The organism is Desertimonas flava (assembly GCF_003426815.1).
Classification (GTDB): domain Bacteria; phylum Actinomycetota; class Acidimicrobiia; order Acidimicrobiales; family Ilumatobacteraceae; genus Desertimonas; species Desertimonas flava.
In genome coordinates this window covers 274,389-385,047 of record NZ_QKYK01000003.1, presented here as the reverse complement: position 1 = coordinate 385,047, position 110,659 = coordinate 274,389, and the positions used below count along the sequence as shown (strand labels likewise).

At 68.8% G+C, this 110,659-nt stretch carries 115 protein-coding genes (1 of these 115 running past the window's edge); 60 read left to right on the top strand and 55 right to left on the bottom strand.

The genetic code is table 11. The features are described 5' to 3' along the window. From DN771_RS06680 to DN771_RS06655, 6 genes are all read left to right on the top strand, one after another. Positions 1-956 (top strand): ABC transporter substrate-binding protein (locus tag DN771_RS06680; protein WP_162941638.1); only part of this gene is annotated, 956 nt, incomplete at its 5' end. A 214-nt stretch (positions 957-1,170) separates the two neighbouring features. Next, complete coding sequence (locus DN771_RS06675) at positions 1,171-2,733, top strand: ABC transporter substrate-binding protein (protein ID WP_162941637.1); 1,563 nt, start codon at positions 1,171-1,173, stop codon at positions 2,731-2,733. Further along, positions 2,733-3,680, top strand: a complete 948-nt coding sequence (locus DN771_RS06670) for an ABC transporter permease (RefSeq protein ID WP_116996558.1) — start codon at positions 2,733-2,735, stop codon at positions 3,678-3,680. The genes DN771_RS06675 and DN771_RS06670 overlap by 1 nt, the downstream gene beginning before the upstream one ends. Beyond that, the gene (locus tag DN771_RS06665) at positions 3,677-4,582 is read left to right on the top strand and encodes an ABC transporter permease (protein WP_116996557.1); all 906 of its coding nucleotides are present in this window, start codon (positions 3,677-3,679) and stop codon (positions 4,580-4,582) included. Before DN771_RS06670 ends, DN771_RS06665 begins: the two co-directional genes overlap by 4 nt. A 32-nt stretch (positions 4,583-4,614) precedes the next feature. Then, positions 4,615-5,733 carry an ABC transporter ATP-binding protein gene (locus DN771_RS06660; protein ID WP_116996556.1) on the top strand — a complete coding sequence of 373 codons (1,119 nt, stop codon included), beginning with the start codon at positions 4,615-4,617 and terminating at the stop codon, positions 5,731-5,733. Then, positions 5,730-6,794, top strand: a complete 1,065-nt coding sequence (locus DN771_RS06655; RefSeq protein ID WP_116996555.1) for an ABC transporter ATP-binding protein — start codon at positions 5,730-5,732, stop codon at positions 6,792-6,794. Before DN771_RS06660 ends, DN771_RS06655 begins: the two co-directional genes overlap by 4 nt. 42 nt (positions 6,795-6,836) lie before the next feature. Here the strand turns inward: DN771_RS06655 and DN771_RS06650 are convergent, their stop codons facing one another. The 4 genes from DN771_RS06650 to DN771_RS06635 are packed head-to-tail and all read right to left on the bottom strand — an operon-like array spanning position 6,837 to position 10,845. Next, positions 6,837-7,892, bottom strand: coding sequence for a uroporphyrinogen decarboxylase/cobalamine-independent methonine synthase family protein (locus DN771_RS06650; protein ID WP_116996554.1), 1,056 nt, complete (start codon positions 7,890-7,892; stop codon positions 6,837-6,839). Further along, a complete protein-coding gene (locus DN771_RS06645; RefSeq protein ID WP_162941636.1) occupies positions 7,885-9,363 on the bottom strand; it encodes a hypothetical protein in 1,479 nt (492 codons plus the stop codon). Before DN771_RS06645 ends, DN771_RS06650 begins: the two co-directional genes overlap by 8 nt. Then, complete coding sequence (locus DN771_RS06640) at positions 9,353-10,348, bottom strand: methylenetetrahydrofolate reductase (protein ID WP_116996587.1); 996 nt, start codon at positions 10,346-10,348, stop codon at positions 9,353-9,355. The genes DN771_RS06645 and DN771_RS06640 overlap by 11 nt, the downstream gene beginning before the upstream one ends. Further along, positions 10,345-10,845: a methylenetetrahydrofolate reductase C-terminal domain-containing protein gene (locus tag DN771_RS06635; protein WP_116996552.1), complete on the bottom strand. Its 501-nt coding sequence runs from the start codon at positions 10,843-10,845 to the stop codon at positions 10,345-10,347. The genes DN771_RS06640 and DN771_RS06635 overlap by 4 nt, the downstream gene beginning before the upstream one ends. Before the next feature lie 135 nt (positions 10,846-10,980). On the opposite strand from DN771_RS06635, the gene DN771_RS06630 reads away from it, so the two are divergent. From DN771_RS06630 to DN771_RS06615, 4 genes are all read left to right on the top strand, one after another. Then, positions 10,981-11,793 carry an HpcH/HpaI aldolase family protein gene (locus DN771_RS06630; protein WP_116996551.1) on the top strand — a complete coding sequence of 271 codons (813 nt, stop codon included), beginning with the start codon at positions 10,981-10,983 and terminating at the stop codon, positions 11,791-11,793. Positions 11,794-11,882: 89 nt separating this feature from the next. Next, positions 11,883-12,572 (top strand): GntR family transcriptional regulator, encoded by a 690-nt coding sequence (locus tag DN771_RS06625; RefSeq protein ID WP_116996550.1) that lies wholly within the window; start codon positions 11,883-11,885, stop codon positions 12,570-12,572. Positions 12,573-12,650: 78 nt separating this feature from the next. Next, positions 12,651-13,253, top strand: a complete 603-nt coding sequence (locus tag DN771_RS06620) for a hypothetical protein (protein ID WP_116996549.1) — start codon at positions 12,651-12,653, stop codon at positions 13,251-13,253. 25 nt (positions 13,254-13,278) lie between these two features. Next, positions 13,279-13,974, top strand: coding sequence for a DUF2268 domain-containing putative Zn-dependent protease (locus DN771_RS06615; RefSeq protein ID WP_116996548.1), 696 nt, complete (start codon positions 13,279-13,281; stop codon positions 13,972-13,974). A 24-nt stretch (positions 13,975-13,998) separates the two neighbouring features. On the opposite strand, the gene DN771_RS06610 is transcribed toward DN771_RS06615, so the two are convergent. The 3 genes from DN771_RS06610 to DN771_RS06600 all read right to left on the bottom strand — a co-directional run bounded on the left by DN771_RS06610 (position 13,999) and on the right by DN771_RS06600 (position 15,946). Further along, positions 13,999-14,412: a carboxymuconolactone decarboxylase family protein gene (locus tag DN771_RS06610; protein ID WP_116996547.1), complete on the bottom strand. Its 414-nt coding sequence runs from the start codon at positions 14,410-14,412 to the stop codon at positions 13,999-14,001. Positions 14,413-14,473: 61 nt separating this feature from the next. Continuing rightward, a complete protein-coding gene (locus tag DN771_RS06605) occupies positions 14,474-15,433 on the bottom strand; it encodes an NAD(P)-dependent oxidoreductase (protein WP_116996546.1) in 960 nt (319 codons plus the stop codon). Positions 15,434-15,457: 24 nt separating this feature from the next. After that, positions 15,458-15,946 (bottom strand): FCD domain-containing protein, encoded by a 489-nt coding sequence (locus DN771_RS06600; protein ID WP_205528445.1) that lies wholly within the window; start codon positions 15,944-15,946, stop codon positions 15,458-15,460. A gap of 304 nt (positions 15,947-16,250) precedes the next feature. Between DN771_RS06600 and DN771_RS06595 the strand changes: the two genes are divergently transcribed. Continuing rightward, entirely contained in the window at positions 16,251-16,928 is a 678-nt protein-coding gene (locus DN771_RS06595) for a carboxymuconolactone decarboxylase family protein (protein ID WP_162941634.1), read from the top strand. Here DN771_RS06595 and DN771_RS06590 read toward each other — a convergent pair. Further along, entirely contained in the window at positions 16,894-17,823 is a 930-nt protein-coding gene (locus DN771_RS06590; RefSeq protein ID WP_116996543.1) for a LysR family transcriptional regulator, read from the bottom strand. The two genes, DN771_RS06595 and DN771_RS06590, sit on opposite strands and share 35 nt — an antisense overlap. A 179-nt stretch (positions 17,824-18,002) precedes the next feature. Between DN771_RS06590 and DN771_RS06585 the strand changes: the two genes are divergently transcribed. The 15 genes from DN771_RS06585 (at position 18,003) to DN771_RS06515 (ending at position 32,137) form a co-directional block, all read left to right on the top strand. Continuing rightward, complete coding sequence (locus DN771_RS06585) at positions 18,003-19,190, top strand: cytochrome P450 (RefSeq protein WP_116996542.1); 1,188 nt, start codon at positions 18,003-18,005, stop codon at positions 19,188-19,190. A gap of 5 nt (positions 19,191-19,195) precedes the next feature. Next, positions 19,196-19,519, top strand: a complete 324-nt coding sequence (locus DN771_RS06580; protein WP_116996541.1) for a 2Fe-2S iron-sulfur cluster-binding protein — start codon at positions 19,196-19,198, stop codon at positions 19,517-19,519. A 7-nt stretch (positions 19,520-19,526) separates the two neighbouring features. Further along, the gene (locus DN771_RS06575; RefSeq protein ID WP_116996540.1) at positions 19,527-19,904 is read left to right on the top strand and encodes a hypothetical protein; all 378 of its coding nucleotides are present in this window, start codon (positions 19,527-19,529) and stop codon (positions 19,902-19,904) included. Beyond that, a complete protein-coding gene (locus DN771_RS06570; protein ID WP_116996539.1) occupies positions 19,904-20,743 on the top strand; it encodes a DODA-type extradiol aromatic ring-opening family dioxygenase in 840 nt (279 codons plus the stop codon). The genes DN771_RS06575 and DN771_RS06570 overlap by 1 nt, the downstream gene beginning before the upstream one ends. Positions 20,744-20,759: 16 nt before the next feature. After that, positions 20,760-21,719, top strand: a complete 960-nt coding sequence (locus DN771_RS06565) for a fumarylacetoacetate hydrolase family protein (RefSeq protein ID WP_116996538.1) — start codon at positions 20,760-20,762, stop codon at positions 21,717-21,719. Then, entirely contained in the window at positions 21,716-22,156 is a 441-nt protein-coding gene (locus DN771_RS06560; RefSeq protein WP_116996537.1) for a nuclear transport factor 2 family protein, read from the top strand. The genes DN771_RS06565 and DN771_RS06560 overlap by 4 nt, the downstream gene beginning before the upstream one ends. A gap of 23 nt (positions 22,157-22,179) precedes the next feature. Further along, the gene (locus tag DN771_RS06555) at positions 22,180-22,983 is read left to right on the top strand and encodes an alpha/beta fold hydrolase (RefSeq protein WP_162941633.1); all 804 of its coding nucleotides are present in this window, start codon (positions 22,180-22,182) and stop codon (positions 22,981-22,983) included. Then, positions 22,973-24,217, top strand: coding sequence for an NAD(P)/FAD-dependent oxidoreductase (locus DN771_RS06550; protein WP_116996535.1), 1,245 nt, complete (start codon positions 22,973-22,975; stop codon positions 24,215-24,217). Before DN771_RS06555 ends, DN771_RS06550 begins: the two co-directional genes overlap by 11 nt. Before the next feature lie 13 nt (positions 24,218-24,230). Further along, complete coding sequence (locus DN771_RS06545; protein ID WP_116996534.1) at positions 24,231-25,676, top strand: aldehyde dehydrogenase family protein; 1,446 nt, start codon at positions 24,231-24,233, stop codon at positions 25,674-25,676. A 113-nt stretch (positions 25,677-25,789) separates the two neighbouring features. After that, positions 25,790-28,366, top strand: coding sequence for a CaiB/BaiF CoA-transferase family protein (locus DN771_RS06540; protein WP_162941632.1), 2,577 nt, complete (start codon positions 25,790-25,792; stop codon positions 28,364-28,366). Positions 28,367-28,397: 31 nt separating this feature from the next. Continuing rightward, positions 28,398-29,222: an SDR family NAD(P)-dependent oxidoreductase gene (locus DN771_RS06535; RefSeq protein ID WP_116996533.1), complete on the top strand. Its 825-nt coding sequence runs from the start codon at positions 28,398-28,400 to the stop codon at positions 29,220-29,222. Beyond that, complete coding sequence (locus tag DN771_RS06530) at positions 29,219-30,355, top strand: thiolase family protein (RefSeq protein ID WP_116996532.1); 1,137 nt, start codon at positions 29,219-29,221, stop codon at positions 30,353-30,355. The genes DN771_RS06535 and DN771_RS06530 overlap by 4 nt, the downstream gene beginning before the upstream one ends. A gap of 1 nt (position 30,356) precedes the next feature. Continuing rightward, positions 30,357-30,770, top strand: a complete 414-nt coding sequence (locus DN771_RS06525) for a Zn-ribbon domain-containing OB-fold protein (RefSeq protein WP_162941631.1) — start codon at positions 30,357-30,359, stop codon at positions 30,768-30,770. A 156-nt stretch (positions 30,771-30,926) separates the two neighbouring features. Beyond that, positions 30,927-31,376: a cupin domain-containing protein gene (locus DN771_RS06520; protein ID WP_116996530.1), complete on the top strand. Its 450-nt coding sequence runs from the start codon at positions 30,927-30,929 to the stop codon at positions 31,374-31,376. Then, positions 31,373-32,137 (top strand): enoyl-CoA hydratase/isomerase family protein, encoded by a 765-nt coding sequence (locus tag DN771_RS06515; RefSeq protein ID WP_116996529.1) that lies wholly within the window; start codon positions 31,373-31,375, stop codon positions 32,135-32,137. The genes DN771_RS06520 and DN771_RS06515 overlap by 4 nt, the downstream gene beginning before the upstream one ends. 27 nt (positions 32,138-32,164) lie before the next feature. On the opposite strand, the gene DN771_RS06510 is transcribed toward DN771_RS06515, so the two are convergent. The 6 genes from DN771_RS06510 to DN771_RS06485 are packed head-to-tail and all read right to left on the bottom strand — an operon-like array spanning position 32,165 to position 37,150. Beyond that, on the bottom strand, positions 32,165-32,587 hold the full coding sequence (locus tag DN771_RS06510) for a Zn-ribbon domain-containing OB-fold protein (protein ID WP_116996528.1): 423 nt from the start codon (positions 32,585-32,587) through the stop codon (positions 32,165-32,167). Beyond that, positions 32,584-33,747, bottom strand: a complete 1,164-nt coding sequence (locus tag DN771_RS06505; protein WP_116996527.1) for a thiolase domain-containing protein — start codon at positions 33,745-33,747, stop codon at positions 32,584-32,586. The genes DN771_RS06510 and DN771_RS06505 overlap by 4 nt, the downstream gene beginning before the upstream one ends. Then, on the bottom strand, positions 33,744-34,556 hold the full coding sequence (locus DN771_RS06500; RefSeq protein WP_116996526.1) for an alpha/beta fold hydrolase: 813 nt from the start codon (positions 34,554-34,556) through the stop codon (positions 33,744-33,746). The genes DN771_RS06505 and DN771_RS06500 overlap by 4 nt, the downstream gene beginning before the upstream one ends. Beyond that, positions 34,549-35,319: a hypothetical protein gene (locus DN771_RS06495; protein ID WP_116996525.1), complete on the bottom strand. Its 771-nt coding sequence runs from the start codon at positions 35,317-35,319 to the stop codon at positions 34,549-34,551. Before DN771_RS06495 ends, DN771_RS06500 begins: the two co-directional genes overlap by 8 nt. Next, positions 35,316-35,897: a nuclear transport factor 2 family protein gene (locus DN771_RS06490; RefSeq protein WP_116996524.1), complete on the bottom strand. Its 582-nt coding sequence runs from the start codon at positions 35,895-35,897 to the stop codon at positions 35,316-35,318. The genes DN771_RS06495 and DN771_RS06490 overlap by 4 nt, the downstream gene beginning before the upstream one ends. Then, entirely contained in the window at positions 35,894-37,150 is a 1,257-nt protein-coding gene (locus DN771_RS06485; RefSeq protein ID WP_162941630.1) for a CaiB/BaiF CoA transferase family protein, read from the bottom strand. Before DN771_RS06485 ends, DN771_RS06490 begins: the two co-directional genes overlap by 4 nt. Positions 37,151-37,274: 124 nt before the next feature. Here DN771_RS06485 and DN771_RS06480 point away from each other — a divergent pair, with 124 nt between their 5' ends. Continuing rightward, positions 37,275-38,147: an NAD(P)-dependent oxidoreductase gene (locus tag DN771_RS06480; RefSeq protein ID WP_116996585.1), complete on the top strand. Its 873-nt coding sequence runs from the start codon at positions 37,275-37,277 to the stop codon at positions 38,145-38,147. Positions 38,148-38,264: 117 nt separating this feature from the next. Here the strand turns inward: DN771_RS06480 and hpaD are convergent, their stop codons facing one another. The 5 genes from hpaD to DN771_RS06455 all read right to left on the bottom strand — a co-directional run bounded on the left by hpaD (position 38,265) and on the right by DN771_RS06455 (position 44,274). Continuing rightward, positions 38,265-39,257: a 3,4-dihydroxyphenylacetate 2,3-dioxygenase gene (hpaD, locus tag DN771_RS06475; RefSeq protein ID WP_116996522.1), complete on the bottom strand. Its 993-nt coding sequence runs from the start codon at positions 39,255-39,257 to the stop codon at positions 38,265-38,267. After that, a complete protein-coding gene (gene hpaE / locus DN771_RS06470; protein ID WP_116996521.1) occupies positions 39,250-40,761 on the bottom strand; it encodes a 5-carboxymethyl-2-hydroxymuconate semialdehyde dehydrogenase in 1,512 nt (503 codons plus the stop codon). Before hpaE ends, hpaD begins: the two co-directional genes overlap by 8 nt. Beyond that, the gene (gene dapA, locus DN771_RS06465; RefSeq protein WP_116996520.1) at positions 40,758-41,765 is read right to left on the bottom strand and encodes a 4-hydroxy-tetrahydrodipicolinate synthase; all 1,008 of its coding nucleotides are present in this window, start codon (positions 41,763-41,765) and stop codon (positions 40,758-40,760) included. Before dapA ends, hpaE begins: the two co-directional genes overlap by 4 nt. A 69-nt stretch (positions 41,766-41,834) precedes the next feature. Continuing rightward, on the bottom strand, positions 41,835-43,322 hold the full coding sequence (locus DN771_RS06460) for a fumarylacetoacetate hydrolase family protein (RefSeq protein WP_116996519.1): 1,488 nt from the start codon (positions 43,320-43,322) through the stop codon (positions 41,835-41,837). A 7-nt stretch (positions 43,323-43,329) separates the two neighbouring features. After that, complete coding sequence (locus DN771_RS06455; RefSeq protein ID WP_116996518.1) at positions 43,330-44,274, bottom strand: LysR substrate-binding domain-containing protein; 945 nt, start codon at positions 44,272-44,274, stop codon at positions 43,330-43,332. 72 nt (positions 44,275-44,346) lie between these two features. Between DN771_RS06455 and DN771_RS06450 the strand changes: the two genes are divergently transcribed. From DN771_RS06450 to DN771_RS06415, 8 genes are all read left to right on the top strand, one after another. Next, positions 44,347-45,627 carry a cytochrome P450 gene (locus tag DN771_RS06450; protein ID WP_162941629.1) on the top strand — a complete coding sequence of 427 codons (1,281 nt, stop codon included), beginning with the start codon at positions 44,347-44,349 and terminating at the stop codon, positions 45,625-45,627. After that, a complete protein-coding gene (locus DN771_RS06445; RefSeq protein WP_116996516.1) occupies positions 45,624-47,051 on the top strand; it encodes an NAD-dependent succinate-semialdehyde dehydrogenase in 1,428 nt (475 codons plus the stop codon). The genes DN771_RS06450 and DN771_RS06445 overlap by 4 nt, the downstream gene beginning before the upstream one ends. Positions 47,052-47,104: 53 nt before the next feature. Beyond that, entirely contained in the window at positions 47,105-47,827 is a 723-nt protein-coding gene (locus DN771_RS06440; RefSeq protein ID WP_116996584.1) for a GntR family transcriptional regulator, read from the top strand. Between the two features lie 67 nt (positions 47,828-47,894). Continuing rightward, positions 47,895-48,308, top strand: a complete 414-nt coding sequence (locus tag DN771_RS06435; protein ID WP_116996515.1) for a carboxymuconolactone decarboxylase family protein — start codon at positions 47,895-47,897, stop codon at positions 48,306-48,308. Continuing rightward, entirely contained in the window at positions 48,301-49,242 is a 942-nt protein-coding gene (locus DN771_RS06430) for an NAD(P)-dependent oxidoreductase (RefSeq protein WP_116996514.1), read from the top strand. Before DN771_RS06435 ends, DN771_RS06430 begins: the two co-directional genes overlap by 8 nt. Before the next feature lie 9 nt (positions 49,243-49,251). After that, on the top strand, positions 49,252-50,244 hold the full coding sequence (locus DN771_RS06425) for a dihydroxyacetone kinase subunit DhaK (protein ID WP_116996513.1): 993 nt from the start codon (positions 49,252-49,254) through the stop codon (positions 50,242-50,244). Then, positions 50,241-50,909 carry a DAK2 domain-containing protein gene (locus DN771_RS06420; protein WP_162941628.1) on the top strand — a complete coding sequence of 223 codons (669 nt, stop codon included), beginning with the start codon at positions 50,241-50,243 and terminating at the stop codon, positions 50,907-50,909. The genes DN771_RS06425 and DN771_RS06420 overlap by 4 nt, the downstream gene beginning before the upstream one ends. After that, a complete protein-coding gene (locus DN771_RS06415; RefSeq protein WP_162941627.1) occupies positions 50,906-52,333 on the top strand; it encodes an MmgE/PrpD family protein in 1,428 nt (475 codons plus the stop codon). Before DN771_RS06420 ends, DN771_RS06415 begins: the two co-directional genes overlap by 4 nt. On the opposite strand, the gene DN771_RS06410 is transcribed toward DN771_RS06415, so the two are convergent. From DN771_RS06410 to DN771_RS06400, 3 genes are all read right to left on the bottom strand, one after another. Next, positions 52,305-53,243, bottom strand: coding sequence for a nuclear transport factor 2 family protein (locus DN771_RS06410; protein ID WP_116996510.1), 939 nt, complete (start codon positions 53,241-53,243; stop codon positions 52,305-52,307). The two genes, DN771_RS06415 and DN771_RS06410, sit on opposite strands and share 29 nt — an antisense overlap. 6 nt (positions 53,244-53,249) lie before the next feature. Further along, positions 53,250-53,588 carry a hypothetical protein gene (locus DN771_RS06405; RefSeq protein WP_116996509.1) on the bottom strand — a complete coding sequence of 113 codons (339 nt, stop codon included), beginning with the start codon at positions 53,586-53,588 and terminating at the stop codon, positions 53,250-53,252. 64 nt (positions 53,589-53,652) lie between these two features. Then, positions 53,653-54,027 carry a DUF4286 family protein gene (locus DN771_RS06400; protein WP_116996508.1) on the bottom strand — a complete coding sequence of 125 codons (375 nt, stop codon included), beginning with the start codon at positions 54,025-54,027 and terminating at the stop codon, positions 53,653-53,655. Between the two features lie 107 nt (positions 54,028-54,134). On the opposite strand from DN771_RS06400, the gene DN771_RS06395 reads away from it, so the two are divergent. The 3 genes from DN771_RS06395 to DN771_RS06385 all read left to right on the top strand — a co-directional run bounded on the left by DN771_RS06395 (position 54,135) and on the right by DN771_RS06385 (position 57,771). Further along, entirely contained in the window at positions 54,135-55,067 is a 933-nt protein-coding gene (locus tag DN771_RS06395; RefSeq protein WP_205528443.1) for a TIGR03620 family F420-dependent LLM class oxidoreductase, read from the top strand. A 69-nt stretch (positions 55,068-55,136) separates the two neighbouring features. Then, positions 55,137-56,045 carry an SMP-30/gluconolactonase/LRE family protein gene (locus DN771_RS06390; protein WP_116996507.1) on the top strand — a complete coding sequence of 303 codons (909 nt, stop codon included), beginning with the start codon at positions 55,137-55,139 and terminating at the stop codon, positions 56,043-56,045. 211 nt (positions 56,046-56,256) lie between these two features. Continuing rightward, positions 56,257-57,771, top strand: a complete 1,515-nt coding sequence (locus tag DN771_RS06385) for an ABC transporter substrate-binding protein (RefSeq protein WP_116996506.1) — start codon at positions 56,257-56,259, stop codon at positions 57,769-57,771. 39 nt (positions 57,772-57,810) lie between these two features. Here the strand turns inward: DN771_RS06385 and DN771_RS06380 are convergent, their stop codons facing one another. Further along, positions 57,811-58,668, bottom strand: a complete 858-nt coding sequence (locus tag DN771_RS06380) for an amidohydrolase family protein (protein ID WP_162941626.1) — start codon at positions 58,666-58,668, stop codon at positions 57,811-57,813. 71 nt (positions 58,669-58,739) lie between these two features. Between DN771_RS06380 and DN771_RS06375 the strand changes: the two genes are divergently transcribed. Then, the gene (locus DN771_RS06375; RefSeq protein WP_162941625.1) at positions 58,740-60,671 is read left to right on the top strand and encodes a flavin-containing monooxygenase; all 1,932 of its coding nucleotides are present in this window, start codon (positions 58,740-58,742) and stop codon (positions 60,669-60,671) included. Positions 60,672-60,697: 26 nt separating this feature from the next. Continuing rightward, positions 60,698-61,450, top strand: a complete 753-nt coding sequence (locus DN771_RS06370; RefSeq protein ID WP_162941624.1) for an SDR family NAD(P)-dependent oxidoreductase — start codon at positions 60,698-60,700, stop codon at positions 61,448-61,450. Between the two features lie 37 nt (positions 61,451-61,487). Here DN771_RS06370 and DN771_RS06365 read toward each other — a convergent pair whose 3' ends face one another. Genes DN771_RS06365 through DN771_RS06345 form a run of 5 tightly spaced genes read right to left on the bottom strand, consistent with a single transcriptional unit; the run spans position 61,488 to position 66,153 of the window. After that, the gene (locus tag DN771_RS06365) at positions 61,488-61,910 is read right to left on the bottom strand and encodes a lipocalin-like domain-containing protein (RefSeq protein WP_162941623.1); all 423 of its coding nucleotides are present in this window, start codon (positions 61,908-61,910) and stop codon (positions 61,488-61,490) included. Next, positions 61,907-62,815 carry a cupin domain-containing protein gene (locus tag DN771_RS06360; RefSeq protein ID WP_116996501.1) on the bottom strand — a complete coding sequence of 303 codons (909 nt, stop codon included), beginning with the start codon at positions 62,813-62,815 and terminating at the stop codon, positions 61,907-61,909. The genes DN771_RS06365 and DN771_RS06360 overlap by 4 nt, the downstream gene beginning before the upstream one ends. Before the next feature lie 52 nt (positions 62,816-62,867). Then, on the bottom strand, positions 62,868-63,815 hold the full coding sequence (locus DN771_RS06355; RefSeq protein WP_162941622.1) for an alpha/beta hydrolase: 948 nt from the start codon (positions 63,813-63,815) through the stop codon (positions 62,868-62,870). Next, positions 63,812-64,231 (bottom strand): lipocalin-like domain-containing protein, encoded by a 420-nt coding sequence (locus DN771_RS06350; RefSeq protein ID WP_162941621.1) that lies wholly within the window; start codon positions 64,229-64,231, stop codon positions 63,812-63,814. Before DN771_RS06350 ends, DN771_RS06355 begins: the two co-directional genes overlap by 4 nt. Then, entirely contained in the window at positions 64,228-66,153 is a 1,926-nt protein-coding gene (locus tag DN771_RS06345) for a flavin-containing monooxygenase (protein WP_116996498.1), read from the bottom strand. The genes DN771_RS06350 and DN771_RS06345 overlap by 4 nt, the downstream gene beginning before the upstream one ends. A gap of 157 nt (positions 66,154-66,310) precedes the next feature. Between DN771_RS06345 and DN771_RS06340 the strand changes: the two genes are divergently transcribed. Continuing rightward, positions 66,311-67,234 (top strand): amidohydrolase family protein, encoded by a 924-nt coding sequence (locus DN771_RS06340; protein WP_116996497.1) that lies wholly within the window; start codon positions 66,311-66,313, stop codon positions 67,232-67,234. Between the two features lie 2 nt (positions 67,235-67,236). Here the strand turns inward: DN771_RS06340 and DN771_RS06335 are convergent, their stop codons facing one another. The 6 genes from DN771_RS06335 to DN771_RS29330 form a co-directional block, all read right to left on the bottom strand. Further along, positions 67,237-68,262 carry a hypothetical protein gene (locus tag DN771_RS06335; protein WP_116996496.1) on the bottom strand — a complete coding sequence of 342 codons (1,026 nt, stop codon included), beginning with the start codon at positions 68,260-68,262 and terminating at the stop codon, positions 67,237-67,239. Between the two features lie 523 nt (positions 68,263-68,785). Continuing rightward, the gene (locus tag DN771_RS06330; protein WP_116996495.1) at positions 68,786-69,181 is read right to left on the bottom strand and encodes a type II toxin-antitoxin system death-on-curing family toxin; all 396 of its coding nucleotides are present in this window, start codon (positions 69,179-69,181) and stop codon (positions 68,786-68,788) included. After that, positions 69,178-69,375 carry a ribbon-helix-helix protein, CopG family gene (locus DN771_RS06325; RefSeq protein ID WP_116996582.1) on the bottom strand — a complete coding sequence of 66 codons (198 nt, stop codon included), beginning with the start codon at positions 69,373-69,375 and terminating at the stop codon, positions 69,178-69,180. The genes DN771_RS06330 and DN771_RS06325 overlap by 4 nt, the downstream gene beginning before the upstream one ends. A gap of 116 nt (positions 69,376-69,491) precedes the next feature. Beyond that, positions 69,492-69,680, bottom strand: coding sequence for a hypothetical protein (locus DN771_RS29335; RefSeq protein WP_162941620.1), 189 nt, complete (start codon positions 69,678-69,680; stop codon positions 69,492-69,494). Between the two features lie 107 nt (positions 69,681-69,787). After that, positions 69,788-69,976 carry a hypothetical protein gene (locus DN771_RS06315; protein ID WP_116996493.1) on the bottom strand — a complete coding sequence of 63 codons (189 nt, stop codon included), beginning with the start codon at positions 69,974-69,976 and terminating at the stop codon, positions 69,788-69,790. 81 nt (positions 69,977-70,057) lie between these two features. Continuing rightward, a complete protein-coding gene (locus tag DN771_RS29330; protein WP_162941619.1) occupies positions 70,058-70,213 on the bottom strand; it encodes a hypothetical protein in 156 nt (51 codons plus the stop codon). A gap of 186 nt (positions 70,214-70,399) precedes the next feature. Between DN771_RS29330 and DN771_RS06310 the strand changes: the two genes are divergently transcribed. After that, on the top strand, positions 70,400-70,684 hold the full coding sequence (locus DN771_RS06310; RefSeq protein ID WP_162941618.1) for a hypothetical protein: 285 nt from the start codon (positions 70,400-70,402) through the stop codon (positions 70,682-70,684). Between the two features lie 264 nt (positions 70,685-70,948). After that, positions 70,949-71,347, top strand: a complete 399-nt coding sequence (locus DN771_RS06305) for a DMP19 family protein (protein WP_116996491.1) — start codon at positions 70,949-70,951, stop codon at positions 71,345-71,347. A gap of 250 nt (positions 71,348-71,597) precedes the next feature. Here DN771_RS06305 and DN771_RS06300 read toward each other — a convergent pair whose 3' ends face one another. Beyond that, positions 71,598-72,344, bottom strand: a complete 747-nt coding sequence (locus DN771_RS06300) for a DUF2071 domain-containing protein (protein ID WP_205528442.1) — start codon at positions 72,342-72,344, stop codon at positions 71,598-71,600. Between the two features lie 476 nt (positions 72,345-72,820). Between DN771_RS06300 and DN771_RS06295 the strand changes: the two genes are divergently transcribed. Next, a complete protein-coding gene (locus tag DN771_RS06295) occupies positions 72,821-73,666 on the top strand; it encodes a hypothetical protein (protein ID WP_162941617.1) in 846 nt (281 codons plus the stop codon). A 309-nt stretch (positions 73,667-73,975) separates the two neighbouring features. On the opposite strand, the gene DN771_RS06290 is transcribed toward DN771_RS06295, so the two are convergent. From DN771_RS06290 to DN771_RS06270, 5 genes are all read right to left on the bottom strand, one after another. Continuing rightward, positions 73,976-74,410, bottom strand: coding sequence for a hypothetical protein (locus tag DN771_RS06290; RefSeq protein WP_162941616.1), 435 nt, complete (start codon positions 74,408-74,410; stop codon positions 73,976-73,978). A 129-nt stretch (positions 74,411-74,539) separates the two neighbouring features. Next, entirely contained in the window at positions 74,540-75,070 is a 531-nt protein-coding gene (locus tag DN771_RS06285) for an SET domain-containing protein (RefSeq protein WP_162941615.1), read from the bottom strand. Between the two features lie 69 nt (positions 75,071-75,139). Continuing rightward, on the bottom strand, positions 75,140-75,490 hold the full coding sequence (locus DN771_RS06280; protein ID WP_116996487.1) for a type II toxin-antitoxin system PemK/MazF family toxin: 351 nt from the start codon (positions 75,488-75,490) through the stop codon (positions 75,140-75,142). Further along, positions 75,487-75,708: an antitoxin MazE family protein gene (locus DN771_RS06275; protein ID WP_162941614.1), complete on the bottom strand. Its 222-nt coding sequence runs from the start codon at positions 75,706-75,708 to the stop codon at positions 75,487-75,489. Before DN771_RS06275 ends, DN771_RS06280 begins: the two co-directional genes overlap by 4 nt. 336 nt (positions 75,709-76,044) lie before the next feature. Further along, positions 76,045-77,535 carry a glycosyltransferase family 39 protein gene (locus DN771_RS06270; protein WP_162941613.1) on the bottom strand — a complete coding sequence of 497 codons (1,491 nt, stop codon included), beginning with the start codon at positions 77,533-77,535 and terminating at the stop codon, positions 76,045-76,047. 742 nt (positions 77,536-78,277) lie between these two features. Between DN771_RS06270 and DN771_RS06265 the strand changes: the two genes are divergently transcribed. The 6 genes from DN771_RS06265 to DN771_RS06245 all read left to right on the top strand — a co-directional run bounded on the left by DN771_RS06265 (position 78,278) and on the right by DN771_RS06245 (position 84,583). Then, a complete protein-coding gene (locus tag DN771_RS06265) occupies positions 78,278-78,424 on the top strand; it encodes a lasso RiPP family leader peptide-containing protein (protein ID WP_162941612.1) in 147 nt (48 codons plus the stop codon). A gap of 1,239 nt (positions 78,425-79,663) precedes the next feature. Next, positions 79,664-80,173: a hypothetical protein gene (locus tag DN771_RS29325; protein ID WP_162941611.1), complete on the top strand. Its 510-nt coding sequence runs from the start codon at positions 79,664-79,666 to the stop codon at positions 80,171-80,173. 122 nt (positions 80,174-80,295) lie between these two features. After that, on the top strand, positions 80,296-80,964 hold the full coding sequence (locus DN771_RS06260) for a lasso peptide biosynthesis B2 protein (protein ID WP_162941610.1): 669 nt from the start codon (positions 80,296-80,298) through the stop codon (positions 80,962-80,964). Between the two features lie 101 nt (positions 80,965-81,065). Further along, complete coding sequence (locus DN771_RS06255; protein ID WP_162941609.1) at positions 81,066-82,238, top strand: sensor histidine kinase; 1,173 nt, start codon at positions 81,066-81,068, stop codon at positions 82,236-82,238. Positions 82,239-82,273: 35 nt separating this feature from the next. Next, positions 82,274-82,930 carry a response regulator gene (locus DN771_RS06250; protein ID WP_205528441.1) on the top strand — a complete coding sequence of 219 codons (657 nt, stop codon included), beginning with the start codon at positions 82,274-82,276 and terminating at the stop codon, positions 82,928-82,930. A gap of 630 nt (positions 82,931-83,560) precedes the next feature. Continuing rightward, positions 83,561-84,583: an IS110 family RNA-guided transposase gene (locus DN771_RS06245; RefSeq protein ID WP_116996481.1), complete on the top strand. Its 1,023-nt coding sequence runs from the start codon at positions 83,561-83,563 to the stop codon at positions 84,581-84,583. 504 nt (positions 84,584-85,087) lie between these two features. Here DN771_RS06245 and DN771_RS06240 read toward each other — a convergent pair. The 3 genes from DN771_RS06240 to DN771_RS06230 form a co-directional block, all read right to left on the bottom strand. Continuing rightward, positions 85,088-85,291, bottom strand: a complete 204-nt coding sequence (locus DN771_RS06240) for a hypothetical protein (RefSeq protein ID WP_116996480.1) — start codon at positions 85,289-85,291, stop codon at positions 85,088-85,090. A 198-nt stretch (positions 85,292-85,489) separates the two neighbouring features. Then, on the bottom strand, positions 85,490-86,335 hold the full coding sequence (locus tag DN771_RS06235; RefSeq protein ID WP_116996479.1) for an amidohydrolase family protein: 846 nt from the start codon (positions 86,333-86,335) through the stop codon (positions 85,490-85,492). Further along, positions 86,332-87,861: an ABC transporter substrate-binding protein gene (locus DN771_RS06230; RefSeq protein ID WP_162941608.1), complete on the bottom strand. Its 1,530-nt coding sequence runs from the start codon at positions 87,859-87,861 to the stop codon at positions 86,332-86,334. Before DN771_RS06230 ends, DN771_RS06235 begins: the two co-directional genes overlap by 4 nt. A 326-nt stretch (positions 87,862-88,187) precedes the next feature. Between DN771_RS06230 and DN771_RS06225 the strand changes: the two genes are divergently transcribed. Further along, positions 88,188-88,562 carry a VOC family protein gene (locus DN771_RS06225; protein ID WP_116996477.1) on the top strand — a complete coding sequence of 125 codons (375 nt, stop codon included), beginning with the start codon at positions 88,188-88,190 and terminating at the stop codon, positions 88,560-88,562. A 35-nt stretch (positions 88,563-88,597) separates the two neighbouring features. On the opposite strand, the gene DN771_RS06220 is transcribed toward DN771_RS06225, so the two are convergent. Further along, on the bottom strand, positions 88,598-89,239 hold the full coding sequence (locus tag DN771_RS06220; RefSeq protein ID WP_116996476.1) for a class I SAM-dependent methyltransferase: 642 nt from the start codon (positions 89,237-89,239) through the stop codon (positions 88,598-88,600). 106 nt (positions 89,240-89,345) lie between these two features. Here DN771_RS06220 and DN771_RS06215 point away from each other — a divergent pair, with 106 nt between their 5' ends. Further along, the gene (locus DN771_RS06215; protein ID WP_162941607.1) at positions 89,346-89,654 is read left to right on the top strand and encodes a hypothetical protein; all 309 of its coding nucleotides are present in this window, start codon (positions 89,346-89,348) and stop codon (positions 89,652-89,654) included. A 230-nt stretch (positions 89,655-89,884) separates the two neighbouring features. On the opposite strand, the gene DN771_RS29320 is transcribed toward DN771_RS06215, so the two are convergent. From DN771_RS29320 to DN771_RS06210, 3 genes are all read right to left on the bottom strand, one after another. Continuing rightward, positions 89,885-90,043 (bottom strand): hypothetical protein, encoded by a 159-nt coding sequence (locus tag DN771_RS29320; protein ID WP_162941606.1) that lies wholly within the window; start codon positions 90,041-90,043, stop codon positions 89,885-89,887. Positions 90,044-90,222: 179 nt separating this feature from the next. Beyond that, a complete protein-coding gene (locus tag DN771_RS29315; protein ID WP_162941605.1) occupies positions 90,223-90,384 on the bottom strand; it encodes a hypothetical protein in 162 nt (53 codons plus the stop codon). Positions 90,385-90,407: 23 nt separating this feature from the next. After that, positions 90,408-91,415, bottom strand: coding sequence for a hypothetical protein (locus DN771_RS06210; protein WP_162941604.1), 1,008 nt, complete (start codon positions 91,413-91,415; stop codon positions 90,408-90,410). 145 nt (positions 91,416-91,560) lie between these two features. Between DN771_RS06210 and DN771_RS06205 the strand changes: the two genes are divergently transcribed. From DN771_RS06205 to DN771_RS06185, 5 genes are all read left to right on the top strand, one after another. Then, positions 91,561-93,174 carry an ABC transporter substrate-binding protein gene (locus DN771_RS06205; protein ID WP_162941603.1) on the top strand — a complete coding sequence of 538 codons (1,614 nt, stop codon included), beginning with the start codon at positions 91,561-91,563 and terminating at the stop codon, positions 93,172-93,174. 100 nt (positions 93,175-93,274) lie between these two features. After that, positions 93,275-94,471 carry an amidohydrolase family protein gene (locus tag DN771_RS06200; protein ID WP_116996472.1) on the top strand — a complete coding sequence of 399 codons (1,197 nt, stop codon included), beginning with the start codon at positions 93,275-93,277 and terminating at the stop codon, positions 94,469-94,471. A 3-nt stretch (positions 94,472-94,474) separates the two neighbouring features. Beyond that, positions 94,475-95,359, top strand: a complete 885-nt coding sequence (locus DN771_RS06195; protein WP_116996471.1) for a hypothetical protein — start codon at positions 94,475-94,477, stop codon at positions 95,357-95,359. A gap of 2 nt (positions 95,360-95,361) precedes the next feature. Beyond that, positions 95,362-96,225 carry a hypothetical protein gene (locus tag DN771_RS06190; protein ID WP_116996470.1) on the top strand — a complete coding sequence of 288 codons (864 nt, stop codon included), beginning with the start codon at positions 95,362-95,364 and terminating at the stop codon, positions 96,223-96,225. A 90-nt stretch (positions 96,226-96,315) separates the two neighbouring features. Further along, complete coding sequence (locus DN771_RS06185; RefSeq protein WP_116996469.1) at positions 96,316-97,101, top strand: SDR family NAD(P)-dependent oxidoreductase; 786 nt, start codon at positions 96,316-96,318, stop codon at positions 97,099-97,101. A gap of 15 nt (positions 97,102-97,116) precedes the next feature. Here DN771_RS06185 and DN771_RS06180 read toward each other — a convergent pair whose 3' ends face one another. The 7 genes from DN771_RS06180 to DN771_RS06150 form a co-directional block, all read right to left on the bottom strand. Beyond that, positions 97,117-98,379 carry a nickel pincer cofactor-dependent isomerase, group 22 gene (locus tag DN771_RS06180; protein WP_116996468.1) on the bottom strand — a complete coding sequence of 421 codons (1,263 nt, stop codon included), beginning with the start codon at positions 98,377-98,379 and terminating at the stop codon, positions 97,117-97,119. Then, positions 98,376-98,846 (bottom strand): nuclear transport factor 2 family protein, encoded by a 471-nt coding sequence (locus DN771_RS06175; RefSeq protein WP_116996467.1) that lies wholly within the window; start codon positions 98,844-98,846, stop codon positions 98,376-98,378. The genes DN771_RS06180 and DN771_RS06175 overlap by 4 nt, the downstream gene beginning before the upstream one ends. A gap of 14 nt (positions 98,847-98,860) precedes the next feature. Continuing rightward, entirely contained in the window at positions 98,861-99,916 is a 1,056-nt protein-coding gene (locus DN771_RS06170) for an ABC transporter permease (RefSeq protein WP_116996466.1), read from the bottom strand. Continuing rightward, the gene (locus DN771_RS06165; RefSeq protein ID WP_116996465.1) at positions 99,906-101,516 is read right to left on the bottom strand and encodes a sugar ABC transporter ATP-binding protein; all 1,611 of its coding nucleotides are present in this window, start codon (positions 101,514-101,516) and stop codon (positions 99,906-99,908) included. Before DN771_RS06165 ends, DN771_RS06170 begins: the two co-directional genes overlap by 11 nt. A 91-nt stretch (positions 101,517-101,607) precedes the next feature. After that, entirely contained in the window at positions 101,608-102,948 is a 1,341-nt protein-coding gene (locus tag DN771_RS06160) for a substrate-binding domain-containing protein (RefSeq protein ID WP_116996464.1), read from the bottom strand. Positions 102,949-102,990: 42 nt separating this feature from the next. Beyond that, positions 102,991-104,109, bottom strand: coding sequence for an ABC transporter permease (locus DN771_RS06155; RefSeq protein ID WP_116996463.1), 1,119 nt, complete (start codon positions 104,107-104,109; stop codon positions 102,991-102,993). A gap of 132 nt (positions 104,110-104,241) precedes the next feature. Beyond that, positions 104,242-105,522, bottom strand: a complete 1,281-nt coding sequence (locus tag DN771_RS06150) for a substrate-binding domain-containing protein (protein WP_162941602.1) — start codon at positions 105,520-105,522, stop codon at positions 104,242-104,244. A 164-nt stretch (positions 105,523-105,686) separates the two neighbouring features. Here DN771_RS06150 and DN771_RS06145 point away from each other — a divergent pair, with 164 nt between their 5' ends. Next, on the top strand, positions 105,687-106,601 hold the full coding sequence (locus DN771_RS06145) for an SMP-30/gluconolactonase/LRE family protein (RefSeq protein WP_162941601.1): 915 nt from the start codon (positions 105,687-105,689) through the stop codon (positions 106,599-106,601). Here DN771_RS06145 and DN771_RS06140 read toward each other — a convergent pair. Next, a complete protein-coding gene (locus DN771_RS06140) occupies positions 106,595-108,262 on the bottom strand; it encodes a flavin-containing monooxygenase (RefSeq protein ID WP_116996460.1) in 1,668 nt (555 codons plus the stop codon). The two genes, DN771_RS06145 and DN771_RS06140, sit on opposite strands and share 7 nt — an antisense overlap. A 304-nt stretch (positions 108,263-108,566) precedes the next feature. Here DN771_RS06140 and DN771_RS06135 point away from each other — a divergent pair, with 304 nt between their 5' ends. After that, positions 108,567-109,664 (top strand): 5-methyltetrahydropteroyltriglutamate--homocysteine S-methyltransferase, encoded by a 1,098-nt coding sequence (locus DN771_RS06135; protein ID WP_116996579.1) that lies wholly within the window; start codon positions 108,567-108,569, stop codon positions 109,662-109,664. Between the two features lie 119 nt (positions 109,665-109,783). After that, positions 109,784-110,659 carry the 5' portion of an ABC transporter substrate-binding protein gene (locus tag DN771_RS06130; protein WP_162941600.1) on the top strand. 732 nt of this gene lie beyond the right edge of the window, so 876 of the gene's 1,608 nt are visible here — the first part of the coding sequence; it begins with the start codon at positions 109,784-109,786; its stop codon lies off the right edge, out of view.

Here is a 110,659-nt window from a genome sequence, read left to right as displayed (position 1 = left end):
GTCCGTTCATGGTGAAGGACTGGGACCCGGGTCAGACCTTGACGTTGGAGCGCAATCCGTACTTCGAGGACTTCATGCCCGGCCAGCCCTACCTCGACGAGCTCATCCTCGAGAACGTCCCGGACTACCCGCAGCAGATCGCCGCCCTGCAGAGCGGCGCCGCCCAGGTCGTGTCGACGTCGGGCGGCGCGCCGACGGCGGAGTTGCTCGAGACCGCCAACGCGGTGGCGACGTACACGGGCGGTGGGGCGAGCATCCATCTCAACAACGCGGTGCCGCCGTTCGACGACGTGCGGGCTCGCATGGCGCTGGCCCTGGCGCTCGACCGGACGATCACGTCGGATGCGTTCTCGCCGGGCACGGCGCCGGCCACGGGGCTGTTCCCCGAGTCGTCGCCGTTCTACAACCCCGACTACACGTATCCCGAACAGGACGTCGAGGAAGCCCAACGGCTCTTCGACGAGCTCGCCGCCGAGGGCAAGCCCGTCGAGTTCAGCTACACGACGTTCACGAGCGCCCAGCAGAACGCGGTGGTGGACACGCTGATCGCTCAGCTCGCCGAGTTCGACAACGTCACGTTCGAGACCGACGTCCGCACGTACTCGGAATATGCGGCGGCATCGGTTTCCCGTGAGTACCAGTCGCTCGCCTGGGGCATCTACTTCACCGGTCCGCTGCCGATCCTCTACGACAACGTTCACCCCGACGGCATCTTGAACTACGGCAACTGGGACAACGCCGAGGTCGGCGAGGCGCTGGACACGCTCGTCGAGGCGACCACGGTCGAGGAGCAGAAGGCCGTGTGGGACGTGGTGCAGCGCGAGATGGTCGAGGACATGCCCGTCGTCTGGTTGGGGGAGGGTGTGCTCACCGTGGGGTACGCCGACGGCTTCATCGTCCCCCGCACCATCAACCTCGGGACGCTGCCGCTGTGGGCCGAGGTCGGTTACGCCTAGGCGCCGGCCGGAACGAGCCGACATCGCAGTGCGGTCGGCGGCGTCGAGCCAGCGTCGCCGACTCTCATTGACGATCTGATCTGATCATATAGGATATGTTGGAACACAACCGAAGGCCACGTGTGGCCCGGGACGGGGAGCAGGAGTGACCATGGTCGAGAGTTCTGTCTGGTCGGCGCGGTCGCGTCGGCGGTCGCGTTGCGGCGTTGGTGTCGTGGCGGCGTTGACGGTCGCGGTGTCGGCCACCGTGTTCGACGCGGTGTCGGCGGCGAGTACCGAGCCACCGGTTTCGGAGGCTGCGGCGGCTGGTGGTGTGCCGACGCGTGGCGGGAGCGCCACGGTGGTGTTCAGTGGGCAGCCGGTCACGCTCGACCCCCAGCTCCATCGGGTGTCGCTGGCGTTCAGCGAGCCCGCCGTGGCGGCGTCGGTGTTCGGGCATCTGGCGTTCATGAACACGGAGACGGGTGCGGTGGAGTTGTACTTCCTCGAGTCGTTGGAACCGAACGAGGACGCGTCGGTGTGGACGCTGACGCTTCATCCGAACATCAGCTTCTCCGACGGCACGCCGTTGAACGCCGAGGCGATCAAGTACAACATCGAGCGGGCCGCGGACCCCGAGACGGGGTCGCGGTTCCAGCCGGCGACCGAGGGTCTGGTGTTGGAGGTGATCGACGAGCTGTCCTTGCAGGTCACGTTGCCGGCGCCTGATCCGGGTTGGGACACGGTGTTGGTGTCGAACTTCGCCGGTGTCGGTTCGCCGACGGCGATCCAAGCGGCGCTCGACGAGGGCGTCGAGGTCGGGACGCGTCCGGTGGGTGCCGGTCCGTTCATGGTGAAGGACTGGGACCCGGGTCAGACCTTGACGTTGGAGCGCAATCCGTACTTCGAGGACTTCATGCCCGGCCAGCCCTACCTCGACGAGCTCATCCTCGAGAACGTGGGTGACCGGTCGCAGCAGGTGAGCGCCCTGGCGAGCGGCGCCGCCCAGGTCGTGCTGACGTCGGGCGGCGGGCCGACCGACGCACTGCTGGAGGTCGGCAACGCGGTCGTCACCAACAGCGGTGGCGGGGCGACGATCCATCTCAACACCGCGGTGCCGCCGTTCGACGACGTGCGGGCTCGCATGGCGCTGGCCCTGGCGCTCGACCGGACGATCACGTCGGATGCGTTCTCGCCGGGCACGGCGCCGGCCTCCGGGCTGTTCCCCGAGTCGTCGCCGTTCTACAACCCCGACTACACGTATCCCGAACAGGACGTCGAGGAAGCCCAACGGCTCTTCGACGAGCTCGCCGCCGAGGGCACGCCCGTCGAGTTCAGCTACACGACATACAACACGGCCGAGCAGACGGCCATGGTGGACACGCTCATCGCCCAGCTCGCCGAGTTCGACAACGTCACGTTCGAGGCTGACATGCGGACCTACGACGGGTACCTCGAGGCGTCGATCTCCCGTGAGTACCAGTCGCTCGCCTGGGGCACGTACTTCACCGGTCCGCTGCCGATCCTCTACGACAACGTCCACCCCGACGGCATCTTGAACTACGGCAACTGGGACAACGCCGAGGTCGGCGAGGCCCTCGCCGACCTCGCCACGGCCTTCACGGTCGAGGAGCAGAAGGCCGTGTGGGACGTGGTGCAGCGCGAGATGATCGAGGACATGCCCGTCGTCTGGTTGTGCGAGGGTGTGCTGACCGTGGGCTACGCCGACGGCTTCATCGTCCCCCGTTCGATCAACCTCGGCACCTTCCCGCTCTGGGCCGAGGTCGGCTACGCCTAATGCTCCGTCTGATCCTCCGGAAGATCGGCGAAGCGATCCCGGTCCTGCTCCTCGTGTCGCTCGGCGCTGCGGCGCTGACCGACTTGATCCCGGGCTCGCCGGCACGGCAGATCCTCGGCGAGTTCGCCACCGAGGAGCGGGTGATGGCGCTCGACGAGAAGCTCGGCGTCAACGATCCGTTCCTGGAGCGCTACTGGAGGTGGCTCTCTGGTGCCCTGCGCGGTGACCTCGGCGAGTCGCTCATCGCCAACGAGCCGGTCACGGCGCGGGTCCTCGACGTGCTTCCCACGACGTTGGAAGTGGCCATGGTCACGCTCGTGCTCTCGTTGGCGGTGGCGCTCATCGCCGCCCTGATCGCGGCCAGCCGCGCCGAGGGCCCGGTCGACCGCGGCGTGTCGGGCATCTCCGCGTTCTTCCAGGCGATCCCGTCGTTCGTCGCCGCGGTGTTCATCACGCATCTGCTCGCCGTGCAGTTCGGTCTGCTGCCGTCGCTCGGGTGGACGCCGCTCGGTGAGAACGTCGGAGAGCACGTCAAGACGATGATCATGCCCGTCATCGTCCTCATCGTGGTCACCGCGCCGCTGTTCTACCGCGTTGCCCGCGCCGACATGGTCGACGTCCTCCAACAGGACTACGTCCTGTCGGCACGTGCCCGTGGGCTCTCCGACGGCTACATCCTGGTGCGCCACGTTCTGCGCCCGGCTTCGAGGTCGCTGCTGACGCTCACCGGCCTCGTCTTCGGGTACCTGATCGGCGGGTCGATCATCGTCGAGACGTTCTTCGGCCTACCCGGCCTCGGCAGTCTCGTGTCCCGTTCGATCACCAACCAGGACGTCGTCGTCGTCCAAGGCATCGTGCTGTACGTCGCCATCGCCTATCTCGTGGTCAACCTGCTGGTCGACCTGCTGCAGATGGTGCTCGATCCCCGATTGAGGTCGAACACATGAGTACCCCCGCTTCGCTCATCGGCGCGCCGCCGTCCGATTCCGCCACGGTCACCGCGTCGGGACAGGTGTCGGCCGCACGGCGCCGCCGCAGGCGGTTCGGCTTCAGCCTCGGTCTCGCCTTCACGTGGCTCGGGCTCATCACCGTGCTCGCCCTGGCGGCCGACCTGCTGCCGCTGCACGACTACGTCACCAAGGCCGGCGATCCGAACCTCGGCCCCAACTGGAGCGCCGAGTTCCTGGGCACCGACTCTGTCGGCCGGAGCATGCTGTCGCGCGTCATCTTCGGGGCGAGGATCTCGTTCCTCATTGGCTTCGGCGCCACAGCACTCAGCCTGCTCATCGGCGGAACGCTCGGGCTGTTGTCGGCCTACTTCGGTGGGGCCGTGAGCTCGGTCATCGACGTGCTGGCCAACACCGTGCTCGCCGTCCCGTCGCTGCTGTTCCTGCTGGCCATCTCCATCGCCCTCAAGCCGACGCTGGTGCTGCTCATCGTGCTCCTGAGCGTGATCACGGTCCCGGCCTTCATGCGCCTCACGTACGCCAACGCCCTGGCCGAGATGAACAAGGACTACGTCGTCGCCTCCCAGCTGATGGGGGCATCGTCCGTGCGGATCATGTTCAAAGAGGTGCTGCCCAACGCGGCGATGCCCGTGCTGTCGTACGCCGTTCTCGTCGTTCCTGCGATGATCACCGTGGAGGGATCGCTGAGCTTCCTCGGCTTCGGGGTGCAGGCTCCACGGCCGAGTTGGGGCGTCATGATCGCGAGTGGTCGCTCCCGGCTGCAGGACAACGCGTGGGAGGCGATGACGCCGGGCATCGTGCTGTTCGCCACCGTCTTCGCCCTGAACCGGATCGGTGACTTCGTGCGCGAGCGCTACGGCTCGCGGGAGGGGCGATCGTGATGCGAGCGCGGACCAGCGGTGGAGGAGAAGCGATGGTGACGGTCCAGAACGATGTCCCGGTGGCGGTTCCGGCGGCACTCCCGCTCGACCGGAGCGTGGGCGTCCGTTCCGGCAGCCACCTCGACCGGTCGCACGAGTCCGACTCGACCGCCCTCAGGGTGACGAACCTCACCTGCACGATTCCGGGAGCCGACGGTACCGACCTGCGTCTGGTGAGCGACGTCTCGTTCGAGCTCGAACGCGGCAGGACGCTCGGCATCGTGGGTGAATCTGGGTCGGGAAAGTCGATGCTCGTTCGCTCGATCATGGGCATCGGCCCACGAACGACGACGGTCTCGGGCTCCGTCGAGCTCAACGGGACCGATCTGATCGGCATGCCCCGCAAGCTCCGCCGCAAGCGCCTGGGTCGCGAGATCGCCATGGTGTTCCAGAACCCGATGACCTCACTGAACCCGGTGGTCAAGGTCGGCCGGCAGATCTCCGAGGGCCTCCGCGCCCACCACGGCCTCAACCGGCACGACGCCCGCCAGCGCACGATCGCCCTGCTCGGCGATGTCGGCATCCCCGAGCCCGAGCGCCGGCTCTCCCAGTATCCGCATCAACTGTCCGGTGGGATGCGTCAACGTGTCACGATCGCCGCCGCGCTGGCGAGCGACCCCGACGTGCTGATCGCCGACGAGGCGACGACGGCACTCGACGTCACGGTGCAGAAGCAGATCCTCGTGCTGCTCGGGCAGATCCAGGAACAGCGGAAGATGGCCGTCATCATGATCTCCCACGATCTGGGTGTCGTGAGCGGACGTACCGACGACCTGATCGTGATGTACGGCGGGCAGGTGGTCGAATCCGGCCCGACCCGCGACGTGTTCCGGCGTCACTCCCACCGCTACACCGAAGCCCTGCTGCGCGCGGTGCCCTCGTTGGAGAGCGAGCCGCACGGCCACTTCGCGACGATCGCCGGCTCGCCTCCGCAGCCGACGGCCGACTTCGTGGGCTGCCGCTTCGCCCGGCGCTGCGGCGAGGCCACCGACGAATGCCGTGAGCAGACGCCGCCCTGGGTCACCACGGCCACCCCAGGGCACGGCCACCGCTGCATCCACCCGGCGGAGATCTCTCAGCAGCCCCGCGTCGACGAGGGTCTGGCGCGATGACCGCCGTCGCAGCCACGACCGCCGGGCCGGTCGCCACCCCGTCCGGCGAGCAGCACGGCGAACCGGTGCTCGAGGTCCGGAACCTCGTCCAACGGTTCAAGGTGGGCCGGCGCTACCTGGAAGCCGTGTCGTCGGTGTCCTTCGACATCCGCGCCGGCGAGACGCTCGGCCTGGTCGGTGAGTCGGGTTGTGGCAAGTCGTCCACCGGGCGCGCCGTCCTCCAGATGCCGCGGCCGACCGCCGGGTCGGTGCGGCTGGCCGGGCAGGAGCTGACCGAACTGTCGGGCGAACGCTTGAAGGAAGCGCGGCGCCGGATGCAGCTCATCTTCCAGGACCCCGTGTCGAGCCTCAATCCACGACGGCAGGTCCGCGAGATCGTGGGCGAGGGCCTGTCGATCGTGGGCGTGCCCAAGGCGGAGGTCGAGGCCAAGGTCGAAGCGATGCTCGCCCTGGTGGGTCTCGACGTCTCGATCATCGGCAAGCGTCGGGCCCACCAGCTGTCGGGTGGACAATGCCAACGGGTGGCGATCGCCCGGGCGCTCGTGATGCAGCCCGAGGTGCTGGTCTGCGACGAGCCCGTCGCGTCGCTGGACGTCTCGATCCAGGGACAGGTGCTCAACATCCTCGAGGACATGCGCCAGCAGTTCGGCCTCGCCATGCTGTTCATCTCCCACGACCTGTCCGTGGTGCACAACATCTGCGACCGCATCGCCGTGATGTACCTGGGCCAGATCGTCGAGGTCGGGCCGAGCGTGGCGATGACCCGCTCGCCCCGCCACCACTACACCCGTGCGCTACTCGATTCCGTCGCCGTCGTGGACCCCGAGGCCGAGGTCGACGACCGGTTGCTGGCAGGGGAGATCCCGTCGCCCCTCGACCCGCCGTCGGGCTGTCGGTTCCGGGGACGATGCCCGCGGGCCGAAGCCCGGTGCGCCGACGAGCCACCCCCGCTCGTCGAGATCGAGGCCAATCGCTTCGTCGCCTGCCACTTCCCCCTCGACGATCCCGGCGGATCCTCTCCCGTGCCGGTGACCATCGGCGCCTCAGCGCCGCGAGCCTGACGCCGGCGCGGCGACGTCTCGATCGCACCTACGTGCCACGCGTCAAACGATCGGTGCGTCGACGCCGCAGACGTCGGCGCGCGCCATCGCCGTCCCGGCGACCATCGCCCGCAGCTTGGCCACGGCGATCGCCGATGGCACGTGGCGCAGACCGCAGTCGGGATTGACGGTCAGACGATCGGGCGTGACCACGTCGAGTGCCCGGTGGATGCGTTCGGCGACGAGGCCCGGCGACTCGACCACGTCGCTCTTGACGTCGATGACGCCGAGTCCGAGTCCGCGGTCCCACTTGTGACGCCCGAAGAGCTGCAGGTCGGCGTCGCCCTTCCGGGCGAACTCGAGGGCCAGTTGATCGATGTGGGCGTCGAGGACGGCCGGGAACAGGAAGTCGTAGTGGCCCTCCCACATCGGTCGGGCGTAGCGATTGCCGTAGCAGACGTGGAGTACCCGAACCGCGTCGACGCCCTCCATGACCGTGTTGACGCCCTCGATCGCCATCTCGACGTCCTGGGGGTAGCCGGCGAGGAACGGTTCGTCGATCTGCACGACGTCCGCCCCGAGCCGGGCGATGTCGCGTGCTTCGGCGTTGAGCGACTCGCCGAGGGCCCGCACCAACGCCGCGCGGTCCCCGTAGGCGTCGTCGGAGATTCGTCGCGAGAGGGAGTATGGGCCTGTGATCGAGAACTTCACCGGTCGATCGGTCTGCTCCCTGGTGAACAGCACGTCGGGGCCGAGGCCGAGACCGGCGGCGTCGAGCACGGGGAGGGGATGGGTGACCCTGGCCTCGAAGTAGTCGAAGGAGTTCGACTTCGACGTGTGCGGGATCTCGACGCCGGGGACGCGGGTGAGGAAGTAGTCGACGTCGTTGTCGCGGCGTTGCTCGCCGTCGGTGACGATGTCGATCCCCGCTCGTTCTTGATCCTTGATCGCCGCCTTGACGGCGACGTCGTGGATCTCTCGTAGGTACTGGCTGCTGATCCGACCCTGGTAGTGATCGGTCCTGAGTCGTTCCAACCACTCCGGGACCGAGTGGGAGCCGACGACGGCGGTCGGCATCAACAAGGTCGCCGGATCGATGCGGTGCGCACGCTCAGTCATGGAGGCTGGCGGTCAGCGTCGTGATGCTGCTGCGAGCACCGTGTCGGAAGGGGGTGAACGTGACGTCGACCGCATGGCGCCGGCCGATCTGTCGGAGGAGCGGGCCGTTGACCCAGTTGACGACGGATCCGTCGTACTTGCCGGGACCGTGAAAGCCACTGTGGTACTGCTCGGCCGACTCCACGAACAGGTCGAGGCACTGCAAGCGGCCGAAGGGGTGCAGCAACGGCAGCGTCCCGGCGAAGCTGGCGACCGCGCCGTTGTTGACGTGCAGGCGGACGTCGCCGTCGGCGTCCAGTTGCGGCCGGAGGTGCTCGCCGGACAGGCCGGGAGCGATCTCGTACGCGTCGAGGCCTTCGAGTGGCACGTACCGTTCCTCCAGTCGCACCGCCCCCCAGCACTCTCGCCAGAACCCGACCGCGTCACCGACCGACGGGAACTGTGCCGGCATCGCCTCGCTCAGCAGTTCGGGGCCGAGCCGGAGGAGCTTGTCGACCAGGCCCGGCACGGCGTCGGGCGATGACGACACCTCAGCAGCGAGGCGGGCGGCGGCGTCGTCGGCGATCCACGCCCGAACCTCGACCTGGTGCACGCGGCCGCCGATCCGGGCGATCTCGTCGCTCGGCAGGTTGTCGTACACGTTCGACACGTACACCAGGAACGCCTTGTGGCGGAGGAACCCGAGCGCGGAGAGCGGCCTCGTCGCGTCGACGACCATGGCGCTCGTGTGCGCAGCGTGGCCGGCGACCGCCGCCTCGGCGCGTGCGAGCACGTGCGGCGAGTAGTCGCACAGGATGTAGTGCAGCCGGCGGTAGTAGTCGCGACCGTGGGCTCGATCGAGCGTCACGAACTCGTCGAGCCAGGTCCTGGCCTGGCCGCCGTTGCCGACCCCGAGCTCGACGACGTACAGCTCGTCGGGCAGGGCGTTGCGGGCGTCGAGCTCGTCCCACACACGGAACAGTGCGTGGATCAGCTCGTGGACGGCGGTGAGGTTGCGCGCGTCAGTGGCCCCGCCCGGCAGGGCGCGCTCGTACTCGCGGCCGGTGGCGGCCTCCCAGTGGCCGAGCGCCTGCCAGTACAGGGCGTTGAACCGCCAGATGCAGCTCGTCCGCCCGGCCGTCCACGGCTCGAGGTAGATCCCCCGCCGCAGTCGGCCGCTGCGCAGTCGCGCCAGGGCGGCGTGGGTCGCGGCCTCGACATCGACGTCCTCGCTGCGCCGCAGGTCGACGGCGATCTCGATCATCGCCGGCCCGGCGTCCTCGCCGCTGGCGGCCGGGTGCGCCAGCACGGGGCGGATGTCGACGACATCGCGGAAGTTCGACTTGTACTGGATCCAATCGCACACCAATCGGACGTGGGTGAGGTCCACAGTGTCGCCGGCGAGGGCCGAGAGCATCTGCGCCAATGGTGCGGTCACGTCGAGCGGCTCGGCGCCCCGCAGCTTCTGCACCGGCCGCACGTCAACGCGCATGCCGGACCACCTCCGCCCGTGCCGGGCCGGCGCCGTGGCCGACCTCTCGTTCACGCCGGGGAGGGACGCCGGCGGACTCGAGGATCTCGGGCACCCCGTGCTCGTAGGCGAACGCCATGACGTGCACGCCGGCGACGCCATCCACCGCGCGGAGCTCTTCGATCGTCTCGGCGCACGCTCGTACGCCTTCGGCGGCGACGCGGTCCGACGTGACGCCGCGCAGCCGCCGTTCGAGCTGCTCGGGCACCGAGACCCCGGCGACGTGCCGCTGCATGTGATCGAGCGCCGCCAGCGAGCGGATGGGGCCGACGCCGGCGAGCACGGCGCAGCGCTCGAGCACGCCGAGGTCACCGAGCTCCGCCACCCACCGGCGGAACCGGGCCACATCGAACACGAACTGGGTCTGGACGAACTCGGCGCCGGCGGCCACCTTCTTGGCGAGCCGGCGCGCCCTGAGCCGAGCGGGTGGGGCGGTCGGATTCTCGACCGCCCCGATGAGCCAGTTCGGAGCGGGCTCGACGGCGCGTCCCGACAGGAGGCGGTGCTCGTCACGGAGCGTGCGGGCCGTCGCGATCAGCTGGACGCTGTCGAGATCGAAGACGGCCTTCGCCTCGGGGTGGTCGCCGGCTGAGGGGAAGTCGCCGGTGAGGAGCAACACGTTGGGGATCCCGACGACGGCTGCCGAGATGAGATCGCTCTGGAGCGCGATGCGGTTCCGGTCGCGGCAGGTGAACTGCATCACCGGCTCGACGTCTTCGGCGGCGAGGAGCAACGAGCCCGCCCAGCTCGCGACGCGCACGAACGAGCTCTGGTTGTCGGTGACGTTGGCGGCGTCCACCCACTCGCACAGATGCCGCGCCTTGCGGCGAAGGTCAGCGGGGTCAGCGGAGCGCGGGGGACCGACCTCGGCCGTCACGGTGAAGGCGCCCGAGCGCAGCGAGCGACGAAGACGCCCCTCCACGGGCGGCGCCGGTCCGGGGCTCACGGCGGACCCCACAGGTCGTCGTCGCGGCCCTGCCAGTAGTTGACCCAGGAGCTCTGTCCGCGGCTGCGCTGATCGATGGGGTGATGGAGGAGGTCGAGGTCCCCGACCCGTCCGCTGCGCTCACACCGCTCGAAGGCGGCGACCCACACGCATTGGACGCCGGGGAAGACCTCGCACGTGCCGTCCGCGCGCACACCGCCGCACGGGCCGTTGCGCATCTCCTTGGGACACGTCATGGGGCACGCGTACCCGGTCGCCGGCAGCGCGCACTGGCCGCACATCTTGCAGCCGAAGAGGGAGGACTTGACCGTGGCTTCCGCCGCGGTGAAGGCACGGTACGGGCGCCGGTGGCGCTCGAGCCACCGGGCGAGGGATCGCCAGGCCGGGTTGGGACGGAGCAGTCGCTGTAGCGCGTAGGTCGTCCGAGCCCCGATGGGCGGGACGACCGGCGGCGACGCATGATTCGGTTGCTGGCGTTCGCGCGTGTCGGCGGGCACGGCTCACCTCCCTCCGCGATCCTGTCGTCAGTCCGGCTCGTAGAATCCTATCAGATCGCACCGCCCCAAGAGTGAACCGCTAGGAATAGCGGGCTTGCGCCGGCATTGTGCGGTGACCGATCATATATTGCACCTATGACTGAAGCATCTCGACCTGCGACGAGCGGCCTGGTGGCCGCGCGCCAACTGCGGATCCGGCCCGGGCTGCGCGGCCCGGCCGAACCGACCCTCGGCACGTGGGTGAAGCTCCCCACGTTGGAGACCTTGGAGCTGATCGCCGATGCCGGCTTCGAATTCGTGGTCATCGACATGGAGCACAGCCCGCTCGGACTCGAGACGGTGTACCAGCTCGTCTTCGGCGCCCAGGCCCTGGGGATGGCCGCCCTGATCAGGGTCGCCGACCGGTCGGGCAGCCTCTACCAGCGGCTGCTGGACTCGGGGGCCGACGGGATCCTCGTGCCCCAGGTGTCCACGGTCGAAGAGGCCGAGGCGGCGGTTGCCGGGATGACGTTCGCCCCCGCCGGGCGGCGCGGGCTGGGCGTGACCGCCCGCGCCGGGCGGTGGGGGCTCGCCGGGCTCTCGGGATACCTGGCGACGGGGACCGACATCGTGAGGGGCGTGCAGATCGAGGACATCGGCGCGCTCCGCGACCACGAGCGCTTTCTCGAGGTCGACGGATTGGACGCCGTGTTCCTCGGGATGGGGGACCTCACCGTGTCGTCGGGGCGTTCGGCCGACGACCCAGAGATCAGCGAGTTGACCGACCGGCTGATCGCCGCGACCCGGGCGCGCGGCCTGCCGTGCGGGACGGCCGTGGGCGACGTGGCCGGGGCGGTGGCGGCTGCCGAGCGTGGCTTCTCGTTCGTGATGGTGAGCAACGACACGTCGATCTTCGCAGCGGCGGTGTCGGCGCTCGGGAGCGACGCGATCGCGCGACTGCACGGCTGATTCCCTGCAGATGTCCCGACTCGTCGATATGATATGAAGATCGACTCGGTCGGTCAGCGTCCGGGCTGTCTTGCAGGAGGAATGCGGTCATGAGTGCGTCCAAGGTCTCTCCAGCCCCGGCCAGCACGCGGCAGGCCTCGAAGACGGACTTCGCGTACGACCGGATCCTTGCCAGCATCCTCGACGGGACCTACGCGCCCGGGAGCCGCCTGGTGCTCGACCGGATCGCCCGCGATCTCGAGGTCAGCACCCTCCCGGTGAGGGAGGCCATCCGCCGGCTCGAAGCCGAGGGCTACGTCCACTTCCAGCAGAACGTCGGCGCGACCGTCATCGCGGTCGACGCCGAGTCGTACGTCCAGGCGATCGAGACGATGGCGGTGCTGGAGGGCGCGGCCACCGGCCAGGCCGCCTCGAGGCTGACCGCCAGCGACCTCCGGGAGGTCGAAGCGTACAACGAGGCGATGGCGCAGGCGCTCGACCGCCTCGACGGGCAGGGATATGCCGTCGCTCACGACGCGCTGCACGCGGTGCTCATCCAGCCGTGCCCCAACGCCCACCTCGTCGACGTGATCACCAAGGAGCGGGCCCGGCTGCGCCGGGTGCGCACGTCGATTCTCGGCTTCGGCGCCAGCGGTGGCCGCCAGGACATCGCCGATCACGTCCGGCTCGTCGAGATGATCTCGTCGGGAGCCTCCGAGGCCGACATCGAGGACTTCGCCCGAGCCCACCTCGAGCGCTCCGCGGCGTCCCTGCGCGCCGCCACCGGTTCGCACGACTGAGTCGCCGTCGGCGAGACGCCGGCCGCTTGAACGCCGTGCCAAGATCCTATACGATCCTGGCATGAGCAGGTTCGACCGATGAGCTTTCGCGCGGTGTTCTCGGGGCCGCCCGACACCGTCGAGGAGAGCGAGTTCCATCGCTGGTACGACGATCACCTCGACGAGATCCTGGCTCACGATGGCTTCCTCGAGGCGCGCCGGTACTCGATCGAGGCGGTGGAGGGGAGCGCGGCCCCGGCCAACTACCCCTTCGCCAGCTTCTATCGCATCGACGGGGACCCTGAGGCGACCAACATGGTCGTGCGCGGGGCGGTCAGCGCCGGCGAGATCGTCCATCCGTCGTGGTTCCCGCTGCCGAGGTCGTCGTGGGCGTTCTACCCCCTCGACGAGGACGAGCTCGATGCCCTGCCCGACTCGTTGATCATGGTCATGGCCGATTCGGGCGCCGTCGCGGACGAGGCGCTCGGCGGGTGGTACCGCCAACACGTCGGGGCCGGGCCGACGCCAGGGCGCGAGGTGCTCTACCGGATCGTCCCGTCCACCGTGGACGAGGCCGCACCGCCGTCCACCGCCACCATGGCGAGCCTGATCGTCGGTGACGCGCCGCCCGACGCCACCGGTGTGCCCGGTGACGTCGTGGTCCTCCGGGCCGTCGCACTCGGTCCCGGAAAGACCCCCTGAACGTCTGCCCGACGGGCTGACCCTCGTGCAGATCGAGTTCCTACCCACCGACGACGACCAGATTCCCGACGCGGTACGCGACCGGGTGCTCGCTGTCCTCGCCACGGCTCACGACGACGTGGTGACTCATCTCCCTGCGCTGTCACCGAGATATCTCGTGACCGTCCGCTACGACGAGCGCACGAACGTGCACACGGAGGAGATGGGGCGACTGGTCACGCCCTACTGGCTCGACTGGGTCGTCCACCCGCGCGGCGTGCGATCGCCATTGGAGATCGTCGACGAGCACCTGCGCGCGTCGTTCGTGCACGAGACCCATCACGCCGTGCGCGCCCAGTTGATCTCGGCGACGAAGCCCCACCCGGTCGGACCGGAGAACGCCGTCGAACGGTCACTGCTGGTGCCCGCCCGGACGCGGCGGATGGTGCAGATCGCCGTCGAGGAAGGCCTCGCCTCCCGTTTCGAGCACGACCTCTGTCCGGGGCGACCGCGGTTGCTTGCCGCTCCCGGCGAGCCGGTGGAGGAGTGGACCGACGAGCTGATCGCTCTCGGCGACGGCGACTACTTCGAGTGGTTCTTCGATCACCCGTCCGGCCGGCGTCACGTCGGCTACAAGGTCGGTGCCCACCTCGCGGACCGGGCGATCGAGCGCACCGGGCGCTCGGCCGCCGATCTCGTCGCCGTCGAGGTCGACGACCTCTGTCGCCTCGCCGGGTACTGACGCCGCCCACGGGTGCGGCGGCGGTCAGGGGGCGGCGGGCTGGAGCAACGGCGACTCGGGGTCCCGGTCGCGGAGGACCGCTTCGAGCACCCGGAGGCCTTCGTTGGCGGACGGGATGCCGCAGTAGAGCACGGCGTGGAGGCAGACCTCCCGCAGCTCACGCTCCGTCACGCCGTTGGCGAGGGCGCCGCGGATGTGGATGTTGAGCTCGTGGGGACGCCCCAACGCGACGAGCATGGCCACCGTGATGAGGCTGCGGTGCCGTCTCGAGAGTTCGTCGTCGCGTGTCCAGATGTCGCCGAAGCACCACCGGGTCACGATCTCCTGCATCTTGTCGGTGAGCTCGGTCGTCGACTCGGTCTGCTGCTCGGCGCCGGCACTGCCGAAGATCTCGCGGCGCACTCCGAGGCCGCGGTCGTACTCGTCATCACGGATCATCGATGGTTTCCCCTGTCTCGCTGGATGTCGCGTCGTGGGCGGCGGCGGTCACGTCGAGGCGTCAGCCGGCCGTCAGCTCGATGTCCCACCACGCCTGGTGGGCCTCAGAGTGGTCGCGCGCTCCGCCCAGCCTGCTCTCGGCGTCGCGCCACCTCGCGTGCATCAACTCGGCGGTCGGGGCGTCGACCTCGACACGCTCGGCGAGTGACGCGGCGATGGCGACGTCCTTGGCGAGCAGGCCGAGCCCGAAGCCCGTCGCGTATGCCCCGTTGACCACGTGGTGTTCGAGCACCACCTCGCTCTCGAAGCTTCTGCCCGTCGAGGCGTTGATGGTCTCGACCATCGTCTTCGACGCGAGTCCGAAGGCCCGACCGATGGCGAGCGCCTCGGCGGTGGCCGCGTAGTTGGCGGCGCCGACGAAGTTGTTCAGCGCCTTCATCGCGTGGCCGCTGGCCAGCCCTCCACACGCGAACCGCCGCGCCGGATCGCCCAGCACGTCGAGGAGCGGGACGGCCCGGGCGATCGCGTCGTCGTCGCCGCCCACCATGATCGACAACGTGCCGTCGGTCGCCCGGACCAGGCCGCCCGAGACGGGTGCGTCGACGACACCGATCGACCGGGCGGCGAGGGTCGCCGCCAGCTCGAGGGTGTCGGTCGGCGCCGACGAGCTCATGTCGACCACGAGCGATCCGGCGGCCATGGCGCCGGCGATGCCGCCCTCCCACTCGAGCAGCACGTGGCGAACGACGCTCCCGTCGGGGAGCATCGTGATCACCACGTCGGCGTCGGCGAAGTCGGCGGGTGACGATGCCCCGCGGCCGCCGTGGTCGTCGAGGAAGCGCTGTTGGACGCTGTCGTCGCTGTCACGCACGGTGAGGCGGACGCCGGCGGCGGCGAGGTTGTGGGCCATCGGCCAGCCCATGCGGCCGAGTCCGACGAAACCGACCCGCAGGTCGGCAGCCGCACGGGGAGCGCCGGAGTCGGGTGGGCGAGGGATACCGGCGTCAGGTTGGGAGGTCATGACGATGCGGCGGCGAGGTGACCGTCAGCCGTCGCCGGGCCGGCGGATCATGCACAGGTCGCCGGTGCCGCAGTGCTCGCGGACGTGACGCTCGATCGCCCGCGACCCCGCACCCGCCTCGATCAACGCGACGAGCTGTTCGTGCGCCTCCACGGTCGCGCCGGGGGCGCAGGCGACCTCGGACGCGCTGCGAGGCTCGAGCGATCTCGATTCGTCGCGCAACAGCGCCAGCAGGTGCTGGTTGGGACACTTCCGGCGGAACACAGCGTGGAACCGAGCGGCCGATTCCACAGCGCCCTCGTAGTCGTGGGCGCCCAGCTCGGCGGCCATCTGGTGGTTGACGGCGCGGACCTCGGCGATGTCGTCGGTGGTGAACAGCGGGGCGGCGAGGGCCGCGGCCGCGCCCTCGAGGATGGCCACGGCCTCCTGTACGTTGGCGGGGTCGGTCGTCAGTTCGAGGTGCCACGAGTGACGTCGCGTGCGGGACCCGCCACGGCTCGTCCGCCGCGTCACCTTCGAGATCCCTGGGGTCAGGCTCTGTTCCAATCCGGTGCTCCTCTCGCTGTCCGTGCCTGGGTCATCGATCACGCACCGGGGACGATGCGCACGCGACTGATCCAGTCGCCGTCGCAGCTGAAGTACCCCCAGAAGGTCGCGCCACCAATCTGACACGATCATTTCGCGATCCCGAAATTCAACGGACCACGACGGAATCGTAGGTAGCCCTCCAAATGAGCGTCAACAAACTATTTCTTTCGTGCGCGGCAGGAGACTCTTATGAACGGAAGAAAGGGTGCGTCTGCTACGAATGGGCCCGATGGCGTCCGCATCGTCCGCATCGTCCGCATCGTCCGCATCGTCGGGTCGGCCGGCCCCGCCGCCCTGGCCGGCGGCGCGCCTGACCCTCCTCGCCCCTGACCAACTCGACGCACCGGCGCGCCGGCTTCACGACGCCATCGCGGGCGGGTGCCGGGCCGGGGTCGGCACGGTGCCCATCGTCGACGACGCCGGCCGGCTGCTCGGCCCGTTCCGTGTGATGCTCGCTTCGCCGGAGGTCGGCGACGCCGTCCAGGCCCTCGGGGTGGCACTGCGGTTCGGCACCTCGCTCGACGCGCGTCGCCGCGAGCTGGTCGTGATGACCGTCGCCGGCGAGCTCGGCTCGGCCTTCGAATGGTGGGCCCACGAGCGCGCGGCGATCGCCGAGGGCATCGCCGACGACGTGCTCGACGACCTCCTCTCTGGTCGGCGACCGGCCGCGCTGGACGCGTTCGACCAGGAACTGGTCGCCCTGGCCCGGGTGCTCACACGTGAGCGCCGCCTCGACGATGCCCGGTTCCACGCCGCCCTCACCCTGCTGGGCGAGGAGGGGTTGGCCGAGCTCACGTGGCTGGTCGGCTACTACTCGATGCTCGCGCTGGCGCTCGAGGTCTTCGCGCCGGAGAACCCCCTCGTCGACGGCGTCAGCCGGTCGGATCGAGCTCGGCTCGCGCGCTGAGCGTGGCGATCGTGAACTCGGTGAAGCGCCGGGCACGCGCCGTCAACTGGGTGCCGACGGCGTGGGCGAGCACGATGTCGATGGTCGGCATCTGCTCGGCGATCGGCTTGGCGACCACCCGGCGGCCCTCGTACGTCCACTCGATCGGCGGTCGCTGGAGCAGCAGCGCGTAGCCGAGACCGCGACCCACGAGACTGCGCGCCAGCTCGAAGTTCTGGGTCGTGTGGCCGACCAGCGGCTCCACCCCGACGGCACTCACCATGCGTTGCCAGTTCTGCCGGCTCGGCGGGACGTCGAACAGGATCATCGGCTCGCTCGACAGGGACTCGAGCTGCACCTCGTCGTCGCCGGCGAAGCGATGGTCCGCCGGCAGCAGGACGTACGGCACGACCCGATCGACCACGACGTGGTCGAGGTCGGCGCCGAGTTGGTGGTCGTAGAGGAAGGCGACCTCGATCGCCCCCTCCCGAAGCGCTTGCTGCAGTTCAGGCTGGGGGTTCTCGGTGAACTCCAGCGTGACGCCTGGACACACCTGCTCGAACCCGGTCAACAAGGCCGGGATCAGGAGCGGGGCGAGCGTCGCGTAGCACCCGACGGCGAGCCGGCCGGTGAGCCCACCGCCCTCGAGGTCGGCCTGCTCCTGGAGTCCCTCGGCCTGCGAGAGGAGCGCCTTGGCGTCGGTGAGCAGGCGATCTCCGGCGGGGGTGAGCGTTGCGCCCTTCGCCCGGTTGCGGACGAGCAGCTTGACGCCGAGGCTGCGCTCGAGTTGGGAGATGGCGAGCGACAGGCCGGGCTGCGACACGTGGCAGAGCGCTGCCGCGCCGCTCATCGTCCCGGTCTCGGCGACCGCGACGAAATACTGCAGCTGACGCAGCGTGTAGTGGATCTCGCTCACGAGTCGATCACGGTAGTCCGGGCGCGACCAGAACCTGATCCTCCGACGATTGACGCGTATTGGACGCGTCACATTTGGTCATCAAATGTTTATCCACTGGATTTCATTGTTGATGCATCGACGACCTGCTCTTACCATCACGCCGAAGGTAGGTGGAGGAAGTGACGGGAGAGGGCTCAATGGGGACGGCGCACGGCGACTTCGCCGACTCGATCTCGCTCACCGACCTCTACGCCGATCCGTACCCGATCTACCGGACGTTGCGGGAGATCGCGCCGGTCGCCTGGGTTCCCGTTGCGGGCCGATACCTCGTGACTCGTCATCAGGACATCACCGCCCTCGAGAAGCAGCCGGAGATCTTCAGCGCGGCCGAGGACGGATCCCTCATGACCAGGGTGATGGGGCACACGCTGCTCCGCAAGGACGGCGACGCCCATCGCCGTGAGCGCGCGGCGGCCGAGCCCCCGTTACGTCCCCGGATCGTCGAGGCCCACTGGCGACCGAAGTTCGAAGCGAACGCCAACGAGTTGATCGACTCGTTCGTCGATCGCGGTGAGGCCGACCTGTTCGACGAGTTCTGCGGACCGCTGGCTGCCCGCAACCTGGCGATGGTGCTCGGACTGGACGGCGTCTCCGACATCGACATGCAGCGCTGGTCGCAGGCGATGATGGACGGGGGCGGCAACTATGCCGACGATCCGGAGGTGTGGGAACGGGCGCGGCGGGCCGGCGACGAGATCGACGCCGCCGTCGCCGACACTGTCGCCCGGGTCTCCCGAACGCCCGACGAATCGGTGATCTCGGCGATGATCCACGCTCCTGATCCCCTCGACATCGAGCAGATCCGGGCCAACGTCAAGGTCTTCATCGGCGGCGGCCTCAACGAGCCACGCGACTCGATGTCCGTGGCGATCTGGGCGGTGTTGACGAACCCGGCGACACGCGACGCGGTCGTGTCGGATCCGTCGCTGTGGCGATCGGTGTTCGAGGAGGCCATCCGCTGGGTCGCCCCGATCGGGATGTACCCCCGGCAGGTCGCGCAACGGGTGGAGCTGGGCGGGGTCACGCTGGAGCCCGGCTCGAAGCTCGGCATCTGCGTCGGCTCGGCGAACCGGGACGAGTCCGTGTTCGAGCGTCCGGACGAGTTCGACATCTTCCGACCGTCCCGGCCGCACGTCGCCTTCGGCGGCGGCCCTCACTTCTGCCTCGGAACATGGGTGGCCCGGGCGCAGGTCGCGCAGGTCGCCCTGCCCACCCTCTTCCACCGGATCGCGGACCTCGCCGTGTCCCCCCACGGCGAGGTCCGCCTCGGTGGCTGGGTCTTCCGCGGTCTCCTGACGCTGCCGGTCGTCTGGACGCCGAGCTGACCACGATGCCGTCCGTTCGCTACGTCCAACCCGACCAGACGGTCGTCACCGTCGAGGTGGCTGCCGGCACCAGCGTCATGATGGGTGGGGTCACCAACGGCGTCGACGGCATCGTGGCCGAGTGCGGCGGCTCGCTCATGTGCGCCACGTGTCACGTGTACTTCGCCGACGAGGCGCTGGTGGGTCTCGTTCCGATGTCGGAGTCCGAGGACGAACTGCTCGACTGCACGGCCGAGCCGCGTCGATCCACGAGCCGGCTCAGCTGTCAGGTCCCGGTCACCGCCGCGCTCGACGGGGCCACGGTCGTCGTCCCGTCGCGGCAGACGTGAGGTCGCGGTGATCCCGGCACCGGCGTTCGATCTCGGCGAACCGGGCACGTTCGAGTTCACGGCGCGACGCGCGTTCGACGGCCGGCGGCTCAACCGCTTCGCACTCGGCCTGCGCGATCCAGAGGCGCGGGCGGCGTTCCTCGCCGACGACGCGGCCGCGATGCGTGCCGCCTCGTTGACCGACCACGAATGCGACCTCGTCCGGGAGCGGGACTGGACCGGGTTGCTGCGGGCGGGCGGCCACCTGCAGGCGATCCTCAAGCTGGCGGCCACGGTGGGCGAGGACCTGTGGGACGTCGGTGCCCACACGGTCGGCTGCAGCCGCGACGAGTTGCGCGCCGCCTGCCCGCGTTGGGTCGACGGTCTCCCCGACGGGCAGCGCTGATGGCGACGGTCGTCGGAGGTCTCGGCATCTCGCACACCCCGTCGATGGGTGTCGAGCACGACGCCTACCGCCGCACGGGGGAGTTCACGCCACGCTGGCAACCCTGGTTCGACGGGACGCGTCGGCTCCGCGAGCTGCTCGCCGGGCTGTCCGCCGACCATCTCGTCGTCGTCTACAACGACCACCTCAACCACTTCGACCTCGACAACCTCCCGACGATCGCGATCGGCATCGGTGACACGTTCCCCCAGGCCGACGAGGGGTGGGGGCGGCGGCCGCTGCCCGACCTCGACGGTGACCCGGAGTGGGGGATCCACCTTGCCGAATCCCTCGTGGCGAGCGAGTTCGACCTGACCATCTGCCACGATCTCCACGTCGACCACGGCATCTACTCGTGGCTGCCGTATGTGATGGACGTGCCGTGGCCGACGCCGATCACGCCGATCGCCGTCAACATGGTCCGCGCTCCGCTGCCGACCGCCAACCGCATCCGCCAGCTCGGAGTCGCCATCCGGTCGGCCGTCGAGTCGGCCTCTCGCGCCGAGCGGGTCGTGGTCGTGGCGACCGGTGGCATGTCGCACCAGATCAGCGGCGGCCGCTTCGGCATCGCCAACGAGGGCCTCGACCGATGGTTCCTCGATCGACTCCCCGACGGATTGGAGGACCTGATGAAGATCCCCGTCACCGAGTACATGCGCGTCGGTGGGACCGAAGCCGCCGAGCTGTCTCTGTGGTTCGCGATGCGCGCCGCGCTGTCGGCCTCGGCGACGGCGGCGTACCGGTTCCAGACGTTCCCGTTCATCACCGGCTGTGGTGCGCTCTTGATGGTGGAGCCGTGATCGTGGCGGGCGACCGATGAAGCTTGGCACCGTCGAGCGCGGGGGCGTGCCGCGTCTGGCGATCTCGAAAGGCGATGCGGTGGCCGTCATCGACGACGACGACCTCACCGTGGCCGCGGCGATCGCCGACTGGACCGGGCTGCGACCGGTGATCGAGGCGCGTGCGGAGACGGCGCCGACGTACCCGCCGGAGGAGCTCGACTGGTTGCCTCCGATCCCGCGGCCGGGGAAGATCGTGTGCCTGGCGCTGAACAACAGCGCGAACAAGGACCGCATCATGAGCGGGCCCGAGCATCCGGCGACGTTCATCAAGCCGGCCACTGCGCTCCTCGGGCACCGCCGCACGATCGAGCTGAGGACCGCGTACGGGCGCGTCCATCCCGAACCCGAGCTGGCGGTGGTGATCGGCTCCGCTGGTCGCCAGATCGCGGCGACGGCGGCCGGCGAGCACGTCTTCGGCTACACGATCGTCAACGACCTCACGGCGCCGGCGATGCGTGGCGAGGACACGTTCCACTATCGGGCGATCCACCCGGGAGCGTCGCCGGACGAGGTGCGATACGTCGACACCTGGGTGAGCTACCCCGGTCGGTACAAGGGGACGGACGGCTTCTGCCCGATCGGGCCCTGGATCGTCACGCGCGACGAGATCGCCGACCCGCACGCCCTGACGATCAGCTGCCGCCACCGGGGGCATACGGTGACCGAGGACTCGACGGCGAACCTGCGCAACAAGGTTCCCGAGGTTGTGGCGTTCATCTCCGAGTACATGACGCTGGAGCCGGGAGACATCATCGCCATGGGCACCGCGCTGAAGGCGTCGGCCGGCGGCGGCCGGGCCGTCCAGAACATCGACCTCACGGCCACGGGCGGCCCGATCGAGGTGTCGATCGAAGGCATCGGCACGCTGACCAGCGAGGTCGCCACGATCGACGCCGGGTCACCGCCGTTGGCCAACGGGCGAGCAGCGGGATGAGCGCCTGCCTGCGGTGCACCGTCGAAGCGCATCACGCCGCGTTCGCCTGGTCGCTCGACCACGGCGATGTCGCCGGGCTGATGACGCTGTTCGGCGACGATGCCGAGTACGACAACGGCCGGGTCGTCCTCCGCGGCGCGGCCGAGCTGTCGGCCTGGTTCACGGCCAGGGCCACGGCGGTGCGCACGACCCGCCACGTCTGGAGCTCGCTGCGACTCGGTGACCATCTCGGCGACGGGGTCGTCACGGCGACCAGCGTGTGGACGTGCTACGCGGCCAACGGTCCGGCACCACACTGCACGGTCGGCGTGTCGTTGGTGGCCGACTTCGACGATCGGTTCGAGATCGGGCCCACCGGCGGCCTGCTGCTGCAACGGCGCCGCATCTCGGGCGTGTTCAGCGATCCGGCGCTGGCTCCGCCGGCGGTCCCGACGTGATGGCGGTACCCGGAGACCGAGCCGTGCCCGTCGGCCAGGGCGCGCTCTGGTGCGAGCGTTCCGGTCCGACGGCGCCCGACCTCGATCCGGTCGTGCTGATCCACGGCTTCTCGCTGGATCGTTCGATGTGGGCGCCCCAGATCGCCACGCTGGCCGAGCGGCATCCGACGATCGCCTACGACCTGCGCGGGTTCGGGCGTTCGACCCCGCCGCACCCCGGCTTCGACCACGCCGACGACCTGCTCGCGCTGCTCGACGCCCTCGATGTACGGCGCGCTCACGTCGTCGGCCTCTCGCTCGGCGCCAACGTCGCGCTGGCCGCGGCCGCCCGGGCGCCCGGCCGCGTGCGCTCGCTCGTGCTGGCGTCGCCGGGCCTCCCCGGCTTGCAGTGGCGGGGTGAACGCCCTCCCGACGCCGCGGCCGCCGTCGCCCGGGCCGAGGGCATCGAGGCGGCACGACTCTTCTGGCTCCATCATCCGCTGTTCGCGCCGGCGCGAGCGTCATCCGAGGTCCGCGGCGCCCTCGAGCGGATGGTCGGCGCGTTCGCCGGGCTGCAATGGGGTGACGGCCCCGCCAGCCGACCGCTGCCCGATCTCGTCGACGCGATCGCGTCGATCGAGACACCGGCCCTCGTGGTGTCGGGAACGCTGGACATCGACGGATACCGCGAGATCGCCCATCTCCTCGCCGCACGCCTGCCCGGCGCGTCGCTCGTCGAGATCCCTGGTGCCGGGCACCTCGTGTCGATGGAGCGGCCGGACGCGTTCAACGAGGCGGTGCTGGGCCACGTCGGCGGCGCCGCAGCAGCACGTGTCGATGGCGGTTGAGCGGACGGTCATCGTCGGGTCGGGGCACGCCGGCGTGGAGGTGGCGGCGTCGTTGCGGGACGGCGGCTACGAGGGCGAGATCCATCTCGTCGGCGAGGAGGTCGAGCTGCCCTACCAGCGCCCTCCGTTGTCCAAGCATCCGCAGCGAGCGGGTGACGCGACGATGCTCCCGTTGCGTCCGGCATCGTTCTACACCAGCAGGGCCGTGCACCGTGCGAGTGGCGAACGGGTCCTCCGGATCGACCGTCCCCATCGCCGCGTGCTCCTCGCCTCCGGTGGGCACCTGGACTACGAGCGGCTGGTGCTCGCCCTCGGGTCGAGCGCGCGCCGGCCGGCCGTTCCCGGAGCCGACGGTGCCCGCGTCCACGAGCTGCGTTCGTACTCCGACGCGTGCCGGCTCTGGCACGCGCTCGCCTCGGCACGTTCGCTGGCGGTCGTCGGCGGGGGCTTCCTCGGCCTGGAGTTCGCCGCCGCGGCACGCGCCCGGGGCGTCGCCGTCACGGTGATCGAGGTCGCCCCACGACTGCTGGCCAGCGCGGTGTCGGCGCCCGTGGCCGCGGTACTCGAGCGTGCCCATGTGCAGTCCGGTACCGATCTCGTCCTCGACGACTCGGTGAGTGAGATCGTCCGGCGCCGTGACACCCTCGTCGGCGTGACGACGGCGGCGGGCCGGCGGGTGCCCGCCGATCTCGTGCTCGTGGCCGTCGGGGCACAGCCGCGAACCGACCTCGCCGCGTCGGCGGGCTTGGCCGTCGACGACGGGATCCTCGTCGACCCCTCGATGCGCACGTCCGACCCGTCGATCTTCGCCGTCGGAGATTGTGCCCGGGTGCGGCACGCCGACGGTCGATCGCATCGCATCGAGTCGGTGGCGAGCGCGGTCGCCACCGCGAGGACCGCGGCCCGCTCGATCACGGGGGACGATCGGGTGAGGTCGTCGCCGCTGTGGTTCTGGAGCGAGCAGGGGGCCTCGATGTTGCAGATCGCCGGGATCGCCGGGCGTGAGGACGACGTGGTCGCTCACGTCGACACACCGGGGCAGATCACGGCCCTCCGCTTCCGGGGCGACGACCTCGTGTGCGTCGAGACCGTCAATCGTCCCCGGGACCACGTGCGGGCCCGCCGTCTCCTCGGCGACCGCGGGTCGGTTTCCGTCGACCGCAAAATGGTATACGATCTTCTCACCCGTCGGCCCGAACGCGCCGGTCTCGACGGATCCCGGGGATCTCGATGAAACGGAGTCTGTGATGGATGTTCGACCGCAGTTGTACGTCGGAGGCGAGTGGCTGACGTCGGGTTCCGGCGGGGAGTTCAAGACCACCGATCCGGCGACCGGCGAGGTGCTGGGAGTGGTGCCCGAAGCGGGGAGGGCCGAGGTCGACACGGCGGTCGAGGCGGCGAGAGCGGCCCTCGACGATCCGGCGTGGCGCGACATGCCGCCGAGCGATCGGGCCAAGCTGCTGTGGCGCATCGCCGAGCTGATCGACGAGTACGCCGACGAGCTCGCCGAGATGGAGACGCGGGACCAGGGGCAACTCATCGGCGTGGCGCGCGGGATCAACGTTCCCGGCACGGCCGAGCAATTCCGCTACTTCGCCGGGTGGGTCACCAAGATCGAGGGGACGACGGCGCCGCTGTCGATCCCGGGCACGTTCCACTACACGCTCCGCGAGCCGGTCGGCGTGTGCGCCCTGATCACGCCCTGGAACTTCCCGTTGATGATCGCCGCCTTCAAGCTCGCCCCGGCCCTCGCCTGCGGGAACTCGGTCATCATCAAGCCCGCCGAACAGACACCGCTCACCACCTATCGACTGGCGCAGATCTGTGAGCAGGCGGGCGTCCCCGCCGGTGTCGTCAACTTCCTGACCGGCGGACCCGAGGTCGGCCGGATGCTCACGAACCATCCGGGTGTCGACAAGGTGTCGTTCACCGGGTCGACCTCGGTCGGGCGGGAGATCATCGCCGCCAGTGCCGGCAACCTCAAGCGCGTGACGCTCGAGCTCGGCGGCAAGGCGCCGAGCATCGTCACGTACGACGCCGACATCGACGCCGCCGTGGGCGGCAATCTCGTCGGTTCGTTCTTCAACAGCGGCCAGGTCTGCGCCGCCTACAGCCGCCTGTACGTCGATCGGCGGCGCGTCGACGAGTTCGTGACCAAGGTGTCGGCCGGGGTGGGGGAGATGCGGCTCGGACCCGGCATCGAGCCGGAGAGCACGCTCGGTCCGGTCGTCTCCGAGCACGAGCTCCAGCGGATCGACGGTCTCGTGCGCAACGCCGTGACCGACGGCGCCGAGGTCGTGACCGGTGGCGGCCGGGCAGGCGGTGCCCTGTCGGGCGGCAACTTCTTCGAGCCGACCGTGTTGACGAACGTGACCCACGGGATGGAGATCGCCACGAAGGAGATCTTCGGGCCGGTGATGCCGGTGATCGCGTACGACGATCCCGAGGAGCTGGCGTCGCACGCCAACGACACCGAGTACGGCCTGGCCGCCTCGGTCTGGACCAAGGATCTCGCCACCGCTCACCGGATGGCGGCCCAGATCAAGGCCGGCTCCGTGTACGTGAACCTGCCGCCGATCCTCGACCCGGCCGCCGCCTGGGGTGGGTACAAGGCCAGCGGCTGGGGCAAGGAGATGGGGCACTACGCCATCGACGCCTACACGCAGGTGAAGGCGGTGTGGGTCGGGGTGTAGTCGGTGCGACCGGGCATCGGCGCTCCCTGTCCGATCAGTGACAGATCGTATATGATAATCACGACACGCTGGCGCACAGGGCGCCGCGGGATCCGGACCGAGGAACGAACAGGGTGAGCACATCGCAGGCCGCACTCGACGGCATCAGGGTCATCGAGATCGCCGACGAGCGTGCCGAATACGCCGGGTTGCTGCTGGCCGGCCTGGGCGCGGACGTCATCAAGGTCGAGCCGCCGCAGGGCAATCCCACGCGCCGGATCGGCCCGTTCTACGCCGACGAACCGGGCCCCGAACGGTCGCTGCACTTCTGGCACTACAACCGGGGCAAGCGCTCCGTGGTGTGCGACCTCGACGATCCCGCGGGTATCGCCGTCCTGGACGACCTGCTGGCCGGCGCCGACGTGCTCTTGGACGCCACCGATCGCGGCCACCTCGACGCCCGCGGGTTCGGCCGCGACACCCTCGGGCGGAGGCATCCCCAGCTCGTCGTCGCCCGGGTGACCCCGTTCGGCGACGACGGCCCGTGGGCCGACTTCAGGGGGTCCGATCTCGTCCACCTCGCGCTCGGTGGGGTCACCATGAACTGCGGCTACGACCCCCGTCCCGACGGGACATACGACCTCCCGCCGATCGCTCCGCAGATGTGGCACGCCTACCACATCGCCGGCGAACAGGTCGTCATGGGGGTGCTCGCCGCCCTCTTCCACCGAGGGCGAACCGGACAGGGTCAGGCGCTCTCGTGCGCCGTCCACGAGGCGGTGGCCAAGAACACCGAGCTCGACCTCATGAACTGGGTGATGCGCCGGCTGCCGCTGTTGCGCCAGACGTGCCGGCACGCCAACGAGACGGTCTCGACCTCGCCGACGATCCAGCAGACCAAGGACGGCCGCTGGATCCTGACGATGCTCATGGGCGGCCGCGACCGGGCGGCGCTCGCCGGGTTCGTCGAGCGACACGGCATGTCATCACCGCTGACGGTCGAGGAGGACACGACCGAATCGGCGCGCCAGATCCCGGGCAGCGGCGGCCTCGACGCCGAGGTGGCCGCGCGCCTGATGGACGTCGTCGCCCGGTTGGTGCGCAAGTTCACCTACGCCGAGTTCCCGTGGAACGAGGCGCAGGACGCGGGAGTGTTCTGCTCGCCGCTCCGGCGGCCCGAGGAGAACGTCACCGATCCCCACTGGATGGCGCGCCAGACGTTCGCCGAGGTGGAGCACCCCGAGCTCGGGCGGTCCTTCACGTACGTCACGAGCAAGTGGCTGTCGACGGCGACGTCCTGGCGGATCGGTCGCCGGGCTCCCTTGCTCGGCGAGGACACGGACGCCGTGCTCGCCTCACGATCGGATGCCGTCCGTCAACGGCCGACGCCGACCGACGTCTCAGCCGCGTCGTCGGGCCCCCGCCGCTCCCGGTACGGGCGCCCGTTCGCGCTCGACGGCATCCGCATCCTCGACTTCTCGTGGTTCCTCGCGTCGGCGGGAGGCACGCGCTTCCTGTCCGCGTTCGGCGCCGAGTGCATCAAGGTGGAGTGGGCCGCGCACCCCGACACCCGCATGGGTGCGATGGCGCCGGTCGGCGGCCGCCGTGCTCGCGAGGTCGCCACCGCCCCGCTGCCGGGGGTGGACGACGCCGACATGGGCGGTCAGTTCAACAACAAGAACGCCGGCAAGCTCGGCATCTCGCTCAACGTCCGTCACCCCGAAGGTCTGGCGATCGCTCGCCGTCTGGTGGCCATGTCCGACGTCGTCGCCGAGGGGTTCTCGCCCGGAGTGATGGATCGGTGGGGGCTGGGCTACGAGGCGCTCAAGGAGATCAAGCCCGACATCATCTACGCCCAGCAGTCGGGCATGGGGGCCCACGGGACGTACGGCCGCTTGCGCGCCGTCGGCCCGATCGCGGCCGCCTTCTCGGGCGTCTCGGAGATGTCGGGACTCCCGAGTCCGGCGATGCCGGCCGGATGGGGCTACTCGTACCTCGACTGGATCGGCGCCTACAGCTTCGCGACCGCGATCCTGTCCGCGTTGGTGCACCGCCAGCGCACGGGCGAGGGCCAGTGGATCGACGCGTCTCAGACCGAGAGCGGCATCTTCACGAGCGGCACGTCGATCCTCGACTGGACCGCCAACGGGCGGGCGTCGCAGCGGACCGGCAACCGCTCGCCGAACAAGCCGGCCGCGCCGCACGGGATCTACCGCTGTGCCGGCACCGACGAGTGGATCGCCATCGCATGCGGCGACGACGACCAATGGGAAGCGCTCGCCTCCGTCGCCGATCGGCCGGAGTGGTTGGCCGACGACCGGTTCTCCACGCTCGCCGCCCGAGTCGAGGCCCAAGACGTCCTCGACGCCCTCGTCACCGCATGGACCGAACAGCACGAGCGCTACGACCTGATGGAACGCCTGCAGCGCGCCGGCGTCCCCGCCGGTGTGTGCCAGACCGCGGCCGATCGGTGTGAGTCGGACCCGCAGCTCGCCCACCTCGAGTGGCTGACGGAGGTGACGGGAACGAAGATCGGCCGGTGGCCGGTCGCCGCCGTCCCGGTGAAGCTCGAGACCACGCCGGCCGACATCGGCGGCGTCCCCGACCGCGGCGCGCCGATCTACGGCGAAGACAACGAGTTCGTGTACGGCGAGCTGCTCGGCTTCTCCAAGCGGGAGATCGCCCGGCTCGCCGAGGAGCACGTCATCTGACCAGCGGGCGTTCCCGCGACAGGAGCACATCATGAACGATCCGGTGGCGCTCGACGCCGCGGAGCCGGTTGACCCCGGCGAGGCCCTCGACGGCAAGGTGGCGATCGTCACCGGTGCGAGCGGGGACGACGACGGACTGACGAACGGACGGGCTGCGGCGATCCTGCTCGGGCGCGCCGGCGCCGCCGTGGTCTGCGTCGGCCGGAGGTCCGGACCGGCCGAGCGCACGGCCGAGATGATCGAGGCCGACGGCGGCTCGGCGATCGCGGTGGCAGCCGACGTGGCCGACGACGACGACTGTGCCCGGGTCGTCCATGCGGCGATCGACGCCTACGGGCGCCTCGACCTGCTCGACAACAACGTCGGGATCCCGTTCACGGGCAGCGTGGTGTCCGCTCCGACCGAGGCGTGGACCCAGAGCTGGCAGGTCAACGTCGAGAGCATGGTGTCGATGAGCCGGCACGCCATCCCGGCGATGTGCCGGACGGCTGGTGGTGGGGCGATCGTCAACATCAGCTCGATGCGCGCTCTTCGTCCCATCGACGAGGCGCCGTACGCGACGACGAAAGGAGCGGTGATCTCGTTGACGAAAGCGATGGCGGTCGCCCACGGGCGCGACGGGATCCGGGTCAACTGCGTCGTGATCGGACCAGTGTTCACATCGTCCCCGCTCGGCCGCAGCATGACCGCCGAACAGCGCGAGCGCCGGCGCACGGCGTCGCTGCTCGGCATCGAGGGAACGTCGTGGGACACGGCCAACGCCGTGCGGTTCCTGCTCTCGGAGCGAGCCCGGTTCATCACCGGCCAGGTGCTGGCCGTGGACGGTGGCGTGGCTCTCACGTCGGCGGCGCGATGAGCATCCGGGGCAAGGTGGCGGTGGTCGGGATCGGCCACACCCCGCAAGGCGAGCTCCCAGGGCGCTCGGTGGAGGAGCTCTCGGTCGACGCCATCGAGCTGGCCCTGGCCGACGCCGGCCTCACGCTGGCCGACGTCGACGGGCTGATCGCGTGCAAGTCGGTGCAGGGGCTCGGCAACGATGTCGCGGTCGGGCCGCTGCTCGGCATCAACCCGCGGTACTCGCAGTGCCTCGACTACGGCACCTGCAACTTCTCGCTCCACCTCGCGGTGCAGGCGATCGTGACCGGCATGGCCTCGACGATCGTGCTCTGCTACGGCGCCAACGCCCGGTCGGCGAAGGTCGACTTCGGCGCCCCGGTCACGAGGACGACCGACCTGGCGACGGCCTCGGGGCTGGTGCACATCGCCGGTCCGGCGGCCCTCGCCCTGCAGCGTCATCGGCACCTCTACGGGACGACCGACGAGCAGTTCGGCTGGCTCGCAGTGGGGCAGCGGGAGTGGGCGGCGAAGAACCCCAACGCCATCTTCCGCGACCCGCTGACGATGGACGACTATCTGGCCATGCCATACCTCGTGGAGCCGCTGCGCCGCCCGGACGTGACGATGATCTCCGACGGGGGAGTGGCCCTCGTGGTCACGAGCGCCGACCGGGCCGCCGGTCTGCGACGGACGCCGGCCTACGTGATCGGCATGGCCGAGCAGTCGGGCATCCGCGGCGACCACACACCCGACAACCTGCTCCGCCCGTGGTTGCGCGACGCGGCGTCGTCGGTGTGGTCCGCGACCGGCCTCGGCCCGGCCGACATCGACGTGCTCTACATCCAGGATCCGACGGCGGTGTGGAGCCTGCAGATGCTCGAGTACTACGGCTTCTGCGGCATCGGTGAGGGTGGACCGTTCCTCGCCGAGGGCCACACTCGTCCGGGTGGCGACGTGCCGCTCAACACCAACGGCGGCCAGCTGTCGGAGAGCTATGCGTGGGGCTGGATGCACCTCGTCGAGGCCGTCCGCCAGCTGCGCGGCGAGGCGGGCGAGCGCCAGGTGCGCGGCGTCGGGATGGCGATGTACTGCTCGAGCCAGGCCTTCTCGAAGGCGGCGTGCTCGATCCTCTCCAACTCCAGGGATGCTTGAGATGAGCGACGACAACGAGCCGCAGCTGCTTCCCGACGTCGACGATCCGGTGGCGGCACCGTTCTGGTCCGCCGCTCGCGAGGGGCGCTTGGTCGTCCAGCGCTGCGACGGCTGCGGGGCCCTACGCTGGCCCCCGCTCGTCGGCTGCCCCGACTGCCGGTCGCGCGAGGCCACGTGGATCGCGGCGGCCACGACCGGGGTCGTCTGGAGCTACGCGACCTATCACCGTGCGTTGCACCGGGCCTTCGCCGCGGATGTGCCGTACTCGATCGCGGTGGTCGACCTCGACGGCGGGCCGCGGATCACCGCACGTGTCGCCGATCCCGATGATCGGCTGCGGGTCGGTGCGCCGGTCGTGGTGTCGTTCGAGCGCATCACCGACGAGATCACGATCCCGCGCTGGACCCTCCACTAGGCCGCACCCGGGTTGACCGTCTCCTGGTTCGGGGACGGGTCGGTTGAGGTCCATATCGGGCCCGAATCCGGGCTGTTGATCCTGTAGGCCTGATCATATACGATCTAGCCAACCGGCGCGTTCGGATCGCGCTGTCCACCGAGGAGTCGTGCCGCCATGAGTCAAGCCGCCAAGACCGAGCCCACGGTGTTCTCGTACGAGCGACCGGATCTGGGCGGACGGGCCAAGCGTCTCGTGGTGCTCGGTCGCACCGACATCAGCATCGGCGCCGTGCAGCTCGTCGACCGAGGTGGTGAGAACAACCTGCACTCGCACTCCCACCTCGACGGCTACTGGTTCGTCCTCGAGGGACGCGTCCGCTTCTACACGACCGGAGACGAGGTGATCGCCGATCTCGGCCGGTACGAAGGGGTCCTCATTCCTCGCGGATACCCGTACTGGTTCGAGTCGAGTGGCGACGTGCCGTTGGAGTTGCTCCAGTTCGAGGCGTCGGCCCTCGGCCCTGGGGCCGACATCACCAAGGATCGCGTCGATCACGAGCCGCTGAAGCAGGTCACGCTCGACCTCATGAGCGACCGCGTGGCCGGCCGGAACGCGGAGGGATGACCGACGCCGTCGCCGACGGACGCGACGCGCTCTCACCGCACCCGGTCGAGTCGTGGCGGCAGGGCGCGCTCGGGCACGTCCGGCTGTGCCGGCCCGAGAAGCGCAACGCCATCGACTCCCGGATGAGCGCGGAGGTGACCGCGGCCGTCGAACGCTTCGGTGGGGAGCGTGACTGTCTCGGCATCGTCCTCAGCGCCGAGGGTCCGGCGTTCTGCTCGGGGGCCGACCTTTCGGAACCGAGCCCGGCCGTCGACGAGTCGTGGACGTGGTCGGAGGCGCCGTCGGCCGTCATGCTCGCCGCCCTGGCCGCCTGCCCGATCCCGATCGTCGTCGCCGTGGAGGGCTGGGCCGTCGGCATGGGCCTGGCGATCCTCGGCTCGGCGGCCTACGTCGTCAGCTCGGCGGAGGCCCGCTTCTGGCTTCCCGAGGCGACGCTCGGCTACTTCCCCTTCGGCGTCGTCGCCTCGCTCCTCCCGCGTGTCGCGGCCGGCACGGTGACGGAGTGGGCACTGTCGGCTCGCCAGTTCGGCGCCGACGAGGCGCTCGCGTCCGGCCTCGTCACCTCGCTCGCCCCGGCGGGCAGCACCGCCGCGGCCGCCGCCGAGCTGTTGGCGAGGTTCGAGCCACACGGCCGGGACGTGGTCGAGTCCGCCATGGCGTTCCTCCGCGAGAGCCATCGTGCCGCCGCCGTGTCCGATCTCCTCGAGTGGTGTGGCGAGCAGATGACGGCGCACGTCCGTGCCGCCGACCACGAGGGCTGAGCTCGTCGAGCGATGGCACCGGCCCGCTCAGCGGGCGGCATCGACGGGGGCGAAGCGGTACAGCGGTGGACCGTCGACGCGGGGGACGTAGCGCACCTCGACCCGCTGGCCGATGTGCACCTGCTCGGGGGGACACCCGACCACGTTGGAGATGATGCGCGGGCCCTCGTCGAGCTCGATGTAGGCGATGACGTACGGCACGGCGGCGTCGAAGGGCGGGCCCGCCTTGGCGGCGATCGTGAACGAGTACACCGTCCCCGTTCCGCTGGCCTCGAACCAAGGGACGTCGCGGGATCCGCAGGCGGGACAGAACGGCCGCGGATACCACGGTACGTCGCCACACTGCTGGCACCGGCGCAGCAGGAACCGTCCCTCGCCCAGCGCCTGCCAGAACTCGGCTTCCTCGTCGCCGACGACCGGGTCGGGTGTCGGCAACTCACGTCCGGTCATGACGCCCGTCCGAGCACGAGTGTCGCCCCCGAGCTGCGGGTGCCCAGCCGACCGCCGGTGCCATGGACGAGCGCCAGCTCGCAGTTGGGCACCTGCACGGCCGGAGTGGCCTCGCCGCGGAGTTGGCGGACCGCCTCGATCATCCTCGGCATGCCGCCGCGGCCGCCGGGGTGGTTGTTGCACAGCCCGCCCCCGTCGGTGTTGAGGGGGAGTCGTCCGTGGGGAGCGAGCAATCCGCCGTCCATCACGAACGGGCCGCCCTCGCCCTTGGCGCAGAAGCCGAGATCCTCGAGCGTCGTGATCACGGTGATCGTGAACGAGTCGTACACGGAGGCGTAGTCGATGTCGGCGGGTGTCACGCCCGCCGACTCGAAGGCGCGGGGGCCGGACCAGGCCGCAGGGGCGAAGCTCAGGTCGGCGCGCCCGCGCTGCGCGTTCTTGTGCGCTTCGCCGTGGCCGAGCACGGCGACCGTCGATCGCGGCAGGCTTCGCGCGATGTCGTCGTTGACCAGGACGACCGCCCCGCCGCCGTCGGTGTTCATGCAGCAGTCGAGACGATGCAGGGGCGAGCTCACGATGGGCGAGGCGAGCACGTCGTCGACCGTGACCAGGTCGGGGAGCGCGGCATGCGGGTTGTGCTGGGCGTGACGTGACGCCGTGACCTTCACCTCGGCCAGTTGCTCGCTCGTCGTGCCGAACTCGTACATGTGGCGCATGGCCACCATCGCGTAGTTGTGCACGGTGTGGGTGATCCCCCACTGCTCCTCGAACGGTGCCTCGGGACCGGGCGCCGTCCGGGGCCGAACCGTGGACCACCGGCTCGCGGCACGGTCGGCCATCGTGATCAACGCGACGCGGCACTGTCCGGTGGCCATCGCTGCGGCCGCGTGGGCCACCTGCGAGAGGTAGGTCGCGCCGCCGATCTCGCTGCTCACCGCGACGCCGGCGTCGAGACCCAGGTACTCCACCATCGACAGCGGTCCCGAGCCTGGCGCCGACGAGTCGCAGTAGTAGGCGTCGACGTCGCGCAACGTCAGCCCGGCGTCAGCGAGGGCGTGGAGGGCGACCTCGGCGTGGAGCTCGGCGACCGACCGGTCGGGGAGCTTGCGGCCGGGGTGCTCGTAGACGCCGGCGATGTGGGCGTGGCCGCGGATCGTCATCGGGCGGGCACGGCGCCGAGCATGCTGACCCACCGGGCGAAGTAGGGACCGAAGTCCTCGATGTCCTCCATCGGGTAGTGGCCGATGCCCTCGAGCAGCTCGAAGTGGGCGCCGGGAATCCGCGCCGCGGTGTCGCGCACCTTCTCCCAGGGCGAGAACGGATCGTCCTTGCCGGCGACGACCACCATCGGGCAGGTGATCCTGGCCAGTTCGTTCCAGAGCTTGAGGGCGGCCATGCCCGTGCCGTCGGCGAACGTCACGTTCCAGTCTTCGCGGCAGTGCATCAGGGCGACGATCTCGCGTCGCTCGTCGCTCACGGAGCTCCCACACGACTCGAGCCCGCCGTAGTAGCTGCGGTCGCGGATGCTCGGTGATCCCGAGTCCTCGAGGCGCAGCGGTCGCGGGGTGGCATGCCCCATCGCGACGGCGTCGGCGGCCGCCATGGCGATCGCCCCGACGATCGGCCGGCGCGCGCTCGTCACCATCTCCATGACGATCGTGCCGCCGATCGAGCAACCGAGGAGGTACGGGTCCTGCATGTCGAGCAGGTCGAGCACGCGGGTGCACCAGTCGCCGTACACCCGCAGATCGGAGACGGGACCGTCGATCGCCGGCTCCGATCGCCCGTGGCCGGGAAGGTCGACGACGACGGCGCGGTAGCCGAGGGCGGCGATCTGCGGCGCGGCGTAGCGGAACTGGACCCCGCTCTGGCCGGCCGTGTGGACGCAGAGCACGGGCGGACCGGTGGTGCCGAAGACCTCGGCGAACCCCAGCCGTCCGTCGAGCCGGAAGTAGTGGGCCTCATGCATCGTCGACCTCCGTCGCGTTCGTCGCAACGATCTGCTCCGCGACGTTCGCCCTGGCTTGTTCCACGAGGAGCATCAAGGCCTTGAACATCCGGAGGTACTCGAACGAGTTGCCGCGAGTGGTGAATTGCCGTGACGACGCACGACGTACGTAGTCGAGCCGGGGGCTCTGGAGCATCTCGACCCAGGTCAGTTCGGACGCCCACACCGTGAACGTCGAACCGGCGAGCGCCTTCGGGGCCACCTCGATGATGGCACCGCGGTAGATCCGCAGGTGGATCTCGTCGTCCCCGGAGGCGATGCCGATCGTGCCGTCGAATGTCGCCGTGGTCGAGGCGAACGCCGGGTCCTTGCCGAGCTCGTCGGCGATGCGCCGGCCCCAGGCCAGCGAGCCGACATCCCAGGCGATCCGTTCCGGTGTGGCGGTGCCCTGGGCTCCCGGCACCTCCCACTTGGACTCGCCCGAGGCGAGCAACTCGTCGGCGGCGCCCACGAGACGGAGGGCGCCGTGGACGCGCCCGGCCGCGGACTCGGCCCGCCAGCGGGTGATCGTCATCGTCAGCCGGGCGGTCGCGTTGGGGGCGGCCAGCGTGGGCTGGCGCCACACGAGGTCGGTCAGCCGGGCCCCGCGGCACGGCACGACGCCGCCGAGCAGGTCGCCGCCCGGTCCGAGGGGGGAGTCGCTGCGCTCGACGCCCCGGTGGGCGGCCCCGACGATGGTCGATCCGACGACGAGGTCGGCGAACTCACTGGTGGGCAGGCTCACGGCGCGGTCGTCCCCGTGCCGACGACCGGCCGGTCGCGGATGGGTGGATCACCCTCGGTGCCGGGGCCTTCTCCCGCGTAGTCGTCGACGCCGATGAAGAACCGGCGGAACCGCCAGAACCCGTCGCCTTCCTTGCGGAGGTCGCCGCGGTAGATGACCGTCGCCTGCATCACGAACCCGTCGGCGGCCCTCGGGACGACGCCGTAGGCGATGGCGGTCGCCTCGGTCTCGTCGAGGCGATCGATGACGACGTTGGTGATGCAGTGGCGCCGCTGCCCGTAGAGGAGCGGCACTCGTGGAACCAGCTGGTCGCGGACGGCGTCCCGACCGGTGATGACCAGCTGCGGCGCGGCCGAACCGGTGGAGAACTCGAACGAGACGTCCTCGGTGAGCAGCGACAGGATCACGTCGACCCGGTTCTCGTCGTGGGCGATGCCGAAGCGGGCGAACGTCTCTTGGATCAGCAGCCGATCGAGGACCCGGTCGGCCGACGGCGCGACGGCACCGAGCGGCTGGAGGTCGATCAGCCCCTGCTCGGACGCCCAGAACTTCGGCGGGAACGATGACCGATCGCTCATCGGCCGCTCCCGTCGACCGCCTCTGGTACCGAGCGTTCGTTCATGCCTGCCTCCCCGAGGTCGTCACCGATTGGTCGCGGAATCGTATCAGATATGTCTGTCACCTCGACTGGCGAGAGCCCGAGCTCGGCGAGGATCTCGGCGGTGTGCTCGCCGGCGACCGGCGGCCCGACGGAGAACGTCGACTCGGTCACCGGGATGGGGGAACCGGCGACGTAGACGACGTCCGGCGTGCTGCCGCCGTGGCCGCGACCCCGGTGCGGCACGGTCCGGATCATGCGCCGGGCCACGACGTGCGGGTCGTCGGGGAGATCCTCCACGGCGAGGATCGGGCTGGCGGCGACGCCGGCCTCGCTCATCAGCCGCACGACGTCGGCGACGCTCTGACCCGAGGTCCACGACTCGATCGCCCCGTCGAGGCGCGGCCGAGTCTCCGGATCGAGGCGGGTGTCGACGCCGCCCGACGTGGTCGAGAAGTGCTCGAGGAACCACGGCTGGCCGACGACCCGGCTCACCGCCTCCCACATCCGCGCGGTGAGGGGTGCGAGGTAGACGTAGCCGTCGGCGGCGCGGTACGTGCTGGCGAAGGACCCGCGGACCCGGCTACCGATGCGTTCGGGCCGGATGCCGTGCTGGAGGACCTCGTGGAACGAACCGGCGAGGAACGACATCAGGCAGTCGAGCATGGCCAGGTCGACGAACGAGCCGGTCCCGGTGGCTTCCCTGCGCTGGAGGGCGAACGACGTCGCCAGGGCCGCGTAGAGGCCGGTGAGGTGGTCGGGGATGAACAGCCCCGAGAGCATCGGCGGGCCGTCGGGCTCGCCGGTGAGGTGCATCATGCCCGACATCGCCTGGATCACGCCGTCGAACGCTGGACGGGACCGGTACGGGCTGTTCTGGCCGAAGCCGGTCACGTGGACGTAGACGAGCCGCGGATTGACAGCGGCGAGGTCCTCGTAGCCGAAGCCGAGTCGGGTGGGCACGTCGGCCGCGAAGTTGGTGACGAGCACGTCGGCGGTGGCGGCGAGCGCGCGCAACGCCTCGCGGCCGGACTCGGCCTTGAGGTCGAGCACGACGCTGCGCTTGTTGCGGTTGAGCGTGTGGAAGTAGCCGTTGCGTTGCTCGGCTGCCGGCGGCTCTACCTTGATGACGTCGGCCCCCTGATCGGCCAGGATCTGCGTGCAGAACGGCGCCGAGATGAAGTGCTCCACCCCGATGACGCGGATGCCGTGCAGCGCACCTGCGGTGTCCATGCGATTCTCCTTCTCGCGGATGATCCGGCCGTCGGCCGGTCGCATCCGTGCGACCAGATCATATATGGTTTTCGCGATTGGTGACTCGGGAACCGCAGCATCGGACGAGGGAGCGTGGGGAGACATGGCAGACATCGCATTCGTGGGACTCGGCGTCATGGGTGCGCCCATGGCGCGCCATCTGGCCGAGGCCGGGCACCGTGTCACGGTGTACAACCGCTCGACGTCGAAGGCCGACGAGTGGGTGGCTCGTCACGGCAACCGTTCGGCCCCGACGCCGGCGGCCGCCGCCAAGGACGCGGCGTTCGTGATGGTCTGCGTGGGCAACGACGACGACGTGCGCGAGGTGATCCTCGGCGACGACGGGGCGCTCGGCGCGATGTCGGCCGGCTCGGTGCTCGTCGACCACACCACCGCCTCTGCTGGTGTGGCGCGAGAGGTGGCCGCCGCAGCCGCTTCGTGCGGTGTGGGGTTCGTCGACGCGCCCGTGTCGGGTGGGCAGGCCGGCGCGGAGAACGGCCGGCTCACGGTGATGTGCGGCGCCGATGACGTCGCCACGTTCGAGTCGGCGCGGGAGGTGATCGGCGCCTACGCCCAGAAGTGCGAGCGGCTCGGTCCGGCCGGATCGGGCCAGCTGACGAAGATGGTCAATCAGATCTGCATCGCCGGCGTCTTGCAGGGGCTCTCCGAGGCGGTGAACTTCGCCGCTCGGGCCGGTCTCGACGTGGATGCGGTCATCGACGTGATCGGCAAGGGCGCGGCGCAGAGCTGGCAGATGGACAACCGCGCCACGACCATGGCGCGCGGCGAGTTCGAGTTCGGGTTCGCCGTCGAATGGATGCGCAAGGACCTCGCCATCTGCCTCGGGGAAGCTCGACGCATCGGAGCGGCCATGCCCCTCACGGCGCTGGTCGACCAGCTCTACCAGCGCGTCGAGGCGGCCGGCGGCAGGCGCTGGGACACCAGCTCCCTCGTGCGGCTCCTGCAGCAGCCCTGAAGGTCCGCTGGCCGGGGGGCGATTCTTGTACCGCCGCCGTCGCGAGATCGCGACCGGGGACGGCTGAGAATCGGGTTTCGGGTGAACGACGGGGATTGGGCGTCCCCGGCGGCGATCTCAGCGGAAGCCGTCGGCTCCGACCCGCGCCTCCGACGTCGACTCGTCGACGGAGCGCGTCGCCACCACCTTGCCGTCGAGGTCGAGCACGTCGGTGGCTTCGGCGTACCAGCTGGGCACGACCGCGGCACCCCAGAAGTCGCGTCGGCGCACGTCGTTGACGTCCCAGCGGAGCGTCTCGTGGTCGGGATCGCCGGTGAAGTAGTCGCTCGTGTACACCTCGATGCGATGCCCGTCGTGGTCGCGCAGGTACACGTAGAAGGCGTTGGACACCCCGTGTCGACCCGGCCCGCGCTCGATGTGAGCCTGCTCGCCGATCGCCCCGAACGTGTCGCAGAGACGGGTGATGTGGTGCTGCTCGGGCGCGAACCAGCCGACGTGGTGGAGGCGCGGGCTGGCGCCACCCGTGAGGGCGATGTCGTGCACGCTCGGCTTGCGATGCATCCACGCCGCGTACATGCGATCGTTGCCTTCGATCGTCTCCGAGCAGCGGAATCCGAGAGATCCGTAGAAGTCGTGGGCCGCCGCCGGGTCGTCGACGCAGATGTTGAAGTGATCGATGCGGGCGATGCCCGCCCCGCGATGGACGTCGTACCGCTGCAGCAGTCGCTCGACCCGGTCGGTCGCGTGGAAGTACTCGACCGTGAACCCGAGCGGATCCTCGACGCGGATCGCCTCGCCGATCCCGCGCGTCGCACCGGCCGGGCGTCGTTCCACCCGACAGCCGCGCTCTCCGTACCACGCGCTCGCCACGTCGAGGTCCTCGGGAGCCCACACACGGAACGAGATGCACGCGGCCGCCGGTGCGTCGCCCCGGCGGAGCACGAGACTGTGGTGGTTGGCCTCCTCGTAGCCGCGCAGATAGAGGGCGTCGGGATCCTCGGCGGTGAGGACGAAGCCGAGCATGTCGACCCAGAACCACTTGGCCCGTTCGAGATCGGTGCTGATCAACTCGACGTACGCGGCGCGAACGATGTTGGGGGTGTCACTCATCGGAGACTCCGAATCGGGGAACGTGGGCGTCCTGCAGCGCGACGTGCACGATGCTCAGGTCGGTGTAGAAATCGAGACTGTGCTGGCCGCCCTCGCGGCCGAGTCCGCTCTGTTTCACGCCGCCGAACGGCGTGCGCAGGTCGCGGACGTTGTGCGAGTTGAGCCAGACCATGCCTGACTCGATCTGGTGCGCCACGCGGTGTCCCCGCCGCAGGTTCGTCGTCCAGACGTAGGCGGCGAGCCCGTAGCGGGTGTCGTTGGCCAGCCTGATCGCGTCGGCCTCGTCGTCGAACGGCGTGACACAGACGACGGGTCCGAAGATCTCCTCGCGGAAGATCCGCATCGACGGCGTGACGTCGGCGAACACGGTCGGAGCGAGGTAGTTGCCGGTCGGCAGATGCTCGGGGCGGGCGCCTCCGGCGACGAGACGGGCACCCTCGTCGACGCCGGCCGCGACGTACGACAGCACCCGCTCGTAGTGCTCGGTCGACACGAGCGCGCCGACCTCGGTGCCGGCCTCTGACGGATGACCGATGCGGATCGACGCCGCACGCTCGGCCATCGCACGCACGAACTCGTCGTAGATCGATCGCTCGACGAGCACACGCGAGCCGGCTGTGCACCGTTCCCCGTTGAGCGAGAAGACGCCGAACAGCGCGCTGTCGAGCGCCTTGTCGATCTCGGCGTCGGCGAACACGACGCAGGGCGACTTGCCGCCGAGCTCCATCGACAGCCCTTTCAGGTGGGCCGCGGCCGACGACATGATGGTCATGCCGGTCGTCGTCTCGCCGGTGAACGAGATGACGGGGACGTCGGCATGGGCCACCAGGGCGGCGCCGGCCTCCTCGCCGAGCCCGTGGACCATGTTGAACACGCCGGGGGGCAGCCCGGCCTCCTCCACGATCTCCGGGAAGAGGCTCGCCGTGAGCGGCGTCAGCTCGGCCGGCTTCAACACGACCGTGCAGCCGGCGGCGAGGCAGGGCGCCATCTTCCAGGTCGCGAGCATGAACGGCGCGTTCCACGGGGTGATCAGCCCGGCGACGCCCTTGGGTCGCCGCACGACGTAGCCGAACTGGTTCGCCGACCGGTAGGCGTCTTCGTGGATCGCGCCGCACACCTCGGCGAAGTACCGGAAGTTCTCGGCCGAGCGCGCGGCGAGGCCGCGCGATTGGCTGATCGGGAGGCCGGTGTCGAACGACTCGAAGGCGGCGATCACGTCGGCGAGCCGCTCGATCGCATCGGCGATGCGGATCAGCAGGTTCGACCGGTGGCGGGCCGACATCCCGGCCCACGCGGCGAAGGCGTCCGTCGCGGCCGCGACCGCGCGGTCGATGTCGGCCGCCCCTCCCGTCGCCAGGTCGGCATAGTGCGAGTTCGTGACCGGGTCGTCGACCGGCACGGTCGAGCCGTCGACGCTCTCGACGTGCGCTCCGCCGATGTAGTGGTCGATCCGTGTGGGGAGCGGTCGGTCCACACCGGCCACGCGAGTGGAGGTCTCGGTCATGCCGACGCCGTCCCGTTGGCGCCGACGGGCGTGGGTCCCACGCGGCCAGGGTCGGCATGGGAGAGGCGCCGGGCGAGCTCGGCCGGCGGACCGTCGAGCGCCGGCAGACCCTCGACGAGCAGGTCCTCGATGGGTCGCTGGCCCTTGTCGGTGACCGGTATCAGCGGTGGTCGTACGTAGCCCGACGCGATGATGCCGGACCGCTCGAGCACCCGCTTGATCGGTGCCGGGTTCGTCTCGACGAACAGCAGGTCGACGAGCGGATGCAGGGCATAGTGCAGCTCGACGGCTCGTTCGGTGTCACCGTCGACCCAGCTCTGGTACATGTCGGCGACGGCGCGCGGTGCGATGTTGGCCACCGCGCTGACGAATCCGATCCCGCCGATCGCCAGCAACGGCAGGCAGAGCAGCTCGATCCCGGACCACATGAGCAGGTCGGAGCCGCAGCGGCGGAAGGTCTGCGAGTAGTGCTCGAAGTCCTTGGTCGTCTCCTTGATGCCGACGATGTTGGGATGTGCCCGGCGCAGCCGGGCGACGGTCTCGGGAGCGACGTCGACCGCCGTGCGGATCGGCACGTTGTAGAGCACGATCGGCATGTCGGGGAACGTCGCGGCGATCTCCGAGTACCAGGCGAACAGCCCGTCCTGCGTCGGGCGGGAGTAGTACGGCGTGATGACCAGGGCGATGTCGGCACCGAGCTTCATCGCCGCCTCGGTCATCTCCAAGGTCTCGTCCAGCTTCGCCGATCCTGTGCCGGGGACGAAGGGCACCCGATCGGCGGTCTCCTCGGCCACGATGCGCATCGCGGCGATCCGCTCCGCCACGCTCTGCGAGCTCGGCTCACCCGTCGACCCGCCGATCGAGATGCCATGTGAGCCAGACTCGAGCTGCCACCGGACGAGCGAACGAAGACTCGAGTCGTCGAGATCGCCGTTGGCGGTGAACGGGGTGACCACCGGGGCGATCGATCCTCGGACGAGTGCTGGGTTGGATCGAAACTTCACTGCTGCCTTCGTGGGTTGCGGGCGGATGGATGGAAATGGTTGGGGACCGGGCGCTGCACGGCGAGTCGGTCACGCGGGTGGGGCGGTCCCGGACGAATCGTCGGACGCCTCGTAGCGGGCCCGCCACTCGGCGTTCATGGGGTACAGCCCGTCGACCGATTCGCCGGCGAGCACCCGGTCGAGGATGAACCGCTCCTCGCGCTCTTGAGCGATGGCCGCCTCGACGACCTCGACGACGACGTGGTCGGGAAGGACCACGACGCCGTCGCCGTCCCCGACCAGCAGGTCTCCTGGCTCCACGAGGCTCCCGGCACAGTCGACGGCGATGTCGAGGTCCCAGGCCACGTGGTGACGCCCCAGTGGAGCGGGGTGGCTCGACGCGAAGTACACCGCGATGTCGAGCCCGGCCACCGCCGCAGCGTCGCGGACGCCGCCGTCGGTGACGATGCCGGATGCGCCGCGCACGATGGCCCGCTGGACCAGGATGTCGCCGATCGTGCCGGCGTTGCGCTCGCCACGGGCCGAGACGACGAGGACGTCGCCCGGTTGGACGGCCTCGACCGCTCGCTTCTGGGCGTTGAACCCGCCGCCCCGGGAGGCGAAGAGGTCCTCGCGGTGCGGGAGGTACCGCAGCGTCCTGGCGAAGCCGACCAGCCGGGCCTCGGGATGGGTCGGATGGAGCTCGCCGAGCATGCAGCCGTTGAGGCGGCGCTTCATGAGCTGGGACGTCAGCGTCGCGGTGCTGACCGTTCGAAGACCGGCCGCGACCGCCTCCCCGTAGCGCTCGACGAGGCGTTCCTCGAGCGTGGGCGCCGGTGCGGGTGTCGTCCCGGCGTCGCCGCCGGTGCCAAAGGCGTCGCGTCGGTCCTGTTCGGTCGGCGCCGGCATCGCACCCCAGTCGGCGAGCTCGTTCGGCGACTGCTCGATGGGTGTGCAGAGCCGCCCCGTCGAGCGCTCCCCGGCGCGGACCTCGACCTCGACGACGTCGCCCGGCTGCACGACGGTCGAGCCGGTCGGAGTTCCGGTCAGCACGACGTCGCCCGGCTCGAGGGTCACCAGGCGGGAGAGATCGGCGACGAGGTAGCCGAGGTCGAACAGCAACTCGTCGCCGAGGATCGCGTGCTGGGCGACGGCTCCGTTCACCCACGTCGTCAGCTCCAGCTCAGTCGGATCGAGACCGTCGGCGGGGAGGTACTCGGGGCCGAGCGGGGTGAAGCCGTCGGCTCCCTTGGACCGGAGGTTCGAGCCCCGGTCGGCGTAGCGCAGGTCGTACACGCCGAGGTCGTTCGCCGCCGTCACCCATCCGACGTGGGCCCAGCCGCGGTCCGGTGACACCCGCCGGGCACGCGTGCCGATCACCAGGGCGACCTCGCCCTCGAAGGCGAGCAGCTCGCAACCGGTGGGGCGGAGCACGGGAGCCCCCGACGCGGCGATCGAGGAGACGGGCTTCAGGAAGTACGAGGGATGGTCCGGAACCCGGCCGCGCTCGGCGGCCCGGCTGCGGTACCCGAGGTGGAGCGCGATGATCTTCGTCGGTGAGGGGATCGGCGCAGCCACGAGATGATCATATATGATCAGTCGCCGGTTGTGCCAGGTGGGGCGTCTCGTCGCTCTGCAGCACGGTGCGCAGGGCGTCGATGCAGACCTCGGCCCGGCGGGAGCGGCGCACGCCCTGCGCGTAGGCCGCCACCACCGGTGCGGCAGCGACCGGGTCGGAGATGGCGACCGTGGCGAGCGGCAGGCCCTCGTAGCTGGTGTTCGACGCCGGGCGCTGGACGAGGATGCCCCATCCGTGCCCCCTGGCGACGAACGATCGGAGCGTCTCGAAGCTGTGGGTGATGCGCTCGACGCGCGGCTCGATGCCGGCCGCCTGGAGGAGCGACGAGATGTGGTGCCGGCTGGGCGGCGACTCGAGGAGGATCATCGGCTCCTTGGCGACTTCGCGAAGCCGGATCGATCGGCGGTTCGCCAGCCGATGGTCGACGGGGAGCACGACGTAGGGATGGGCCTCCGAGACCGTGACCGAGTCGAGGCCGCTGCGCAGATCGATGCCGTAGAGGACGGCGAGCTCGCTGCGGCCGTCGAGCACGGCCCGCTGCAGCTCGTCGGCGGAGTCCTCGTGGACCTCCACGCGCAGATCGGGGTGCCGCTGCTGCAACTCGGTGACCCATCGCGGCACGACGAAGGGCGCCAACGTCCCGAAGCACCCGGTGTACACGGTGCCGTGCAGGCCGGCGGCCTGCTCGCGAAGCCGCGCCTCCATCTTCTCGGCGTCGGCGACGATGCTCACGGCATCGGCGAGCAGTTCGCGTCCGGGCCCGGTGAGGGCCAGCGCCTGATGTCGGGTGCGCAACAGGAGTTGCGTCCCGAGCGTGCGTTCGAGCTGGGCGATGCCGAGTGAGACGGCGGTCGCCGACACGTGGAGCGACGCGGCCGCGGCGGCCATCGTGCCGGCACGCGCCGTGACCACGAAGTACTCGAGCTGCCGGAGTGTGACCGAGGTGGACACAAGCCCACCTTAATCCACGACCTCACTAACTCACGCTTTACATGATCTTGGCCCGTCGTCATCCTCGTGGTCATGTCATCGCACGCCCCGGCCGGATGCCCGGTGACGGGACTGGGCAGTGAGTTCGATCCGTTCCGGCCGCCCTATCTCGACGACCCGTATCCGTTCTTCGCGCGAGCGAGGCTCGACGAGCCGGTCTTCTACAGCGCCGAGATCGATCACTGGGTGGTGTCCCGGTACGACGACGTGAAGCGGGTCCTGCGCGACGTCGACGCGTTCTCCGCGGCGAACGTTCAAGATCCCGTGTGCCCGTGGCCGGCCGATGCCGTCGAGTGGTTCGAGAGTCACCGATTCGGGCTGCGGCCCAACCTGTCCAACAACGATGCGCCGTCACACACCATGGTGCGGGGCTTCCTGCGCGACGCGTTCAACCCGCGCCGCATCAGCTGGCTCGAGCCACACGTGACCCGGCTGGCGACGGCCGCGGTCGATCGGGTGGAGCAGCGGCTCCGGCGTGGCGAGGTCGTCGACCTCGTCGACGCGATGCTGTGCGACGTCCCCGCCGAGGTGTTGTTCGTCTTCCTCGGGATCCCCGATGCGGACATCGAACGGGTCAAGCGCTGGTCGGCCGGCCGGGCGTTGCTCACCTGGGGCCAGCTCTCGCCGGCCGAAGTGCGCAGCGAACTGCCCGAGTTCGTGGCCTACCTCCAGTACTGCTTCGATCTCGTCGACCGGCTGCAGGAGGACCCGGGCGAGGACTACACGAGCGAGCTGCTCCGGCGCATCGAGATCGAGCGGCCCGAGGACTTCGATCGGGGCCGCGTCGCCCAGACCCTGTTCGGGTTGTTGATGGCCGGTCACGAGACGACGACGAACCAGTCCGGCCTGGCGGTGCGGGCGTTGCTCTCGACGCCGGGCGCGTGGGGCCGACTCGTCGAGCGGCCGGACGAGATCCCCAACGCTGTCGAGGAGCTGATCCGCTACGACTGCAGCGTCGTCGCGTGGCGGCGTCTGGCCCGGGTCGACGTGGAGCTGTCGGGAGTCTCCGTGCCGGCGGGCTCGCGCCTCCTCGTGTTGCTCGGCTCGGCCAACCACGACGAGGGGCACTTCCCGGACGGTGACGTGCTCGATCTCGATCGTGCCAATGCCCGCAACCATCTGTCGTTCGGCTTCGGCGCCCACTACTGCCTCGGTGCACCGCTGGCTCGGCTCGAACTGCGGGTCTTCCTCGAGATCTTGACGCAGCGACTCCCGGACCTCGAGCTCGTCCCGACGACGTACCACTTCTCCCCGAACACGTCGCACCGCGGGCCGATGGAGCTGCCCGTCCGACTCGGCGGAGGCTCCTCGTGAGGACACAGTTGTTCGTCGACGGCACCTGGCGTGACGGCGGTGGCGGCGCGACGATCGGGGTGCTCGACCCGGCCACCGGCGAGACGATCGCCGACGTGGCGTCGGGGACGCCCGAGGATGCGACCGCTGCCGTCGACGCGGCGGCGGCGGCGCAGCCCGAGTGGGCGCGGCGCCCGGCACGCGAGCGGTCCGAGATCCTTCGTGAGAGCTGGCGCCTGATGAACGAGCGGGCCGACGCGTTGGCCGCGATCATCACTGCGGAGCAGGGCAAGCCCTTGGCGGAGGCGCGCGGGGAGATCGACTACGCCGCCGAGTTCCTCCGGTGGAACGCCGAGGAATCGGTGCGCATCTCCGGTCGCCTGTCCTCGACGCCGTCGGGCGCCAGTCGTGTGCTGGTCTCCCATCCACCCGTCGGTGTCGTGGTCATGGTGACGCCCTGGAACTTCCCCGCCGCGATGATCACCCGCAAGGTCGCTCCGGCGCTGGGAGCCGGGAATGCCACCGTCATCAAGCCGGCGGCCGAGACGCCGCTCACGGCGTTGTTCATCGCCGAGCTGCTCACCGATGCCGGCGTGCCGCCGGGTCTGGTCAACGTCGTGCCGACGAACGAGCCCGGGCCGTGGTTCGACGCCGCCATCGGGCACCCGGCGACACGGATGTTCTCGTTCACGGGGTCGACGGCCGTCGGGCGGGCGCTGCAGGCCAAGAGCGCCCAGCGGGTGCTGAAGTCGACACTCGAACTGGGCGGGAACGCCCCGTTCATCGTGCTCGCCGACGCCGACGTCGAGGCCGCCGTGGCCGGGGCCATGGTGGCGAAGATGCGGCACACCGGGCAGACGTGCGTCGCGGCCAATCGCTTCTATGTCCACCGGGCGGTGGCCGACGAATTCACCGATCGCCTCGCCACCGAGATGTCCGCGGTGGTCGTGGGGGCGGGTGTCGAACCGGGCGTCGGATGCGGGCCCGTGATCTCGGCGGCCGCAGTCGACCGGCTGCACCGAACCGTCGAGGCGGCCGTCGCGAGCGGCGCCAAGGTGGTGACGGGCGGTTCGCCGGCGTCGCGGCCGGGGTTCTTCTTCGAGCCGACGGTGATCGCGGGCGTCGAGAGCGGCGCCGAGATCCTCGACGGGGAGCTCTTCGGGCCGGTGGCGCCGATCGTCTGCTTCGACGACGATGACGACGCGGTGGCGTGGGCCAATGCCACGGAGATGGGCCTCGCCGCCTACATCTACGGGCAGGATCTCGCCCGCGGGCTCAACATCGCCGAGCGGCTGCAGGTCGGCATGGTCGGTCTCAACCGGGGATTCATGTCCGATCCGAGCGCGCCGTTCGGCGGCATGAAGCAGTCCGGGCTCGGACGAGAGGGGGGTGCTGAGGGCATCTACGAGTTCTGTGAGACTCGCTTCGTCGCCGCCGACTGGTAGCCGGATCGGTGGCAGCGGGGAGTCTGCCGCCTGAGCTGAGTTGATCCTATATGATGGCTCGGGTGGCTGCAGCGAAGGACGCGTCGACCCCCGGGACCCCGGTGTCGAAGACCGATCAGGCGTACGCGCACGTCCGTGGCAAGATCCTCGACGGTTCGTTCCCGCCCGGGTCGCGTCTCGTCATCGAGCAGATCGCCCGTGACATCGGCATCAGCGTCGTCCCCGTGCGCGAGGCGATCAGGCGCCTGGAGGCCGAGGGGTACATCTCCTATACCAGGAACGTCGGTGCTGCCGTGGCCAACGTCGACCTCGCTCGCTACCCCGAGACGGCGGAGACGTTGGCGATCCTCGAGAGCGCGGCAACGGCGCTGGCCGTGCCGAACATCCGCCCGACCGACCTCGCCAAGGCCCGCCGCATCAACGACGGACTGCGCCGCACGGTCGAGGCGCTCGATCCGATCGAGTTCACCAAGCGCAACCATCAGTTCCATCGCGTGCTCTTCGACCGCTGCCCGAACGTCCATCTCGCCAAGATCGTCGAGCGTGAGTGGTCGCTCCTCGGCACCACGCGTCGCTCCGCCTTCACGTTCGTACCCGAGCGGGCGCTGAGCAGCGTCGATGAGCACGAGGAGCTGTTGCGGCTGATCGAGATCGGCGCGTCGATCGTCAAGATCGAGCAGTTCGCCCGCGACCACCGCCTGCGCACGATGCACTCGCTGGAGGAGCGCATCGGCGGTGGCCTCCACGGGGACGTCGTCCCCGAAACCCTCGCCTGATCTGACGATCGTTCGGCGATCGTATATGATCGGCTCGCCAATCGGCGCCGGATGAGGGGACTACGACATGACCACGAGCGACAACATCGATCGGGAGGCGGCCAATCCCGCCCTCGAGGCCGGCATGGCGGTGCGCCGAGCCGTTCTGGGGGACGACCACGTCGAGCGCTCGATGGCGAATGCCACCGAGTACGCGATGCCGCTGCAGGAGCTGGTGACGGAGTACTGCTGGGGTCGCATCTGGACACGTGACGGCCTCGATCGCCGGACCCGCAGCCTCATCAACCTCGGCATCCTCACGGCGATGAACCGCATGCACGAGTTCGGCGTCCACGTCCGCGGCGCCGTCCGGAACGGGTGCACCCGCGAGGAGATCCGCGAGGTCCTCCTGCAGACGGCCGTGTACTGCGGCGCGCCGGCGGCGCTCGAGTCGTTCCGGACCGCCGAGCGCGTGCTCGACGAGCTCGGCGCCGATGTCTGACGCGGCCGATCCGGCCGAGCGCGACCGCAGCGTGGGGGTCGTCGGTCTCGGGAAGATGGGCTCGGTGATGAGCGAGCGGCTCGCCGTCGCCGGGCTCTCGCTGCACGTCCACGATGTCGACCGCGCCGCCGCCGAACGGCTCGTCCCGCTGGGTGCGGTGACCGCCCACGACTCGGTCGTCGGCGTCGCCGAGAGGGCCGGCGTCGTGATCCTCATGCTGCCGAACTCGGCGATCGTCGAGCAGGTCGTGCTGGACGGCGGGCTGCTGTCGGGGCTCGCCGGGGGTGACGTGATCGTGGACATGAGCTCGTCGGAGCCGCAGCGGACGAAGGCCCTCGCCGAAGCCGCCGCCGGCCGGGGCGTCGAGCTCCTCGACGCCCCGGTGTCGGGCGGCGTGAAGGCTGCCGTCGCCGGCACCCTCACGATCATGGTGGGCGGGCCCGTCGAGGTGCTCGGTCGGGTACGCCCGACGCTCGACCATCTGGGGTCACGCATCGTGCACGTCGGCGGCCACGGCGCAGGGCATGCCGTCAAGGCGCTCAACAACCTGATGTCGGCGTCGCACCTGCTCGCCTCGAGCGAGGCGCTGCTGGCCGCCGAGGCCTTCGGGCTCGACCTGGAGAAGGTGCTCGACGTCGTGAACACCTCGAGCGGGCGGAGCGGATCGACCGAGAACAAGTGGCCCAACTTCGTGCTGCCCGGCACGTTCGATTCCGGGTTCAGCCTCGACCTGATGGTCAAGGACATGCGCATCGCCCTGGGCCTGGCGGAGGCGGGTGGTGTGGACGCCCGCCTCGCCCGCCTCGCCGTCGACCTGTGGGGCGAGGCCGCAGCGGCCCTACCCCCGGGCGCCGACCACACGGAGATCGCGCGCTGGGCGCGATCGTGCCGGGACACGGCACACGACGGCGCCGTCCATGACACGGCGAAGTGAGGACCCGAGATGCAGAAGTTGCTGAACGACCCCGACGACTTCGTGGACGAGGCGCTAGAGGGCTTCGTCCTCGCCCACGCGGCCCGCGTGCGACAGGTCGACGGTGAGCCGCGAGCCGTCGTGCGGCGCGGCCCGCCGCCGCAACCGCGCGTCGCTGTCGCCACGGGAGGTGGGTTCGGTCACCTCCCGCTGTTCGTCGGCTACGTGGCGACCGGGTTCGCCGACGGGTGCGCCGTCGGCAACATGTTCGCGTCGCCGAGCACCGACGTGATGCTCGCGGTCACGCGGGCTGTCGACGCCGGTCGGGGCGTGCTGTACGTGTACGGCAACTACGGCGGCGACAAGCTCAACTTCGAGGCGGCCGCCGAGCTGGCCGGTGACGAGGACATCGAGGTCGAGACGGTGCGCGTCAACGACGACATCTTGTCGGCGCCGGTCGACGAGCGGGCGCGGCGGCGAGGCATCGCCGGGATCTGGTTCGCCTACGCCGTTGCCGCCGCCGCCGTGCGCCGCGGCGACGATCTGGCCACGGCGGCATCGGTGACCCGGCGCGCCGTCGACCGCACGAGGAGCGTGGGCGTCGCCCTCGCGGCACCCATCCTGCCAGGCGTCGGCACGCCGAACTTCGAGCTGGCCGCCGGCGAGATGGAGATCGGCACGGGCATCCACGGTGAGCCCGGTGTGCGCAGGGGGCCGTTGCAGCGGGCGGACGACGTGGTCGACGAGTTGATGCCGCCCCTGCTCGACGAGCTGGCGATGCCGGCCGGAGCGCCGGCCGCCGTCTTGATCAACGGTCTCGGGGCGACGCCCATGGAGGAGCTCTACATCGTCTACCGGCGGGTCCACCACTGGCTGACGAAGGCCGGGGTCGCCGTGGCGGATGTCGTGGTCGGCGAGCACGCGGCGTCGCTGGAGATGGCGGGGGCGTCGATCAGCGTCCTCCACCTCGACGACGAGCTGTCGGCGTTGCTCGCCGCGACAACCGCATGGTTGGCGGGGTGAACGCCACCCTCCCGGCGACCGCGTTCAGGCAGCGCCTCCTCGGCGTCGCCCCGGCGATCGAGGCGAGCCGGCAGGCGCTCAACGCCCTCGACGCCAAGGCGGGCGACGGTGACATCGGCGAGAGCCTGTCGATCGGTTTCGCCGCCGTGGTCGACGCCCTCTCCGGGACCGAGGTGACCACGATCGGCGCCGACCTCCGTCAGACGGGCACCGTCCTCGGCCGGGTGGCGCCGTCGACGTTCGGCACGCTGATCGGGATGGCGCTGCGCGACGCCGGCGCCGCCCTCGCCGACTGTGCCGAGCTGGGCGGGACCGATGTCGTCACGCTGCTCGAATCGGTTGCCGACGGCGTGGCCCGCCGCGGCGAGGTGGGACCCGGGGATCGAACGGTGCTCGACGCCGTCGTGGCGGCGCGCGACCGGACGCGCGAGGCCGAGGCCGACGGCGCCGAGGCGGCGTTGCGGGCCATGGCCGCCGGCGCCGTCGACGGCGCGCTCGCGACCGCCGAGATGGTCCCGCGTGTGGGCCGTGCCGGTTGGGTGGGGGACCGGGCGAGGGGAATCGTCGATGCCGGAGCTGCGGCGTGGGCGGTCATTTCGACCGGAGTCGCCGGAGACGACACGGGTCTCCACGACGTGCTCGCCGATCGGAGGACGACGTCGTGACGACGAGCGCACCGGCCACCGCAGGATCGACGGCGACCGAGATCGGCCCTGAGGAACGGCTGGCCGAGTTCGTCGTCGTGACGACGGTCGACGACGTGGCGCCGGACGCGCTCGATGTCGCCCGGCGGGTCCTCCTGTCGACGCTGGCCACGGGCGTGGCCGGTGCCGGCGAAGAGGGCGTCGGCGAGCTGCGCTCGCTGCTCGTCGAACGCGGCGGCCGGCCCGAGGCGACGGCGATCGTGTTCGGTGACCGACTTCCGGCCACGTCGATCGCCCTGCTCAACGGCACGGCGTGCCGCGCCCTCGACTTCTGCGACGCGATCGCGCCGGGCGCCCACATCGGCTCGTCGGTCGTGCCGGCCGCGCTCGCCGCCGCCGAGCTCGCCGGCGGCTGCACCGGCTCGACGTTCCTCGCCGCGGTGGCCGTTGGTGCCGAGGTCGGGGCGCGATTCAACCTCACCGAGGAGATGTACGCCGGGTTCGACCCGACGGGGATCGCGGCCGTGTTCGGCGCCGTCGCCGCGGCGAGCCGGGTGATGGGCTTGTCACGGGCGCAGACGCGCCAGGCGCTCGCCCTCGGGTTCAACCGCTGCGGCGGGAGCTTCCAGAGCAACATCGACGGTTCGCTGGCGGTGCGCGTGCAGCAAGGGATCGTCGCCCAGGCCGGGCTCGACTGTGCCCAGATGGCCGTGCGGGGCATCACCGGCCCCGTCAACTTCCTCACCGGGCCCTACAGCTTCACGCACCTCTACGCCCGGGACCTGTGCCCCCCTGACGCGTTCGTCGCCGATCTCGGCTCGGAGTGGCGCTCGACGCACTTCATGTTCAAGCGGTTCCCCAGCTGCGGCGTCACCCAGGGCGTCACGCAGCAGGCCCTCGACGTCACGGCCGAGCTCGACCTCCAGGGCGACGACGTCGAGCACGTCGAGGTCCGCCTCCCGCCGTACTCGCACCGCCTGGTCGGCAACGAGTTCGTTCCTGGCGACAACCCGCGCGTGAGCGCCCAGTTCAGCGTCAAGTACTGCGTGGCCAACGCGATCACGCGGCGGGCCGCGACGCTCGAGCACTTCCGGCCCGAGCTCGTGCTCGACCCCGGGTTGGTCCCCCTGATGAACCGCGTCGACGTCCTCGCCGACCCCTCGATGGACCGCCGCGGCCACAGCTCGGTGGACTTCGAGCTGCTGACGACCGACGGTCGCCAGGTCCGCAGGAGCTACGACGTGGCGCCCGGCTATCCCGGCAACGGTCTCACCGAGGCCGAGTACCGGGCTCGCGTCGACGACTGCATGGCCTACGCCGCGTGGCCGCTCGGCGCGGACCGGATCGCCGCCCTCGTCGACGCGGTCGCCGACCTCGACGCAGTCGCCGACGCCAGGGATCTGGCCGCGCTGCTGATCAGTCCGTCGGCTCCGCCGGCTCGATGATCCCGTCGAGCGAGATGTAGGGCACGTCGCTATAGGCCTCGCGGCGCCGGAAGCGCCACCCCGCGTTGGTGCGCACCAGGCGGTCGACGTAGTGGCCGAGCATCTCGAACAGTGGTGCGTCGTTCTCGCCGTGGCTCACGTACGCCCAGTTCGTCGTCGCCGTCGCCGTGTCGCCGTCGACGTCGATCTGCGGGTTGAGCACGAGGTGGTGCGTCCGCTCGCGGTCGCTGGGGAACACCTCGAGCGTGCGCACGAGGAGCGCTTCGATCTCGGCCGGGCCGGTGGCCCGGCCGAGATTGCCCACCCACACAGCGTCGTCGGTGAACAACTCGGAGTAGGCCTTGAAGTCGCGTTGGTCGAGATGATGCTTGTAGGCCTGGAAGAGCCGCCAGATCGCCTCGCGGTCCTCGACCACGCGGAGCCGGGCCTCGAGGCGGTCGAGGCGCGTCTCCGATGCCGGGGTCCGGGGCGAGCGGCCCATCAGCCGCGTGATGTCGTGCCGGGCGAGCTTCCAGCGACCGTTCTCGCGCACGAGCGTGTCGGTGTAGCGGCCGGCCTGGAGAACGGTGGGCGCGCCGTCGTCGTCGGTGGTGAGGTAGATCCACAGCACCTCGGTCGTGGCGTTGTCGCCGTCGACGTCGATGCTCTGATTGTTCATCACGTGCACCGCGGGCGGGAAGGTGGCGCGGGTGGCGGGGGAGAGGGCGGCGTCGAGCGCAGCCTCGATCGCCGCCGGCCCCACGGCGTCGCCGATCTCGGCGGCCATCACGCCGTCGCTGGCGAAGAGGCTGGCGTAACCGGCGTGGTCGCCGGCGTCGAGGTGGCGGGCGTACTCCACGAAGATCCGGCGGATCTCCTCGTGGTCGCTGAGCTCCTGGAGCGAGAGGGTGGTGGACTTGTCGTCGTTCACGGCGTCTCAGCGCTGGGGGAGGAGCAGGGGGCCGGTGGGCTCGCACGTCCAGCTACGGAACTTGATCTGGGAGAACCAGTCCGGGATGTCGAGCTCGCCGCGGGCGATGCGTGCGTCGAGATCGGTTCGCCACCTCGACACCGAGCCTTCGTGCTCGTAGATGCTCAGGTGCTGTTCGACTGCGTCCGGGCCGCCCTTGGTCTCGCGGACTCGGTAGCGCTGCGCGCTCACGAAGCCCGGGCTCTGGATGTTCTCCTGGGCGTGCTTGGCGTACCAGGCGTGGTAGTCGTCGTGGCTGATGTGGTCTGGCTTCTCGCTGAAGACGAGGTAGACGTTGTTGATCATGGCTGCTCCTCGTCCGGCTGGCGCCGGTCGTGTCGGGTGGGCGAACGGAAGGGTCGGGCGCCGGTCAGGCGACGCTGGACGTCTCGCTGACCTGTTCGAGGTTCCACGAGGCGAAGCGGATGTCGGCGAACCAGTCGGGGACAGGCAGGGCGTCGCCGTCGGGCTTGTTCTCGGCGTAGGCGCGCTTGTTGCCCATCCCGCTGGCTTCGAGGTTGGCGATCGCCTCGGCAGGAGGGCGGTCGAGCTCGTACTGGGAGAGGTAGCGGTAGCCGCCGGTGGTGTCGGCACTGACCACGCCCTCGACCCGGTACCGGGTGGCGGAGACCCAACCGTCCACAGAGAGGATCTCTTTCACGTGCTCGTCGTACCACGCGTTGTACTCGTCGTCGGAGACGCCCGCCGGCGGGTCGCTGAAGACGAGATGGACGTATCGAGTCACGTGTTGTCCCCCTTGTGGCGCGAGCGGAGTCGATCGGGTGCGCCCACGGCGCCCAGTCTGCCCGACCGGGGCACCGCGACGCAACCAAGTCATATACGATTACCGCGGTGAACATCGGAACGGTCGGGGTGTGGCAGGGCGGGTTCGGGCCGCCGGCCGACGTCGACCGAGCGTTCGCCGCCGAGGTCGAATCTCTGGGGTACGCCGCCATGTGGTTCGGCGAAGCGCCGGGCGGCAAGGAGGCGTTCACGCGGGCGACGACCCTGCTCGCGTCGACCTCGACGCTCGTGATCGCCACGGGGATCGCGTCGATCTGGGGCCGCGACCCGCTCACCACGGCGTCGGCCATCCGCACGGTGAGCGAAGCATTCCCCGGTCGTTTCGTCGCAGGATTGGGTGTCAGCCACGCGCCGGCGGTGGAGGCGCGCGGGGCGCGGTACGAACGCCCGCTGTCGCGGCTCCGCGAGTATCTGGCCGCCATGCGCGGCGCCACGCTCGGATCGCCCGATCCCGACGTCGCTCCGACCGTGGTGCTCGCCGCGCTCGGCCCACGCATGCTCGGACTGGCACGCGACGCCTCTGACGGCGCCCATCCCTACTTCGTGACGGTGGAACACGTGCGCCGGGCCCGCTCCCTGCTCGGACCGGGGAAGCTGCTCGCTCCCGAGCTCGCCGTGGTGCTCGAACCCGACGCCACCGAGGCCCGCCGGTTGGCCCGCTCGCACACGGGCTCGTTCTATCTCTCGGCGCCCAACTACGTGAGGGCGTTGCGTTGGCTCGGCTGGGACGACGACGATCTCGAGGGCGCCGGGTCGGACGCGCTGGTCGACGCTCTGGTCGCCTGGGGCGACGAGGAGGCCATCGCGCAGCGCGTGCGCGAGTACCTCGACGCCGGGGCCGACCACGTGTGCATCCAACCGGTCACCGGGATCCGGCCCCTGCTCGACGGGCCGGATCACGCCGCGATCGAGGTGCTCCGCCGGCTGGCCCCGGCATTGACAGCGTTCGGCGACGCCGAGTCCTCGGGCATCCGTCCGTGACGCCGTTCCGGGTTCACGAGGAACTGGACAGTTCGTATACGATGATCGTGTGACCAGGGATGCCCGACCATGACCGTCGTCGTCGACTCGCCGGAGTTCGCCGAGCTCGTCGATCCCGGAGCCACGATGACCGAGATCGGCTCCGGCTACGAGTTCAGCGAGGGCCCCGTGTGGGACGTGCGCGAACAGGCACTCCTGTTCAGCGACATCCCGGGCGAGGCCCGCTGGCGGTGGACCCCCGGCGAGGGCATGGTGCGGGTCGCCTGGCCGACGTTCAAGGGCAACGGGCTGGCCTTCGATCTGGAGGGCAACCTGCTCGTGTGCGAGCAGGTGACCAGCTGTCTCGCCCGGTTCGACCGCGAGGGGCGTCGCTCGCTCGTCGCCTTCCACTACGAGGGCGTTTACCTGAACAGCCCGAACGACGTGGTCGTGCGTTCGAGCGACGGCAGCATCTACTTCACCGATCCCGACTACGGCCGGTGGAACGACTGGATCGGATGCAAGCGGGAGTTCGTGCGCGACTTCAAGGGCGTGTACCGGGTCCCCCCGGGCGGCGGTGACGTCGAGCTCGTCGTCGACCCGGGTGAGTTCGACCAGCCCAACGGCCTGTGCTTCTCGCCCGACGAGTCGCTGCTGTACGTCAACGATTCGCCGCGCGGCGAGGTCAAGGTCTTCGATGTCGCGCCCGACGGCGCGCTGAGCAACGGCCGCGTGCTGCTCGACAAGATCGGATCGGGAGAGCGGGCCGAGGGCAACGTCGACGGCATGGAGTGCGACGCTCTCGGCAACGTCTGGACGTCGGGACCGGGTGGCGTCTGGGTCATCACGCCGGCGGGTGAGCGAATCGGGCGCATCGAGACGCCGGAGATATGCGGCAGCCTGGTGTGGGGCGGCTCCGACCTCCGCACGCTGTTCCTGACCACGTCGACAACGGTCCAGGTGATGCCCACGATTGTCGCCGGTGCGGCGCTGCCCTAACACCGATCCGTCGTCCGGTGGGCTGGCGCTCCGGTACTTGCGACGTGCAGATAATCATATATGATCGTTCGATCGCGGGGTGGCCGTCGTGCGTGGACGGCTGTCGAGAACGCGGGCCACAGGAGGCAACATCGCCATGTCCCGAACACTGATCCCTTCCCGGACCCACGTCCGGCGTCGTCGAGGGGCGGCGATATTCGCGACTGCCGCGATGGTCGCCGGCACGTACGTGGTCGGCGACGCCGCGGCGAGCAGCCCGCCGGAGCGACAGGGCGGCAGTGTGACCGTTGCGCTCAACGGTCCGCCGCTCGCCTTCGACCCGAGCCTCGACCGGGTCTCGTTCTCCTACGGTGTCTCCACCGTGGCGTCGGCGATCTTCGGCAACCTCGCCTACGTCGAGCCGACCACCGGCGCCGTCGTGCTCTACTTCCTCGAGTCGCTCGAGCCCAACGAGGACGCCTCGGTCTGGACGATGCGCCTCCACCCGGACATCAAGTTCAGCGACGGCACACCACTCGACGCCGAGGCGATCAGGTACAACATCGCCCGCTCGGCGGATCCGGCGACCGGGTCGCGGTTCCAGCCGGCTGCCGAGGGGCTCGAGATGGAAGTGATCGACGAGCTGACGCTCGAGGTGACGTTGCCCGAGCCCAACCGGCTCTGGGATGCTGCCGTCGTCGCCAACTTCGCGGCGGTCGGCTCGCCGACCGCGATCCAGGAGTCGCTCGACGCCGGTGAGGAGCCGGGCACGAACCCCGTCGGGGCGGGTCCCTTCATGGTCGTCGAGTGGGATCCGGGCCAGCGCATCGTGCTCGAACGCAACCCGTACTTCGAGGACTTCAAGCCGGGTCAGCCGTATCTCGACGAGCTGATCTTCCAGCACGTGCCCGACGACCAGCAGCGCGTGTCGGCGGTGACGTCCGGGGCGGCACAGATGGCCGTCGTCTTCGGTGGCCGCCAGACCGAGGAGCTGCGCGAGACGGCGAACGCGGTGGTGACGACGCCCGGTGGCGCCAACACGATCAGCCTCAACACCCAGATCCCGCCGTTCGACGACGTGCGGGCGCGCCGGGCCCTGGCGATCGCGCTCGACCGATCGGTGATCGGCGGGGCCATCAATCCGGGCTCGCCGCTGTCGACCGGGTTGTTCCCCGAGGAGTCACCCTTCTACAACGCCGAGTACACGTGGCCCGAGCACGATCCGGAGGAGGCCCAGCGACTGTTCGACGAGCTCGCCGCCGAGGGCAAGCCGGTGGAGTTCACGTACACGACCAACGACAGCGCGACGCAGGCCGACGTGGTGAACGCCCTGCTCGCCGAGCTCGGAGTCTACGACAACGTCACGATGACGCCGGACGTCCGGACGCAGAACGACTACGTCGCCGCGACGCAGGTCGCCCACGACTTCCAGGCGACCGCGTCGTGCGTCTGCTTCACGGCCGCCGTCCCGTTGCTGTACGACTACGTCGCTCCGGGCGCCGGGGAGAACTACTCGGAGTGGGAGAACGAGGACGTCACGGCGGCCCTGTCAGGACTGTTCGCCGCCGAGTCGATCGAGGAGCAGAAGGCGGTGTGGGACGTCGTGCAGCGCGAGCTGGTCGAGGAGATGCCGATGATCTTCATCACGCGGGTGGTGATCACGCTCGGCTATGCCGACGGCCTCATCGCGCCGGTGCCCGTCAACCTCGGGACGTATCCGATCTGGGCCGAGATCGGCTACGAGTGAGCCGCCTGACCGGCGAGGTCAGGCCGGTCAGCGGCGAGGTCAGGCCGGCCAGGAGAGGACCTCGGCGGCGGTGCCGCCGAGGATCCACTCCCGCTCCTCGTCGCTGAGGAACGGGATGCCCTCCTGCCAGAGGCGCAGGCAGTCGACATAGCGGAGATCGCCGATCTGGGTGATGTCGACGGCCCACATCATGCGCTGGGCGCCGAAGGCGTCGCGCACCCTGGCGACCACGTCGTGGACGTCGCGGAACGGGTACGGCTCCTTCGAGCGGTTCGGGGCGTCGCTCACCTTCACGTAGACGTTGGGGAGCTCGGCGAGGGCGAGGAGATCGTCGAGGGCCCCGAACGATTCGCCGACGGTGTCACCGGCGACGCTGGCGAGGTGATCGACGATCAGTCGCAGGCGCGGGTGGCGTGCGGCGATCGGGCCCAGGCCTGCCACGCTCGCCTGCGTCAGGCAGGCGATGGGCACACCCTGGGTCTCGCACTCGGCCCAGAACCAGTCGAGCGACCGATCGTCGAGCACGTCGCCGACGAGCACCCCGCCGTCGTTCCACTTGAGGAAGGCGAGGCGCATCCCGACCATGTTCGGTTGGTCGAGCCAACCATGGATCCGCGTGGCGGCATCGGGCCCGTACGGATCGAAGCGGCCCATGATCTTGAAGCGATCGGGAGCCTGGGCGGCGGTCTCGAACGAGGCGCGCTGATCGTCGTGCTGCCAGATCGGCGGGACGATCACGGCCCGGTCGACGCCCGCGTCGTCCATCGCCTCGAGCATCTGCTCGCCGGTGAAGGCGGACACGGCCGGTGTCGGCCGCCACGGATCGCTCGGCCACGGTTCGGCCGGCGTGTTGGCTCGGTAGAGGTGGGCCTGAGCGTCGATGACGGGGTGGGTCATGAGCCAGAACATATATGATCTGACCCGACGAGCACGGACGGATGCTCACCGCGCTCAGGAAGGGACCCCTCGTGGACGTTGCCGAAGTCGACCTCGAGTCCGCCATCGCCGCCGCCGACCCGATCGCCCTGCGGGCGGCGCTGTGGATCCAGACGCGATCCCCAGCGCTGGCCGCGATGCCGTCGCACCGTCCCGGCGCGATGACCTCGCACGTCGTACCCCCGCTCGAGTTGCGCGAGCCGAGCGACGTGGAACGGGTCAGGGCCGAGGCGCTGGTGGTGATGCGAGCGCTCCAGGCCGGTGACCTGACACCCCGCACCCCCACCGCCGCGGACGTCCCGACGATCGTCGAGCTGCTGACCGGCGACCGCGTCGCCGAGGAGACCCACGAGTTCTGGTGGGAGGAGCTCGCCGCGGTCGAGCAGTCGCGGCGTCCGGACCCGATCGACGAGGCGGCGCTGCGCCGCACCTTCCCCGATCTCCACGTGGTCATCATCGGGTCAGGCATGGGCGGGATCAGCGCCGCCGTGATGCTGCAGGCGGTTGGGATCCCGTTCACGATCCTCGAGAAGAACGCCGACGTCGGCGGCACCTGGTTCTCCAACACCTACCCGGGGGTCCGTGTCGACCTGCCGAGCCGCGCCTACTCGTACACGTTCGAGCCGGACCACCTCTGGCGCCACTACTTCGCGCCGCAGGACGAGTTGCTCGAGTACCTGCAGCACGCCGTCGACCGGCGCGGACTTCGCGAGCACATCGAGTTCGAGACCGAGGTCAGCGCCCTGCGATGGGACGCCGATATCCAGACCTGGCACATCACGGTGCGCCGCGCGGATGGTTCGACGACGACGATCGACGCCAACTTCGTGGTGAGCGCCGTCGGCCTGTTCAGCCGCCCCCGCCAGACCGACATCGACGGCCTCGGCACGTTCCGAGGTACGGCGATGCACACGAGTGAGTGGGATCACTCCGTGGACATCAAGGGCCGTCGCGTCGGCGTCGTCGGCACCGGCTCGAGCGGCGTCCAGGTCGTGCGCGAGCTGGCCGACGCCGCCAGCCGCCTCACCGTGTTCCAGCGGAGTGCCAACTGGATCAGCCAACTCGCCAACTACACGTCGCCGATCCCCGACGACGAGCTGTGGATGCTCGCCAACTTTCCCTACTACGTCAACTGCGTGCGGATCATGCAGGTGCACTCCATCGGTGACACGGACGCTCGCGTCGGGTTCAACGACGTCGACCCGGACTGGGACGATCCGCATTCGGTCAGCAAGACCAACGCCGCGCTCCGTGAGTCCATGGTGAGGTACATCGAGGAGCAGCTGGCCGGCCGGCCCGACCTCATCGAGAAGGTCACGCCCGTGTATCCGCCGATGGCCCGGCGGGTGCCGAAGGACAACGGCTGGTACGCCGCGCTGCGCGAGGACCACGTCGACCTCGAGACCCGCCCGATCCGACGAGTCGTGTCCGACGGCGTGGAGCTCGAAGGCGGCGACGTCGTCGAGCTCGACGTGCTCGTCCTGGCGACCGGCTTCCGCACGACCGAGTACCTGTGGCCGATGACGGTCACCGGCGTCGACGGCGTCGACCTCTCCGAGGCGTGGTCGACCGACGGGCCCCGGGCCTATCTCGGCATCATGGTCCCGCGCTTTCCCAACCTGTTCTGCCTGTACGGCCCGAACACCAACCCGATCTCCGGCGGGCCGTGCATGTGGGGCGAGCTCCAAGCGCGCTTCGCCGCCGAGGCGATCGGCGCCCTCGCCCGCGCCGGCCGGCGCAGCATCGACGTGCGGCGCGAGGTGTTCGAGGCCTACAACGAGCTGCTCGACGAGAACCTGGCGACGAAGGTCTGGCTCGACTCGCGCCAGACGTCGTACTTCGTGAACGATCACGGCCGCGTCGTGACGAACGCGCCGTGGCAGACGCGCCAGTACTGGCGCTGGACCCGCCGTCCCGAGCTCGACGACTACCACCTAAGCGGCGGGGCCGACGAGGGGCAGTGATGTCGGTGAGCGACGGTTCGACTCCCTTGACTGCGATCACCGGCGGGACGTCCGGCATCGGCTTGGCCATCGCGCATCGCCTGCTCCAGCGGGGGCACCGCCTGGCGATCCTCGGGCTCGAGGACGTCTTCATGGACGACGCCCGCCGCCAGTTCGATGCGGACTCCGTCCTGCTCGTCTCGGGAGACGTCGCCGAACCGGCGGCGAGCGAGGAGCTGGTCGGCCGGGCGACCGACAGGTGGGGGGCGCTGAGTGGCCTCGTGGCATGTGCCGCGGCGCGCGCCACCGGCGCCGTGCCCGAGACGGCGCCCGAGGTGTGGGAGCGGACGATCGCCGTCAATCTGTCGGGGGTCTTCTACGCGTGCCGCGCCGCGCTCGGCACGATGGTCGCGGCAGGAGGGGGATCACTGGTGGTGATCGGCTCGGCGTCCGGCTACGGCGGGGAGGCCCACGCCGCCTACGCGACGTCGAAGGGGGCGCTGTTCAGCCTGGCCATGTCGATGGCGCTCGATCACCGTGGCGACCGAATCCGGGTCAACGTCGTGGCGCCCGGAACGACGCGGACGCCGATGAATCGAGGAGTGAGAGACCCACGAGCCGAGGCCGTGATCGCCGCCCGTTCGTCGGTGACCGGCGACCTGAACAGCGCGGACGACGTCGCCGCGGTCGTCGCCTTCCTGCTGTCGGACGAGGCCCGCGCCATCTCCGGCGCGATCGTCGACGTGGGCTACTTCCACGGTGAGCCGTTCCGCCGCCCCGACCTCGGCGCCGGCGACTGACGAGGCTCCGCACGACGATGCCGATCGCGTGGTCAGGTCAGATCCGCTCCCAGGTGGCCGATCGGCTCCGCGGCTCGTCGGTCAGCACGAGGATCGAGTCGTCCAGCCTCACCAGTAGGGTCTGGTCGGATCCGATGTCGTCGGGAACGACCGATTGGTCGACGTGATGGACCACGCGCTCACCCGTGAAGTCGTATGTCCCGCAGCAGGCACGGAAGTCGTCGTACGCCGTCGCCTTCTCCTCGGGCGTTCCGCCGTAGACCGCCTCGTCGCCGAACCTCGAACGCTCCGGCGTCGACGTCTGCACCGACATCGTGCCCTGCTCGGTGTAGATGAGCTGGCCCTGTGCGCGTTCCCACTCCGGGAACCCAGCCGTCGGGGTGTCGCCGTCCAGCGGCGACGTCCACGCAACGAGCCGCCAGGTGCCGACGAGCGGGCAGTGCTCGCCGGCGGCGCTCATCGGCTCGCCGGCATGGGGTACTCGTCGGCGTTGAGCACCCATCCGGGTTGCTCGGAGAAGTCGATGCGGGGCGGCGCGAACACGTCGAAGAAGACGCGCCGGCGCGTGCCATGGGGCTGGCTGGTGTGGATCAGCGGCGGGGGGATCACGACCGTCGCCGGCGATTCCGTCACGTGATGATCGTCGTCACGCCACGTCGTTGCATCGGGCGTCCACGCGACGCGGAAGTGATGGGTGAAGTCGCCTTCCACCTGCAGCGAGACCTGCTCGAAGTCGTCGTGGTGATGGGGCGACAGCTTGTTCGGCTCGCGCAGATCGGACCGCGGGTCCGAGGCGTTGATCATCACCGTCGTGCACCGGAACAGTCGGCCGTTGCGACCTTCTTCGAGGGGATGGTCGGCGGCTCGGTAGACCCGAATTCGCTCGCCCGCCGGCGGGGCGGGCCACGGCGCCCAGGGTGCGACGTTGGGATCGTCGATCTCGTAGTCGGCGGCGTTCGCGCAGCGGGCCGCCAGGTCGGGGACCGTCGGTGCGCCGAAGATGCGAAGCACGATGCCCGGAGCCGTGACCCGAACCGTCGACGGCCCCGACGGCATGACGACCACGGCGAACTCGTTCACGTCCTCGGAGTCGGACCCGTCCTCGACCACGACGCCGGCCCCTTCGGCCACGACCACCATGTACTCGCCACCGGTGTCGACCGACAGCTCGTCACCCGCCTGCGCCTCGGTGTGGGCGATGACCATCGCCTGGCTGCGCGTCCACCACGTGCGGCTCCCGTTCGGGTGCTCCTCGTCGGCGGCGACGTGATGCAGCTCGCGACACGTCGGCTCGCGAGGCGTTCCGGCGGGGACGGCGACGCCGGTGGACAGCTTCGAGCGCGGATCGGACGCGTCGTACGGCATCGCGAAATCGTATCAGATCTGTCGGGTCGGCTCATCGGGGCCGGCGCCGGGCTCAGGAGCCGCAGATGCCGGCGTCGACCAGTCCGCGCCTGAGCTCGTCGATCAGGTCGGCGCGGGCCCGTACCGAGACCGGGGCCTCGAAGGACATCGAGCCGTGGAACGCGCCGCGGTAGAGGTGGAACTCGACCGCCACGCCCTGCCCGAGCAGGCGGCGGGCGAAGTCGATGGCCTCGTCGCGGAGCGGATCGACCTCGTTGGCCGTGATGTACGTCGGCGGGAGGTGATCCACCAGCTCGCAGGTCGCCGGGGAGGCGTAGGGCGGGAGATCGTCGACCGTGTGGTCTCCGAGGTAGTACCGCCAGCTCAGTTCGGCGTCGCGCCGCCGCCACACGGGGGTGTCGTCCATGGCAGTCATGCTCGGCGTGGCGAGACGCGGGTCGAGGACCGGCTCACCGAGGAACAGGAACGACAGCGGGGGATCATTGGATCGGTTGGCCAGGGCGACTCCTGCGGCGATCGCCGCGCCCGCACTCTGGCCGCCGAGCGCCAGCCGACCGGTGTCGAAGCGTTCCGACGCAGCATTGGCGGCGCACCAACGCAGCACGGTTCGTCCGTCCTCGAGGGCGGCGGGGCACGGATGCTCCGGCGCCAGGCGGTAGTCGACGGACACGATGGCCATCTGCAGCTCCCGTACGAGCATCGTGAGCAAGGGGTCGTTGGAGCGCTCGTCGCCGAGCACGAACCCCCCGCCGTGGAAGAACACCATCGTCGGGACCGGTTCGACGGAGTCCGTGGGCCGGAAGATCGCCACCTTCACCGGTGTCCCGCCGTCACCCTCGACGCGGCGATCCTCGACGACGACGCCGGTCCAGTCGGTGGAGTCGGCTCGTCCCGCCGCCAACGCCTCGACCCGAGCGCGTGCCGCAGAGACGTCGTCGAGGCCGGCGGGCGGGAACGCGGCCGCGGCCTCTCCCAGGCCCGGGGCATAGGTGTAGGTCACGCCGTCACCCGCTCCCACGTCAACGCGCGGGTCCGCGACTCGTTCGTGAGCACGAGGGTCGATGCGTCCACGTCGACGAACCGGATCTGGTCGGTGCCGATGTAGTTGGGTGCGTTCGATTGCCGGACGTGGTGGATCACCCGCGCGTCCCGATGGGTGAACGTCCCGCTGTAGGCGTGGCATTCGTTGAACGCCCTGGCCTTCTCGGTGAGCGTTGGTTCGGTCCCGGCGAATCGGTCCCGGTCCCGCTCGGACATCTGCATCGACATCGTGCCGTCGGCGGTGTAGATGATCTGGCCTGTCACGCCGTGCCACGCCGGCGCCGGGCTGGTCGGCTCGTCGACGAGGTCGCGCCATCCGACGAGGCTCCACGTCCCGATGAGGGGACAGTCCGGTTGTGGTCGGCTGGTGGTCATCGTTCCTCCGTGGTGCCGTCGAGGATGTACTCGTCGAGGTCGGGGCGCCGGGTCCATTGCCAGTACTGGTGCGTCTTCCACGGCGCGTTCGTCGTGACGCGGCCGTGCTCGTTGGTGATGTACGACGTCTGGCGAGGGTCCAGCCAGACCTTGGTGCTGAGCGCCTCGTCGAGCCGGGCGTTGTAGTCGTCGAACACGTCGCGCCGGACCTCCATGCTGCGGTGGCCGGACCGCGCCAGCGCGCCGATCGCCTCGACGACGAACCGCGCTTGGAACTCGCCCCACATGCACGGCCCACCGGTGGTGGGGTTGGTGTTGGGACCGTAGGAGCAGAACAGGTTCGGGAAGCCGGGCACCATGATCCCCAGGTAGGCCCGGGCCCCGTCGGCCTCCCACACGTCCGACAGTGTGACACCGCCGACGCCGACGATCTCCATCGGCCAGAGGAAGTCGGTGGCGCGGAACCCGGTGGCGAGGACGAGCACGTCGAGGGGCACGACGTCGCCGTCGTCGAGCTCGACACCGTCGGCCACCACGCGGCGGATGTGGCGCGTCTCGAGAGCGACGTGGTCCTCGCGCAGTGCGCGGTACCAACCGTTGTCCATCGGCAGGCGTTTGGCGAGGGCCGGGAAGGCGGGGGTGCAGCGCTCGATCAGGTCGGGGTGCCCGTCGAGCTCGGTGCGGAGGTACTCGAGCAACTGGGTCCGGAGGGCGGCGTTGGGGGCGCTCACCGAATCCGGGTCGTCCCAGTCGGGGTCGACGTCGATGAGGCTCTGGCGGGCGTCGCCGCGTGCGTAGATCTGGATGACGCGGACGCAGTGCACGTAGAACGGGAAGCGCTCGATCAGCCACCGTTCACTCTCGGCGACCGGCTCGGTGTAGCGCGGGGCGTGGCCGAGCCAGTTGGCCGTGCGTTGGAAGACCGTGAGATGGGCGGCGACCTCGGAGAGTGGCCGGACGACCTGGATGCCGCTCGAGCCGGTGCCGACGACGCCGACCCGCCGGCCGGTGACCTCGCAGGAGTGGTCCCACTCGCTGGTGTGCATGGCCATCCCGCGGAACGAGTCGAGACCCTCGAAGTTCGCCTCACGTGGCCTGCTGAACAGCCCGACGGCGCTCACGACGAACTGGGCGCGTTCGACTCCGGTGGTCCCGTCGGCCCTTCGCGTCTCGAGCACCCAGCAGCGATCGTGCTCGGCCCACGTCAGCTTGGTCACCTCGGTCCCGAACACGATGTGCCGGCCGATGTCCCGCCGCTCGACCGTGTGCTCGAGGTAGTGCAGCAGCTCCTCCTGCGGGGCGAAGTGGTGCTGCCACGGATAGTCGGGCTCGAACGTGAACGAGTAGGCCCGGCTGGGCACGTCGACGCGCACGCCCGGATACGTGTTGGAGTGCCACGTGCCGCCGAGCGCGGCGTTCTTCTCGATGATCGTGAAGGGGATGCCCGCTGCCTGGAGCATCACTGCGGCGCTGATGCCTCCCATTCCCGACCCGATGATGACGACACGCAGCTCCGGAAATGTCGCGTCGAGGTCGGCGCGGTCGATCGGATCCGCTCGCCGGCTCAGCGGCTCGGCGGCGAACTCCTCCCACCAGAACTCGTGCGTCGCCTCGGCCGGCGCGTCGCCGGTGAGCATCTCGACGATGGTGGCGATCTGCGCTCGCTGCGGCGTTCGCGGCTCGGAGCCGCCGGCGAGATGGGCGCGCAGGAACGCCGCCGCGTCGGCCCGCACGCGGGCCACGTCGTGATCGTCGAGCAGCTCGATCGGTGGGAGCAGGTGCGTCACCCCCGAGGGGCGTCCCGTGGGCATCGCGATGAGCGACGCCAACTGCGTCTGGATCCAGAGAGCGGCGCGAAGGGCGACCGGATCGGCCGACTCGATCGCCGCCGTCAGCTCGTCGTCGGAGAACGGGTCGGACACGATGCAGCAATCATATGCGATTCTGTGGTGCAGTCTCAAGGTCGCGTGCTCGTTTGAATGAGCGCCGCGCCAGCTCCGAGGGCTTCAGAACGGGCGTCTCGGAGAGGGCGTGGTTGTCCCGCGCCGTCGCGGCCTGAGCATCACATAGGATTCTGCCGTGACCGGTCACGCGCACGCACTGCCCATCTTCGACACGCATGCCCACGTCCTCTCGGACGACCGTCAGGCCTACCCACCAGCCAAAGAGCACCAGGGCGCCGAGGTGGAGCCGTTCACCGGCGAGCAGCTTCTCGCCGCCATGGACGAGACGAACGTCGCCAAGGCGTGCGTCGTGCAGCGGTACTTCTTCTACGGGACCGACAACTCCTACGCCCTCGACACCGCGGCGACGAATCCCGACCGGCTCGTGCCGGTCGTCATGCTCGACTCGCACGATCCCGACGCTCCCGAGCTGTTGCGCCGGCTCGTCGAGACCCGGTCGGTCGGAGGGATCCGGTTCTCCCGGCCGACGTTCGACACAGACGACACGGGGTGGTTGAACTCGCCCCGCGTGATGCGTCTGTGGGAGCGGGCCGCCGAGCTCGGCATCGCCGTTGCGATGATCATGTTCGAGCCGCACCAGAGCTACAACCTGCCGGCCCTGAAGCTGCTGGCCGAGGAGTTCCCGGAGACGCCGATCCTCATCGATCATCTCGGCATCCGTCAGGGGGCGATCGCGTCCGTCCGGCGGCAGCGCACCGAGCCGGGGTACGTGCCCTACATCTCGACCGACGACTTCGGCATCACCGATGCGCTCCGCGAACTGCGCTCGTGCTCGAACGTCCACTACAAGTTCACCGGGATCAACCTCGGTTGCCTCGTGGCCGACTCGATCGATCCGGCCGAGTTCCTTCGGCGCTTCGCCGACGAGTTCGGTGCCGATCGCGTCGTGTGCGGGACCGACATCGGCCAGACGGAAGGGCCGTACTCGCGGCTCGTCGACGGCTTCCGGCAGGCGATGAGCGGGTTGACGCCGGCGGAGGCCGAGCTGGTGTCGTTCGGCAACGCGGAGCGCATCTACGGCCGGTCCGCCGGGCGGTGAGCTCAGCCGCGGGCGAGTTCGGTGCCGTCGGGTCGGTAGACGTGCCAGTGCCCGTGGGTGTCGCGGCGGGTGGTGAATCCGGTGTTCTTGACGAGGTTGTGGCGCCCGCACATGGGGCCTGCGTTGCGTGGCGAGGTGGGCCCGCCCTCGGTCGAGGGAGTGACGTGGTCGATCTGCCTCGGTAGATGCCCGCAACCGGGCCACATACATCGGAACTGGCCGGCGACCGCGGCTTGGAGGTAGGCGGCTTCGCGGCTGTTGCCGCGGTAGAGGCGGCTGCGGCGGCCTTGGTCGATGATCACGCCGGCCGCCCCGACGACGACTCGTCGGACGTGTCCGACCAGTGCTGCGGCGACGGCGTCGACCGGGTCGACGTCGGTGCCGCGCGACGTGTGGCACATCGGTCGGATCGTGTGGGTGTCGACGGCGGCTTGGCAGTCGGGTGCGAGGGTGGTGTCGGCGTCGCTGTTGCGGTGAAGGTGCAGGGGGTCGAGCAGGTCGAGCAGTTGCCGCTCGAAGGTCGCCTGATCGATGATGATGTTCACCGTCAGGTCGATGTCGCGACCGTTCAACGGAGCGATCGCAGCAGCCTCGAACAACTTCTTCATCGCCTCGGCCCGGCGTTGGCCGTTGGTGCGAGCGAGGTCGCCCGGGGTGACGTGCTCGTGTCCCAGGCGCTCTCGCGCCTCTTCGACGTCGAAGCGGTACTCGGCGTCGACGAACGCCGCGAAGGTCGTCTGCAACGCCTCGGCCTGGAGGCCGGCAAAGCTGCCCCGCAACAGCACCGTGGCTCCGACCGTGATGAAGCGGACGTCGCGGTTGCGGTGAGCTGTCTCCCTGCTGCGGTGGGCGCCGTCCTCGTCGACCAAACGCTCCCACTCGGTGAGCTGCGAGCTGAACTCGGCGACCAGCGCGGCGACCTCGGCGACTCGCGCATCGACGCCGCCCGCCCCGGCCGAACCGATGACGTCGGTACCCGCGACCTCGCCGGTCGAACCGGTCGAGATCGAAGGCGCCTCCAACAACATGGTCCCAGCATGACCAACCCCTGTAACAGAGTTTCTCGTCACCATGCAGCCGTCCGCCCAGGTCATTCGCGGCCGTGACGCCCGGCCTTGTCTCCGATCGAGGACGCGCTCCTTGACGACTTCATCCCCAGCGCCTTATGCGTGTCGCCGTGAGTCGGGGGCCTGCGGGCCAGCCGGACTGATCGGTCGCGCGCTGGCCGCTCGAGGGTGTGTCGCCGACCTACGTTCACTGGGGCACCGGGACAACGATGAAGCGCGCCAGTCCGAGAGTCGGGGAGTCCTTCCCGACTGGCCGGGCGCTCTTCCGAACACCGAACGCCGGGTCGGGGCGCGGAGCTGCCGGCATTCGGTGCGTCCGGTCTCCTCGTTCGGCACTCCGACCGCCGCCCAGTCCCGTCTCGACGGCCGCGTGAGCGCGCCTGATCGCCGACTGAGGACGCGGGTGGGACCGGCGGGTCGTCGTCGCGCGGTGCGACTGACATCCGGCGGTATGCGGCAGTACGTGAAGGACGGATCGGACGGGCTATTCGGGTGCTTGCGGGAGGAGTCGTGTCAGGCGGTTGGCGATGTCAGCGATGCTGGATGGGCCTGACGCGACGTCGATGACGAGGACGTAGACGTCGTCGTTGCCGGCGTCGGTGATGTCGATGCCGTTGAGTTCGAAGAAGACGGCCGTGGCGAGCCATCCGAGGCGCTGGTTCCCGTCGATCAGCGCGTGGTTGTTGGCGATCGACTGCAGCAGGGCGGCGGCTTTCGTCCAGATGTCCGGGTAGGCGTCACGGCCTGCGACGGTGGTCTGGGGTCGAGCGATGGCAGATCCGAGCAGTCCGACGTCGCGGATCGGGATCGGGGTTCCGAGGACTCGTTCGGCAAGTTCGAGCACGTCGTCGAGGTCGAGGTACTCGACCGGTGCGGTCACTCGCCGAGTCGATCGAGCGCGTCGCGGTGCGCGGTGATGACGCGGTCGGCGGCGGCAGAGACGCGATCTCGATGGGCGCCGCGAGCGACGAACTCGCGCACGGCGCGGCGTGCGGCGTCTTGCATCGAGATTCCTTCGGCTTCGGCACGTTCGCGTAGTGCCGTCTGCTCGTCATCGGTCAACCGCAAGGTCATCGCCACACCAAAAATGGTGTCAGTATGACACCGCAAGTGTTCGCGACCGACTGCCGGCGGTACCGGACGCGTTGGGTGCGGGTTATCGGCCACCGTTATGAGACGGTCGTCCGGCGTCAGGTCTCGACCGTGACACCGATCAGGTCGACCGTCGTTTCGGACGTCGCTATGCCAAACACAGCGATCGCCCGCACCAGCACCCCGGCTGTGATCAGCATGCGGCCGGCCGACACCCCGTCAACGATCTCGGGCAGAGCATCGAAGTCGGTGGCAAAGCGCTCAACGATCGCCGGCAGCTCGAGCACGAGAAAGTCAGTCGCCGATGGCTCGCCGTTCGGTCCGCGCTCGGCTGCGAAGTATGCGTCGAGCTGATCGAAGAAGTTGGCGGTGACCCGGACGACCCGGCGGACTGTCACTGGGACGAATCGTCGATGACGCCGTGCTCAACGAGTAGGCGTCGGCCGTCGGCGCGGGCTCGCGTGACGAAGCTCTCGGGGAGCTCCGACAGGTCAGTCGAGGACCGCTCGTTGACGAGCCGCTGGCGTTCATCGGGTGTGAGTCGCTCGACATCGACGGCGGTGCGGATCTCGGCGGCGTCCATCGTCTGCAGGCTACGCGATCAGCCCTCGCTGAGCGACGCGACGGGGAGACCCCGGCGGTAGCTGGCATCGTGGGCCGAGGATTACCGGACGGCGGTATCGGACGGTGTGCCAGCGTCGGTGGTGTTCAGGTGCTCGAGTACGAGGTCCCAGGCCGAGCGGTACTGCTCCCAGTTCTTGATGCTGCGTCGCATGTAGATCTTGGCTGAGGCGCCCCACTGGGGAGCTGTCTCTGCCACCTCTGCGACAATTGGCATTGGAAGGACGAAGAAGTCGGGGTCGCGTGTCCCGTCGTCTTGCTCGGTGATGATCTTCGCCTTGCGGTAGCGGAACCCGCGATTCAACGCGACGAGGACGACGAACTCGGCGTCGTCAACGGCGAGATCGTCGATCTCGCAAGCGTTGACGAGGCGACCCTCACGACCGTGCTCGACGACGCGCCGTACACGTCGATCGCGTACCCATTCGAGCTGTATCCCGACGAGCTCATCCGCGAAGCACGTCGCATGCTGGTCTCCGCCGGATCGGAGTGCCTCGACAACGCTGGCATCTCCAAGCCCGGCGAAACGGTGCCACCCGATCTCGACATCGACGCCATCTGGGACCACTGCGTCTCCATCACAGACGCCCTCGTGCAGGAGCTTCTCAACTCACGTGCAGTAAGGCAGATCCTCGCATCCCTCACCGAAGCAACAGAGCCATCTCGCTAACCCGCACGTCGCCGTCGCGCCCGCCGAGCGGAGCAAGCAATGAGCACCGCTGTGGGCCCCAGTACCACAGTCACCGCGCCATGGCCTCAAGCAACGACGTAGGACCGGCGTTACAGGACGAGGGACGACGGAGAGTTCGGGCGCGTTACTCGGACACCCGTGGTGGCATCGGATCGGGCGCGCCGCGCCCCGTGGTGATGCGATGGGAGGGCGGGCGTCGCGGTCACATTGCTCGCAACCAGCGACGCCGGCGAAACTGTGCAAATGGCTGACCCTTGGGCGAGCTGGGAACAAGTGGCCGCATCCGAGCCTTCGGATCTACATGAGGGGGTGGTGCCGCTCTACGCGTTCGGCTGGCTCAGGACTGAGGTCAACAACGGCGGGTTCCATCAACTGTTTCTGAACGGTGCGGGCGATGTCGTGGCCGACGCCGTCGCCGCTAGCCGACGAGTGGGCTTGCCGACGCGCTCCGCGCTCATCGAGCGCGCCATGCGCGTGCTCGGCGATCCTTATCCCGCCGAGCGTCAGGCTCGCATGGCTGCGCTCGAGGACCTGAGCGCGTCGGACCTCGAGTTGCTCGACATGCTGAGCGAGAACTACTTCGACCTCGAGGCAGCCGTGGAGGTTGACGATCACATGCGAGATCTCATCCCTGGCGCATAGCTCCACCGGGGTGGGGACACCCGACGAGCAACTCTGGAAATCAGTGAGCGGTGTCAACGACGGTGGCAACGCCGTCGGGCAATGATCTCCGCGTCGACCGTCGTCCCGGCTGGTGATGGTTGCGTCGTGCGACGTCGGGTTGTCTCTCCTCCTACCTCAATCGTACGTAGCTGCTGTTCCTCCACACCTGTCATGAATGTCTTCGAAGAACCGGCGTTGGAGGCGGCTGTCACCTGGGCTCGGTGCAGACTCAGCGAGCGGCCGCAAGCTGAGGGCCCGCGTCGACTGTTTCGATTGGATGCCATGTGTGTGCGATCCCACGCATGATCAGTGCGTGATCGAACCGGACCGAACCGGCGGGAAAGACGGTCGTGTCGTCGAAGAACGACGAGCGCACCAGGTCGACGTCGAAGGGCTCCACCTTCCACTCGGCTGTGCGCAGCTCAAGGCCGTCGAAGCGAACCGGATCGCCGGTTGCCGACCATCCTCGACATCCGTTCGCGAAGAAGGTCGACGACATCTCCAGCGAGTCGAAGACCGAGCCCGCGGGCAGCGTGCGGCCCACGGAGCCCGTCACCTCGACACTGACTCGTCGGTCGCGGCTCCGGTAAGCGACCTTCTCGCTCACAGCGGTCGAGGCCACCGTGAAGTCGGCGCGGTGATGAGCACCAGGAAACAGTCGCCCGCCAACCCACGTGGTGATGCGAGAACTCGAGTCCCGCCTCGGTATGAACACTCCGCTGCTGTCAGGTTCGTCCGTGCGTACGACGGCGAAACGGTGCGCGGCGTTCTCCGAACGCAGCCCGATCCAACCGGGCAGCCCATGCGGCCGAAGCTTGGCGAGTCGGATGAGGCACACGCCGGCGACGGCCCGGCCTGCGACAAGCTGCGGTTCGAACGGCGCTGGCAGAAACTCAGCAGCGACATCCGGCTCGACGGCGAAGTTGACCAGCAGGCGGCGATCGATGACACCAGCGAGAGACGGCACCACAATCACCTACGCAGTCTGCCCTCGAGATGGCTCGAGAGCACCCGTGAACCGGCGGTACAGGACGCGGGATGCCGCGATTCTCGGACGTTGTTCTCGGACTGTGCGCTCGCACGGGTGCCTGCGGCGACCCACGGGGCGCTCGTGCCTTGCCTGAGCGCGACGCCGGTGTGTCGGGGCCCGGGGCTACGGTCACGCACGTGGGTAAGGGATTCGGGGCACCGGGGTTGGCAGCGGTGGTGCTGGTGGGAGTGCTGGGTGGTGTCGGGCGACTGTCTGCAGACGGGGTTGGGTCGGCCCCGAACCCGACGGTTCCGGCAACGACGACGACGTCGACCACGGTGCCGGGCGCGCCCGCTTCGTCGGTCGTTCCTATCGAACGTTCGTCGGACGACGCCGACGAACCGCTGTGCGCGACGCGCATCGACCCACCCGAAGGAACTGAGACCAGCGAGGCGCCACCACAGATCACGCTGGAGGGCGAGATGAGTGTGGTCAACACCTACGGCGTCCCGCTGGGCGAGGAGTTCCACGGCGCAGGGATGACCTGGACCGACGACGGTCGCAGGGTGGTGATCGCGGCGTTCGTGGCCAACTTCGCCGAGCACCGCGCGGCTCTCGTCGATCTCGTCGATGACCCTGATCATCTGGTGGTGTGTCGTGCCCGGCTGACGAGGAGCGAGGGCGCGGCCATCGTCGCGGAAGTCCAGCCACGACTCGCCGAGTTCGAGCACGCGTTCGGCCCGAACGGCATGGACGGCCGCGTCGACGTCAACGTGCTCGCCGGCCATGACGCGACCGCCGAGATGCTTCACACCGACTACGGCGACCAACTCGACCTGTCGCTCGGGGCGTTTCCGTATCCGATGCCCGACCCGCTCCCGGAGCCGGTCTGCCCCGACCTCCCGGCAACGACTCCTGACCTCCCGTACGCCGTGACGGAACCGGTTCCGGTTGTCGTCACCGCCGCCCACGGGGTTCACGCCACCGTCGGAGTCCCGTTCGTCAATGCCACGTCGGAGCGGATCGCGTTCGGATCCGGCCATCCGTCGGTCTACCTGGCCGACCCGGAGACCAGTGATGTCGTCGGTGTGCCGAACGCCAACTTCGGTCTCACCTCGAACCTGGTCCCGGTCGATCTCGAACCGGGCGCGGTCTTCGACGGGACAGTGAGCGTTCCGACCGCGGCGTGCGATCCGTCGGTCGGCCACACACTTCCGTCGGGCGACTACGACCTGTACGCCGTGTACAGCGTGGTCACCGACACGGTGAACATCACCGAAGGCGACTTCGCCGTCGGCCCGATCGCCATCAGCATCGTCGAGACCTAGACCGGCGACTCGAGATGGTGGGCTGCCGGCCAGCGGACACCTCATCCAGGCAATACAACCGGTCGGCCGTCGACGGTCCGCCACATCGATCCGCTCCCTGACGTGGCTCGGGGTCGTCTGACAGTCCCGACTGAGGATCCAGCCGGCGGTACAGGACGCCGGGGTCCACTTGGTGGGAGACGCGTTATCGGACACTCCCATACCTAGCAAGCACGTCCGGGCGGCTGCACGTGACGATATGGATGTAGTTCCTTCGGGCGGGGGGTTTCGCTCGGTGCATCCTCGAGCGTCCGCTGAGCGCCGGCTCATCTACATGATCTCCGAAGCGCGTGGAGCCGGCTTGTCTGCGCCGAACCAGTCTCGGAGCCAGTCAGCTTCGTCCTCGCTCAACGCTGCGACGTCGATAAGCAGGCCGACGACGGCGCGTACCTCGGTCCTGGACCAGCCAAAGGCTTGTACGAGCGTGCGGACACCGGCTACGGCCTCGGGGTGCTGGAGATGCGGGGCTCGTGCGATGCGAGCGACCTCGCGGTTGGTGGCGAGTAACTCGATGGCCCGCGAGATCGCATCGGCGGGATCGCTCACGCCTGTGTCGATGACCAGACCGTTGGAGGCTTCGTGACGTAGCTCAACCTCCCACACCCGGTCGTCGCGTTGGCTCGCTCTCACGTGCCAGGGCGCCGCGGCATTGCCAGGCAGCGCTTCGCCAACCGCCACCTCAATGTCAGCCGCTGAAACGTTCATGCACGGCAGTTTGGCCGACCTGCCGGCGGTGCGTAGCCCGATCGCCGAATCAAGGATGCTTCCAATCAGCGATAGCGGACGGTAGGGATCCGGCGATACCGGACGCCGGTCCGTGCTCGTGGTGTCGTCCTATTCGGATGCTCGCCTGGCGTCGATACGAGCTTGTAGGCCGGCTGGCCAGCGCTCTTTGTGGAGGAGCTGGAGGTGCTCGAGCTGCCAGTCACGACCCGTGATGACCTGCCTGCACGCCGCTGCGCCACATCGGCACGTCATCTCGAAGGTGACATCGTCGGAGATCACGCCGTAGTCGCTGGTGAGCTCGGATCCGGGTTCGAGGTCGACGCGGGCCACGAGCTCCAATGGCGCGCCGAACCACATCGTCGGGTCGCAGCTGTGGTTCCCGTAGTGGGCGATCGAGCCTGCTCGAAGTACGAGGTGACGGTCGGGCCCGATGGCGATCGTGTCGACGTAGGTGCCGTTGGCGTCTGCGTCCTCGAAGAGCTCGTGAAGCTCGGCGGTGGTGACTGCCGTTCCACCGAAGCGGATCAACGGCGTGCCGGCGGGCACTGCCTCGTCGATGAACAACCCGTCGCCAGCGATCGCCGAGCACCGAACCCGCACGGCGGGGTGCACCCACACGTCAATCGGGATCCTCTCCACCGCACCAGTGAAGCTCACCTCCGACCACGACGCGAGGAGGCCGGCGGTACCGGACCGTGTCCACCGCGGTTATAGGTTGCCGGTTTGAGATGGCCCAGCGAGGCCGAGGAACACCACGATGGCGCGGCCGAGTCGGACCATGTCTTCGTCATTGAGCCGTCCGATGCGTTCGCCGAGTTTCGAGCGAGGGACCGTTGTCAGCTTGTCGACCATCATGCGACTGGTCTCGCGGAGCTGGTTGTTCTCATCCGGCATGACGAGCACACGAAACAGCGGTGCCTCGGTCGGATCGGTCGTCATCGCACAGACGGTGATCGAGCCCGTCGCATCGAATCGGTCGTCTTGCACGACGACCACGGGGCGAGGCTTACCGACGTAGCCGCTGCCTGCCGCAGCGGTCCAGATCTCGCCGCGCCTCACTCCTCGTCCAGGCTGAGTGCGTCGATGAACGCTTGGTCGTCCGCGGCGTGCTCACTAGCGGCAACGGCGGCGGACTGCTGGTGGGCCTGCGCGGCGAAATCCGGCGAGCGGACGTCGGGCACCCAGATCTGGACCGGACGAAGACCCTGCGCCCGGAGCCGCTGGCGGTGCTCGCGCACGCGCTCTGCCCCGGATACAGGGGTTCGTCGGCGGGGCACACCACAACGTTACATGTAACGACCACAGCGAAACAACTTCCGCCGCCATACTGCCGGCGATACCGGACGCTGGCGTGTGTGGTATTCGGCGGCCTTACACGATGCCCCAGGGTTCGGCCTCGATCGGGGGCGACACTGGCGCCGTGCGAACCAATCGCGGAAGCGGAGCTTCGCGAGGCTCGTTCGTCGACGTCGAGCGTGGTGCAGCACAGCTTCGCGAGCGAGCGCGACCGAACTCGGCGCAATCGCCACCACCCCTGCCCTACAGTCCGGATCCCTCGGCCTGATCGGCTCGTTGCTCCACACAAGCGTGCCCCTACACGACGTCGCTGAACGTCATTGGCAATTCGTGGTCGAGGCGATCGAGCGGATCTCGATGCTCATCGCCTCACTGTCGAAGGTCTCGATGAGGCAGGTGGCGGCGAAGAGGATGTCGTACCGGAACATCTGCTCTGGGTATTGACCGGACTCGTAGCGGCCTCGAACCTCGTCGCTGGTGATCAGGAAGTCGATTCCCGACTCTGTGTACCAATCGAGAGGAACGTCGATCGCCTGAGCAAGCGGAACGATGTCGTAGGAGTTCGGGGGGAGCCAAGGTCCGTACGACTCGACTGCCAATGACGAACCTTCGGGAATGGACTCTTCGATGAAGTTCCGGGCAGCGGTCCAGGGGTCTTGGAGCGATTTACTGACTGCCTGGCTTGCGAACATGGCCGGGACAGCCAGCGCCAGGGCGCCGAACGCTATGAGCGAGCGTCGGAGTGGTGCGGCGTCGGAGAGCGCCGTGAGGCCAGCCGCACTGAGTGCCGCCAGCAGGCCCGACACGACGAGGAGATTCCGATCGAACCGCGTGGTGTATGTCGAGAGAAAGCCGACGTACCCGACGCACGAAACGATGGCCGGGAGCCAGACTCGTGCTGATGATCGCCGCATGAGTACGAGGACGGGAATGGCGGCGAGAGCCGGGCCGACCATCCACCACGACGTCGTCAGGTAGTAGGTCAACGCGCCGCCCTCATAGCCGGGGTGTCCGCTTCGATAGTGCGTCTGCTCACCGCGGAACCAAGCCCAGTACGTCGGGAGGTCGGCCAGGACCTGCGGGCTGGCGACGGCGAAGCCACCGATGATCGCGGCACACAGACCTGCGATCGTGGACCACGCGCGTTTACCCTTGACGAGCAGCACCGCGACGATGAGGCCAGGCCCCAACAGCGCAGCGTTGTACTTGGCAGCAACCGCAAGACCGAAGACCACGCCGGTTGCTCCGACCTTCCAGCGCGCCGGTCGGATGACGTAGCCGGTCGCGCCGAGTAGGGCCGTCGTGGCCAGCATCCCGGCCAACGGATCTACGGTGACGGTTCCGCCGAGGCGAATGTCCAGCGGGTTCAAGGCGGCGAGCGCAGCGGCCAGGATCGCGGCACCGTCGCGTCCCGAGAGCCGTCGGGCCAAGAGCGCTGCCGCAGCGACCGTCGCCGTGCTCGCGGCGAGCGAGAAGGTCCGCATCAACACGACACTCGGTACGTTCGTGATGCGTATCGCGACGAGCGATGATGTCTCGACTGGCGAACCGCTGAGGCCGGTCACGGCCGAGAAGACGGTTGTGAGCACCGCTTCGGCGTTGAAGAACAGTGCCGGGTAGCTGTAGACCGTCGAGTCCATCGAGTGGTTCTGGGCCATTGTCCAGATCGCTTCGATGTGGCGAGCCTCGTCCGAGTTGTGGGCAAAGGGAAGCGGCGCAAAGGCTGGGATCGCCCGGAGAAATGCCCCCAGCAGGGCAATGAGCGCAATCGCGGCTTGGACACGAGAACTCGGCGGGTGCAGACGCACCCGCCGAGTTCTCGTGTCGGAGTCAGGCGACGCCGCCGGTCGCCATCCAACCGATGTACAGATTGCCATTCAGAGTGAATGAGACGTTCGTCCATGTGTAGCCGTCGCGGACGATATGTTGGCAATAGTTGTGGATCGGTGTGCCGCTGGCGACACACATGATGATGTTGTTGGCGAGTTGCGCACTTGATCGCAGGTTCTTGCATTGGCCAGGCGATCCGGCGACGTGAGTGGTGCCGCAAGTGTCGGCCAGTGCAGTCCCCCCAGTGGCACCGAGCGCAGTAGCGGCGGCGATTCCGAGCCCAGCAACAGTCCGTCGAACTCCCCGTTTCATACAAGTCCCTTTCGTCGTGAACGCAGCGCCGCCTAGTTCGCCCTGAACTGGACTGGCCCAGCGCCGGTGAGGCGGTACTCCACAGGTAGGCCGGTACCGCTGGCTTCGTAACCCCCGATCGACGTACAGGGCCGGTCCCCCGAAGGACTGACAATCGAGGCCCAGGAGGCCAAGCGCGCTAGCGGCAGCTTCGGGACATCGATGGACATCAGCGCAGGAGGCACGCTGCCGTCCTGTGTGGGCACCGCCCGGCCGGCGACGAGAGTTCTCAGGAGCGCGCGAGTAGTTGGCAGGACACCATCTCCAACGTTTGGTGGAGGCGACCTATGACCCGTTTGGCGGATGTCGCGGCCGGAGGTGTCTGCCTATGTCTCGATGCGGTTCAGAAGTGACGAGTCGAGGAGCACGATGGACAACGAAGAGGATCTGGTTGCATGGGCCGAGTCGTATGAATCACCTTTGGTGGTCGTCTTCGGGGACGTCGTGGACACGACCCTTGGCAGCGGGGGCTTCTTGCCTGACGGCATCGGTTTCGTCAACCTCTTGCCGGAGTGATGGAGGGTGAACACACAAGAAAGAGTCGAGGCGGTTGGCAGGGAACGGACCTAGTACTGGATTTCACCCTTGAGCAGCGTCCGTCGAGTTCGTGGAGGGGTCCGGACTCCCAGCGAGTTGACCGGTGGTACCTCGGGTCGAAAGTTCCTGCTTCGCTAGGAGCTGCATCCCATCCCCGAGACGGGTCACCGGAAGCCCTTATCCGAAGGCCGGGCAACTTCTCGGCTGTCGAGCAATCAGGTCAAGACGTAGCGATCACGGCGAGCCTCGCGCCCATGATGCCTGTGTATTGGGCCCGAGATGGTGCCAGGCTGCGTGTGTCGTGCTCCGCTCGATCACTCACCCGAAGTAGGCGTGCTGATCTCGCGTATCTCGCGGGATTGCTGTCTGGCACCACGATCACAGAATGCTCCGTGGGACAGGCACCGTTCGAGGACGTTACAGCTGTCGCGCCTGGCACGCGAGTGAGGCACGATGCCAGGGGCGCACACCGCAGTTGGTGGTGGGGTCCACGCAACGGCTCCGACTCGTCAACAGCCGACAGCTTCGCAGACCTGCTTGAAGGAGCCGTTTCCAACTGTGTCGGCGGACGGAGAGGGGCAGTGACGACCGACTGGAGCGGTGGCGCCGACTCCAGAGCTATTGCCATGTTGGCAGCACGCACGACGGGGGCCTCGGTGGACGATCCTCTGAATGTTGTCACCTATAGTGACCGGACAGGCAATGCCGATCCCGAGTTCCAGCGGGCTCGGATACGCGTCCCGATTTAGTTCGCTTCGTCAGCGTAGTGTCGTCCGCACGCGAGGGTTCTTTACCGATCTGATGGCCGTTCCCTCGACGGATCGACCGTTCGAAATGGCGTACGCATACCGACGGACCGCCGAGGTCTTCACGACAGCGAGATCGCATGGAGCGCACGTTCACCTCACCGGCGACGGGGGCGACGCAATCCTCTCGGCGTCACCAGCCGTGCTCGCCGACACCATCGGCCAGTTCCGGCTTGCGTCGATCACGGATGGGGCGAGGAGACTCCGGCGTTTGCATCGAGCAGGAATTCTGGGCGTAATCGCGGCTGCGAATCGCGTCCGGCGCTCGGCATACGGTGACTTTCTTGACATGGTTGTCCGATCCCTACGATCCGGCGGGCGGCTGCCGTCGGCACTGTCGAGTTGCGGATTGGACTGGGCAGTTCCGCCCCGACCTCCCTCGTGGCTGAGCCGCGCCGCGATCGACGCGCTGGTGGACCAGTTGGCGACAGCCGGTTCCGCTGATCGCCCGTTCGGTCCGAGCGTCTCCTCGTCGCTCACCACACTCGCGACTTTGGCTGCCGCAGCAGGGCCGTACCGTGAGGTCGCTGAAGGATTCGGAATCGACCTGCAAATGCCCTTCTTGGACAATGTCGTCGTAGATGAGAGCCTGGGATGGGACGAGTGCCAACGTCCGCCGAATGCCGTCACCAAGCCGATGCTCGACGGCCTTCATCGACGGTTTGGAGTGCCGCCCGCAGATCGCGTTGTGGCAAAGGGCCAGCGCGGCCATGAACGAGACTTCGCCGTCGGCATTCGAACCAATCTCGCAAGCATCAAGGGGCTCTTTCGGGAGTCGCGTCTTGCCGAGCGGGACGTGATCGACCTCGACCGGTGGTTCACCGCTCTCGATCTCGCCGCAGCCGGCGCTGGTTGCTCGCCAGCAGCGATCGCCCGGACCACTGCCGCTGAGATATGGATGCAGCGAAACTGTCTGTCGTGAAGCCCGGACGGATGGGTCCGATGGTGGGCGCCGAGATGGGACGGCTCGTGCACCCGATTGGACATCCTTCTGGGAGGGGCCTGACGGGGTGTTACTCCATCGCTGATCGTGTCTACACAGCGGTGCTCGCCGACGACACTCTGGTGCTTCTGGACGCCTGGCGCGGTCGCTGGATCGGCCTGAACCGGTCCGCGGCTGCAATGCTCACTGCGATCGGTGACGGATCGACGGTCGACGAGCTGATCGCTGACTTGGTGTCGCGTCAAGGTGTATCGTCCTCCGTTGTCGCGAGCGACGTGCGAGCGCTCTTGAGCTGGCTACTCGACGAGTCCCTCGTGCGTGAGATCGGCGAGGCGCGTCCAGCATCGAGGCACCGATCTCGATGGAGTCGACGCCCCCGTGCCCCTCTTCCGCCTCGTTCATTCGACCGTGTCGTCGGTGTGGTTCTTGTGCTCGTCAGCTGGTTGATGCTGCGCTGCATGTCGTTCGCTTCTTGCATCCGTCTCATCGAGAACCTTCAGTCCCAGGATGAGAGAGCCCCCGTTGATGGCCGCGAGCGATTTGAACGCATCGTCGCCGCCACTGAGGCGACGGGCGTTCTCGGGACGGCAGCGTTCCAATGCCTCGAGTCGAGCCTGGCGGCCACGGTCTGGTGTCGACTGTCCGGCATTCCTGCGAACTGGTGCCTCGGTGCCCGCTTGCCTCCGTTCGCCGCACACGCGTGGACCGAGTTAGACGGAGTGACGCCCACCGGACGCAGCGCCGAGTTCGTGGTCATCGCGCGTATATGAGTCGAGCGGTCACTCCTCGATCCTCAGGGGGTACCAACGTCGCGGGAGACGACCACACTCCGCCTCAGCGACATGTCGCCGACGGGCCTACAGTTGAATGGGTGGCCGGCGTTCGGAATCCGGTCGACGAGCCTAGGGCCGACCGGGTCAGCATTGTGACTCGCCGTTGGCCAGGCGTCGTTGATCTGGCGCTGGTGGGAGGGATCGCCGTGTACGCCGCAGCGCTCCTCTCAGCTGACGGTCGACGTCAGTCGATCGGCTCGATCGTGACGCTTGTCCTCGTATGTGTTGTCGTCTGCTTCCGGCGGGTCGCTCCGGAACTCGCCCTTGCCCTGCTTGCCGGGGTGCGCATCTGGCAGTACTTCGAGGACGCCGCCGACGCGTACGTCTCTGTCGCTCTCTTCGTACTGCTCTTCACGGTCGCGAGCCTGCGGAGCACAGTTCGCTCGCTCCTTGCTTTCGCCGCCGTGTCGGCGGTCTTCATTGCGACGGCCCGACAAGGTTGGTTGGACAGCTTCATTCTCGGATCCACATTCGGCTACTTTGGCTTGGCTGTCGCGTGCGGAGCATCGGTCCGACATCAGCATTCGCTCAACGAGGATCTGCGGCAGCAGGCGGCGGAGATTGAGCGTGCCGCAGAGGAGCGGGAGATCGCTGCGATCAACGAGGAACGGGCGCGGCTCCGAGATGACCTTCATGACTTCCTCGGTCACCGGCTCAATCTCGTGCTGGTGCTCGCCGAGTCCGGAAAGGTCGAGTTCGAGCGTGGACCCGAACGAGTCCCGGAGTCGCTCTCGAGGATCACACGTGCGGCTCGGTCAGCCCTCGAGGAGATGGACCGGACGACACGGCTGCTCGGTGTTGCGGTGAGCGCTGCCCCCACGCCAACGCTGCTGGGGTACGAGGACCTGATCGCCACGATTCGTGGAACTGGTGTCGAGGTCAACGTCGTATCTGCTCCGCAGCAGTCCGAACTGGCCCGACTGGACATGGTGACATCGGCGACCGCGTTTCGCGTGCTCCAGGAGGCGCTCACGAACGTGCTGAAGCACTCACTTGAACAGTGGGCGAGCGTCGAAATCCGACTGGGCGTCGCCGCAGTCGAGCTCAACGTGACGTCAGGCCGGGTCGCGACCGCGACCCAACCCAGGCGGACCGGCACGGGACTGACCAACCTGCAGCGTCGACTCGACGTGCTCGGCGGCTCCCTCGCGTGGACCGACACCGGCGAGGGCACGTTCGTACTCGAGGCGGTGATCCCGTGGAGCCGGTGAGAGAGTCGTCGGGCGGATCGTCACAGGTTCGGCTCGTGCTTGCCGACGATGACGAGTTGCTGCGGGAGTCGCTCGCCTACCTGATCGAGTCACAAGACGATCTGCGCGTTGTCGGGCAGGCCGCCAACGGTCAGGACGCCGTTCACCTGGCGACGTCTCTGACGGTCGACGTGGTGGTGTTGGACATCCGCATGCCGGGGATCGACGGCATCGAGGCGGTGCGCCTGATCAAGGCGAGACCAGCCGCCCCCGGAGTGTTGATGCTCACCACATTCGACCAGGACGAATACGTCTTCGATGCCTTCCGCCACGGAGCCGACGGGTTTCTCCTCAAACGCGCTCGCCCTGACGACCTCTACCGCGCGATCCGAACTGTTGCCCGGGGTGATGCGCTCGTCGACCCAGAAGTCACACGCACGCTGATCGGCAAGTACGCACAGGCCTCGGAGCCAACGATTGATGTCGCGACACTCTTTAAGCTCACGCAGCGGGAGATCGATGCCCTCACCGAGCTGGCTGCCGGTCGCAGCAATGAGGAGATCGCAGTCCAGCTGGACGTCACACCGCAGACAGTGAAGTCACATCTCTCCAGCGCGTTCAGCAAGATCCACTGCAAGACCCGAGTGCAGGCCGTGATCTTCGCCTACGACGTCGGTCTAGCCACCCCGCGCCCATCCCGTCGAATCGGGTAGTTCATCCTCGGGTGCGGTGACATAGCTCGGACCCGTGGCTGGCGTCCTGTGCGGGTGGCTGCTGCCGGCCGTGGCCGCCTCGGTAGAGCCCCGTCTACTACACCGCGGGCCTCTTCGTGGCAACCGACATCAATGGTGAGCTTCGAACCGACTTCGGCGGCGACGACACCACGGACGCTGCAGCGTGGCCCCCCAGATCGGATCGTGTCGAGGCGGGAGTCTCATCGGCTATCCGCTCACGGTCCATCACGTGAGCCTTGACCACCCGAGCGACGTGTAGATCCCAGGCAGCGCACGAATCTGCTGGTCTTTCAAAGCGGGCGCGGGTGCTCCGCCGATGGCAGAGCCGTCCCGATACGCGCGTCCGATACCACGCGATCGGCCGACCTGCGCCGGTCGCATAAGCGCCTACTTCAGACTGTCTAGTGACGAGGCGGTGTTCCGTAGCGTCGGGGGTCTCGTCCGTGTCGCTCGCTAAGCGCCCGCCGGCTCTGTTGGAGTCTGGCTTTCTATCGAAGTGCGGCTCGGGCGGGATCTCGTCGCGGTGTGGCTCGAGAGAGGAACGAGCGCATCGATCCGCAAGTAGGAGTGCCCGCCGCGATTCTCGTCCAGTCAACTCGGAGGTACTTCATGGACGTGATGATCGGCATCGATCCGCACAAGGCGTCACACACGGCGGTGGCGGTCGGCGACGCTGGGGTCGAGCTCGCCCGGCTGCAGCTGCGAAGCGGCCGCCATCAGCTGGAGCGGCTGTTGGCGTGGGCCGAGCCGTTCCCGCAGCGGCGCTGGGCCATTGAAGGCGCGGAGGGTCTCGGGTTCCTGCTCGCGCAGCAGCTCGTCGCAGCAGACCAAGCCGTGCTCGATGTTCCAGCCACGCTGGCGGCGCGAACGCGGCTGCTGGGCAGCGGACGCTCGAACAAGAACGATCCCAACGACGCCCTGTCCGTGGCGGTGACGGCACTGCGTCACGGCGACCTTCGGATCGTGCAGCCCGCTGGCTCGTGTGAGCTGCTGCGGCTGTTGGCGAAGCGCCATCGGGACTTGTCGAACCAGCGAACTCGGCTCGTGTCCCGTCTTCATGCGCTTGCGGTGGAGCTCTCACCAGGAGGGATCGCGAAGCGGCTGAACTCGACCGACGCCGGCAAGTTCCTCGCCACCGTGACGCCGTGCGATCCGGTGGCCCAGCTCCGCAAGGACCTGATCGCCGAGATCGCTACCGACATCGCGAGCCTGGAGGCACAGATCAAGCGGTCCGAGCGACGCATCCGCGACGCCGTGCGTGCGTCGGGCACCACGCTGACCGATGTCTTCGGGATCGGCCCGATCATCGCCGCGATGCTGATCGGCAACACCGGCGACATCGCCCGGTTCACGAATCGGGACCGCTTCGCCGCCTACAACGGCACCGCCCCGACCGAGTTCTCCTCCGGCGGCCGTGTCGCCCACCGCGTCTCACAACGTGGCAACCGCACCCTCAACCACGCCCTGCACCTGGCCGCGGTCAGCCAACTGCGCCACCCCGGCAGCGCCGGCCGCTCCTACTACGAACGACGACTCGCCGACGGCAAGACCGGCAAAGAAGCCATCCGCGCTCTCAAGCGACAACTCTCCAACATCACCTACCGGCACCTCGTCAACGACGCCATCCGCTGACCTGCCGAGGGCCCGGGAGGACACCAGGACACGACTTCTCAGCCAGCGTGACCGGCTTCCATTCCTACAGACCGGCTCTTCGGCGAAGTCACTCCCGGACCCCAACTCAAACGCTACGACACACCGCCAGCCGCCGCTCCGACGCGCCCTCAGGCCCCTCTTGACACAGAGAGGATTCGGTATCGGACAACTCTGAACGTCAGCACAGAACGCAGATCCATCCTTCGCCGTATCAACCCGCCACCGGCCCGACCACGCGACATGCTTGGCCCGGGCGCACCCGAACGGCATGTCGACACCCGCGCTTCGGTGTGGTCCGTACGGTTCCTCGACAGGGGGATGGTGGTGGCCGCTGCGTCGGGCGCGACCTAGTACTCCATGAAGCTCTCGGGGCGGTCAGTGAGCGGCCGTCGGAAGACGTCGGCCGTGCCGTTGATCTCCGGACGATCGACTACTTCACATGCTGGCGGTCTGGTAACGGCGCCGCGACCGCTCCAGTGCGGGTCAGCAGCCCCAGCGGGGGTTGCAGATCCGGCCGTCGCTCATGATGATGCCCTGCGGTGACGGCGCCAGCGCGGCAGTGCTCACATCGGGCGGCGACGTCGCAGCGGCGGTCGCGGACGGGCCGGCGAGCGACCCGACGGCGATGGTGAGTGTGGCGGCGGCGAACCCGCCGGCAACCAGGGTGCGGAACACTTTGTGATTCATGGCTATCTCGACGAGAGGACGCAGCGTCGGTTACACATCTGCGCAAGAAATGTCGAGCGGGCTTGGCCGTTCGCTGCGAGCGCGATCAGCGAGCGGCCCGACCTCGAGCGCTTCGGGTCGGAGGGCGTGGTGACCGCGTGCCACGGCGCCCTGCGATGCTCAGCGATGTTCGACGACGTGAGCCTCGGCAGCCCCTCGTCAACGGCTCGCAGCTGACAGCACCCGCCGAATGTTGCCTCCGGCGATCGCAGCCTTGTCCGCATCGTCCATGGCCGAGCCGAGGAGCTGGCCCAGCACGTGGCCAGGCCGCGTCGCCGCCGAATAGGTGTCGCTTCCGAACACGAAGCGGTGTGCGCCGAGCCGGCGGACGGCAGGTTCGACGAACGTCTCGAAGTTGATGGCGAGCGAGATGTCGAAGACGAGGTTCGGGTTGCGGTCTGCGACGTCATGGAGCTGCAAGGGAGTCTCGGCGTCCGCGAACCCGGCGAGTACGACCATCGTGAGATCCGGCATCGCCCGCGCGAGCTTGTCCACACGCCAGAGGGCTTGGTCGGCGATGACACCGAGCGCGTGCACGAACGGCACGAGCCCGAGCTCGCCCATCCGCTCCAGGTAACGAAACATCCACGGACTGTCCAGGGCGACGCCTTGGAAGCGAGTGTGAAAGCTGATGCCTGTCATTCCGAGCTCGTCGCGACAGCGATCGAGTTCGGCGAGCCCCCGTTCGCCGTACAGCGGCTCGACGACCCCCACGGGGTACGGAAAGCGATCCGGTCGGACTTGGCAGTATCGAACGACGCCCTCATTGACGCGTCTTGTGTCGGCGATTCCGTCAGGGCGCAGATACGCGTGGCTCGCGATGATCACCGACTGGCGGACGTGCTGCTGATCGAGGAGTGCGAGGCGTTTCGCCACATCTCGCTCGCGCCGCACGTCCTCCGACTCGCGCTGGCCGTGCGCCGCGCCGTCCATCGTCAGGGAGTCGGAGAGGTCACCGACGTGCTGGTGCGCGTCGATGATGTCGAGCGTGGACGAGTGGGTCACTCGTATCCGACCTCCGCCCAGATCGGGTACGTCCCGAGGTTCACTGGCACCGGCGCGAGCAGCCCGTCGGCGTAGCCGAGCGTGATCCCTGCGGAGGTGAAGAAGAGGATCGGCATCTCCTCGACGAGTTCACGTTGCACGACGTCCCAGATCGCCTTCTGCTCCTCGACGCTCTGGACGCTGGACAGGCCGGCCAACGCCGCCGTGACGTCCTCGTTCTCCCAGTCGGAGTAGTTCTCGATGCCGCCCGGCGTCAGGTAGTCGTACAGCCCAGGTACCGGAGCCGTGAAGCACACGCACGAGGCGCTCGTCTGGAAGTCGTGCTGGACCTTGGTCGCCAAGGTGTAGTCGTTCTGCGTCCGCACATCGGCCGTGATCGACACGTTGTCGTACTCGGCGAGCTGGGCGGCGAGCGCGTCGAACACGTCTCGTTGCGTGGCGCTGTCGTTGGTGGTGTAGGTGAACTCCACCGGATTGCCTTCGGCGGCGAGCTCGTCGAAGAGGCGCTGCGCCTCGTCGTGATCCTGTTCAGGCCACGTGTACTCCGGGTTGTAGAACGGCGACCCTTCCGGGAACAGTCCGGTCATCAGCGGCGACCCGGGATTGATGGCCTCACCGATCGCGGCCCGGTCGAGTGCGAGGGCGAGGGCCCGGCGGGCCCGCACGTCGTCGAACGGCGGGCGCGACGTGCTCAGGCTGATCGAGTTGGCGCCACCTGGGGTCGTGGTCACCGCGTTGGCGTTCTCGAGCAGCTCGTTCGCAGCGCTGCCGAAGTACACGAGCGACATCTGGGCCGCCCCGGACAAGACGGCGTTGACCCGCTGCTGATCGTCGGGCACCGCCTCGAAGATCAGCTCGTCGAGAAACGGCTGGCCGGGCTCGAAGTCCTGGAAGTACGGGTTGGCCGCGAGCACCACCCGTGCCCCCGGATCCCACTCGTCGATCATGAACGGACCCGCCCCGACCGGGTTCGAGCCAGGGACCTCGCCAGCATCGAGCGCCGCTTGAATCGCCGTCGGGGAGCCGACGGCGGAGAGGTTGGCAACGACGTTGGCGTCCCACAGCCTGTTCGGCTCGGGTAAGGCGACCTCGAGCGTGAGGTCGTCGATCACGGTCATCTCGAGGCCCTCGGCCGCGCCCTGGAACGCCGATCCCGTCTCGGGGTCGGCCGTGCGCTCGATGTTGTACTTGATCGCCTCGGCGTCGAGCGGCGTCCCGTCGCTGAACTTGATGTTCGGATGCAGCCTCATCGTCCAAACCGATGCGTCCTCGTTGGGCTCGAGCGACTCGAGGAAGTAGAGCTTCACCGCTCCCGTCGTCGGCTCGACGTACGCGAGGTGGCCGAAGATCGCGGCGCCGACCACGGCGATGCCGTAGGAGAACGAGATACGATCGAGGCTCGGATCGATCGCGAGCGGCGGGCCGTTCAGCGCGACGGTCACGCTGCCACCCCTGCGCTCTTGGTCGGGCGGCGCCGAAGCGTCGACACCGACGTTGACGCTGCCGATGAGTGCGGCCGCGGCCACGCCTATCACGGCGGCACGCCTTCGATGTCGGACGACAGATCGGCCAAGCGTCGTTCCTCGGGACATGGATTGCCTCCTGTGCGGCCCGGGACTCGAACGTCGCACGACTGGGCCCCCAAGCACGCGCGCTGCGCCGATTGTATATGATCGGTGGGCGAGATCAAGACGATCGTGGCGCTGAGCCGCCCACCGATGTCGCATGTACGCAACCGCGAGTCCACCGAGCGCACGGACAGCTCACGCGTCCCGAGTGAGTGCGGTGAGGAACCGCCGCCGGCTCTGAAACGGCGGTACGGACAGGGTGGGCGAGACGCGAGGATGGGTTCATGGCTCGATTGGCCCAGCTCGTTGTCGACAGCCGCCGGCCGGCGCAGCTCGCTCGCTTCTGGGCCGCTGCCCTCGACGGTTACGAGATCCGACCGTACGACGACGACGAGATCGCGCGCCTCGCGTCGATGGGGCGAACGCCTGACACCGATCCCTCCGTCATTCTCGATGGTCCGTCCGTGGAGATCTGCTTCCAGGAGGTGGAGGTCCCGCTATTGCGCAAGCGACCCCTGCACCTCGACATCGCGACGCCGGATCGAGCGGGCGAACGCGCTCGCTTGACAGCGCTCGGGGCATCGGTGGTCCAGGAGTTCGAGCATCACAGCTGGATGCGCGATCCCGAGGGCAACGACTTCTGCATCACCGAGGACTAGTGGGCGTTCCGGAGCTGCGGGACAGCACGAAGTCGTCACACGGCGGTGCTCGCGAAGATGATCGCGCCCGGCACCTCCTCGTCCGGGCGCATCACGAGCTCGGCGTTCACCGTGAACCCGGCGTCTCGCAACCAGCCGGCCATCGTGGCCGGCGTGCGGCGGTAGCTGTCGACGTTGATCGAGCTGCCCGAGTACCCCGTCGTCGTGTGGCGCACCTCGTCGCCGACGTGGAAGCCGACGAGGAGCGGACCGCCCGGGCGCAGCACGCGACGGAACTCGGCGAAGACGCCGGGCACGGAGCCATCAGGGATGTGGATCACCGACCAGAACGCGACCACGCCGGTGAGTGAGCCGTCGGCCAGGTCGAGATCGGTCATCGTGCCGACGTCGAAGCGGAGGCCGGGATGGTCGCGTCGTGCGAGGGCGACCATCTCCGGCGAGAGGTCGATGCCGAATGCGTCGACGCCGAGATCGTGAAGGTGACGAGTGACGTAGCCGGGACCGCAGCCGATGTCGGCGACGGTCCCGCCGCCGGTATCGCGCACGAGGTCGGCGAACAACGCCAGGCTGGCCCGCAAATACGGGTTCGTCTCGAGCAGTCCCTCGACCTGCTCCGCATAGGCGTCGGCGTCGGCGTCGTACGATTTGCGTGTGTCTCCGAGCCAGCTGTCGGCCATCTGCGAACCGTAGAGCCTGCTGCCAACGCTGCTCGCCTCGATAGGGTGCCGACGTGTACGCCCGATTCGTCGCCGACGGCCCGGCCGGGGCCGTGTTGCTGTGTCGATGACCGCGTCGGCTCACGAGTGGTCGGAGCGGTCCTACACGCAGCTGCTGACCGAGCTCAACGAGGAGCGCGCCGGCGCCCTCGGCCGAGTCGGTCGTCGGCTCGAGGAAGCTCGTGCTCGCGCGGAGAACCTCGGTCGGGAGATCGATCTCGCCGAGCAGCCCGACCCGGGCACGATCGACGAGCATCGGCGCGCCTACGACGATGCCGAGCACTGGCGATGGCAACTCTGCGTCGTGCGCGAATCGAACGGTTTGCACGACCATCGCTGGGTCGATGCGATCTACCCGCCGTTGCGGCGGCGTTGATCGCCGAACGCGACGCCGGGTACGCGACCTGATCAGTCCGCCTCGTGATCGGGAGGTCGAACTGTGAGCTGTCGGCGCAGAGGTCGGTACCGAGACGTCACAGTTTCCCTGCCTGCCCCTACCAGCCCCCGCCTCACCCCATCCGCCGGTGGAGGTCGGAGCGAGGGCTGGTCCCACTCACGGTCGGAGTGTTACCCCCGATCGTGTTCTCGCAGAGCGCCCTTTTCGCGTCAGTCCTCGACGTCACGCCCCAAGGACTCGGCGAAGTCCTTGAGCTCTTCGATCTGCTCCGGTGCGTCCGGGGAGCGTGCGTCGATCTCCGCGGCTGCCTCGTCGACGGGGTCGGGATCCGGTTGATCGTGGTCGCCGCCGGGGTCAATGTCGTTCACGTCGTCTCCTCGGGTGATTCGTCGCACGCCATGACGTCGCCGGACACTCGACGTGTCGCGACGACATTCTTCGCAGATGCCTCTTCGCGGTACCCCGTTGCGACCGACGCCAGTCGGCCGGCCGTCGCGGCGAGCGATGACGCGCCACGCGAGCCCGCCTCATCGCGGTCAGTCGGCGGTCAGTCGGCATCAAGCGGCGGTGATTCGAGCTCGACGTTGAAGAACCGGCCGCGCTCGGCGTCGTCGTGCCGCGCGGTGATTCCCCCGCGGCGGACGGCCTCGGGCCGGTGAGAACGAATCGTCACGAGGTTTCCCACGAGCGCGCCGGGCAGCAGCGACACCGGGACGATCCGTCGAGGTGTGATCAGCCCGACTCGTGCTCGGGGAGCGCGGGCGGGCCGTCCCACTCGGCCAGCACATCGCCGACCGCGCGGTTCACGGCCGCCAGTTGGTCGAACCCGGTGAAGTACGCGTTGACCATCACCGCGTGCACCACCCACTCCTTGGCGACGCCCCAATGCTTGGCCAGCAGGACCGCTTCGCGGATGCCCTCCTCGAAGCCGGTGGCCGCGTGCTCGCGGATCATGACGTACGGCAGGACCTGCTTGGGCAGCGTCTGGAAGATGATCTCCCAGCGGGCGCGATGCCACTTGTAGAACTCCGGGTGGTACGTCATCGCGAACGTCACCGAACCGGGGACGAACCCGACGTTGCGGAGGTACCACGTCTCGATGCGATCGCGATCACCGTCCGTCATCGGCGTCACGGAGAGGTCGAGGCCGGCCTTGAACGCCGCTGGATCGGGCTCCCAGCCGGCGGGCCACGCTGCGGCCTGTCCGATCCGAATGCGCGACGGGGGAGTGTCGCTCCAGTCGACGAGGTGTGACCCCACGGCGTTGTAGACCTGCTTCAGGCCCCGGATTCCAGCCGACAGGTTGGCGTACATGACCAGCTCGAGGATCTGCTGCTTGGTCAGCCCGCGGCCCTGGAAGTGCCGGAACTCGTTGTAGATGCCGGTCTCCCAGCCGTCCCGGACGTACATGACGAGGTGACCGAGGCTCTCGACCAGCATCTCGGTGTCCCGGCTGTCCTCGGTGTCAGTGGAGCGGAGCCGGTGGATGAACGTCTCCAAGCCCTGGCGGGTCCGCAGCCCGAAGTCGGGACGGTGGTCGAAGACGATGGAGTCGGCGGTGAGTTGGTAGAAGTGCCCGCGGTCGAGGCCGCGTGAGAGGCCGTACGCCCGCCGGCGCGTCGCCAGCTCGGCGGCCTCGGCTCGTTCGGCCGGTGTGAAGTCGGCATCGACGTGGTCCATCTCCGGACTGTCGACGTCGAGACGGAATGCGTCTGCGATGTCGGCACTGGTGGCGTCCATGCCTGCTCCTCGACTTCTGGCCGGATTGAGCCGGCAACTCCAGATCGTATCAAATGGTCTGCTCGCCCGGCTGGAATGCGGTGTTTGCCTGATGGTCCTGTCCTGTGGCATCATATACGAAACTGAACGTGACAAAGGGGACGCCGTGATAGTTCGAACCCGCACTCGGGGCAACCGCCGCCGTCGACCGGCGCTCACCGTCGGCGTGATGCTCGCCCTCGCCGCTGTCACGGGAGGGAGCGCGGCGGCGAGTTCGCCGTCGGGCGATCACCGCGTCGTCTCCGCCGTTCCCGACCGGCAGACCGGCGGCAGCGCGATGATGGTGGCGACCGCCCAGGTCGTCCAGCTCGACCCGCAGCTGCAGCGGGTCTCGTTCGCGTTCACCGATGCGCCGATGATGTCGGCGGTCTACGGGAACCTCGCGTGGCTCGACCCGGCCACGGGGGAGTTGGAGCTCTACTTCCTCGAGTCGCTCGAACCCAACGAGGACTTCTCGGTGTGGACGATGACGCTCCACCCCGGCATCACGTTCAGCGACGGCACGCCGATGGACGCCGAGGCGATCCGCTACAACATCGCCCGGGCCGCCGACCCGGACACGGGCTCGCGGTTCTACGAATCAGCGGCCGCCCTCGAGCTCGAGGTGGTCGACGACCTCACATTGCAGGTCACTTTGGCCGAACCCAACCCGTCGTGGTACGCCACCCTCGTCTCCGACTTCGCCGGAATCGGCTCACCGACCGCGATGGAACAGGCGAAGGCCGACGGCGTCGAGTTCGGCACCGTGCCGGTCGGAGCCGGGCCGTTCATGGTGAAGGACTGGACGCCGGGCCAGACCCTGATCGTGGAGCGCAACCCGTACTTCGCCGACTTCCGCCCAGGCGAGCCGTATCTCGACGAGATCACGTTCGAGACCGTTCCCGACCAGGTGCAGCAGGTGAACGCGCTGCAGTCGGGGGCCGCCCAGATCGTCGCTCCGACCGGCGCCGACGTGGTCGTCCAGCTCACCGAGTTCGCCGACATCACCGTGACCAACACGAGCGGCGGTTCCGACGTCTGGCTCAACAACACGATCCCGCCGTTCGACGACGTGCGGGCGCGCCAGGCGATCTGGTACGCCCTCGACCAGGCTGCCGCGGCCAACGCCTTCGCCGCCGGCACGCCTCCTGCCAGGTCGCTGTTTGGCGAGTCCTCGCCCTACTACGACGCGGCGTTCGAGTTCCCCGCCCAGGACACCGAGCAGGCCCAGGCCTTGTTCGACGAGTTGGCGGCGGAGGGCAAGCCCGTCGAGTTCACCTACACCACCTTGAGCTCGGCGGCCCAGACCGAGTTCAGCAACTTCCTCCTCGCCGCCCTCGGCGAGTTCGACAACGTCAGCGTGACGATCGACGTGAAGACCTCCGACGAGTACCTCCAGGCGACCAGGTCCGGTGAGTACCAGGCGATCCCTCATGGCGCCTACTTCTCGAACCCGATCCCGACGCTCGTCGACACGTTCCACCCCGACGGCCTGATCAACTCGTTCGGCTGGGACAACCCCGCCGTGCGCGAGGCGCTGGACTCGCTCGGCACGGCGACGACGGAGGAGGCCCAGCGCGAGATCTGGAACACGGTCCAGGAGCAGTTCCTGACCGACCTGCCGATCTACTTCGTCGGCCAGGGCGTCATCGGCTTCGCCACCGTCGACGACCTCGTTGCGCCGACGGTCATCAACTACGGCAACAACGTGCTGTGGGGGGAGGTCGGCTACGCCGCCTGAGCCTCCGCTCGCCGTCGCCAACCGTTCGATCCGCTCCGCAGAATCCCGCTCCGAATCCCTCAGCCCCCATCTCCGACACCGACAGAGGAACCCCACCCCCGTGTACCAACCCCGCACCACCGGCCCGTTCGCCGGACTCAAGCTGATCGACGCCGACTCGCACTACACCGAACCACTCGATCTGTGGACCAAGCGCGCGCCGGCGAAGTACAAGGATCAGGTCCCGCAGGTGCGCACGCACACCGACGGGCGCGACTACTGGTTCATCGACGACAAGCTGGCTCACAAGGACAGCGGGGTCAGCTTCGTCGACCTCGACGGCAACAAGGTCGCCTACTACGACGAGGACATGCTCGGTGGCGCACCTCGTGGCCAGGTCCACCCGGCGTCCTACGACGCCAAGGCCCGTCTCGAGTTGCTCGACGAGATGGGCATCTACGCCCAGATCGTGTATCCGAACCTCCTCGGCTTCGCCACGCCGACGTTGATCCAGACGCTCGACCAGGAACTGGCGTACACGGTCGTGCAGATCTACAACGACGCGATGGCCGAGTGGCAGGAGGAAGGAGACAACCGACTGCTCCCGCAGGCGGTGATCCCCTTCTGGAACATCGAGCAGTCGGTCAAGGAGTCGATCCGGGTCAAGGAGCTCGGGCTCACCGGCGTCACGATGGCCGGCGAACCACACCTCGGCGGCCTCCCCGATCTCGGACAGCCGGACTGGAACCCGCTGTACGAGGTGCTCGAGGACCTGGAGCTGCCGATCGACATCCACATCGGCGCCCGCAACGTCGCGCTCGGCGCGGACGGTCCTGGTGCGTCGTGGCCCTCGCTTCCCGAGCGCGCCGGCAAGCCCGTGCGCTCGGTGCAGATCGAGCTCGCCAACGCCCGCTTCCTCGCCAACATCGTCGCCAGCGACATCCTCATCCGCTATCCCAAGCTCAACTGGGTCTCGGTCGAGTCCGGCATCGGGTGGATCCCGTTCGTGCTCGAACGGGTCGACTACGAGTACCGCGAGGAGTTCCCGGGCATGGGGGCGCCCGAGCTGCCGCCGGCCAAGGAGATGTTCCAACGGGGCGTCTACGGGTGCTTCTGGTTCGAGGATGCCGGACCCGTCGACCTGGTCGAGCGCATCGGCGAGGACAACATCCTCTGGGAGACCGACTTCCCACATCCGACGAGCCTCTACCCGAACCCGGTCGAGCGGTCGGAGGAGAAGCTGAAGAACGTCGAGCCCCGCATCCTGCGCAAGATCATGCAGGACAACGCGGCCAAGCTCTACAAGATCCCGGTCTGAGCGATGTCGACCACGGATGCAACGCCGACCCTGAAAGAGGGTCTCGACCTCGACAACGTCTTCGAGACGACGCCGGAGGAGGTCGCCACCAACCTGGCGCACATCTGGGGGCCGCGCGGCCCCTTGTACGAGATGTACGCGATGAGTCTCTACATGGACTACGCGCCGGACTTCGGCAAGCTCTCGCGATGGGCCGGAGAGGTGTTCGGCCGCCTCTCCGGTGCCGAGAACGTCGTACTCGCCAGCTCGCAGAACATCCTCACCTACATGATGACGGGCTGGGAGACGGGGATCCGCAACGAGTTCTACGTGTTGTGGCGCAACGGCCTGTCGAAGGAGGACGTGCTCGAACTCGTCATGTTCTCCCAGATGTACGCCGGGATGCGGGGCCTCGGTCACGTGTACCACGCGGTCGGTGACCTCCTGCCGTCGTGGGCGCCACCGCCCCGCGAGCCGGCGTACCCGGCCGGCTGGGCCGCCGATCCCGATGCCTTCAAGTGCGGCCTCGACCTGTCGACGCGCGAGCTGACGGACGAGGACACGGCGAACCTGACGGCCTGGTACGAGACGACGATCGGTTACCTGCCCGACTCGATCAAGTTCGCCATCAAGTACAACCCACGGTTCGTCAAGCTCAACCGGGCACGGTGGGAGGTCACGTTGAAGCGGGTGCCGAAGCAGATGGCCCCGTACCTGATGTTGCGGCAGAACATGATGACCGGCTCCGAGGAGGGACTGCGCGAGGCCGCCCTGCTGGGCAAGGCGTGGGGCCTCTCGGCCGACACCGTGCAGCGCGCCGTCACCAACACGGCGATGTACTTCACGAACTTCGAAGGTCTGTACGCACCGAGCAAGGTGCTGGACGAGCTGCTCGAGAACTGGGACTGACGATGGCACCAAGGAGTGAGGGTCTCGACCTGCACAACATCGGCGAGACCACCGCCGACGAGATCAGCGGTGCGCTGGCCCACGTGTGGAGCTGGCGGGGTCCGCTCTACGAGACCTATGCGACGAGCCTCCAGCTCGACTACGCGCCGGACTTCGCCAAGCTCTCACGTTGGGCGTCGGACATCTTCGGGCGCCCGGCCGGCGAGAGCGCGGTGGTGCTCCAGAGCTGCCAGAACATCCACAGCTACATCATGCTGGGCTGGGAGACGGGGATCCGCAACGAGTTCGACACGCTCCGCCGCAACGGGCTGACCAAGCAGGAGCTGATGGAGCTCGTGATGTTCACGCAGCTCTACGCCGGCATGCGCGGCCTGGGCCATGTGTATCACGCGGTGGGCGACTTCCTGCCGATCTGGGCCGACCCTCCGAAACGGTTCGAGTGGCCTGAGGGCTGGGCGGCCGAACCCGACGCCTTCAAGTGCGGCCTCGACCTGTCGACGCGTGATCTCACCGCCGACGACATCACCAACCTCACCGGCTGGTACGAGCGGACCATCGGGTACGTGCCCGATTCGATCACCTTCGGCATCCGCGTCAACCCCAAGTTCACCAAGCTCAACCGGGCCCGCTGGGAGGTTGCGATCAAGACGCTGCCCAAGCAGATCGCCCCCTACCTCATGTTGCGTCACCACACGATCACCCAGTCGGTCGACGGTCTCCGCGAGTCGGCCCTGCTCGGCAAGAGCTGGGGGATGACCGCCGACGAGGTGATCCGGGCGGTCTCCAACACGGCGATGTACTTCACCAACTTCGAGGGCTTCTACGCCGCCCACGAAGCGCTCGATTCCCTTCTCGAGAACTGGTGACGCCGGGCGGAGCCCGTGCCGCGACGCGGCTCGCCACAGCGCTCCGCGCCGACGCCACCGCAACGACGACGACCGATCAGGAGAAACTTCATGGAACAAGAACTCGACGGCAAGACGGCCGTCGTCACGGGCTCCGGCCGCAACATCGGGCGAGCGATCGCCCTGGAGTTCGCCGCACGGGGCGCCAATGTGGTGGTCAACTCGCGCAGCAACGCCGACGAGGCGAAGGCTGTCGTCAGCGAGATCGAGGCCCTCGGTGTGCGGTCCACCGCGGTGATCGGCGACGTGTCTCGGCAGGAGACGATCGATGAGCTCAAGGCCGCGGCCGACCAGTTCGGCGGCGCCGACATCTCGGTGAGCAACGCCGCGCTGCGCCCCCATCAGTCGTTCGACGACATGACAGTGGACGACTGGCTGGGCATCTTGGACATCCAGCTCAACGCCTCGTTCCGTCTGGCCAAGGCGTTCGTGCCGGGAATGAAGGCCAAGAAGTGGGGCCGGCTCATCCACATCACCGGTCCCGACGCGTTCATCGGCATCGCCAACCGGGCCCACAACGTCACCGCCAAGGGGGGACTGCGGGCCTTGACGAAGTGCCTGGCGATCGAGCTGGGGCCGGACGGGATCACCGTCAACGACGTGGCTCCGGGCGCGATCGACACGAAGAAGAACGATCTGTCGCATCCGCACGTCACCGCCCAGGGGGCACCGGTGGACGAGAACGACCGCTCGCACGCGATCGCCCGCATCCCGGTCGGTCGCCTCGGGACGCCGGAGGACATGGCGTACGCCTGCGGCTTCCTGGCGTCGCCCCGCGCGAGCTTTTACACCGGAACGGTCATGTGCTGTTTCGGTGGGCAGTGGAACGTCGGCTGACGACTGCGGCCTCGCTCAGCGCGGGAGGAGCGCGTCGGACACCCAGCACCGGGTGAGGTGCAGTGTCGACTCGATGCGGACGACGCGCGGCGGCAGGTCGGGGCCCCGGCCGCACATCGCGAGCGCGGCCTTCAGGCAGGCGTCCCCGTCGGGGAGCACCATCGGCAGGCGGCTCCGCCGCAGCCCGGCGGCGCCTGCCGTGAAGCAGTTGATGTACGTCTTGCGGAAGTCGAGGCGGTTGGCGAGGGAGGCCGGGATGAAGTCGGCGAAGCCGATGCCGAGGGCGTTGCCTGCCGACACGTCGGTGAGACCGAGCAGGACGATCGAATGGATCAGCGGGCGCGGGAAGTCCTCGAGCCCGGTCACCCAGAAGCGGCCGGTGACGTTGGGGTCGATCGTCGTTCCCGAGATGTCCTTGCCGCCACGCTCGACGACCAGCACGTCGATCTCGTCGAACGGAAGCGTCGGCACGAGCGCCCTGGCGTCGTCGGTCAGCTGGTGTTCCCTGCCCGTGATCGTCGCGAGGTCCTCGGGGCCGAGCGCCTCGACGTAGACGACCTCGCCGGTGGGCGCCTCGATCGAGGCCAACCCGCCGAGCAGCCGTCCCGTCTCGCGCAAGGCGGTGCCGGCGTCGAGAAGGCGGTCGCGCATCTCCACCGGACCGCAGGCGTGGATCAGCGCCGCGCCCGGCTGCTTGCCGAACCCCACCACCGCCATCTTCGTGAGACCCGACTCGATCGGGCCCTTGAAGCACGTGTGTGGCTTCACGCGGTTGACGGGCAGGAACCTGTCGGCCGCGGCCGCGTTGGCGTCGAGGTGGACCGGCATGCCCGCCGCGGTCCGGGCGACCACCACGGTCTCCATCGTGGAACGGATCTCGCAATCGAGGACCTCCTCGGTCATCCCGAGTGAGGCGAGCATCGCCACCTGACCGTCGGCGGTGGCTCCACCGTGGCTGCCCATGGCGGGGACGACGAACGGCTTGGTACCGAGGTCACGCAAGGCGCGGACGGTGCCCCGCAACAGCTCGACGCGCCCGGTCAGGCCGCGCGATCCCGCACCCACAGCCACGGTCATCCCGCTCGTGACGGCCGCCGCGTAGCGCGCCCGGACCTGGTCGTACGACGCCTGCTCGACGTCCGCCACGGCCGGTCGTCTGGGCACGGTGAGCGGGAGCTCGTGCAGCTCGGGGATGCGCACCCAGTCGGGGAAGGGGAGTTCGATTCCGGCCGCGAGTTGCGGCCACGAGGTTCCCGTGAGGTCGACCGAGTCGTTCATGCGCCGTCGGTGGCTCGCATCGTCGCGCCGCTCACGCCGGTCGCCGCGTCCGACATCGGCGGCGGGCCGGCCACGAACGGGACCGGGCGCTCGACTCGGCGGCGGAAGCGCCATCCCGTGTCGTCGCGGACGAGCTCGTCCTCGTAGCGACCGACGATCGTGTTCTCGAAGTTCGACGCGATCCACACCACGTCCGTGCGGGCCGTCGCCGTGTTGCCGTCGGCCCCGATGGCGACGAGCGGTCGCGAGATCATGTGCTTGCTGCGGTAGCCCGCCGGCAGGCACGTGCTCAGGAACGTCATGAGCGTCGAGCGGCCTTCGAAGGCGGTGTCCTCGACGACGAACGCTGCGTCGTCGGTCCACAGTTCGTTCAGCCCGGCCCAGTCCTGGTCGTCGAAGAGCATGCAGTAGCGGCCGATCAGATCGCTGATCTCCTCGACCGCGAGCAACCGCTCGAGTGCATCCATCGTCCCGCTCCGTCTCACCCGTGATCGTCGGCGAGCACCGGCGAGCGACCTCGCGAGAGGCGGAGGTTCGAGATCGCCGTCCTCACCCGCTGTGCGAGCTCGGGGGCCTGGTAGAAGGACAGGGCGACGAGCGTCAACAAGCCGACCATGATCTGACCCCACGCCGCGCTCCAGCCGAGGTAAGGCAGGATGTTGATGATCACGTTGAGGAAGAGCGAGCCGACCACGGCGCCGACGAACGAGCCGCGGCCACCCAGCAGGCTGGCGCCGCCGAGCACAGCGGCGGCGATGCTCGTGAGCGTGAAGCTGAGGCCGGCGGTCGGGTCGCCGACCTGGACCTGGGCGGCGAGGAAGAACCCGCCGATCGCCGCGGCGAACGCCGAGATGAAGAACGCCCGCACGAACAGGTAGCCGACGCGCACCCCGCGGCGAGCGGCCGACTCCTCGTCGAGACCCATCGCCCGGGCCGCCAGCCCGCCGGGCGTCCGATAGAGCCAGATGTCGGCGATGACGGCGACGCCGGCGATCACGATGAGGGCCACGGGCATGAAGCCGACGCTGTACAAGAGCTTGTCGATGAACTCGTAGCTGATCGAGCCCTGGGGGATCGGCCGCAGCCAGAGGCAGACGCCCTGCAGCGCGCTGTACGTGGCCAGGGTGGCGATGATCGACGAGAGCTTGAGCCAACGGATGAGGATCACGTTCACGGCACCGACGCCGAGCGCCACGCCGATCACGAACAGCATGCCGAGGGTGAGACCGAACCATCCCTCGTCGGGCCCGAGCACGAAGGAAGAGATGACGAGGCACAGCGAGATGAGCGCGCCGACCGACACGTCGAACGCCTTCACCATCAGGGCGCTCGTCTGCGCCATCGCCGCCAGGGCGAGCGGCATCGTGGCAACCATGACACCGCTCAGGTTGAAGGTGGTGAGGAAGTTCGAATCCCGATTGGTGGTGTAGCCGCCGAGGCCCAGGATCAGCAGCATCATCGCGCCGATCGGAAGCCACCGGCCGAGCTGCAGCCGCGGCCGAACGTCTGCGGTGGCGCGTCGTCCGTCACTCGTCATCGCTCTCTCCTTCCTGCAGGCGGGTCGAGCCCTTGCCGATGATCGCCGCGATGATCCTGCTCTCGTCGAGCTCGTCGCGTCGAATCTCGTCGACGATCTCGCCGCGCGACATCACGACGACGCGGTCGCAGATCCCCGCCAACTCGATCGCGTCGCTGGACTTCACGAGCACCGATGCGCCCTCGCCGGCCTTGTCCCGCAGGGCCCGGTAGATGTCGAGCCGAGCCCCGACGTCCACGCCCTGCGTGGGCTCGTCGGCGAGGATGACGTTGAGGTCACCGCGCAGGAACGGTCGCATCAGTGCCACCTTCTGCTGGTTGCCACCCGACAGGTACTGCGTCGGCTGTTCGATCGACGCCGCCTTCAGGCGCAGCCGGTCGACGAGGTCGTTGACCGGCGCCCGTTCCCTGCGGCGGCTCACGAATCCCAGCCGGGCATACCGGCCGAGCACCTGGAGGGTCGCGTTGGCGCGCACGCTCAGCGCTGTGAAGATCGACTCCTGCTTGCGGTCGGCGCTGAGCAGGATGATGCCGGCGCGGATCGCGCCGGGCGGGGTGTTCAGCTGCACCCGCTTACCGGCGCACGTGACGTCGCCGCGAGACGGCTCCACGCCCGCCAACGCCCGCAGGAACTGGACCTGGCCGTTGCCCTCGGCGCCGGCGATCCCGACGATCTCGCCGCGACCGAGCTCGAGGTCGACGGGGCCGAAGCGACGACCGCGCAAGCCGGACACCCGCAGCAGCGTGTCGCCGGTGTTGGTCGCCACGGCAGGGAACGCCAGCTCGAGGGGACGACCGATCATCATCGCCACGACGTCCGCCTCCGACATCGTGGCCGCGTCGTACGTTCCCTGACTGGCGCCGTCGCGGAGCACCGTGACGCGATCGGCCACGTCGAGGACTTCGGGCAGGCGGTGACTCACGTACACGACTCCCATCCCGCGCTGCGCGAGGCTGCGGATCAAGGCGTGCAGGCGTTGGACGTCGGCATGCCCGAGGGCGGTGGTCGGCTCGTCCAGCAGCAGGACCTTGGGCTCCGACAGCAGTGCCTGGACCACTTCGAGGATCTGCAGTTCGGCGGCCGACAGCGTCTCGATCGGGGCGGTCGGATGGATGTCGAGCTCGTACTGGGCGAGCTGCTCGGCCGCCCACGGGTGCATCTGCGAGTAGCGCGGGCGCCGCTCGTCGGGCGCGCCGAGGTAGAGGTTCTCGGCCACGGTGAGGCCGGCGACCGCGGTCAGGTGCTGGTAGGCCATGCCGAGACCGAGCTGCATCGCGGCGCGCGGCGAAGGCGTCGAGAGCGGCTGCCCGGCGATCTCCACCGTTCCCGCGTCGGGCGTCTGGCTGCCGCTGGCGATGCTCAGCACCGTCGACTTGCCCGAACCGTTCTCACCGAGCAGGGCGTGGATCTCGCCGGCGCGGAACTCGATGGAGATGTCGTCGTTCGCCTGCACCGGGCCGAAGCGCTTGGAGATGCCGCTCAGTCTCAGGACCACCGTGTCCGGGGCGACAGCGGTCGGGACATCGACCCTCTCGGCACCCTCGGTGCCGACTCGTTCTGTCGATGTCATCTCTCGTCGGTCCTCGAAGTCGGTCGTCATGTCGTGGCGTTCGTGCCCGGTGGGAGTGGGCGGGATGGGCAGGGAGTGGACCGGAGGGGCGCCACCCGGCGCCCCTCCACGATCGTCCACGTCAGCCCGGGAACATCCGGGTCTGCAACTCGGGCGGGATCAGGCTCGACGGCGAGCCGTCCGGCGGGATGTCGGTGCGGCACGACTCCATCGTCACCGGCCGCAGGCCACCGCCGAAGAGGATCTGCGAGGGAACGTCGTAGCCCTGTAGGTACATCATCGCCGCGGTCAACCCGGTCCGTCCTTCCATGAACAGCGCCGTCGACGTCCACGAGTTGGAGACGCCGCCGGCCTCCTTCCAGGCGCACAGGAACGGGTTGTCGTCCGACTGGTGCATCGTGACGAGCCCTTCCATCGAGATGCCGGCGGCTTCGAAGGCGCGCATGGCACCGACGAAGGCGTCGCCGTAGCTTCCGAGGATGCCGTCGATGTCGGGGTGCTCGGCGAGGATCGCCGACGTCGCGGCGAGGTAGCTCTCCCGGCTCCAGGCGTTGCCCTGACGGGCGACGATCTCGATGTTGTCGGGCAGCGTCTCGAGCATGCACTCCTCCTGCTGACCGTCGAGGGTGTTGCCCGGTGCGCCGAGCAGGATGGCGATCTCACCACCATCGGGAAGAGCTTCGCCGAACTGCGTGCCCCAGGCACGAGACACGGCACAGACGTCCGGCCCCGTGTAGGTGAGGTAGTCGACGCCGGGTTCGCCCACGGCCGTGCCCGACCAGGTGACGACGAGGGAGCCTTGTTCCATCGCGGCGCGGTAGGCAGGGACGAGGGCTTCGCCGGCGTCGGGGTAGCTGATGATGATGTCGAAGTCGCGCGCTGCGAAGCTGCGCACGTCGGAGATCGCCTTTTGCGTGTCGAGGTTGGCGTCGGTGTAGGCGATCTCGCCGATCTCCGGATACGACAGGGCTTGGAGGATGAACTCCATCTTGAAGATCTGGCGGGCGATGTTGCCGCCGAAGCCGTCGGCCAGACCGACCTTCAGTTCGCCACCGGTGCCCGTGTCACACCCGTTGTTCTCCCAGCACTCGAGGGCGAGGTCTTGATCGACCGGCAGGGCCGCCCGGATCACGGTGGCCAGGGCGATGTTGCGGGCCCGTTCCTCCACCGGCAGACCGCCCGGGCCGGCCATGCCGGTGTCGATCATCGCCGGGTCGGGATTGCTGTAGTTCTCGCCGAACTCACCGTCTTCCAGGGTGGCACCCCAGTCGGTCTCACCGCCGGTGGCGGTGTCGACGGCGGTCGAGGTGTCGTCGGACGGACTGGTGTCGTCGCTTCCGGCGGTCGCCGTGCTCACGGTCGAGACGCCCGCGGTGAGGCCCGCGGCGCAGATCAGGGCCAGCGCCGTGCGTCGTCTGGTGGTGCGTCTCCTCGCGATGAAGCTGCTGTCCGGTGTCGCCATGATTCCCCCTGTTGTCTGTGGTTGTGCTCGTACGACGAGCGTTCAGGTCTGCCGTGAGACGGCGTGGTCGAGTTGCGTCGCTGGTCGAGCCCGGGGCTCTGCCTCGTCGTCGCCGTCGATGTACCTCCGCAGCGAAGGCCGCAGCAGGAGGCGCCCGATCAGTTCGGCGATGCGGTCACCGGAGATCAGCATGCCCACCACGATCGCCGCCCCGAAGACGACGAACTGCGAGGCATTCGTGAGTCCCAGCACCTTCAACATCTGGTTGAGGAGGGTGACGAAGAACGCCGCGACCCACGTCGACGCCGGGCTCGCCAGACCGCCCGACAGTGCGGCACCGCCGAGGACCACCGCGGCGACGGGACCGAGGAGGTAGGACGCCCCCGGGTTGACGCCCGGGTTGACCACGATGCCGCCGATGAAGATCGCGGCCAGCCCGGCACCGATCGAGGCCGCCACGTAGGCGCCGACGATGTAGAGGCGGACGCGGAACCCGGCCATCCACGCCGCTCGACGGTTCGCCCCGACGGCCTGGAAGCGACGTCCCACCGCACTCGAGCGGAGCAGGAGGCCGAGCACCAGGGTGAGGGCGACCACGAACCAGAAGGTCTTGCTCACCCCCAGCACCTTGGCGAACACGAAGTCCGACAGGTTGTCGGGGACGCTGGAGTTGTTGGCGGTGCCGGCGCGGTACTCGGACGTGATGCCAAGCAGGATGAGGCTCGTGGCCAACGTGACGATGAGCGGGTTGAGCTCGAGCACGGCGACCAACAAGCCGTTCACGAGACCGATGACGGCGGCGACGACGAACACCACGACGATGGCTCTTGCCAGACGATCGTCGGACCCCTTGGAGACGCCGACGAGGACGTTGGCGAGCAGCGAGATGCTCGCCCCCATCGAGAGGTCGATGCCCCCCATCATGATCACCAACATCTGCCCCAGGGCGACGATCGCGACCACGCTTCCGAGGGGCAGGAGCGAACTCCACGACGCCGACGAGAGGACGCTCGGGGCGGCGATGCGGCAGATCACGAGGAGCGCCGCCATGGCGATCCAGATCGTGGCGAAGCGCGTGCTGAAGAGCAGGTTGCCGAGCGCCAGGCGAACGTCCGGACGCCACGTGGCGCCACGTCCCGCGCGGTCACTGTGGTCGGACACCGTCGCCCCGTTTCATTCGTGCCCCATCGAGAGGGTCCCTGGTCGAGTCGCCGCTCGAACGCCACGACAAATCAGATATGATTGTGTCGCGCACACGACACGCACGTCAAATCGGAGGCGGCAGTCGGCCGGTCAGCCCGGGAACATCCGAGACTGCAGCTCGCCGGAGACGAGGCTCGACGACGAGCCGTCCGGCGGGATGTCGGTGCGGCACGACTCCATCGTCACCGGCTTGAGCTGAACGCCGAAGATGATCTCGGGCGGAACGTCGTAGCCCTGCATGAACATCATCGCCGCCGTCAGCCCGGTCCGCCCCTCCATGAGGAGACTGACACCGGTGAACGACCGCATCACCCCGCCGGCTTCCTTCCAGGCGCACAGGAACGGGTTGTCGTCGCCCTGGTGCATCGTGACCAGTCCCTCCATCGAGATGCCGGCGGCTTCGAAGGCGCGCATGGCGCCGACGAAGGCGTCGCCGTAGCTGCCGAGGATGCCGTCGATGTCGGGGTGCTCGGCGAGGATCGCCGACGTCGCGGCGAGGTAGCTCTCCCGGCTCCAGGCGTTGCCCTGACGGGCGACGATCTCGATGTTGTCGGGCAGCGTCTCGAGCATGCACTCCTCCTGCGCCGGGTCGATCGTGTTGCCCGGTGCCCCCAGCAGGATGCCGATCTCCCCACCGTCGGGAAGTTCCTCGCCGAACTGCGTGCCCCACGCTCGTCCGACGGCGCACCAGTCGGGGCCGCTGTAGGTGAGGTAGTCGACGCCGGGTTCGCCCACGGCCGTGCCGGCCCAGGTGACGACGAGGGAGCCTTGTTCCATCGCGGCGCGGTAGGCAGGGACGAGGGCTTCGCCGGCGTCGGGGTAGCTGATGATGATGTCGAAGTCGCGCGCTGCGAAGCTGCGCACGTCGGAGATCGCCTTTTGCGTGTCGAGGTTGGCGTCGGTGTAGGCGATCTCGCCGATCTCCGGATACGAGAGCGCTTGGAGGATGAACTCCATCTTGAAGATCTGGCGGGCGATGTTGCCGCCGAAGCCGTCGGCGAGACCGACCTTCAGTTCGCCACCGGTGCCCGTGTCACACCCGTCGTTCTGCCAACACTCGAACGCCAGGTCCTCGTCGACCGGCAGGCCGGCCCGGTCCACGGTGGCGAGCACGATGTTGCGGGCCCGTTCCTCGGTCGGCAGACCGTCGGGGCCGGCCAGGCCGGTCACGAGGAGTTCGAGGTCAGGCGTGTAGTTCTCGCCATACTCGCCGTCGCTCAACGTGGCCCCGAAGTCGCTCGGGTCGGTCGTGGAGGCGGCGGCCGTGTCGGCAGTGGTGTCGTCGCTCGCCGCCGTCGAGACGCTCGCTCCGGCGATCGCCATCGCGGCCGCGAGGGTGCCGAACCGTACGGTCGCGCGGCGCAGGTTCACCGATCGGGCTCCGTGCGGGCTCGTACTCGTCGTTGCCATGGTGCCTCCCCGGCGTTCTGTCGTCCCCGTCGCCGCCACGATGACGACTCGCAGGGCGATGCAGATCATATAAGATCACATGTGGGCCGACGTCAACGGGCGGCGCGGCCGGGGGAGTGCTCGACGTGACGATCATCGTGGAACGCGACGACTTCGCGGCTCTCGTTGACACCGATGCCCAACTGTCCCTGTTGGCCGCCGGCTACGTCTTCACCGAGGGCCCGGTCTGGAACGTGGCCGAGCAGGCGCTCTACTTCAGCGACATCCCCGCCGACCGGCGCTACCGGTGGACGGCCGGTGGAGGTGCCGAGTTGGTGATGTTCCCGACCTTCAAGGCCAACGGAATGGCCTACGACGTCGAGCGCCGGCTCATCGTGTGCGAGCACGTCTCGAGCGCCGTCACGCGGTTCCACGCCGATGGGTTCCACGAGATGGTGTGCTTCCACGCCGGTGGTCGGTACCTCAACAGTCCCAACGACGTGGTGAGCCGCAAGCGAGACGGTTACATCTACTTCACCGATCCCGACTACGGCCGGTGGAACGACTGGATCGGCAGCCAACGCACCACGCAGATCGGTTACACGGGTGTCTATCGCGTCCCTCACGACGGTGGTGAGGCCGAGCTGGTGTCGCGGCCCGGCGAGTTCGAACAACCGAACGGCCTGTGCTTCTCGCCCGACGAGTCGCTGCTGTACGTCAACGACTCGCCGCGCGCTCACATCAAGGTGTTCGACGTCGCCGACGACGGCGCACTGGTGAACGGACGGATCCTCGCCGAGGGGATCGGCGGCACCATCGAGGGAGGCTCGCCCGACGGCATGGAGTGCGACGAGTTCGGCAACGTGTGGACGACCGGACCCGGTGGCGTGTGGGTGTTCGATCCAGTGACCGGCGAGCGGATCGGCATGATCCAGACGCCCGAGGTGTGCGGAAGCCTCTGCTGGGGAGGCCCGGACCTGCGGACGCTCTTCCTCACGACGTCGACGACGCTGCACTCCATCCCCACCGTGTGCACGTCGGCGCCGCTTCCGCACTACTGAGTGGCGATCCCCGATCGGCTGAGGGCCGCCGCGCCGTCGGGCCCGTCGAACACGAAGCCCTCGTACCCCTCCTCGGCGATCGCGTCGCACGTTCGCACGTACTTGTCGAACCCTCCGACGTAGACCATGAAGACCCGAGGCTTGCCCGGGATATTGGCGCCGACGTACCACGATTCGGCCTGCGGATACAGCGTCTCGGACGCCGCGGCGCGCACCTCGTCGTCCCAACCCGACTGCGCCTCGGGCGTCGGCTCGATCGACCGGAGACCGTGACGACGCATGAAGTCGATGCAGTTGGTGATCCAGCGGACGTGGTGCTCGATCCCGAGGATCATGTTGTTGAGCACCGACGGACTCTGCGGCCCGGTGATCATGAACAGGTTGGGGAACGACACGACCTGGATGCCGAGGTAGGTGTGGGGACCGCTCGCCCAGGCGTCGTCGATCGTCGTGCCATGGCGGCCGACCACGCCCATCCGTCGCAGCGCACCCGTCATCGCGTCGAACCCGGTCGCCATCACCACGACGTCGAGCTCGATGTGGCGGCCATCGCTGAGGAGCACACCGGTCTCGTCGAACGAGGCGATCGGCGTGGCGCGGGCATCGATCAGCGTGACGTTGTCGCGGTTGAAGGTCTCGTAGTAGCGAGTATCCGCGCACACTCGCTTGCTCCCGATCGGGTGGTCCCTGGCGCACAGCAACTCGGCCACGTCCGGGTCGCGCACGATCTCGCGTACCTTGCTGCGGAAGTACTCGGCCAGGAACTCGTTGGCCTCGCGATTCTTGAAGACGTCGTCGAACGCGAGGACGATCTCGGGGAATCCGCCGCGCCCCCACCGCCGGTCGAGCTCGGCGTACGCGCGCTCGCGCTCGAGGTCGTCGACGCCGAGCGCAGCCGGCTCGAAGTCGAACCCGGCCGAGTTGTTCCAGGCCGCCTCACGCCACTGTGCCAACGACGCCTTGCGGTGACGCACGCGCTCCTCGTCGTTCTCCCGCTGCCCCGCGGGCAGGCTGAAGTTGGCGGTCCGCTGGAACACCGTGAGCTCGCTCGCCGACTCGGCGATCACCGGGATCGCCTGGATGCCCGACGAACCGGTGCCGATCACGGCGACCCGCCGCCCCGTCAGATCGACCCCCTCGGCCGGCCACGACGCGGTGTGATGGATCTCGCCCTGGAACCGGTCGAGCCCGTCGAAGTGCGGGGTGCTGGGTACCGACAGGCAGCCCGTCGCGGCGACCAGGAACGGCGCCGTGATGTGGTCGCCCGCCTCGGTGCTGATCGTCCAGGTCGCGTCGGCGTCCTCGTACACGGCGCTGACGACGCGGGTGCCGAGTCGGATGTCCTTGCGCAGGTCGAGCCGATCGGCCACCCAGTTGAGGTAGCGCTCGATCTCCGGTTGCTGCGCGTAGCGCTCGCTCCAGGACCAGTCCCGGTAGAGCTCGTCGGAGAACGTGTACGAGTAGTCGATGCTGACGACGTCGCATCTCGCGCCCGGATACCGGTTCCAGTACCACGTCCCGCCGACCCCGTCGGCTGCGTCGAGGACCACGACCCGGTATCCCGCGCCACGCAGTGAGTGCAGGGCATTGAGCCCGGCGAAACCGGCCCCGACGACGATCACGTCGAAATCGGGAGTCCTTGACTCGCGTGCATCCGGCATTCGCCCCTCCAGAGTTCGCAGGCTCGACGGCAGTCGACCAGGCTGACGGCAGCATCATATATGATGACCACTCGGGGGCCACGTTCAGGGCTGGTGCCCCGCCACGAGCGAGGCGGCGACGTGCCGGAATCGTTCCCGAGGTGGTGTGCGCACAACTTCGCCTTGTTGGGGTCTCATCGATAATATATGATCTGGAAACCTTCCCGCGCCGACAAGCGTGTCACACACCGACGAATCGGTGCACGGGTTCGATGCTGGCTCTGCTGGCGGCGAGGCCGGCCCGACGACCGAGCCAGGAGTCACCATGATGCAGTTACCGTCCCGTGCCGACATGGTCGGCAGTCTGCTTCGGCCGGCTCGGCTCGCCACGGCCCGGCAGGCGTGGAAGGACGGCGAGCTCGAGCCCGAGGAGCTGGCGGCGATCGAGGACGACGAGATCGCGTCGGCCGTGGCGAAGCAGGAGGAGATCGGGATCGGCGCCGTCACCGACGGCGAGTTCCGGCGCGACTGGTGGCACCTCGACTTCCTTCACGCCTTCGATGGCGTCGAGCTCGCGGCGCGACCGCGCCCCGCGAACTTCAAGGGGGAGGGCGACAGCCCGCCGATCCCGGTCATCACCGGGCCGGTGCGGCACGCTCGGCCGATCTTCGTGGACGACTTCGCGTTCGTTGCCTCGGCGGCGACCTCGCACCCGGCCAAACTCACCATCCCCGGTCCGGGCGTCGTCACCTTGATGGGAGGCCGCAGTGTCGTCGACGAGACGACGTACCCGGACATGGAGCAGTTCTGGGACGACCTCGTCGTCGCTTACCGAGATGAGATCACCCTGCTCTACGAGGCGGGATGCCGATACCTCCAAGTGGACGACATCAGCTTCGCCTACCTCTGCGACCCGGCCTTCCGAGCCCAGATCGCCGCCAGGGGCGACGATCCCGACGACCTGGTGCGCCGCTACCGGGACACGACCAACGCGATCATCGCCAACCGGCCCGACGACCTGCTCGTCACCACGCACATGTGCCGGGGCAACTTCCGCAGCCGCTGGGTGGCGAGCGGTGGGTACGAGCCGATCGCCGAGCCCGTGTTCGGCGGCATGGACGTCGACGCCTTCTTCCTCGAGTTCGACAGCGACCGGGCCGGGGGCTTCGAGCCGCTCCGGCACCTGGCCGACGACAAGACGGTCGTTCTCGGGCTGGTGACGTCGAAGTTGGCCCAGCTCGAAGATCCCGAGGAGCTGAAGCGCCGCATCGAGGAGGCGGCACGCATCGTGCCCCTCGAGCGCCTCGCCCTCAGCCCGCAATGCGGGTTCTCGAGCAGCCATCACGGCAACGACCTCACCATCGACGATCAGTGGCGCAAGCTCGAGCTCGTCGTCGAAACGGCGGCGTCCGTCTGGGGCTGACGCGGCCCGCTGTCGGCACCGTCGCCGGAGCACACTGAGATGGACAAACGCCCACATGATCATATATGATCGGTGCGTTCTGGTCCTCGGGGCGGTACCCGGGGAGAGGGGGAGAGACCATGACTCATCGAATGCTCCAAGCTGGTCGGCCGCGCCGGTCGTTGCGACGAGGGCTGATCGCCGCCCTCGCCGTGGCGGTCGCCTCCGCGGGCGGCGCCGTGAGCGCAACCTCCGTCGAGACGGCTCCACCGTCTGAGCCGGCGGAGCCGACCACCGGAGGCAGCGCCAAGATGGTGATGCTCGGCTCGCTGGTCGCCATGGACCCGAGCCTGCACCGCGTCTCGCTGGCCTACGCCGAGGGCGCCATCATGGGCGCCGTCTTCGGCCACCTGGCGTACTTCAACCCCCAGACCGGGGAGGTCGAGCTGTACTTCCTCGAATCGCTCGAACCCAACGAGGCCTCCACGGTCTGGACGCTCACGCTGCACGACGGGATCAAATTCAGCGACGGGACGCCGATGAACGCCGAGGCGATCAAGTTCAACATCGAACGATCGGCCGACCCCGAGACCGGATCGCGGTTCCAGGCGGTGGCGGCGCCCCTCGAGCTCGAGGTGCTCGACGAGCTCACCCTCCAGGTGACGCTTCCGGCACCCAATCCCGGCTGGGCCGGCGACCTCGTCGCCAACTTCGCCGGCATCGGCTCGCCGACCGCGATCCAGGCGGCGATCGACGAGGGCGTCGAAGTCGGCACGCGGCCGGTGGGCGCCGGCCCGTTCATGGTGAAGGACTGGGACCCCGGCCAGACGATCACGCTGGAACGGAACCCCTACTTCGCCGAGTTCCACCCCGGTCGTCCCTACCTCGACGAGCTCACCTTCGAGAACGTCACGGACCGCTCCCAGCAGGTGTCCGCCGTCGCCTCGGGCGCCGCCCAGATGACCAGCACCATCGGCGGCGGACCGACGGCCGAGCTGTTGGAGTCGGCCAACGCC

Excerpts from the sequence above, each read along its gene's own strand:
- DN771_RS06670 (WP_116996558.1), top strand. The coding sequence starts at position 2,733 with ATGCTCCGTCTGATCCTCCGGAAGATCGGCGAAGCGATCCCGGTCCTG.
- DN771_RS06665 (WP_116996557.1), top strand. The coding sequence starts at position 3,677 with ATGAGTACCCCCGCTTCGCTCATCGGCGCGCCGCCGTCCGATTCCGCC.
- DN771_RS06660 (WP_116996556.1), top strand. The coding sequence starts at position 4,615 with ATGGTGACGGTCCAGAACGATGTCCCGGTGGCGGTTCCGGCGGCACTC.
- DN771_RS06655 (WP_116996555.1), top strand. The coding sequence starts at position 5,730 with ATGACCGCCGTCGCAGCCACGACCGCCGGGCCGGTCGCCACCCCGTCC.
- DN771_RS06650 (WP_116996554.1), bottom strand. The coding sequence starts at position 7,892 with ATGACTGAGCGTGCGCACCGCATCGATCCGGCGACCTTGTTGATGCCG.
- DN771_RS06645 (WP_162941636.1), bottom strand. The coding sequence starts at position 9,363 with ATGCGCGTTGACGTGCGGCCGGTGCAGAAGCTGCGGGGCGCCGAGCCG.
- DN771_RS06630 (WP_116996551.1), top strand. The coding sequence starts at position 10,981 with ATGACTGAAGCATCTCGACCTGCGACGAGCGGCCTGGTGGCCGCGCGC.
- DN771_RS06625 (WP_116996550.1), top strand. The coding sequence starts at position 11,883 with ATGAGTGCGTCCAAGGTCTCTCCAGCCCCGGCCAGCACGCGGCAGGCC.
- DN771_RS06620 (WP_116996549.1), top strand. The coding sequence starts at position 12,651 with ATGAGCTTTCGCGCGGTGTTCTCGGGGCCGCCCGACACCGTCGAGGAG.
- DN771_RS06610 (WP_116996547.1), bottom strand. The coding sequence starts at position 14,412 with ATGATCCGTGATGACGAGTACGACCGCGGCCTCGGAGTGCGCCGCGAG.
- DN771_RS06605 (WP_116996546.1), bottom strand. The coding sequence starts at position 15,433 with ATGACCTCCCAACCTGACGCCGGTATCCCTCGCCCACCCGACTCCGGC.
- DN771_RS06595 (WP_162941634.1), top strand. The coding sequence starts at position 16,251 with ATGGCGTCCGCATCGTCCGCATCGTCCGCATCGTCCGCATCGTCGGGT.
- DN771_RS06585 (WP_116996542.1), top strand. The coding sequence starts at position 18,003 with ATGGGGACGGCGCACGGCGACTTCGCCGACTCGATCTCGCTCACCGAC.
- DN771_RS06580 (WP_116996541.1), top strand. The coding sequence starts at position 19,196 with ATGCCGTCCGTTCGCTACGTCCAACCCGACCAGACGGTCGTCACCGTC.
- DN771_RS06570 (WP_116996539.1), top strand. The coding sequence starts at position 19,904 with ATGGCGACGGTCGTCGGAGGTCTCGGCATCTCGCACACCCCGTCGATG.
- DN771_RS06565 (WP_116996538.1), top strand. The coding sequence starts at position 20,760 with ATGAAGCTTGGCACCGTCGAGCGCGGGGGCGTGCCGCGTCTGGCGATC.
- DN771_RS06560 (WP_116996537.1), top strand. The coding sequence starts at position 21,716 with ATGAGCGCCTGCCTGCGGTGCACCGTCGAAGCGCATCACGCCGCGTTC.
- DN771_RS06550 (WP_116996535.1), top strand. The coding sequence starts at position 22,973 with ATGGCGGTTGAGCGGACGGTCATCGTCGGGTCGGGGCACGCCGGCGTG.
- DN771_RS06545 (WP_116996534.1), top strand. The coding sequence starts at position 24,231 with ATGGATGTTCGACCGCAGTTGTACGTCGGAGGCGAGTGGCTGACGTCG.
- DN771_RS06535 (WP_116996533.1), top strand. The coding sequence starts at position 28,398 with ATGAACGATCCGGTGGCGCTCGACGCCGCGGAGCCGGTTGACCCCGGC.
- DN771_RS06530 (WP_116996532.1), top strand. The coding sequence starts at position 29,219 with ATGAGCATCCGGGGCAAGGTGGCGGTGGTCGGGATCGGCCACACCCCG.
- DN771_RS06525 (WP_162941631.1), top strand. The coding sequence starts at position 30,357 with ATGAGCGACGACAACGAGCCGCAGCTGCTTCCCGACGTCGACGATCCG.
- DN771_RS06520 (WP_116996530.1), top strand. The coding sequence starts at position 30,927 with ATGAGTCAAGCCGCCAAGACCGAGCCCACGGTGTTCTCGTACGAGCGA.
- DN771_RS06515 (WP_116996529.1), top strand. The coding sequence starts at position 31,373 with ATGACCGACGCCGTCGCCGACGGACGCGACGCGCTCTCACCGCACCCG.
- DN771_RS06510 (WP_116996528.1), bottom strand. The coding sequence starts at position 32,587 with ATGACCGGACGTGAGTTGCCGACACCCGACCCGGTCGTCGGCGACGAG.
- DN771_RS06505 (WP_116996527.1), bottom strand. The coding sequence starts at position 33,747 with ATGACGATCCGCGGCCACGCCCACATCGCCGGCGTCTACGAGCACCCC.
- DN771_RS06500 (WP_116996526.1), bottom strand. The coding sequence starts at position 34,556 with ATGCATGAGGCCCACTACTTCCGGCTCGACGGACGGCTGGGGTTCGCC.
- DN771_RS06490 (WP_116996524.1), bottom strand. The coding sequence starts at position 35,897 with ATGAGCGATCGGTCATCGTTCCCGCCGAAGTTCTGGGCGTCCGAGCAG.
- DN771_RS06485 (WP_162941630.1), bottom strand. The coding sequence starts at position 37,150 with ATGGACACCGCAGGTGCGCTGCACGGCATCCGCGTCATCGGGGTGGAG.
- DN771_RS06480 (WP_116996585.1), top strand. The coding sequence starts at position 37,275 with ATGGCAGACATCGCATTCGTGGGACTCGGCGTCATGGGTGCGCCCATG.
- hpaD (WP_116996522.1), bottom strand. The coding sequence starts at position 39,257 with ATGAGTGACACCCCCAACATCGTTCGCGCCGCGTACGTCGAGTTGATC.
- hpaE (WP_116996521.1), bottom strand. The coding sequence starts at position 40,761 with ATGACCGAGACCTCCACTCGCGTGGCCGGTGTGGACCGACCGCTCCCC.
- DN771_RS06450 (WP_162941629.1), top strand. The coding sequence starts at position 44,347 with ATGTCATCGCACGCCCCGGCCGGATGCCCGGTGACGGGACTGGGCAGT.
- DN771_RS06440 (WP_116996584.1), top strand. The coding sequence starts at position 47,105 with ATGGCTCGGGTGGCTGCAGCGAAGGACGCGTCGACCCCCGGGACCCCG.
- DN771_RS06435 (WP_116996515.1), top strand. The coding sequence starts at position 47,895 with ATGACCACGAGCGACAACATCGATCGGGAGGCGGCCAATCCCGCCCTC.
- DN771_RS06430 (WP_116996514.1), top strand. The coding sequence starts at position 48,301 with ATGTCTGACGCGGCCGATCCGGCCGAGCGCGACCGCAGCGTGGGGGTC.
- DN771_RS06425 (WP_116996513.1), top strand. The coding sequence starts at position 49,252 with ATGCAGAAGTTGCTGAACGACCCCGACGACTTCGTGGACGAGGCGCTA.
- DN771_RS06405 (WP_116996509.1), bottom strand. The coding sequence starts at position 53,588 with ATGATCAACAACGTCTACCTCGTCTTCAGCGAGAAGCCAGACCACATC.
- DN771_RS06390 (WP_116996507.1), top strand. The coding sequence starts at position 55,137 with ATGACCGTCGTCGTCGACTCGCCGGAGTTCGCCGAGCTCGTCGATCCC.
- DN771_RS06385 (WP_116996506.1), top strand. The coding sequence starts at position 56,257 with ATGGTCGCCGGCACGTACGTGGTCGGCGACGCCGCGGCGAGCAGCCCG.
- DN771_RS06380 (WP_162941626.1), bottom strand. The coding sequence starts at position 58,668 with ATGACCCACCCCGTCATCGACGCTCAGGCCCACCTCTACCGAGCCAAC.
- DN771_RS06365 (WP_162941623.1), bottom strand. The coding sequence starts at position 61,910 with ATGAGCGCCGCCGGCGAGCACTGCCCGCTCGTCGGCACCTGGCGGCTC.
- DN771_RS06360 (WP_116996501.1), bottom strand. The coding sequence starts at position 62,815 with ATGCCGTACGACGCGTCCGATCCGCGCTCGAAGCTGTCCACCGGCGTC.
- DN771_RS06350 (WP_162941621.1), bottom strand. The coding sequence starts at position 64,231 with ATGACCACCAGCCGACCACAACCGGACTGTCCCCTCATCGGGACGTGG.
- DN771_RS06335 (WP_116996496.1), bottom strand. The coding sequence starts at position 68,262 with ATGTTGTTGGAGGCGCCTTCGATCTCGACCGGTTCGACCGGCGAGGTC.
- DN771_RS06325 (WP_116996582.1), bottom strand. The coding sequence starts at position 69,375 with ATGACCTTGCGGTTGACCGATGACGAGCAGACGGCACTACGCGAACGT.
- DN771_RS06315 (WP_116996493.1), bottom strand. The coding sequence starts at position 69,976 with ATGGACGCCGCCGAGATCCGCACCGCCGTCGATGTCGAGCGACTCACA.
- DN771_RS06305 (WP_116996491.1), top strand. The coding sequence starts at position 70,949 with ATGGCTGACCCTTGGGCGAGCTGGGAACAAGTGGCCGCATCCGAGCCT.
- DN771_RS06295 (WP_162941617.1), top strand. The coding sequence starts at position 72,821 with ATGAGTGTGGTCAACACCTACGGCGTCCCGCTGGGCGAGGAGTTCCAC.
- DN771_RS06290 (WP_162941616.1), bottom strand. The coding sequence starts at position 74,410 with ATGAACGTTTCAGCGGCTGACATTGAGGTGGCGGTTGGCGAAGCGCTG.
- DN771_RS06265 (WP_162941612.1), top strand. The coding sequence starts at position 78,278 with ATGGACAACGAAGAGGATCTGGTTGCATGGGCCGAGTCGTATGAATCA.
- DN771_RS06245 (WP_116996481.1), top strand. The coding sequence starts at position 83,561 with ATGGACGTGATGATCGGCATCGATCCGCACAAGGCGTCACACACGGCG.
- DN771_RS06240 (WP_116996480.1), bottom strand. The coding sequence starts at position 85,291 with ATGAATCACAAAGTGTTCCGCACCCTGGTTGCCGGCGGGTTCGCCGCC.
- DN771_RS06225 (WP_116996477.1), top strand. The coding sequence starts at position 88,188 with ATGGCTCGATTGGCCCAGCTCGTTGTCGACAGCCGCCGGCCGGCGCAG.
- DN771_RS06220 (WP_116996476.1), bottom strand. The coding sequence starts at position 89,239 with ATGGCCGACAGCTGGCTCGGAGACACACGCAAATCGTACGACGCCGAC.
- DN771_RS06215 (WP_162941607.1), top strand. The coding sequence starts at position 89,346 with ATGACCGCGTCGGCTCACGAGTGGTCGGAGCGGTCCTACACGCAGCTG.
- DN771_RS06210 (WP_162941604.1), bottom strand. The coding sequence starts at position 91,415 with ATGGACGCCACCAGTGCCGACATCGCAGACGCATTCCGTCTCGACGTC.
- DN771_RS06195 (WP_116996471.1), top strand. The coding sequence starts at position 94,475 with ATGTCGACCACGGATGCAACGCCGACCCTGAAAGAGGGTCTCGACCTC.
- DN771_RS06190 (WP_116996470.1), top strand. The coding sequence starts at position 95,362 with ATGGCACCAAGGAGTGAGGGTCTCGACCTGCACAACATCGGCGAGACC.
- DN771_RS06185 (WP_116996469.1), top strand. The coding sequence starts at position 96,316 with ATGGAACAAGAACTCGACGGCAAGACGGCCGTCGTCACGGGCTCCGGC.
- DN771_RS06180 (WP_116996468.1), bottom strand. The coding sequence starts at position 98,379 with ATGAACGACTCGGTCGACCTCACGGGAACCTCGTGGCCGCAACTCGCG.
- DN771_RS06175 (WP_116996467.1), bottom strand. The coding sequence starts at position 98,846 with ATGGATGCACTCGAGCGGTTGCTCGCGGTCGAGGAGATCAGCGATCTG.
- DN771_RS06170 (WP_116996466.1), bottom strand. The coding sequence starts at position 99,916 with ATGACGAGTGACGGACGACGCGCCACCGCAGACGTTCGGCCGCGGCTG.
- DN771_RS06165 (WP_116996465.1), bottom strand. The coding sequence starts at position 101,516 with ATGACGACCGACTTCGAGGACCGACGAGAGATGACATCGACAGAACGA.
- DN771_RS06160 (WP_116996464.1), bottom strand. The coding sequence starts at position 102,948 with ATGGCGACACCGGACAGCAGCTTCATCGCGAGGAGACGCACCACCAGA.
- DN771_RS06140 (WP_116996460.1), bottom strand. The coding sequence starts at position 108,262 with ATGCCGGATGCACGCGAGTCAAGGACTCCCGATTTCGACGTGATCGTC.
- DN771_RS06135 (WP_116996579.1), top strand. The coding sequence starts at position 108,567 with ATGATGCAGTTACCGTCCCGTGCCGACATGGTCGGCAGTCTGCTTCGG.